Here is a 115,343-nt window from a genome sequence, read left to right on the forward strand (position 1 = left end):
CCGGGCGTGATCGTCGTGCCACCAACCGTCACGGGGACGTTGATAGAGCCACGCATTGTCTTGGTGGCGCCGCGAGAGCGTATCCAGCGTGTCCAGATAGGGAGTCCGAGCTCGCGGAGCGCCTCTGTATCGCGTACGGCCGCATCGACGAGCAGGGCCGCTACCTGATGGACCTTGGCCTGCGTGGCCAGTAGCTCGCCAATGATGCCAAACGGCTCAGGATCGGTCATTGTCAGGACGAGGATCTCGCCGGGCTGAACTTGATCCAGTACGGCGTGGACCATGAGATTGTCGCCGTGCCCACAGAGCACGGTGCGAGCGGGGCCAGCGATCCTGCTTCCAGGGATCAACTGCGTAAGTGGCAGATCGATTAATCCGACGCGGCCGGCCGCTTCATAGACGGTTGCGACTCCGTAGGTAGCCAGGCGTTGCAGGCCATCAGTGTCTATGTTTGTACTCATAAGGACGTCACCACCTGTGGAAGAACGCGCTGAAAGGCTTCAGCGTAGCGGATCTCTTTCGCTCCCGAGACGCGTCGGGCATGATTGGCACGATGCTCCGCCTGCTCCGCGTAATACTGACGCAGATAGCTTTGAGCCTTCATCGCCTCCATCGCTCGCTGTTTCTGTGGGAAGACCGCTGTGATATCTACAAACGTTGTGGGAGTAAATCCGCACAGTTCTGGCTGATGAGGCTCAAATAAGAAGAGCTCGGGAGGGCGAATGGTGGCGAAGCCGCTGGCGACGCCCGCGCCGCTGGCAAGGAGTCTTGCTCGTTGCGTCACCTGATACGCGACTGGATGATCTGGATTAAATGGATCGCGATCGGTATGCGTCACAATTACATCGGGAGCGGTCTCGCGGATCAGATCGGTCAGGCGTAGCATCCCTTCTGGACTTACATTGAGCGGATAGTCGCCCAGATCCAGGCATTGGAAGGAGGCTCCCAGCGCCTCGGCCGCCTCGACCGCTTCCGCATGGCGGATACTTTTGACGTTCTCGACTGTCTGTCCCGGCACCTTCCATAATTCGCCCGACTCGCCGCGCTCACCATAGGAGAGGGCTACTACGGTGGCCGTGCCGCCATTGGCGACCACTACCGCGATCGCGCCGCCAGCACGCCAGACAAAATCGGCCGAATGAGCGCCGATCACCAGGATATTGCGCTTCTGCCCTGAACTTGCGGCAGCATCATTGGTACTCATATCTATAGCTCCTTCATATAGTCAAATATTGTCTTTTTTAATACTTTAAATATTATCCTTTTCGGCCAGTGGACGTGATCTGACTCTTTCTTTTAGAGCCTCGACCACGTGCTGCAGGTGGTTGCGCATCGCCTTTTCCGCTGCATCGGGATCGTGGAGTGCGATGGCCTCAACGATTTCCTCATGCTCCTGATAGGAGTGACGAGGCCGTCCCGGAGCCAGAATCGTGCGAAATTGGAAACGCACACTTGAAGATCTGAGCATCTCAAGTAACCGCGTCGCCGTTGCATGATGAGCGATCTGTATCAACGCCTGATGCAGTTGCGCATTCACATCGGAGTATCCCAGTAGATCCCCATGCTCCAGACGCTTTTCCAGCTCGTGCAGCAACTCTCTGAGCTCATCGACCTCATCTGCCGTCGCGTTGACCGCCGCCTGACGCACTACCAGACATTCTAGCGCCGAACGCACCTCCAGTAACTCGATAGCCTCATCCTCAGAGACAAGGCGCACCCGAGCGCCCCGATAGCGCTCATGTTCCACCAAACCATCCTGTTCCAGACGAGCCAGAGCGGTCCGAATCGCCGCTCGTCCCGTTCCCAGCGATTGAGAGAGATCCATCTCAATCAGCCGCTCATTTGGCTGAAGCACTCCTTGCATAATCAACTTGCGTAACTGAATATAACATTCATCATCGGTCAGTGTCATAATTCCTACATTTCTTATTCTGCTCAAATTTCGTCCTCTTAATAGAGAGGAACAAAAATCAGCCACATTGCAGAATGCCAGAGATTTCTCGTGGTTGGAAGTGTGATGAAGAGTATTATGATAACACCCTTTTGTAGACAATCTTGTTCACAAAAGAGTGTAGTTTATAAATAAAAAGAAGTCAAGCAGGAGTCGTTATACAACTATTGGCAACCACGATATAGACAGAATGCTACAGGAGGAGCTCCCATGATCATATCCAACAAAATTCCTCAACGTCCATGGCAGGTATTGCTATTAGGAGGGCCATCGGGAACTGGCAAGACCAGCGTTAGCTACCGTCTGGCGCACTATCTGAGGATTGGCATTACCGAGGTTGATGATTTTCAGGTCGTGCTTGAGCACATGACAACCCCGAGAGAGCAACCCGTTTTGCACTATTGGCGTACTCATCCCGAAGCCGCGCAGCAGCCGGCTGAAGAAACTGTCCTGCAACTGCTGGCCGTCGGAGAAGTGATGGCTCCGGCCTTAGAAGCTGTGATCACGAATCATATAGACAGTCGGGCACCGATCATCCTTGAAGGAGACTTCATTCTGCCACGTCTGGTGCGTACCTTTGCCAGCGACCAGATACGAGCCATCTTCCTGTATGAAGAAAGTGAAGAGCAACTCCGTCAAAACTTTTTGCAGCGAGAGCCGGACGAAGGTGTCCAGGTGAAACGTGCCCGTGTCAGCTGGCTGTACGGACAATGGCTCAAAGAAGAAGCGGGACGCGTCGGTGCCATTGCCCTGTCCGCCCGCCCCTGGTATGATGTTCTTGAACGCATCCTGATAGCCATCCAATAGCGAGAAGGCATGGTCTAGGGGACCAGGGGGAGCGTAAACCAGAACGTGGCACCTCCGTTGGGAGTGTTCTCGACGCCGACCTCTCCCTGATGCTCTTCAATAATCATGCGACATATGTACAGGCCGATGCCCAGACCTGTCTCATGGCCGTGCAACTGCTTGCTGCTCTGTCCCTGATACGAGCGATCCCAGACTTGCTGGACATCTTCTGGGAGCAGCCCGGGGCCTTCATCCTGGACCTGCACACGGGCTGTCTGACTCTGGAGAAGCAGGCGCACCTGGATGATCCCTCTGGCGAACGAGTACTTGATTGCATTGCGCAGATAATTGTTGAGCACCTGCGTGATGCGATCGCTGTCGGCGGAGAGCACAACGGATGTGTGTCCTGAGAGATCCAGCTGGATTGTATGAGTTGATGTGCTTCTTTGTTGATCCTCGACAGCTTCGCGCACGATGGTGACAAGATCGCACGGCGCTTTGTCCATGCGGAGTTTGTTGTCCTGGATGCTTGAGAAGTCGACGAGGTCATGGATCAGACGCGACTGGAGCTCCATCTGCTGCTTTGCTGTCGTAAGCAACTTCTGCACCTTACTTATCCTGTCTGAGAAGCTGCCATCGTCCTTCTCTGTGAACGTATCCAGCATCCGCTGGGCGAATTGCAGGCTGGTAGAGGCGATGGTCAAAGGCGTTTTTAACTCGTGGTTCACGATACTCAAGAAGCTATCTTTCTGCTGATTCAGCTCCCGGAGGGCTAGCTCATGTTTATGTATCCTGGCATATTCCTGGGACCAGAGGAGGCGTTCAGCCTGCATTGAGGCTATCAGTTCCTGCTGTGTTTGTCGCTGGCTCTGCTCAAGTTGTTGGCGAGTCTGGACCTGTGCCGTGATATCTACACCATGCACGAAAATGCTGTCGACTTGATCAGAACCATTGCGTATGGGCTGATAGACGAAGGTAAAGTAGCCTTCTTCTATTGAGGCGTTACTTGTGCTGTCATGTTCCCGCTCGAAAAGTACCTTGACTTCTCGACCATGATAGGAGGTACCCGTGGTATAGACGAGATCTAAAATCTCGCCAAATCCCTGCCGGGCGAGATACGGCAGTACCTCCGCGAAAGGCTTGTCAAGCAAGTTCTGATGTCCGACGGTCCGACAAAAGAGAGGATTGGCAAGGACGAAGCGGTGATCTGGTCCCTGTAAGAGTGCGATGCAGGCGGGGGCTTGTTGAAATAACTCATCCAGCACCTGACAGTTTCTGGTTACGGTATCCCATTCCATGGAATGTACAGAAAAAGGGAAGTTTACTGGTTTAGATTGTGCCGTATCTGATACTAGTTTATCTGGTTGCTCCTGGGAATCCATCGTCCACCTTTCCGCGTCCACATCTCTTATGACGCACAAAAAACCTTCTTAAGTATAGAATAGAAGCTCTTCGTGTATCTACTATGATAGAGAGACATGCATGCCCTAAGCCTCTCTTGTTCAGGATATACAAGAGTCTATGATACTAGAAGAGTTTGCATATCCTAGTATAGAATATAGATGGAAAAGTTACAAGAGAATCTACTGATAATTTTAGCTAGACAACAAGATTTCCTTACTGCCGGCGTTGGTAGCGCAATGGCATAAGCTGTCAAGCGAAGCGAAGACACCGTAGTGCTCTGTCAAAGGTCATCGCGTCGATGCTGCATAGGGGCGATGGGGTGTGATGCCCACCGACGTAGCGGCGCGGCTCCGCCGTGCTGTCTGTGACTCGTACGACCACGCTCCCCATGGGGTTCCATTGGCGTGATCTTCCCACCGTGGATCGTCTCGTCTGCGTTGCTTTCAGATGCACATGGGACGTATTCGTGCGGGAAGTGACAGCACGGCGGAGCCGCGCCGCTACGTCGGGTAGCCTGAGCGCCTGGTTCAAGGGGCCATCCTCCTTTGCGACGCTACGGTGTCTTCGCTTCGCTTGACACTGGTCAAAAAGTGAAGTGCACCCTGGGATCTATTCTATCTTGCGATGAGACTGTATAGTATACGGTAGAATTGTTGTGGGCATATGTCTGTTATATAGATAGAAAAGGACTTATTTTTGATGAGTGATGAAAAAGCGCCGCGCCGCGTGGTAGTTACCGGTGTGGGATTAATTACAAGCCTGGGTCATGATCTTGAGTCGTCGTGGACTGGACTTTGTGAGGGGAGATCAGGTATCAAGCCGATCAGCAATTTTGACGCGACCGGCTATCCCGTACGCTTTGCTGGCGAGGTTCGGGACTTTGATCCATCGCCCTATATGGATCGCAAGGAGATCAGACGTACTGATCCTTACACTCAGCTGGCGGTAGCGGCCTCGAAGCAGGCGCTGGAGGCGGCTGGTCTGACGATCACGGAGTCGTTGGCGTCGCAGGTAGGCGTCTGTATTGGGAGTGGTGTGGGAGGCTGGCTCACGCTGCACGAGCAATTTAATGTGTTGCAGCAAAAGGGTCCCGACCGTGTCAGCCCCTTTTTGATTCCGATGATCATGATCAATGCCGCTCCGGGACTTGTCTCGCAGCATACAGGAGCCAAGGGACCATCCTGGGCGGCCGTCTCGGCGTGTGCGACCAGTGGTAACGCGGTCGGAGAGGCCTGGGAGACGATCAGGCGTGGCGATACGCAGGTGATGATCGCCGGTGGTTCCGAGAAAGCTGTAACTCCGCTGGGGATGGCGGCCTTTGCCAATATGCACGCGCTCTCAAGGCGCAACGACGATCCCGAAACGGCCAGTCGTCCCTTTGATGCGGAGCGCGATGGCTTTGTGATGGGTGAAGGTGCTGGTATCTTAATCCTGGAGGAGCTTGAGTTTGCGCAGGCGCGAGGAGCGCACATCATCGCGGAGATGGTTGGCTATGGATCGACCGCAGACGCCTACCATGTTACCGAGCCGGCCCCGGGCGGTTCTGGACTGGTGGCCGCCATGCAGCGAGCCTTAGAGAAAGCCGATCTTCGTCCCGATCAGATCGACTATATCAGCGCACATGGCACCTCGACACGTTTCAACGATTCCATGGAGACGCAAGCGATCAAGACCTGCTTTGGAGATCATGCCTACAAGCTTGCCATCAGCTCGGCTAAATCCATGGTTGGGCACACCTTCGGAGCCGCAGGAGTCGTCGGAGGAATCGTCGCGCTGCTCAGCATTGCCCGCGACATCATCCCGCCGACCATCAACCTGCATCATCCCGATCCCGACTGCGACCTCGATTATGTCCCCAACGAAGCCCGACGTGTCACCATCGATACTGCCCTCTCAAACTCGATGGGCTTCGGAGGACATAATGTTAGCCTGGTCTTTAAACGTTATGCGTAGCGTTTGGGGACGTCAATATCTGTAGGTATGCTGGTCTGACTCTGCGTGATGGTTGTCTCGAGCGTTGGAATTGGAGCTTGCGAACAGACGCTGGTCGGTTTATCCTGCGTCACGGAGCAGATGGCCGCAATAAGATAGTTTGCGCCTCCCACGATGTTTTTTGTGACGGGATCGGTAGGATTTGTGAGCTTGCTGGCGATCTGTTCCTGCGACAGGTTGGCCAGCACGCCTGGATCATAGAGCGCTTGCGTCCGATACTTATTGCCGATATTGAGGAAGGGATATTCCTGAACATTGAAATCGGTGAGGATCTTCTGCTCTGCGGCAGTCGGGGTTCCTATTGTATTGCGGTTGTGATCCTCGGTCTCAAGCGGAACGAAATCGATATAGGAACTCGTATAGCCTGTATTGACAAACGAGAATGTAGCCGTGTTGGGATACACATCCGAGCTACTCGAAATCGTCTGAGGCAAATTTTTGAAGGTCCCAAACTGGCTCAAAGCGACCACCATCGACCAGCGATTGGCCGCGCAATATGGACACCATTCGGCCCCATAATAGAAGAACTCCGGCTTCCCGGTCGGGCCAGTCAGCGCCGACTTGCCCGAGATCGGAGTCACAATCGAGGTCAATTCGCCCGTATTCACTGTCTGGCGTACCGAGGATGATACCGACGTTACCTCTTTGAGGACGGTTGCATTGCCTGCATTGATATTGCTCGACGCCTTCTGGTTCTGCGCCTGTTGCTGATTATTAGAGGTGAGGAAGAAAGCTACAATCGCCACCACGATCACAAGCACAATCCCGCCAATCCACCACCAGGCAGTATTATTCTTGCGCCGTGCTCCGCGCCGACCGACATTCGGTCCCCCACGCTTATTTGAGCGCGTCGACGCTGCTCGCGTCTCCTTCTGGCGATTGCGAAGCTCAACCGCACGTTGCTTTTTTTGCCATGATATTTCCTTAGTGAGAAAGCATCTCAAAAATAATGTCTGTCTATATAGATAATAACGCATATTCGCCACTCAAAATTGCCCGTTGGGAGAGGTTTTCGCTTCGCTCGACTCGGCGTGATATACTACGGCTATTGTTTTGAAAGAATAGACTGAGAGATGCGATATGAAGCTCGAACAGCTCTTGCTTGAATGCGAGCAATTAACCTATAGAGGGCGCATGCGGCGTATGGTTGAACTGGGACAGCTATCTGCCAGCGATACGAGCGTGGCCGAGACGCTGGCGAAGCTCGCGCAAGGAGATACTTATCAGCGCTTGCTTGCGCTTCAGTCCTGTTATGGGAGTCGAGATGCTGCGCACATCGTGCGAGCATTGTTTGATCCGTCGCGTGCGGTGATCGCGCTGGCGCTTAATCTGGCGGGGCTGGTCTGTGATGACACCGAGCTGCTGGCTGTGCTTGATCGACTGCCGGTGCGGATGCGTAAAGAGTTGTTGCATTGGCTATATCGTCGCCGTCGTTATGTGCCGATTGATGCGTATCTCGATGGGTTGGCGGCTCGCGGAGATGAGCATCTGGTGCAGCTGTTATCGTTCGGATCGCGTGCAGTGAATGCTCGCTATCTTGAGCAGGTGAGCGAGCGCTTGGATCTGGTCTCTTTGCAGCGTATCGGACGACGTTACCCTGATCTTGTGGCGACGCAACTAAAAGCTCGTGCGCTGGCCACGACGATCCTCGATCCGCACTTAATCATCCAGGTCAACAGCATCCTGCCGCATCTCGCTCTGGAGGCTGCGGATCTGACTCTTGATCTGCTGAGGGCGCTGATCACGGTCGTTCCATTGGAGCGGCTGCATGCTCAGCCGCTGGTGCTCAGGCGTCCGCAGGAGATGGCTGATCTGCTTTTCCAGAGCGGTGAGCAGAGTCATTTGCGTTTTGATAAGGTGACCCGTTCCCTGGATACAGAGTGCCTCCTGACCCTCTTCACGCGCTATCCGAACAACATCGATTTGAATTGTTTCCATAAGCTTGATCCGCAACAGCGCGGGACAATCTATCTGGCCTGTGCACGAGGCTGGCGGAATTCTGAAGGAATTTTAGCGTATAGCATCGTTGAGCAGTTATCAGCGGACCTGCGTATGCAGGAGGGGCTTCGAAATCTTGCATTACCGGCGCTCCAGGTGCGTCCGCATGAGCGTCTGCGTTACGCCGCCTTCTTGCCCTGGGAGGAGGCATCCGCGGTGCTTGCGACGGCTCTGCGCTCGCCCGACGCTGATCTGCGTGCGACCGCTCTCAAGACATTGATCGCAGCGACCCGCTATCAGCGCGGGCGTCTTGCCGATATCCTCCAATTGCTGCTGCGTCGCCGCAACGAGCAGGACCCTGTGCGACGAGAGATATTTACTGCCCTGGCCGATCTTCCCCATGGTATCTGGCGTGTTGAGCATCTGGACAACTTATCCCAGCTTATTAAGGATGCGCTTAACGCGACTGATCTCTCATTTGCCACTGTCTATGCGATCGAGCGCCTGATCGTCTATCTTTTCCCTTTCCATGCGGGGTGGTCGGCGGATCAGCTGGTCAACATCTATCGCCAACGTGGTCAGATCGGCTTCTATCAGCTTGATTGCTATCTGCTGGACGCCGATATTCAGCGTATTGCTCCTCTGTTGACACCTCTCCTGGAGGCATGGCAGCGCCGCGAGAGCGAGGGACTCCTGGTGGCTCTGGCCAGAGCTATGGGGAGGCGCTTACGTGTCTTTGATCAACTTGCCGAGCAGCTGGAAGTCGTGCTCAAAGAGACGCTCAATGCACACGTCGCCGATGCCATCCTTAGTCTGCTGATGGAACATCGTCGTGAGCGTGGCGTGGTGCTTATCCCCATGCTCTTGATCCGCGACAAAAGCGCCATTGCTCTATCCACCGTCTCTACCTATCTGCACCGCCATCGGCAGGATCTGCTTGGACCATTTCTTGGCCAGCATGCTTATAAAGGTCGTTTCAGTACCGGGAAAACGCGCCTCGTGCTCTCTGTCTCCAATGGTTTTCAGCGCTGGACACCGGGGCAGCAGGAGACCTTTGCACGTACTTTGCTGGAGATTGTCGATGATAAAGATCAAAATCGTGCTACCCAATCTTTGATCTCCACCATCCAGCGACTCTCGCTCATGCCATGGCTTGATCCAGCTCCACTGATCCGGCTGGCCAGCGACGAGCGCCAGCCGGTCCGCGATGCTGCTCTGCGATCGCTCGGTTGCCTGGATGCCGGTCAAGGCATTCCGACCCTCCTCGACGCTCTCAACGATGAGCGTGCTCGCGTGGCGATCTATGCGCTACGCCTGGCATTGCTCTCGATGCCCCAGGAGGAGGCGCTCAAATTGTTGCGAGCCGTCCCGTTGACGCGGATCACCGTCGCCAAAGAGGTGGTGCGCTTGATCGGGGACCTTTCATCGGAGGCTGCTTATCGTGAACTGCTCGCCATGGATGCGCAGGAACTTCATCGTGACGTACGGGTCGCCTTACTGCGAGCGCTCTGGCCCTATCTGGAGCACATGGAGACCTGGGAGGTGTTTATCCGTGCTGCGCAGTCAGCTGATGTTGCCCTGACGCCAGGCGTCGTCCAGATTCCTGAAGATGGACTCTCGCAACGTGCCCAGAGACAACTCGTAACGGTCAACGCTATCTTATTGAGTCATCCAGAGCCAGAAGTGCGTCAGGCTGTCCTGCAATGGCGTCGCCAGCATCCATTGATGGATACCGATCAGATCCTGTTTACGCGCTTGCTGGCTTTGATGAATTCTCAGATAGCTGATGAATGCTCACTGGCTGCTCAAGCCGTCTTTGCCATCTATACAGGCAACGATGCTAACCTTGCTGGCAACGCCATCCGAGGACTCCTGAGTAATCGTCGAGCGCTTCATGTCGCCATCGGTACCTTTATCGCCAACCTGACGACACAGCGAAAACGCCTGTCACCCACTACGCGTGCTATCCTGGAGGCACTTACTGTGGACCCTCTCACCATGATGCTGCGCATCGACCTGATCATTCGTGGACTTCCCTGGGAAGAAATTGTCCCCGAACTGACCAAACTATCCGATCGCCTGCACGCCAACGCCCTCGTCAAAGCTCAAAACGCCATCCAGCAAGCATCCATGTATCCAGATGCTCAGCCGCAGGCGCTAGAGATGGCTTTCAGACAGAGTCCGAACGAAGGATTACGTCGACTCGCCTTGGCTGCCCTGATCGCGCAATCCAGCCAGGCGGCCGGCTGGACCGATGAATGTCTCGCGCTCCTGGACAGTTATCGCAACGATCCCGCGCCTCTGGTCGCTGAGGCTGCACAATTTACCTTTCCATCCTGATCGTTTATGTAATGGAGCCATCACTGATATGCAAAATGCGGTGCGCGGCCTGTGAGAGATTGGGATCGTGCGAGGCAACGAGTAGCCCGACGCCTGTCTGAGTCACGATATCTTCCAGGAGCGATATGATAGTGCGAGCGGTCATCGAATCCAGGTTGCCGGTCGGCTCATCGGCGATGAGCAGGCGGGGACGATGGACCAGGGCGCGAGCCAGCGCGACGCGTTGCTGCTCGCCGCCGGAGAGCTCCATGCTGCGGTGATCCAGCTTATCCTGGAGTCCGACGCGGGTGAGGGCTTCGCGAGCGAGCGTGATCCTCTGCCTGGCGGGCATGAGCAAGAGTCGGAGAGTGATCTCGACGTTCTCAAGGGCGGTCAGCGTGGGAACCAGATGAGAGTTCTGGAAGAGCAAGCCGACTTTTTCGCGGCGCAGCACGGCCCGCTTGTTCTCGTTAAGGGGGCGCAATGGTTGTCCCAGGATGCTGACGTCACCCTGGCTTGGATCATCCAGGCCCGCCAGGATATTGAGTAGCGTGCTCTTGCCCGAGCCTGATCGTCCCTGCAAGGCGACGAACTCGCCCGCCTGGATACTGAGATTGATGTTTTTGAGCACCTGGATCGTCATGTCACCATTTGGGAAGCTGCGACTGACATTGTGGGCCTCGACGACCGCCGCAGTCTGCTGCGTGGTCGCATCTATTGTCTGATCGGGATAAATCATAATTCTTGTAAATCCTCTCATATTTGCTGATATTAATCGAATACATTTCAGTGAGCCAATAGCTCTCGTTGCAATTCGCTTGATCGCGACGTGCCTGGCGCAAATGCTCGCCAACGTAGTACTCTGTCAACGGTCATCGCAACGTCGTCGAAGCGACCAGGATAACTCCTTGCACGAGGCGTCAAGGCTCACCGACGTAGCGGCGCGGCTCCGCCGTGCTGTCACTAGACGTACGACACGGTCTCACGTGCCGATGGAAGCAACGCCGACGAGACGCTCCATGGCGGGAAGATCACGCAATGGAACCCCATGGGGAGCGTGGTCGGACGAGTCACAGACAGCACGGCGGAGCCGCGCCGCTACGTCGGTGAGCGTTTCACCCCATTTCCTTCCTGAGCTGTTTTGGACGCACATCACCGAGACCGCAGCAGCGCGATGACCGTTGGCAGAGTAGTACGTGGGCTGACCTGGACGCCGGGCACGTTGCGATGGCCTTTGATAGAGTGCTACATCTGCTACTTGGGAGCGGCCTGCGGCAGCGGCCAGAGCTGGATATGCGAGCGTGCTACTTGCAGATAGGCGCGACCATGAAATGGGAGAAGATCGAGGGCTTTCTGCGGGAGCTGGAGGCGTCCAGCGCGATCGACCATAATCACTTCGCGGTGCGAGTGCGCCGGGAGTCCGATGACGGCGCTGCCATGGTCCTGCTGATAGAGATAATCGTGCATACCGGCGGGCCAGAGCTCAAGATGATCGGGCTGGAGATGCACCTCGGTCCTACCGCGTAGCGAGACGCGTTCGAGTGCTTCTCCTGGGAGTTGCAGCAGGCCGCTGCGATCGATAAAAATTGCCTCCTGATGGGTCTCCGTAGGGAGCCCGATGACGGCGCTACCGCGTCGCTGCGCTATTTCATCTATCGGTGTTCCCTGGGATGTCATATTTGCTTCTGAAATGCGTACCGTCTCTGTGCTGGTGCGCCCATCGCGAATGGCGAGGGTGCGGTCGACCTGCGCTGCGACGGCGATATCGTGCGTGACGATCAGGATCGTGATGCCGAGCTCCTTATTTAAGGAGCGGAAAAATGCGATGATCTCCTGTGTCGTGATTGAATCCAATTCGCCGGTCGGCTCGTCGGCCAGCAGCAGGGCCGGCTGATTGGAGAGCGCAATGGCGATGGCGACGCGTTGCTGTTGACCTCCTGAAAGGTGTGCGGGCCTGCGTTTGGCATAAGTCGGTAGCCCAATCAGCTCCAGTAGCTCGTGTGCTCGACGCTTGCTCTGGGCCGCGCTGGTGCCGTTGAGCATTTGCGGGACGATCAGATTATCTTCAATGGTCAGATAGGGCAGCAGATTGCGTCCGCTCTGCTGCCAGACATATCCGACGATCTGGTTGCGATAGCGAGCGCGTTCCTCCTCATTCAGACGCGTCAGATTGTGTCCGGCGACCGTGATGCGTCCCGCGCTGGGAGTATCCAATCCTCCCAGGATGTTGAGCAAGGTCGATTTGCCTGAGCCGGATGCTCCTACGATCGCGCTCATCTCGCCCTTCGTGATATCGAGGTCGAGCCCCTGTAATGCGACGGTCTCTAAATTGCCTGTCTTGTAAATTTTGATGAGATTGTCACAAATGACTAGCTGTTCTTGCATTGTCTTCTCCAGAAAGATTAATCCTCGTTGAGGCGTAACGATTGGCTCAGTGCTGGTCGCGTTCCATAGTAGGAGACGAGGAGCAGTGTCGCGCCACAGATGATGAGAAAGGTCGCAAACATCAGGCCAAGCCAGAGATTGGGAATCTGAGCACTCCGCTCCAGCGGAAGGCCGATATTGTCAAAGACTACACTGACGACATTTAAAAGTGTATCGATCAGGGAAAATGCTGGAACCACAAAGAACGTGCTGAGCCAGCCGATGAACAATCCGATGGCGAGCGCGGACACGTAGGTGACACTTTGTTCCCAGAGCAGGATGCGCGAGATCTGTCCTGGCGTCATACCCAGTGCGCGCAAGATAGAGAAGCTCATACGTCTCTGCTTGACGCTCAGCCAGGCTGTCAGCACCACGCCGATCAGAACCAGGAAGAATGTAATCATCAGGCCAATCACGAGTGTGCCCGTGATCGCGGTCTGCAAGGGCTCCACCATCGCCTGCTCGATCGCCGCACGTCTATCCTGGAGCATAGGGAGGGACTGCCGTACCTGATGGAGAGACTGAGCGTCATTGCGTGTGCTGAGCCAGAGATAATTTGGTTGTAGCCGTGCTCCTTTGTTGATCTTCGTATAGACATCAGCATAGTTTTGATAATCGATCAATATGGTGCCGGAGGTGCCATTGACTGCCGAGGCTTGCAGGCCGGGTAGATACTTTGTTTCTGCCATGGCGATAAAGTGGATGTTCGCGAAATGTGGATCATCGGTGTTAATCGTAAAGTCTGCTCCCGGTGAGAGGTTCAGCTCCCCCCAGGTTTGAGCATCGGCGATTACATTGACCTTGTTGTTGGCACTCGCTGCGCTGCGGTTAGCGATCAGTTGTCTGGTCAGATCGTTGAGGGATTGGGTTGAGTACTCCTTTGACCATAGTGCTGTTCGGGCATACGTGTCTGCGTTGATTGCGTTGATAATCATGGTTGAGATGGTGGCGTTCCCCGCGATGATGGCATGATAGCCTGCCGTGGCAGATTTGACTCCCGGTAGCGCGGCGTAGTGCGCCTGGAGTGCCTGCAGGCTCTGTTGTTGATTGCTGGGAGTAATCTGCCCACTAAAATCTGCTCCGACCTGATAGGCAGCTACATCCTGGATACGATTATGCTGTGTTGCGATAAATGAGCTCAGGTAGATCGAAGATCCCAGTGCCAGCGAGAGGAGCAGGATCATGCGCAAGGTGGCATGTGGTTGACGCTCCATCTGTGCGAAGGCCAGTACGCCCGGTGCCGCCTTCGTTTTCGTGATCAGTCTGGTTCCCAGGTGTGTCATGAGCGGAAAGAAGCGCAAAAAGAGAAGCGTTACCGCCAACAGCGTGAGCGGGACTCCCAGAAAGGCCAGCGGTGCCAGCGGTGCTCCTCTACCAAGGCCTGCGTGGAAGAGGAATTGGTTGTACGCGATACCACCGACAATGATCAGCACCAGGAAGAAATCCAGATAGACGCGCTTCCAGAGCGGGACTCGATTGGCTCGTGATGCGTTTTGTCGCTGCGTCACAATGTCGATCATCGAGGCGCGTCGCAGCGAGTTGGTCATGATGATGAGTGTGACCACAATCGTGAGGAGTGCGATGAGCCAGATCTGGTTGAGCGTCTGTGGAAGATTGCTCATCATCGCCGAGAAAGCCGATTGAGCAGTAGAAGGCATCAAGAAATGTCCGATCACGCCGACCAGTAGTATGGCACAGAGTGGACCTGCCAGCAGTGCGATCACGCCGAGCAGCAGGCCCTGGAAAGTGAAGGCCCCCAGGATATGGCGCTGGCTGGCTCCACGACTGCGTAGCGTCACAATCGTTAGAAGCTGGTTCTCGATCAGGATATTCGCCAACAGGCTCACCATGAATAACGCCAGGCCGAGGATCGAGATTAAGAGCAACACGATGGCAATCAAGGCGAAGCTGATTTCACGGTTATAATTGTACAATTGAGACATGTGCGGGGAGCGTATCTCCTGATAGACGATTCTCTGATCTTTGATTGTCGCGTTGATGTCGTTCGTGACGTTCTGATAGGCTTGCAGGATGCCGTTCAGGTTATTTCCGTCAATAGCTGCCAGGTTGATAGGATAACTCCAGTAGAGCATGAAACTGGGATCTGGATCCGTCTCCGAGCCTGTACCGCCAGAGGATGGCGTTCCCGCGTTTGTCGTTGTGTGGCTGCCGGCAAAGCGTAATGGACGCATTATGACTGCATCTGTGGTTGTATGCACAAGTGTCTTTCTGGCCATTGGTGCCGCCGCCTGCTGCAGTGAAGTGCCCTGTATCGGTTCTACCTGTGAGGTGGTTGATTGGCTCACCTGGATCTTTTCCGCTGCCGGCAGGAGTGCTGGTAGAGAGGCTAGCACCTCTGCTGTACTGGTATCCGTATCGAAGCCATTGATGTTCTCGGGTGAGATCCCGCTGAAGTGCCAGACATTGCCCGCTCTTGGTCGCAAGGCAACGATGCCGACGATGTGGAGCTGCCAGGTCGTCGAGCCAGAGGCGATCGGATAACGAACGCTTTGTAGATCGCCCAGCTGCCAGCCAAACTTCGCTGCGACCATCTGAGTGAGCGCAATCTCAACCTCATTGGAGGTGGGAGAAGCCTGAGGAAAGCGTCCCTGGAGAAGCGTCACCTTCTGCGCTATATTAGAGGGAGCGTAGCCGAGCACACTCACATATTGTGAAGGGAGTGCCTTCCCCGTTTTTTTATCCAGGGGATGCAGCTGTGGGGTCTTAAACGAAAATTGATCTGCTCCAGCTGTATAAGGTGACAGATCTTTCTGGAAAATCGAATGGGAAAGCTGTCCCATATGCTGAATCATCCCCGTCGTCGGGTGATTACTCGCGATAGAATAGACCACCTCATGGCCATCAAGTTGTTGCGCGAGCACCTGCTGGAGCCCCGTCTTAATTGTCACCTGCGCGAAAAGAGGGACTGCGCACACAAGTCCCACACAAACAATCATGCCACATAACGTTACCAGCAGCAGCGCCCATGTCTGCCGTAACAGCTTACGAGCGAGCATCATAACCGGTGACAGCAAGACAAGGTTGCTTTGTCGTGTCAGCCTATACGTTCCCATGGAATAGATCTCCTTTTTGTTGCTAGCATTGTGCTTATTTATGAATAATAGGTATAAACAGCTTGCCATGAGCCTGTTTGATAATGATAAATGCTGTCGTTGTTGCCAGTGGCCCAACCATCATTGGCAGAGAGCATCCCAATAGCATAGAGTGTGGGGTTACTATCCTGCAGGGGCGTCTCCTGCCAGACCTCCTGACTATATCTGACGACTGACTGAATCCCTACGATCCAACCAGACTGCTTAGATGACATCGACACATCCAACAGCGTTTTGTCCTGCGGGGCTATGCCATAGGCAGAGAACCATTGCACTGGGGACCAGATGCCATCTTGATAGTGGATAATGGTTCCTTGATCTCCCACGGCCCAGCCTTCCTGCGCTGAGAGCATTGAGACGCTGTTGAGCGTCTGCATCGTTGGGCTTTGATAGGCGCGCCACTGCCTCTGACTATAATGCAGAATCGTGCCGCTACTGCCCACGATCCAGCCCTCCTGCGCTGATACCATTTTGATGCTGAGCAGATCCTCATGCGTCGGGCCTGGCACGATGCTCCATCGCTGATCCTGGTAGTGCATAATTGTGCCATCAAAACCGACAGCCCAACCCTCCTGAGTAGAGAGCATGGCGACACTACTCAAGATCGCTTTGGTCGGCGCTTGAGATGTCTTCCAGGCATTGCCCTGGTAGTGGGCGAGTTGACCTGCATAGCCAACCGCCCATCCATCCTGAGCGGAGCTCATCGAGATACTCAAGAGTGGCTCTGCCAGCGACGTACTGGCTAGCCAACTACCATCCTGATAATGCAGGATCAATCCCTGGGTTGGCATGATATGCTGGAATGGTGAGTTGGTATCGTCCACGACCTTGAAGCCACCTCCGACCGTCCAGATATCTTGCGCCGACAGGAGCGCTAATCCATAGAGCGAGTTACCTGGTGTAAAAGGCGACGACAGCACCGGCTTATCTGATTGGATCGTGGTATCGTTCCCTGTCAGTGTATGCGAGATGCTTTTGGACGTATTATAACTATTCATATATGAGCGCACGGGCAGCAAGAGTAGCGCGAGTAGAAGTATAATCAGATAGCGTGATGCATAGCGTTTCATAGCTGAAAGAAGCTCCTTCCTGGCTGATTTCGGTGCTCACTGGGCTAGAGGTCGCTGGCTTGACCTCTTTAGTGGCCTGTCTGAATCTCATAGGTCGATATCATCCAAAGAGATCAGCCCCTGTTTTAGCGCGTAGATGACCGCTTGCGTGCGATGAGCCAGTTGTAACTTGGTGAGAATATTGCCGACGTGCGATTTGATGGTCTCTGGACTGACAACCATGATCTCGGCGATCTGTCGATTTGTCCGGCTCAGAGCTAGATGTTGCAAGACCTCCTGCTCGCGTTCTGAGAGTACTGACGCCGATCTGGTGTCGCTTGATAACTCTGTGAGCACGGCATGAGCGATCTGGGGATCAAGCAAAGATTGTCCTTTGGCCGCACTACGGATGGCTTCCAGGAGAATCTCGGGAGCGGCATCTTTGCGTACATAGCCGATGGCACCGGCTCGTAGCACTGCGATCACCCGGGCCTCATCGGTGTAGCTGGTCAAGGCCACAATCTGGCTCAAAGGAACCAGCTTGCGCATCCGTCTGATCGTCTCGATACCATCGATCCCGCCCGGCATCAAAAGATCCATCACCGCTACATCGGGCAGCCACAGCTCAATATTGCGTAACGCCTCCTCGCCACTGGACGCCTCGCCGACAATCTCCAGATCTGGAAACGATTCTAAATAGGTCCGCAAGCCATAGCGCACCACCTTATGATCATCGACCATGACAACACGAATAGAATCTAGCATTTATATCTTTCTCCTGGCCAGTATCAACTGCTGATAAAGCACCTCAAGACCCTTGAGTATATTTGCCAGCAACCAGAGTAGTGCCAGCGCCAGGGCTGCATCTTGTACCCACTGCGCTTGATTTATGTATTGGTTCAGATAGAGGATGTGTATTGATAGTGAATGCAATGATATGGTGTGCAGATCAGGAAGCGTTATCCATCCCAGGAAAGTCTCACTGCCCAACACAATCGACCAGACTAGAAAATCCAATCCCAACTGCTGTCGCTGTTCATGCATGAAGGATCGCAGTTCCGACGTCTTCAGCGCCTGTGCATAGAGGAAGCGCTCAAAATAGTAGCGTCCCGCTAGCAGCAGAAAGCAGGTCGCTAGCAGCGCGACTGGCCATTTGAAGAGAAAATTGTAATGGAAAAAGACGACATAAAATATACTGAGCAGGAGGAGGCCGAGCAAAAGCTTATTACTCTCCAGCACCAGAGCGCGATGCTGGATATGCTTGCGTCCCATACTGAGAGCGACCTGTGTGCGGAGCGGATGGGCGATGATCCAGGCGATACCCGCGCCGAGCAGGCAGAGTGCCAGCAGAAGTAACGAGAATTCTTTAGGAGCACTGAGTAAGATGTATGCCGCGCCGACTTCAATGACGTGCAGGCCAATCGTCTGGATCATGTGAGCTCTTTTCATCGTTGATGTCAGTGCAGGCTCGCTCTGTTCGGCCTCAAGGACAGGCTCAGCTTGAGGCAGGAGCGGAAACGCTATTTGCAAGGTCGTCCCCTTATCGATCTGGCTCCAGAGCTGAACCGTTCCCTGGAGGGCGTGCATCCGCTCGCGGATATTATGCATCCCCATGCCGCCGGAACCCGAGCGTTCCGGCATATGTTCGAGGTCGAAGCCCTGCCCATCATCGCCAATCTCCAGCAGCAGAAACTTTTCCTGTTGGTACAGACTCAGCCAGACTTGAGACGCTCGTGCGTGACGAGCGATATTCGCGAAGCCCTCCTGAACAATGCGAAATATCACTTCCTGAGCGCCTGGGGAAAGTTGCTCTTCCGGTGGCAGATGCCCGATCTCGACCGTTACCGTCGCTCCGGTACGATACTCCAGAGCCTGGCTCTGCATGCGGAGAGACTCAACCAGACCCGTATTCTCCAGTGCATGGGGACGTAGCTGCTGCAACATTGCCTGCATCTCCACCTGGGCCTCACGTGCTGTACGCTCAATATCGTCCAGAATCCCACGCACGCGCGTCTGATCCCGCTCCCAGCGAGCCTTCGCCGCTGCCGCGCTCATCGTGATACTAAAGATCTGCTGCTTGATCGAATCATGGAGATCGCGAGCCAGACGATTACGCTCCTCCTGGGCTGTCGTCGCGATAACCTGCTCCATCAACTGATCCTTATATGCCACTGTTTGCTGCTCGATCTGAACCTGATGACCACGCTGCTGTTCCATCCCACTTACCAGGCGGAAAAGCGCTTGCAGCGGCCAATAGCGATACAGCGCTACCAACTCAACCGGGAGCCCTTGTGCGAGGCGATCCAGTACCACTTGCAGCGCCAGCACGCTCTGTAACAGATTAGCCGTCAGCAGTAGTCCTAATCCGCAGCTAATCATAACCCCATAAAATCCATAATAGGTGGTCATTACTCCTGCCACAACGCTGACCACCAGAAAGCTGATCAAGAATTGTAAAAATAAGAGCAGCGGGACACGGTACATTTTTTCACGCGGCATAGCAGTCATATCTCTCTCTTGACTTGTTGGCATATTATCTGTGTAACGCAGTATAGCAAAGTACGCGCTATTCATCATCCCCTGGGTGGGGGATTCTCTCTTCCGATGCTCTATGAGTGAGCTTCCTCCAACGGATAGGGTATATCTTGTGGGTATCATATCTGTCGATAGATGGGAAGTCAGGGCGTCACTTTTGGTACCTTTCTCTATAATGAATTCAGAAATAGTATGCTGGCATTGCTCGCGCTATTTTGTCGCCAGGAAAAGGGGATATGAGAAATCGATGATGGCTACTTTCTCCTATATTATGTATCGTGAGCCGATCTTGAGAAAGAAATAGAGTAATGATGCGCCAATGCTATGACTGTACAAAGAATCATACATCTTATCGACTGTTCCGACGATTATTTTCTCTCTGCCTGCTCTTGATTGGGAATCAGCTCATTGGGGCTGCGAACGTACAGACGATTCCTTTACCTATACAGGAACACCGTGTCCTGTCTCAAAAGAAGATAGATGGGCATACAGAGTCATCGTTCCTCGCGACCCACTTGATAATTTCAAGCATCAATGCTCATAGCCATCCCCCACTGAATGTATCGCGTGCCCCTGAGCCAGCAGCGATAGCGAGACCCACATCAGTAGTTCTTCCAGTACCGACAGCGACAGCGACATCAGTAGTTTCTCCGGTACCGACAGCGAGACCCACATCAGTAGTTCTCCCAGTGCCGACAGCGATGGCCACTCCGATCTCGGCGCTGGCAGGTGTTGATGTAGGGGTACGTATGACGGCACCAGAGAAAGTCTATCAAGTCGGGGATACCGTTACTTTTACTATTATAGTCTCTACAACTGCATTATCACGTGCAATTACAGAGGCCACGTCGATTGATCTCACTGGACTTTTTTCTCGTGGCCTCTCCAATATTACGGTGGATGGTGGGACGAGTTGGACCCTGAATGCGTCTTCGACGGTAAGCCCGGCCTTAATTACCTCGTCCTACACAGGGAATTATCCTATTTCTCCTGGAACAGTCCTACCTAAAATGACTATTACTGGTACGATCGATGCCAATGCTGGTTCTACCTACTTGGGAACGGTAAGTTTAGCAGATCTTGGTGACATTAATAGTACAAATGATTCATCTATATACACATTGATTGTTGGCCCGCCTGTGCATACATGATTGACAGAGTGACTACGGGGAAAAATCTCTTTTATTGCGTGCTTTCCATTCTCTGACCTTGCTACTTTAGCGCCCCTCTACGTGCTTGCATCCTTCTCGCTAACCATGCGCTTTACAGCGAAGTCATTTAGTGGTATTCTGGACGATATAGTCCACAACCACGGAATGTATGGAGTGTAACAAGCATGGGAAGACCGAGCGATGCCCGGGAGCGCTTGATCGGCGCGGCGCGGCGTGTGATTTTTGCTCAGAGTTATGATGGTGTGAGTGTCGATGAATTATGCGCGGCTGCCGGAGTCGCTAAGAGTAGCTTTTATCATTTTTTTGCCTCGAAGCAAGAGCTTGTGCTGGCCGCTATTGACAGCCAATGGCAATGGTTTGAGCAGAGCGTACTGATCCCTGCCTTTAGCGACGAGCGAGCGCCGCAGGAGCAGATCTTGCGTTTTTTTGATCTGGTCCAGGAAGGCCAGCAGGCTCGCAAGCGTGATGATGGCTATATGTGTGGATGTCCCGCCGGCAATCTGACTCTGGAGATGAGCACTCAGGATGAGCTCATCCGCGTGCGTGTGGAGCAGTTTTTTCAGGGATGGCTGGGATACTTTGAACGTATGCTGTCTGCCGCCAGAGCACAGGGACTTGTGCCCGCTACTCTGGATACAGAGACTACGGCACAATCCTTGCTTGCTTACTTCGAAGGTGTGATGCTCCTGGCCAAAGGACATAATGATCCCGCTGTGATTGGTGGCCTGCGGGTGGGAGTTCTCTCTCTGATGCAATATCAGAGGGAAGGTGTCGCATAAGCACATTTTTTTGCTTTTGTTGTGGACTATCTAGTACACAAATGCTCTGTACCCTATGTATAAAGGAAGATGAAAATTATGAAGCGCGTTGTGATTACGGGGATGGGACTTGTGACGTCTCTTGGCAACACGGTTGAGCAGACCTGGCAGGGACTTTGTGAAGGGAGATCTGGCATTGAGCCGATCAGTGGTTTTGCTGCGAGCGATTATCGCGTACGTTTCGCCGGGGAGGTCAGGGATTTTGATGCCAGTGTGGCTATGGAGCGAAAAGATATACGTAGAAACGATCCATTTACGCATCTGGCGGTGGCGGCCTCACGTCAGGCGCTCGCGCAGGCACAGCTTGAGATCAACGCGCAGAATGCGCCAGAGGTTGGTATCTGTATCGGGAGCGGGATTGGTGGGCTGACTACGATGCATGAGCAGTTTACGATCCTGAATGAAAAAGGACCGGCTCGTGTCAGTCCGTTCCTCTATCCCATGATGATGATTAATGCGGCCGCTGGCATTGTCTCTCTGCTCACGGGAGCTCAAGGACCAGTCTGGGCACCGGTCTCTGCCTGTGCGACCGGTGGGAATGCGCTCGGCGAGGCCTATGAGATCATTCGTCGTGGCGATGCTCAGGCCATGCTTGCGGGTGGGAGCGAAAAGGCTGTGACTCCACTTGCCATGGCCGCATTTGCCAACATGCACGCGCTCTCGCGCCGTAATGAAGATCCGCAAGCGGCAAGCCGTCCCTTTGATGCGGAGCGCGATGGCTTTGTGATGGGCGAAGGAGCAGGTATCATGGTTCTTGAGGATCTTGATTTCGCTGTGCAGCGTGGAGCTCCTATTCTGGCTGAGCTTGTCGGGTATGGATCGACCGCCGACGCGCATCACATCACCGAACCAGCGCCAGGTGGTGCAGGACTCGTACGCGCTATGAATCGCGCTCTGCAACGAGCTGGACTGCGTCCCGAGCAGGTCGACTACATCAACGCTCACGGAACCTCGACGCGTCCCAACGATTCCTCCGAGACACAAGCTATCAAGACCAGCTTTGGTGACCATGCCTATAAGCTTGCTGTCAGCTCCACGAAATCCATGCTCGGACACACTTTCGGAGCTGCAGGAGCTATTGAGGGCATCATTAGCGTACTGAGCATCCGGGATGGAATCATCCCTCCCACCATCAACCTTGAGCATCCTGATCCTGCCTGCGACCTCGACTACGTCCCCAATCGCGCACGTCGCGCCACAGTGGATGTCGCCGCCTCCAACTCTATGGGCTTTGGTGGGCACAACACATGCCTTCTCTTCAAAAGATATTATTCGTAGAGATACTTTTCTACCTTATCGAGTAAGTCCGTCATCTCAAAAGGCTTGGCAAGGAAATCATCGGCGCCACATTTTTTTGCCAGCTTTTGAGTATCGCGGTTGGCGGAGCAGAGAATAATTGGTAGGTGTTTGGTATGATGTTGGCTTTTCAGATGCTGACAAATATGAGTGCCATCCATGCCAGACATCCAGATGTCTAAGAGGAGAAGATCCGGTAGATCTTCTGTGAGATTCTGGACGACGTGACCATCGTTGGTAATTGTCACCTCATAACCAGCATCTTCTAGCATCAGTTGCATGGCCTCTAAAATGCCTTGATCGTCATCGGCGACCAGAACTTTTTTCATCTTTCTTGCTCGATCTTTTCTTGTCCAGGGTTTTTGCTGGTTGTTATGGGCAGACGAATGTAGAAGCTAGATCCCTGTTCGGGCTCACTCTCGACCCAGATCTTTCCTCTTTGTCGTTTCATGATTTCGGCTGAGATATATAATCCAAGTCCAATCCCGGAGATGGTTTCGTTGCCACTGACCCGGTAAAAGCGCTCAAAGACGTGTTGCTGTCTTTCCTCTGAGATACCGATGCCAAAGTCCTGCACGCACAGCGTCACATATTCCGCATCGACAAACGTCTTCACTATAATCTTATCTGCATGGGGAGAATATTTGATGGCATTGGTGAGTATATTGATAAGTACCTGTCCGATGCGATCTTTATCTCCAAAGATCATTGCAGATGTAGCGTTGACCTTTTCAATGCTATGCTTGAGTGTCGTGCGTTGTACCTCCTCGATGATTTCGTCGACCATTTCATCAAAGGAAAAGTGGCTCTCGTTGAATTGGAGCTTGCCCCCTTCTAGTTTGGTGATATCCAACAGATCCTCGATCAGTGCAGTCAGCTTGTTGATCTGGGTATCCATCTTTCCCAGGAGCGCGGATGACTGTTCATCGCCAGCTCGTGCGAAGCGGCGTTGTAAGACTTGCGTGAACGCTTTGATGCTGGTCACGGGCGTTTTTAATTCATGGCTTACCATACCCATAAACTCATCTTTTTGACGCTCAAGCTGCTTCCGCTGCGTGATATCGCGCGTCGAGCCTGCGACAAGCACGACCTGCTTGTCCTGATCAAAAACGGGCGCAAAAATATATTCATAATAGCCGTCTATGCCGGTGGGATTGGTATAGGGCGTTTCATCGGTCACTGTTGTACCTGTTGCGACTACCAACTCAATCTGCGTCTGGAGGAGTGTCGCCAGTTCTTTTGGATAAGGTAGATCATAGAATCTTTTTCCAATAATCTCATCGAGCGAGATGCCCAATAATTCTAGCAAAGGACCATTTGCATATGTGAACTTTCCTGATATATCGAAGGTATACACAAAATCTTTTAGAGCGGCAAGAACTATATTAACTGCTTGTGCTTGTAGTCCTTCTTTTGATGAATTATCCTCAGCCATTGTAAGCAGTTCTCCCTGTATAGATGTTCAACTTTCTCTGTGCGCCAGTAGTCTTAAGCGTGACGTACTCCCTTCTCATTCATCCGTCATTGTCTATGTTTGAGTTCCTCTGCTGCGGGAGAGGATATATTTATCCCCATTTATCCAGGAAGAGGGAGAGCGTCTACTATGGGTCATTTTCGTCTAAGCGTTAGGACTTTTAGCGTTTTGCACTCTCCACGTATCCCGGTAGATGATAAACTCTGCACCTCACTACTATAGACAAGCAGCAAGGTGAAGTCAAGCGATGTTTTATGCGCCAAGTCTCTGGCGCTACTTGATTGGATTTCCTCCTGTGAAGGGCAAGCCTGGGATCTCTATGGTCGTGTGATGTGTGCTGTTCTGATGCTGATGGCTATGATTATCGTTATTGTGACTGTTATTATTTTGATGCTGGTTATGCTGTTGATGATGATGCTGGTGCTCTTCAACGAAGACGGTGTCGATTGCTGTACCGTTCAAGATACCGGAGATGCTGACTCTGGCTGTATCGGTGATGCTGGGGACGGCATCTGCGGTCAGGTCTGCGGTAATCGTGATTGGTGGTAAGGACGTCCCTGCGCTGATTGGAAATGCTCCGACATAGTTTGCTGTGATGATCGCCGGACTGGTTGTCGAACTGATCGTTATCTGCCAATCAGATCCAAAGGCGTGCAGATTCTTTTCTCCGCTCGGAGTGATATCTGAAACGGCGATCAGATTTGGTGCCTGGATCGGTTCTGCATTGGCTGCGTTTGTCGCTGTCAGTGTGTAGATGATTTTCTGACCCACCATCAAAGTATCGTCACTCGCGCTTGTGCTATGCGTCTTTGTAATTGACATGCCGGGTGGCAATGTTGACAGTATCGGTAGAGGACCAAAGAACCTTTTTGGTCGGGGGAAAGGAGGGAAAGGAGTGCCAGGTCCAGGAGTTGGAATGATGGGAGTGCCAGGTCCAGGGGTTGGAATGATGGGAGTGCCAGGTCCAGGGGTTGGAATGATGGGAGTGCCAGGTCCAGGGGTTGGAGGGATGGTGGGAATCACTATGGGCGTGGGTATGGGTGTGGGTATGGGTGTGGGTATCACGCCCGCGCACGGGGATTGCGTAATTGTGTTTGTATCTAATATGACCGAGCCATTACGGGCATAGAGGCTGCCATTGGATATGGCTCCGGTCTGCAATCCAATCGAGGTGAGTGCCAGAATGTTTCCGGCAAAGCTCGTGTTGGTGCCTATCGTGGCAGAGCTACCTACCTGCCAGAAAACATTACAGGCCTGGGCACCGTTGATGAGTTGCACGCTGGCATTACTCCCTGTGATGAGAGAGCTATTGATCTGGAAGATAAAGACACTCGCCGCATTTCCCTGGCCATTGAGGATGAGTGGACCGTTTAATTGTGCAAAGGATGAGAAACAATAGACACCTTCACTTAAGTTCTTGCCTCCAAGATTCTGATCGGTCAAATCTGTCGGGCAGGGCTGCCTTGCGGCATTGACATAGGCCGTTGTGATGTCATTCTGAGCTTGCAATGCCACCGCATTGGCCCTGTTTATTGCTCCGTTTACAAGACCAGGAGGGAATCCGCTGATCGCTGTCCCTGGACTTACTCCCAGATTTCCATTTATGACCGTTGGACCTGTATTGGTTACCGACTGTCCACCCAGTACGGCGAAACTTGCGGCTGTCCCCAGAGGGGGTTGGGTCGCATCAGACGCTGCGTGAACATGGAAGTGCGTGAATGCTATGAGGATCAGAACGCAAAATAAGAGCAAGCGCAGGCTGTGTGTGCGCGTAATGTGTTGTTTTAACGTAAGAATTTTTTTCATCTGTATACGTTCTCCTGTCTTATTTCAAGTGTACGGGGAGAGCGTAAATGTTGTATGTCAATATAGGTATGCTATCGCGTGTATTGATATATATGCATGTTGATGGCGTGACCGTCTACTTTGCTTTTTGCAAGCCCTGGCGAAGCAGTCGCTTCTCGATGCCTGATGTATTACCACACAACGTGTCAGGTATACGAATAGAGGGGAGCAATGTCTGGGCTGTGCCTTTTCCGATCCCTTGCAGGATACTTCAGTGAAGTACCCCATGCATAAATGACTCCGTCGGGGAAATAGGTCTAGATGACTCGTCAAGAAGAAACGTAAGTGATACAGTAACGGAAAGACCATTGTCTCCTTACCAGTGAGTTGATTGCTTGACGAGAAAAGAGGTGGATCATGTCGATGAAACCAAAGGAGTTAGAGGTAATTCCCGAAGAAACCAGTCGTGTGGCTCATCAAGCCTTTCCCAAAGGGGTACTTGCAATGCACATACGTGATACGTTGGGAGGCATATATACCGATGAGACCTTTGCACACCTTTTTCCCAAACGGGGTCGTCCAGCAGAAGAGCCCTGGAGGTTGGCCCTGGTGACGATCCTCCAAACGATCGAACAGCTGCCAGATCGTCAGGCGGCTGATGCCGTTCGTGCGAGGATTGATTGGAAATATGCGTTGAGCTTGCCACTAGAAGATGATGGGTTTCATTTCTCAATTTTGAGTGATTTCCGTCAACGGCTTCTTGACGCTCATGCAGAAACGTTGGTACTCGAACCGATCCTGGCGGTATGCCGTGAGCGAGGCTGGTTGAAAGATGGCGGAAAACAGCGGACCGATTCGACCGCAGTATTGGCGTGGGTACGTGCGCTTACCAGTCTCGAAAGTGTTGGAGAAAGCATGCGTGCGGCACTCAATATGCTTGCGACCCAAGCACCAGAATGGCTTCAAGAGCATCTTCATCCTGATTGGTTTGATCGGTATGTTCACCGTTTTGAGATCACACGTTTCCCGAAACAAGAGAAGGCGCAGATTGCCTTGCGCCAACACGTTGGTGAGGATGTCCACCATCTTTTGCAGTTGCTTGATCACCCTCAGACTCCAACCGAGCTCAAAGCCTTCCCCGCAGTGACGCTCCTCCAGCAGATCTTTGAGCAGCATTACGAACAGCATCAAGGAGAGGTGCGATGGCGTGATGGACCAGCCGTACACAATGAAAATCGAGTCGTCTCGCCCTATGATGAGCAGGCTCGTAGTGCTCGCAAGCGAAACTACGTCTGGCTCGGGTACAAAGTTCATGTGACGGAAACATGTGATCAAGACCCTCACATTCCACATGTGATTGTGCAGGTTCAGACGACCCCAGCTACCTGTCCAGATAGCGTCACAGTGGAACCCATCCTCCAGGATTTGCGAGCACGAGGTCTCTCTCCAACTCATTTGTTGGTGGATCAGGGCTACACCAGTGCAACGACACTCGTTGAGCAAGCGAACCAAGGGACACGGATAGTGGGGCCTTTGCGCGTTTCGACGAGTTGGCAAGAACAAGCAGGACAAGGCTATGGACTCTCAGCCTTTGAGGTAGATTGGCAAAACCAGTGTGTCCGTTGCCCTCAAGGGCAGCTGAGCCAACGATGGATAGAGATGTGTGATCGACATGGGACGGACAAAATCGAAGTCCGTTTCGCGGCGAAAACCTGTCAAGATTGTGTGGTACGAGCGTTCTGTACGACCAGTAAGACGACTGGCAGGCTCCTCAAAATGCTCCCTCAGCAAGCGTATCACGTCCTGGAGGAACAACGGCAAGAACAGCGTACAACGATTTTTCGGCAAGAATATGCTTTGAGGGCTGGAATCGAAGGAACGATCTCACAAGCAGTGCGTCGAACCAGAATGCGCCGAAGTCCCTATCGAGGAGAAAGCAAAACGCATCTTCACCATCTGCAAATTGCCGCTGGCTTAAATGTGCTTCGTATGATTGCTCATCTTGAGGCTCAAGCACAGGATCAGCCTATGCGTCCTCCGCATCCGGCGAGTCCGTTTGCTCGTCTTCAAGAAAGGTTTCTCGCATCATGTTCTGATGTCTAAACAAAATTTCCCGACAGAGTCATAAATGCAGGGGGTTTACGCCGCTTTTTGATAAGCTCATGTGTGAAAAAAGGCTGAAGAGACCGTTCATACAGCAAGCAAGGGGCCATGGATAGGAATATATTCTCTCTGCGACGATGGTCTCTGACCTTGGAAGGAGCATGAGCACACTATCTTATATATCTGTATCCGTATAAGATTATAACTGCTCATAAAAATCATCTATGCCTAAAAAAATTTCTCAATCAATGTATCGTAAGCTACCTGGTTTGTGTGGAATGTTACTGCTTCTCTGTGCATTTTCTGCTTGTTCGCTATTGCCCATCGCCCAGAGTGATCCCACGCCGACGCCAACAGTCGCGCCGAAACCAACCCCTCAGCCGACTGTCCGGCCAACCATACCTCCGGCAGTCGCGACGGTTCTGCCTACGGCCTTATCGAGCAAAGAACTGGTTGGGCCAAACCTGATTATCAATGGCAATGCTGAAGTGGGTCCAGGTTCGCCCGACGATAGTAAGCTAGTCACTATTCCCGGCTGGACGCGTCAGGGCAATCTGAATGTGATGAACTATCAGAGCACGGACGATTCCTATGTGGGAACGAGCAGTGCGGGTCCAGCGGACCGCGGCAAGAACTATTTCTATGGAGGGCCTGAGACCACTGGCGATAACACAACCACGAGCATCTCTCAGATGGTTGATGTCTCAGCTGCCACTCCTTTAATCTCAACGAACCAGATCAAATATACCTTATCCGGCTACCTTGGAGGCTACTCCAGCCAGAACGACAACGCCAAATTGACGCTCCAATTTCTCTCAGTGGCAGGGACCGCGTTGAGTAGTGCCAGTATTGGTCCGGTGCTCGCGGCCAATCGTAAAGGAGCTACCAGTTTGATCCTGGTCAGCACGAATGGCACCATTCCTGCTGGCACGATGGGCCTCAAGATAACTCTGACCATGACCAAAACGGATGGCTCTGATAATGATGGCTCCGCCGATAACCTCTCATTGGTTCTCCACGCCTGATCACCAGTCTATGGTCGGACCACAAAGCCCACGGCTATCGTCGATAAAAACGATAGCCGTGGGCTTTGTGATGGCAGCGCTATGTGGAATATCTCTATCGTTTCAACGCATACTATTTGACTCTGTTCGACATTGATCGGATTTCTGCTCAGGCTTGAGAAGAAGTAAACGCATCACCTGGAGAAATCTCTCACGTGTAAACGGCTTGCTGATCCCTATCATATTGCGCCTGGCAAGCATGGCCTCAAGCGTGGGATCAGGGAGGTTTGCTGTGATGAGCAGTGCCGGTACATGCTCGCATCCTGGTATTTGATGGAGTTGATCATATAATTGAAGTCCGGTCATATCTGGGAGTTGATAATCGAGCAGAAACAAGAGTGGAGTACTCTGGTGAGCCATTTGTAACGCCTGATCGCCTCTCTTGACAGTCTGTACTTTATACGGTGTGTGAACAGTTAAGAAAAAAGTTACCAGAGAACAATAAAAGTTGTTATCATCCACAAGAAGTATTGTTTGTTGCACCCAACCACCTCGTATTCGTATTGATTCACTTATATCGAACACGAGAAAAGCCGAAAAAAGTAACACGGTATCAGGTGCGCAGGGGAGGCTGTATATAGCCTCCCTTTCTATTAAGAATGCATATACGCAGAACATGTATCAAACTATGAGCGACATGTGCTGACTGAAAGAAGCTTTCAGCGCACGGGCTTTAAGAACTGATATATTGTGATGACGCTGCTACTTTAGACAGCGTTCTTGATAGCAATGATGTCTTGATAGAGCTTCTTGCCAAATTTATCGACTGAGCAGGAGACATCAGGGCTTTTTTTGGAATCAAACGTAATTGTAGTGATAGTACGAAAACTTGCTGGTTTAATGCAGCCATGAACCTGGGGGAGCGCATCTAATGGTTGAGCTACAAGGACATCAGCCATTAAGGCTGCGGTGAGCTTTGAGGGCAGGATCTTTGGTTGTAATGGTTGACATTGCGCTGCGACGAGTACATCGCTTGTGCGGATATAGAATGTGGCCGGACAGGTGTTGGTCGAGCCGGAGATGGCTACAATGACGGTTGGTGGAGGAATGGCGACGTTCTGTACACTGTGCATAGACATCCCTCTGTTTTGAGTCTGAGCTTGAACTGATGGCGCCATAGGATTCAGGACGAAACCTGCCAGAGCCCCTATCAATCCATAGCAGAGAAAGAGCGAGATGCATTTTCTGTTCATAAAAGATCCCCTTTGTCTTCGTGTGATGCGTTTTCGTTACATGTGTGAATCATGGTAAAATTTGTTCTCTAATAAGACTCTCTTTACTTCTGCCCCATTTTCTTACTATATAAGAAAAAGCTATCTAATAATAGAATATTGTTTTATAGGTTACATGTCAATGGTTGAGATGCATCATCGATAATTTCATGTATACAAATATTAATATCTTATAGGACGTGCAGTGAAAGCAATAAGAGAAAATCATACCGGCTTCCTGACAAAAATAGCTATACTAGTATCCAGTAAATACAATTGCCGTCTCTACGGTTAAACAAGGAGTAAACCAATGCAGATGCGACGGTTCGGCCCTGAGAGTAAAATTAAAATCCCTGGCAATCATCCCGGCCTCTACGGAGTTCCTATCCAACTCAATCGTGCCCAGCTGGGATCTGGGCACGAGGATGAACTCTCCAGACGCTTCAATGGGTTGCCTCTTCTTCTTAATGCGAATCTCCAGGTCGAGGCGATGTATTTTGATCCCCATGGCTCTATTGAAGAGCATTCAGCCGAGCATCAGATCCTCTTTCTGGTCATCAGTGGACGAGGAAGCGTCCGTATCGGCGGTCCTGCTGGTGAGACGCGTGAGATCCAGGCCGGAGACGCAGTCCTATGGCCTGCCCACCTCGATCACACCGTCTGGACTGATGAGGATACTCTGTCTGCGATCGTGATCAATGTCTTTGACGCCACGCCGTAGCAAGATCATCTCGCCGCTACTACTCTGTCAATGGTCATCGCACCGATCTCTCATCTGAGATATGCACCTCGTGGGGTGAGACGCCCACCGACGTAGCGGCGCGGCTCCGCCGTGCTGCCTGTGACTCGTCCGACCATGCTCCTCATGAGGTTCCATTGCACAATCTTCCCACCGTGGAGCGTCTTGTTGGCGTTGCTTCCATCGGCACGTGGGACGGTGTTGTGCGTCCAGTGACAGCACGGCGGAGCCGCGCCGCTACTGGTCTAACCCACGTCATTGCGTCGATGCAGGAGCGGTGATGTGTCTCCCATACGTGGGTGAGCGTTGACGCCTGGCAGTCGCGATCACGCGAATTGCAAAGATTCATCCTGGCTCGTTGGACGACGGCGCAATGACGTAGGTTAGACCACTGTGTTGGCGCGCTTCCTCTAAAACTACATCATATCTCATAAAATCCCTGGTACTAAGAATACGGGAGTATGACTTTGTGGCGCTGATGCAGCACTTTTGGGGTTTTCACGATATGAATAGGTGAGATCTCAAGACATTTGGAGGCCATGGTACTCAGTATGAAACAGCAACAGTCGGTTATGCAACATGAGGATATTGTCGCTCAGAAGCAGCTAGCTCTGTTATATCAGCAACATGCTGCAAAGATGTTGAAGTACGTATCCAGGCAGATCTCATCTTTGCAGGATGCGGAGGATATTTTAATTGATACGTTTGTAGCGGCGCTGGAAAGCGATACCTTTGCTGCTTTGACTGCCCAGGAGCAGAAGGCATGGCTTTGGCGTGTGGTCCGCAACAAGGTGGTTGATCGGTATCGCAAAGCTGACAACGCTTCATCGATAGATCTAGATGATCAGACTACTGAAGATCCGGTGCGAGGGCCAGAGCAGATAAGTATCAGACAAGAGGAAGATGATTATCTGGCTTTGCAACTGAAGCGTCTCTCACCTCTGCAACAACAAGTGCTGTATCTGCGCTTCGGGGAAAATCTCCGCTGCGCACAGATTGCCACGATTGTTGGGAAGCGTGAAGGCAGTATTCGATCTCTACTTTCGCGCACATTTCATCACTTGCGCAGTATGTATCATGCTCAAGAAGGAGGAGATCATCATGACACACGGCGATGATCAATTCAACCCACAGGATATCGATCAGCAGATTGAGCAATTGCAACACTATGCATCAGATGAGATGCAAGGAAATAGTCAAGATGCAACCCTCGTGCAACGCCTGACGCTCCATTACGAGCATGAGGCGCAAGCTAGAACGTTAGAGCATGCCTGGATGGCTATTTCACAGAAATATGATGACAGGTTTTTCTCCTTGACTGGAGAGAAACGACAAATAAGCAAACAGGAAAAGAAAGAAAGGTTACAGCACTATCATATGCACTATCAAATATCACATAGAAAGAATATCACGCGTCTGGGAACCTTACTCGCAGTTGCCGTGCTTGCTCTGGTGATTGGGAGTACCGCGCTGATCATGAGTCATGCGGCAGAGACAAAAGGTGGGCCAGCATCAGGCGGCTTACCTATTTGTGCAAGCACGCCGACCAGTAAATCTACTCCTCCGACCGCGTCCCCAACTCCCGTGCCCTGTGTAAAGCCAACGGAGCCACCGATGACGCCAATAGCGAAGCCACCGATGACGCCAATAGCGAAGCCACCGATGACGCCAATAGCGAAGCCACCGATGACGCCAACAACGAAGGTGCCGATTACTCCGACACCCAAATCGAATTAGTCATTTCCCGGTAAGGCATGTGATTGAAAAGCGCGCAGAAGTAATAGAGAATACTACTACTTCTGCGCGCTTTTATGATACTGCTAGACGCCTTATTTTTGACCAATGTAGAGGAAGTGTCCGCTTGTCCCCAGACCTTCAGATGTCTTGCTAGCTTTCTCTATCAGATCGAGCCAGGCCTCTTGCTGGTCTGGCGAGAGTTTGAGTAGATTCTCCTCCTTACCCTGGGCGAATGCTTCCACTCCAATCAGTGCAATTTGCTGAAATGTAGGAAAATTAGCCTGAAACTCAGAGCTAGTTGTCAGGTGCCAGAAGGCTGGTACTCCTACCTCTGATGATGCCAGATCGCCTGCCCTCAGGATGGTTTCTAATTCCTCTCGTTCGGACAGAATATTCTCTGGTCGTGCGGAATAGGCCCAATCAAGCATCGTCAGGCGATTAATCCCTGCTGCGAAGAGCAATCCACCGGGGCGCAGGATACGTTGGGCTTCAGAAGCCGCCTGGAGCCTTTCCTCTAACACGCTCAAATGGTAAAACGGACCAAGCATCAGGACTGCGTCGCAACAGGCGTCTGGGATGAATGAAAGATCCGTTGCGGAGCCGTTTGTGATACTCAGGATGCTTTCTTGCAAGCCAGCATGTATCAAGCGTGCTTGAGCAGCCTCCAACAGGCGCGATGCAACATCTACCATATGCACATGGCTGCCACGACGTACTAGAAGCTCGCTATAGTGTCCCACGCCGACACCCACATCGGCAATTGTTCCACCCTCAGCAATGTAGCGTAATAAATAGCGCTTTGTGATAGCGTACTCAACCGGAGCAAACTTCTCCAGGCGCTTCAACTCATGATTCACGCCATTGCGCACGCCATTGGGGAGATCAGCATCATAGGACTGTCCTGCCAGGGCATGATGTCTGACAAGTTTATAGGGTTTCGCGATATGTGACATCTGGCTACCTTTGTCCTTTCAAAAATGCGTTGCTTGAGATGATAATCCGCAGGGACATCTGATGCACAAGGATGCCATGAAAAGTGTAACAATAGTTTATGTGGCGACTGTCCTTGCTTTAGGGGAGGGGCGATGCAAAATGATAGGCGTGAGCTGCTCGCCGGAGGTCCAGATAAAACATCTACGTTGCCACGCTGCTCCATGTCCCTGGGCACCATATAATCCTTGCAGAGTTTAAGCAAGAAGTATGGCGCTTGTTTCACTCCACATATATGAAACAGGATGGAGTTAGCGGCGATCTGTCATAGATGTTAGAACCTCCAAAGAAGATGTTATCTATTATGCTTGTATTGTAACTGCAAAAAAAGAAATCTGTCAATGGGAGGGAATCTCTTGGGCGCGCTTCATTTTTTGCATGAATTGCACTTATATATTTATATAACTCAAATGTAGCACAGGGGTTTTACGCCCCTGTGAGGTGCCCATGCCACTCATGTATCATGTTCAGCTCCCAGAGCCTCCCTGGCAATATGATCAATAGAGGATGTTTTGCGCTATGGCACCTCACAGGGGTTTTACGCCCTCTCAATTACCCACATCTTTTGGCGATAGGCTTTATAGCTGCTCACAGGCTGATTGGCACTGATGAGCTTAAGAGCACCTATCGCAATCGTGTCAAATGTTGTCTGGCCTTTCAAGCGATCTCCTATTGATGACCTTAGAAGATGTGGGTAATTGAGAGGGTTTTACGCCCCTGTGAGGTGCCCATGCCACTTATGTATCATGTTCAGCTCCCAGAGCCTCCCTGGCAATATGATCAATAGAGGATGTTTTGCGCTATGGCACCTCACAGGGGCGTAAAACCCCTGTGCTACATTTGCGGTTTTTCAATCAATACTGATTTAAAAGACGCATTTTATCTGTATGATCGTATTCTTGAGGTAATTAATCTTTGACAGTGTAAAAAACTTGGGGTATGCTTTCTCTAAATTGGCTGATTGGATTGTCAATGTTGGGATAAATTGTTCTGCAGATAACTTCAATGAGAAGATGTAGGGTAAAAGATAGAATTCTGGGAGTACAAATCATGGCAGACTTAAAAAGTGCGGTTGCGGCGAGTGGTACGCTGACTCTGGGCGGTGATCTGACGATCTATCGACTGGGTTTTGGCACGATGCGGATTACTGGTAAAGGTGTTTGGGGGCCACCGGCTAATAAAGAAGAGTCGTTGGCAGTGCTTCATCGGGCCATTGAACTGGGCATTAATTTTTTTGATACCGCCGACTCCTATGGTCCAGAGGTCAGCGAAAACCTGATCGCCGAGGCGCTATCACCATATCCGAGCGGGCTGGTCATCGCTACCAAGGGAGGCTTTACGCGCTCAGGTCCCGATCGATGGTCTCCCGATGGTCGTCCCGAGCATCTGCGCTCGGCTCTGGAGGGGAGCTTGAAGCGGTTGCGCCTGGAGCGTATTGACCTCTATCAGTTTCACACTCCTGATCGCAAAGTTCCGTTTGAGGAATCAGTGGGCGAGCTGGCTCGTCTCCAGCAGCAAGGTAAGATCCGTCATATTGGACTCTCTAATGTGTCGGTGGCGCAATTGGAGCAGGCTCGCCGTATCGTCCCGATTGTCTCGGTCCAGAATCGTTACAATATCCTTGATCGAGCCTCCGAAGATCTGGTCGACGTCACCGAGCGTGAAGGTATCGGCTTTATTCCCTGGTTTCCTCTGGCGACCGGCAATCTGGCTCAGCACGGAAGCGCTCTGGATACCATTGCCCAGGCGCATCAAGCCACGCCGAGTCAGGTCGCGCTGGCCTGGCTCCTGCAACGCTCGCGGACAATGTTACCAATTCCAGGTACCTCTACCGTCAGGCACCTGGAAGAGAACAGTGCCGGAGCCGCATTGCATCTGAGCGAGCAGGAGTTCAAGACGATCGCCGCTCTGCGTGGATAACTATCAGCTTGCGGCATAGATGTTGAAATTGCACGTTGTGACGCTTGAGCGATTGAATGTAAATGTGAATACTCCAATGCTGCCAGAACTGTAGTCATCATTGAAGGTGTTTACGACGTTTTTGGCGTTGATGGCGATCGAGATTGAGCTGCCAATGGCGACGATCGTGATATGGTTGGAGACGTTATTACCAGTTTTGATCGCTGGACTGAATCCACTCGCGATGAATTGATTTGTAGTAAAGAGTTCGTAAGAGCCATTGGTGCCGATGAAAAAGCGATAGCCTGCCGTGCCATTCTGGTTGCTACGAAACATAATGCCGCCGCCGTTACCATTGGTCGAGACATCTGCCTCGATTCTGACATTCCTTATGCTGAGTTGAGGAATGAGTGTGGTTGGAAGCGTATTTCGATAGCCCGCTCTTGCGCTTAGCTGGCCGCTAAAGAGTGTTGTGATGGCTGTGGCGGTCGGTTTTTTTACGCTGACTGTGGGGGTTGGCGTTGGCGCTGGAGGTGGGGTGGGATGTATCTGTACGGTTGTTTGTGTGGGTTTGGCTGTCGGGAAGGGAAGTATGGATATGGACGTTGTGGGAACTGGCGTTGCTATGGGCCGAGTAGGTTTTATGGTGGCAATGGTGGTCGGTTTGGTGCTCGTTGGCGTCTGTGAGGCACCATGGGTCAGGGAGACAGGCGGACTATAGACGGCGAATACCAGATAGACGATCACGCAGCAGATGAGGGTCAGGAGGGCTGAGCCAAGCCATAATCTCTGCTGTCTTGCCGGTATTGCTGCACTGATGGGACGTCCGATCCTGGCGCTGACTGGATATCCCAGCGTGGAAAATAGCTGCCGGGTTGTTTTTTTGATCCCTGTGATGGCTGGCAGATGATCACTGGTGGCGAAGTGGGCAATGACATCTGCATCCGATTTGGCGGCCGCGTTCGGGAGTACAAATTTGGTCGCTTGTATCGCAGCTATGATTGGAATGGCGGCTGGCGTTGCTTCTGGCGAGGCTATCTGTAGCGCCGTTAACAGGGCTGCGATGGTGGGATAACGTTGCAGCGGATCTTTCTCCAGTCCTTTGAGGACGGCTTTGTTGATCGCATCAGGCAACTCAGGGACGAGGCTGGTCAGGGCGACTGGTCTGATACGCAGTTGCTGCTCTTTCAACCGGTCGATATCTTTTGTCGTGAATGGAGCTTGACCGGTCAACAACTCGTATGCAACGCAGCAAAGAGCATATTGATCGCTTAACGCTGTGCCCAATGGCGTGGAGTCCTCTTCCTGTACCTGCTCCGGAGAGAGGTAGCGGAGGCTGTTGAGCGATATCTCCTGTTTGCTGGGCGTGATTTGATTAGGACTATAAATATCTGCGAGAAAAGCGTGTTCAAGGACATCGAAAAAAATATGCTTTGGCTGGAGATGTCCATGGATGATCGATTGGTCGTGAAGATAGGTTAAAGCCTGTCCGATCTGTGTGACAATCGTGATCGCCTCGTCGATGGGTAGTCGCTCAGGGAAGAGTTGGTCCAGACGAGCACGGAGCGAGCCGCCAACCATATACTCGCTGACAACGTAGGCGCTGCCTTTTTCTATCCCCCCGTCGATGAGCGGCACGATGTGCGGATGCTGGATGTGAATGAGCTTGTTGATGTGTTGGAGAAATTTTTCCCGCTTCTCCAGGGTGATGAGGGCGGGCTTGTCAAAGACTTTTAGGATCGCTTTCCGTTTTGGCTGCTCATTCGTGCTGACAAGATACGTCGCGTTATTACTATGGTGCTCAAGCATGATAGTAACATCATAGCGACGAAATTGATGTGGCATGTGCATCTTTTTTGTCCTACAGGTAAAAATATATACATACAAATAGAGCTAAATGAAGTATCGATACATAAAGATAGACTTATCTGATTGTGCGACAGCTAGTCGATGAGAAATCCCCTTTATAGAATGCCGAGAGAGATGGATTCCTATTTTCTCTGTTACACCATAAGTCTGTAATATACACTCATTGTAACATAATAATGATCGCTAGTATAGTCATTCACGTGAAATTCTTATTAGAGTTTTAACAAATATTCTTTTTCTTCTTCCCGAAGCGATCAGAGATCCAATGATGCACGACGAGGCAGGTCGCGACGTACTGGTACGTCACGACCTGCCTCGTCTGGTCTCTCAGCTTTTGAGGAAGCAGGAGTGAATTTTCAATTATTCATGTAGCGTTGGTGGTAGGGCCGTTCCTTCGGGAATGAAGCGCATGGATAATGAATTGACGCAATGTCGCGTATTCTTCCTGGTCAGATGCTCTCCCAGAAAGACGTGTCCCAGATGTGCTCCGCAGTTGGCGCACTCGATCTCGGTCCGATATCCATCGGGATCGGGAAGACGCTTGACCGCATTGGGAAAATCGTCATCGAAGGCCGGCCAGCCACAATGTGCATCGAACTTGGTCTTTGAGGAATAGAGGGGGGCGTTACAACGGCGACAGATGTACGTACCTTCTTTATAAAAATCATCATATTCGCCACGGAATGGTGCTTCTGTGCCTTTATGCAAGATCACCCGCGCTTCTTGAGGGGTTAAATCGTTCATGTTTGCTCCTAACATTCTAGAATGCACGCACAGCAATACTCTGTACACTTATGCTAGTATATTGCATCAATGCCGTCAAGTTCTCCTGTCGGAGGCGTCGACTCTGTACGTATCTACCTATAAGAACATAATCAAGAATTGAAATGTTCCTGCAATACCAATGTCTTCGCTTCGCTTGACCCCCTTGTGCGTTGCTGCTCAAATATTGTACTGTACCATTGTAACTATTATGTATGCTGCGCAAAGCATGCCCCTGAAATAGTTGCCGAACCGAAGCGTTGAATGCTGGATATGTCACGAGAAAAAGAAAGGCGTAATCTGATGAGTGCAAAGAAGCTCTTGATGTTGGTTGGCGATTATGTCGAGGATTACGAGGTTATGGTTCCCTTTCAGGCTCTTCTGATGGTTGGTCATACTGTGCATGCGGTCTGCCCCGGAAAAGAGGCCGGGCAAACGGTGCGCACTGCCATCCATGATTTTGAGGGCGATCAGACGTATAGCGAGAAGCCAGGACACAATTTTCGCCTGAATGCGACTTTTGCCGATATTAAGCCGGAAGAGTATGATGGTCTGGTGATCCCTGGCGGACGAGCGCCGGAATATCTTCGTTTAAATGAGCGCGTGTTGGCGATTGCACGCCATTTTGCTGAGGCCAACAAGCCGATTGCGGCCTTATGCCACGGTCCACAGATCCTGGTTGCGGCCGGAGTCCTCAGCGGAAGGACCTGTACTGCCTATCCTGCGGTTGGTCCCGAGGTCACTCTGGCGGGAGGCCATTTCGAGGATGTGGGAGTTGATCAGGCTGTCGTGGATGGCAATATTGTGACAGGAGCAGCATGGCCCACTCATCCAATCTGGCTGGCTCAATTTCTCCACCTGCTGGGCACGCAGATTGAGCTCTAAGGCGAATGGGGACACATCGTATCTCAATACGACGCATCGAGCCGCATCTGCATGCCATATTTAGGTCGCAGCGTCACCAACGGCTGGAGAACGACATGCGTGCCGGGAGTCAATTGAGGTGTGAAGCGTTGCAAGATGGTGGCGAGCAGGAGCTTGGTCTCGAGTTGCGCAAATGACATGCCAATGCACATATGCGAGCCCAGGCCAAAGGGGAAGTAGGCCCCTTGCGGGATTTTCTGCTTTTCCTCCTGCTCCCAGCGCTCCGGCCGAAAGTTTTCTGGATCGCCCCAGATATCGGATTGATTATGCGTTACCCATTGACTCAGAACGATGATCGTGTGTGCCGGTATCATATAGCCATCTATTTCAAACGCCTCGATGGCCTGGCGAGCCTGTCTCCAGGCGGGCGGATAGAAGCGCCAGGATTCGTTGATGACTCCCTCCAGGTAGGGTAGGTGGGACAGGTCATCGAGGGTCGGGACGCGTCCATGCAGGACCGTCTCCAGTTCGGCCAGCAGTTTCTGGCGGGCGGTCGGATTTTTGGCGAGCAGATAAAATGTCCAGGCGAGTGTGTTTTGAGCGGTTTCGTGTCCGGCGGCGACGAAGGTAAGTACGTGATCATGGACCTGCTTGTCTGTCATCGCGTCCTGTTCTTCCTGCGCTGCCAGCAGCATCGATAGGACATCACCGGTATCTCGCGGATGCTCACGCCGTTGCGCAATCAGGTCGTAGATGAACGTATCGATGAGTTTGACGGCATCGACAGTTTTTTGAGGTAAGGTCGACTGGCTGAATCTGCCAAGTATGGCCATCTGTCTGGGACTGCTGTTGAGTACCACATCAAAGGCGTGTCCGAGTATGTCCGTCTGGTCCAGGGAGTCAACGTTGAAGAGCGTTTTTGTGATGATACGTAGCGTGAGACGTTGCATCTCGCTGGAGATGTTTACTGTTGAGCCAACCTGCCAGCTATCCAGCAGCTCCTGCGTAAATCCGGTCATCGTCTCGGCATAGCGATCCACGCGCTGCTTATGGAAAGCCGGCTGGACCAGCCGCCGCTGCTGACGGTGAAAATCTCCATCGATCGTTAGCAATCCATCGCCCAAAAAGCGTTTGAGACCTCCACCATTGCTAAAGCTTGGCTTGCTAAAATTGCGTGCCTGCTCGACGAGCAGGTAGCGTACATGCTCTGGCCGGAACACGAGTATCACTGGCCGCTTCCCAATATGGATCGTTGCCATACGTCCATAACGGTGTGCTAATTGGCGGAAAAAGCTTAACGGTCGCATTTGAAATGGCAATAGATCTCCCAGGACTGGTAAACCCCTTGGGCCAGGTGGTAGCGACGGCTTTTGCCTGCTCGAAGCTGGATGTGTGATCGTGCTCATCGATTGTCCCTCGGTCTTCTCTGGCAACTGAAGCAAATGTTTTTTCTCTTTACGGGTGAATAGATGACCGTTTCCCGGTGTGTGGATAGTCATATTCAAATATATGCTGCAGGCTTGCTGTTGTTGCTGGTCAACAATCGTATTCAGTACTAGTGAGTGGGACGGATTACCAACTCATAATAGATAGCTCCCATTTGTTCAGGTGGATATGGCATCCCTTGCTCCAGCCACCACTGGACCAGCGAGATGGAGGCTGCAATCAGATGGTAGGCGGCGATATCGCTTGGGATGATCGTGTCGCCGTGCGCCTTGTGCTTTTCAAGAGCACTGGGTGTGCTGGCCTCGATGACACGTTTCACGAGTCCCGAGGCTCCTCCGCTGCGCAGCAAGACGCTAATGACCTCGCTGTGCTGCTGCACGTATTGAAACAGCAGCAGACCGTTTTGGAATTCATCGTTGTTCTCGAGAGGTGTCGAGAAGAGCTGCATCAGCTCGTCGAGGACAACATCAAGGACACTTTCCAGGAGAGCATCCTTATCGTGATAGTGGCGAAAAAAAGTCGCGTAGCCGACATCGGCATATTGCGTGATGTCGCGGATCGTTACCGCATCATAGTCTTTTGCCAGTGTCAGAGCGATCAATGCCTTCGCCAGCGACTGCTGTGTCCGCTTGATGCGGCGATCCATCTGCTTCTCAATGGCTCCCGTCATGGCTCACCTGATGATTGATCGAGCATTGCTTTACCCTAATTGATCTACGATGAACGGCTTTTGAACATATCAATTGCCAGCTCGTTCGCTATCCAAACCTTTCGCCCAAAATTACTACGAGAACTTAGATTGATGTTCTACAGTATATCATGTCCTGCTCTCTTCGTGACCATTGAACTATTTTCCCACTCTTCTTGACATGTGCCATGGCGATGTTCTACAGTATACTAAGTAGGAGATATGAGACACACTATATCAAAAATTATAGCATATATCATAATTGTACGGCGAGTTTCACCAGGATTCGTGAGAGCAAAAGGAGAAACATTCGCACAATTGTAACGACCTTTAACTGTGCAGTACCTTTATGTGTACCTTATAAAGTAGGAAAAGTAAGCAGGAAAGTTGGTAAACTATGTCGATCGAACAGAGCGAGACTCTATCCGGGGCACAGGAAAAGCAGATGACTGGCTGTCCCATTGACCATAGTGCATGGTCGGCCCAGAAAACGAAGCGCGGCACTGTGATCAATGCGGAAGATCCGATCCATCGTGACGAGGCTGGTGTCTGGCACGTGCAGGGATTTGATGATGCACGGGCTATTCTGCGCAGTGCGAATGCGAAGCAGGCAGGCTTCGGCAAAGAGATGATGGATATGATGGACAAGGGCAACAAAATGAAGCCTGCCATCTTGTATCAAGAAGGCAAAGATCATCTGCTCCAGCGCAAGCAGACGGCCCGCTTTTTCACGCCGAAGGCCGTCGATAGTGGATATCGTCAGCTGATGGAGACGGTGGCCGATGATCTGCTGACCGATCTGAAGAAAAAGAAGCATGGCGACTTGAGTTTTCTGACGCGCTTCATGGCAGTCAGAGTGGCGGCCGAAGTCGTCGGCTTAACGGATAGCATCCTTCCGGGCATGGATAAACGTATCAACACGTTTTTTGAAGGTGATCTGTCGCAGATGGCAAAGCACATGACGCCCAAGGTTTTTCTTAAGTCTCTGAAGAACCAAATGGCCATCTCGAGCTTCTTCTTAATGGACGTCAAACCAGCTATCAGAGCACGCAAACGTACGCCGAAAGAGGATGTTATCTCGCATCTGATCGCGCAAAATTATAGCGATCCGGAGATTCTGATCGAATGCATCACCTATGCCGCCGCAGGCATGGTCACCACGCGAGAATTCATCAGCGTCGCCGCCTGGCACCTGCTCGAAGACACAGAACTGCGTACGCGCTACCTGGCCGCTCCCGAGAAAGAGCGCTATGACGTCCTCAACGAAATCCTGCGCCTGGAGCCCATCGTCGGAGATCTCTATCGCCGCACCACCGCCGATATCGAGATCAAGAAGGGCGATCAGCAGGTCGTCATCCCCGAAGGTGAATTGGTCAACGTCCACATCATGGGAGCCAATATCGACGAAAGAGTTATCGGCGAACAGCCCATGGCTCTCTGTCCCGGACGCGCTCTCGCGGGCAGTCAGATTCCAGAAGCTCTCATGAGCTTCGGCGACGGAATTCATCGCTGCCCCGGCTCCTACATCGCCATCCAGGAGAGCGATCTGTTCCTGAAACGACTCCTCTCCATCGAAGGACTGCGCATCGCCAAACAGCCCCAAATCTCCTGGAATACCCTCTCCACCGGCTACGAAATTCGCGACTTCCAGCTCGCCATCGACTGATCCGGCTGGCAGAAATGTATGCATGAAACGAAAGCGGGCCTGATAGTGTAGAGCTATCAGACCCGCTTCCGCTGTCCAGGCGCCTTAGCGTGATGTCTCCCCTCAAGTATGCACTACAATTGTAAGAAAAGCAGTAACAAAACGTATCATTTCATGTAACAAGTGGTATCATTTTTCAAGCATTCATAATATCAGTCTTCTGCTCACGAAGAAGGGATGCAAGAGATAGAGGCACTTGTTCCAATCGCTCAAGCGCGAAAAGATGGGTTACCACCAATTACGCCAATACGAATAAGATCCTGCAAGAGAAGTTCCAATCGCTTAAGCGCGAAAAGATGGGTTACCACGATATGTATGGGGATATCTTGAATATATCTCTGTGGTTCCAATCGCTCAAGCGCGAAAAGGTGAGTTACCACATCTCCTCTGACACTAATACGCAACAACCAGAGGTGTTCCAATCGCTCAAGCGCGAAAAGGTGGGTTACCACCTTGGCTCCGTCCATGGTAAAAGTACGTGAGGATTGTTCCAATCGCTCAAGCGCGAAAAGGTGGGTTACCACTTCTCTGGGTCATGGTTTGGGTGACAGGCAGCGATGTTACAATCGCTCAAGCGCGAAAAGGTGGGTTACCACGCAAACCCCCAATCAGTTGACTGTTTAAGAGTTGATATAGTTACAATCGCTCAAGCGCGAAAAGGTGGGTTACCACCCAAGCGTATCGGGGTCAACAAAGGCATGGAAGGCTAGTTACAATCGCTCAAGCGCGAAAAGGTGGGTTACCACAAAGATTTCCGTGATGTTCAAACCCCTGAGGCATAGAGTTACAATCGCTCAAGCGCGAAAAGGTGGGTTACCACTTTTCATCACAGGTATTGAGCCCTGCGATATCTATAGTTCCAATCGCTCAAGCGCGAAAAGGTGGGTTACCACGATGCCCTCGCTCCTGAAGTAGCGCGGGGATGTAAAGTTACAATCGCTCAAGCGCGAAAAGGTGGGTTACCACTATCTCAGTTTGTCCAGGCTGCACAATTTGCAAAAGCAGTTACAATCGCTCAAGCGCGAAAAGGTGGGTTACCACATCTTTGAAAGCTCCTGAGTGAGTGCAATAGAACCGTTACAATCGCTCAAGCGCGAAAAGGTGGGTTACCACTATCTCAGTTTGTCCAGGCTGCACAATTTGCAAAAGCAGTTACAATCGCTCAAGCGCGAAAAGGTGGGTTACCACATCTTTGAAAGCTCCTGAGTGAGTGCAATAGAACCGTTACAATCGCTCAAGCGCGAAAAGGTGGGTTACCACGGAAGACGATTCTAGCGCTTCCAGCTACTAAGCTGGTTACAATCGCTCAAGCGCGAAAAGGTGGGTTACCACTGCCTGGATAGTTTGCATTTCCAATGACAATTTGACCGTCGTTACAATCGCTCAAGCGCGAAAAGGTGGGTTACCACACTTCCACAAGCTCCCAGATCAAAGCCGCGTCTTAGAAGTTACAATCGCTCAAGCGCGAAAAGGTGGGTTACCACTCATTGACGGCCAGCAGGCCAACGAGTTCGCGCTTAAGTTACAATCGCTCAAGCGCGAAAAGGTGGGTTACCACTATCTATATCCATGATCAAGGCGGAGGTATTAACTCTGCGTTACAATCGCTCAAGCGCGAAAAGGTGGGTTACCACTCATTGACGGCCAGCAGGCCAACGAGTTCGCGCTTAAGTTACAATCGCTCAAGCGCGAAAAGGTGGGTTACCACTATCTATATCCATGATCAAGGCGGAGGTATTAACTCTGCGTTACAATCGCTCAAGCGCGAAAAGGTGGGTTACCACGAGTATGGAGAAAATGACATGTGGGAATTTATAGCGGGTTACAATCGCTCAAGCGCGAAAAGGTGGGTTACCACATTGACGCCGCAAGTATTCCAGCAAGTCTTTAGCAAAGTTACAATCGCTCAAGCGCGAAAAGGTGGGTTACCACCGCACAGGGCGGTTTCTCAGGAACATCATCGAGCGGTTACAATCGCTCAAGCGCGAAAAGGTGGGTTACCACTGAATAGAGCTACAGCATCCTACATCATGTGGCTCTGTTACAATCGCTCAAGCGCGAAAAGGTGGGTTACCACCGCCCGGAACGTATCGGCGTTTTCCTATGTGGACACCTAGTTACAATCGCTCAAGCGCGAAAAGGTGGGTTACCACACTACAGCTAGTCAAGCCAATACGGTGTATGGGTATAACGTTACAATCGCTCAAGCGCGAAAAGGTGGGTTACCACCCACAGCATCATCACCTGGGATGAAACTACTCCGAGTAAGTTACAATCGCTCAAGCGCGAAAAGGTGGGTTACCACTCTATTCCAGAGCTTTTTCAATGGTTTGAGCAACAGGTTACAATCGCTCAAGCGCGAAAAGGTGGGTTACCACTTCTTTGTCTTCCTCCGCCTCTTGTTTCGTATAAAGTTTGTTACAATCGCTCAAGCGCGAAAAGGTGGGTTACCACATTACGAGCGGGCGGAGTCAACATTGTTGTGGCAAGTTCGTTACAATCGCTCAAGCGCGAAAAGGTGGGTTACCACAAAGAGTGGTAGCTATGCATTTGTCGGAAATTATCAATGTTACAATCGCTCAAGCGCGAAAAGGTGGGTTACCACTCTTCAAATTATGATGTTTTCCCATGGAGTCCATTCGGTTACAATCGCTCAAGCGCGAAAAGGTGGGTTACCACTCTTCTGTAAATTTAGGCGTATCGCCGTCCATAGTTAGTTACAATCGCTCAAGCGCGAAAAGGTGGGTTACCACTCTTCTGTAAATTTAGGCGTATCGCCGTCCATAGTTAGTTACAATCGCTCAAGCGCGAAAAGGTGGGTTACCACTCTTCTGTAAATTTAGGCGTATCGCCGTCCATAGTTAGTTACAATCGCTCAAGCGCGAAAAGGTGGGTTACCACGAAGACACAAGTTTCTTAGCAGGTATCTGCTAGAGTTACAATCGCTCAAGCGCGAAAAGGTGGGTTACCACTATATCACCTTATTTTCCCATTGCAGATTTAAGACGTTACAATCGCTCAAGCGCGAAAAGGTGGGTTACCACTATGATACCAAAAAATTTCTTGAATCCTTTCGCATTTAAGTTACAATCGCTCAAGCGCGAAAAGGTGGGTTACCACAGCGAATATATCGAAAAATCTTCCAAGCTCCATTATTTTGTTACAATCGCTCAAGCGCGAAAAGGTGGGTTACCACGGAGCGCCGTTGATGATCTCCTCTGATGGAGCTATTAACGTTACAATCGCTCAAGCGCGAAAAGGTGGGTTACCACGACGCTGAACTATTTGATACAACTGTCTGGACAGAGTTACAATCGCTCAAGCGCGAAAAGGTGGGTTACCACCATATCCTGGTACCTTTAAGCCCTCAAATGGTGCCAGGGTTACAATCGCTCAAGCGCGAAAAGGTGGGTTACCACGTCTATGGTCGAGACATTCGCGACTCAATCTTATCAGGGTTACAATCGCTCAAGCGCGAAAAGGTGGGTTACCACCACTACACAGACTCCCTCGTACTGCGAGCGCTTTAAACGCGTTACAATCGCTCAAGCGCGAAAAGGTGGGTTACCACGGCATTGCGGTAAAAATCTTCAGGTGTCAGATTATCGTTACAATCGCTCAAGCGCGAAAAGGTGGGTTACCACGTAAGCAGGATGAGCAAACCACCAAAGATTAGGAAAAAGTTACAATCGCTCAAGCGCGAAAAGGTGGGTTACCACGCAAAGCATGTCGCGATGCAGCACAGGTGCCGAAACTTGGTTACAATCGCTCAAGCGCGAAAAGGTGGGTTACCACTACGGCCCTACGCCGCCGGGAAGATTTACATACTTCGTAGTTACAATCGCTCAAGCGCGAAAAGGTGGGTTACCACTTTATCTCTCACAAATCCTAGTAGTAAGTTTCTCAGTTACAATCGCTCAAGCGCGAAAAGGTGGGTTACCACCGAAGAGAGAGATTTCGAGGAGCCCCTTGATGCCGAGTTACAATCGCTCAAGCGCGAAAAGGTGGGTTACCACCCCGATTATAGCGAGACCTTGTGAGAAGCCGGTTGAGAGACTCATATGCGAGAGGCTCTGTATAATTATCATTGTAACACAGTTTTTGTGACTGATCCACTCTTTTATTGACTCCTTTGAGCTCAAAATACTTTGCGAGAGGCTCAGCGTGAAGGATACACAGCCGAGCCTCTCGCAAAGTATTTTGCTTGTGACTGCCAGATCTTTCTTGGGGACGTGCAATACGTTCTATATTAAGTAGCTAGTGTCTTCTTTGGCTTCTGGAATGCCGATGGTTTCGATTTTTGGAAGGCAGACATCACAAATTGTATAGATACGTACTCTATCCGTATTGCTATCAAGGTATTTATCTAATTTTGCTTGCATTTGCAAAAGTTCTTTTTTTGTTAAAAAGCACTCGAAGAGTGAAAACTCTGTCCATTTTCCAAATCCTTTCAAGATTTTGTGAACGTTCGTGCGCCTTTTATCATTGGTGATATCGTAGGCAACTACATAAAGATGGCTTTGTCTTACACCTCTCGCATGCATTCCTTCGGAGCTTTTTTGCATCTTGATTACCGTACTGTAAAGGGGGTATATTGAGGGATCTCGCCAGTTATATATTTCGCTAGCAGGCGTGCCTGAAGTTCGATGCAACGGCGATAAGAGACTTTATATCCAAAGATGGGATGCGTAATAATTTCTTGCATGCGCTCTTCAAATTTTTGCAGAAAGAGTCGTTTGGCTGTGTCAGTCATTCGATAGCTGTTGAGTTCCAGGACAAAATCTTTTGATTCGAGTTGCCGATTATTTAATAGGCTTATAACAACAGAATCAACGATTAACGGCCTGAACTCCTCCATAACGTCAAGTGCGAGGGCTGGTTTGCCGTAACGAGATGAATGGAGATATCCAATATAGGGGTCAAATCCGACTCCGGCTAGCGAACTGGCAACTTGTCCGGCTAAAATAACATAGCCGTAACTAAGCATCGCGTTAACCGGGTCGGTAGGTGGGCGTCTCACTCGTTTGCAAAAGCCATGTTCCCAATTGCATTTAATTAGTCGCTCAAACACATGAAAGTATGCCGCACTACCAGCTCCTTCGCAACCAAGAAGTGATCCCAAACCATTCATCCTATCCGGTAAGTAATTCGCTATCTCCGTTGGCTCTGACTCTATTATTGGATCAATTTCATGCCACGCTTTATCATTGTTTGAAGTAGTAAGTATTGTCTGTTCCGCAGCATGAATACATTGCTTCAATGTTTCTTGCTGCCTGGCAATGGCGGGATCATTATTTGTTCTTTGGTAACGCATTAAGATGGTGCGCATATTGCGTAATTTTCCAATCACAAAACGTTGAGCAATCGCATGACGCTTAGGTGCATCTGCGTGTGCTGCATGTTGAGCCAGGCGCAATATGCTGTTTTTTGTGAGTTGAGGACTGAGATTACCCAGGTAGCGTCCATGTTTGCTCAGGTAAGTGACCTGAACCCGTGCTTCTAGCAAGCTTGCTAATGCCGGCGTTGTCAGAGTAATGTCTCCTATGACCATTACTTCCTCTACTTTGAAAAGGGGAATGGTCATCTTGCGCTCTTGTTTTCCTTTGCGCTCTTCACCTTTATGCTGTTCAGGAATATGGACAATTAAGCAATCACCTTCACGTCTTACCCAGGCTTGTTGTTCAGTCAGATAAAGAATTGCCATCTTTTCCTTCTCTCTTCTTTGTATGCATTGTTATTACTTCGCGGGGTAGACATATTGGCTCCAATGAGCAATCACGGCACTTCTGCCAGTTCGTTATTGGTGCTGGTGGTTGGTCTTCTTGCATGAGCTGACGTGCCTCTGTGAGTAAATCGAGGGTTATGTTACGGAGTCTTTTGTCAATAGGAACTTCGTCTCTGCGAGCAGAGCCAATATAGAAAATATATCCAGTTGTGATGCGTCCCGCTTCTATCTCTAGCGCCTCTTCTAGCGCAAGTGCTTGAGCACATAGTTGTGTGTGATCAGAGATCCATTTCCCCATTTTCCCCTTTTTATATTCGATTGGATAAAGTTTCCCGGTGCGTGCTGCCTCAGCCAGATTAGTGTTACGTTCTTCTATCTCCAGCACATCGCTATATCCGACCAGCCCCAATCCAGGTGCACAGAGATAGATGCGCCTTAGTTGTTCTTTCTGCCCTCGTATACTCTTCCCTGGTAGATCGACTCTCTCATGCAATTGTTGACCTTCTAATACAAATTCATTCACAATCATCTCACCTAGAACAAACTCGTAATAGAAACGGCGTGGACAATACGCATATGCGTTTACTTGTGAGATTGGTATATCAACCATCCCTTTGCAACCTTTCTATATACCTTGTTGTGCTGTATATACCTTTAACTGATCAGCACAAGCTCATCTGAATTTTTAAGTATTCTGTTGTGTATCGCTTAACTTGGAGTTAAGCCCATTTCCAAATGGAGATCCATGACTTTGACTTAAAGTCCTAATTGCTTGCCCTACCATTGAAGCTATTCTATAGTGATAAGATCATGTTGTGTCCAGTGGTCCTGGTAGTAGAGCAGATAGAGGTGTTTTCACTCCATGAAGCCCGATACAAATGCTGAGCGCTCCTTTAGGAGGCGCGTCACACTCCTCTCCTTATTGCATAAACGTCCACACTGTTATAGTGAAATTATTACATTTCTGGATCGAGAATATTTGCTTTCGTATGACTCGCAAGCAAGCAATGAGGTGATCAAAAATCAACAAAAATACCAGTTTCGTAACGATTTGCGTGTATTAAAGACCCACAGTTATAATATTGCTTACGATCGTGGTAGTAAATTGTATGTCTGGACTAATTCGCCTTTTGGACTTTCTTTTGATGCTGTCCAACTCAATATTCTCTCCCTTTTACGTGATACGTTTGGCGATTCCGTGATTCCACATGCAGATGATATACGTGATTTCCTCTCTTCCCTGGTTGATCTTTTATCTCAAGATCAGCAGAAGGTTGTGAACACTCAACGTCTTACTTTTAGTATTGATCTACGGGAAACTATTGATTATCGTCACTTCGATCAAAAAACACTCCGGGTGGTCGAAATGGCGATCGAACGTTCTCAGCAATTGGAGTTCACTTACTGTTCTCCCTTTAAGGGCCAAGAGCGCCGCCATATCATCGAACCTCAGCCTCTGATCTTTAAAGATGGGCATGTGCGTCTGCATGGACGACATGTTGAGATGAATAAAGAACTCAATTTTCGCCTGGACTATATCGTGCCTGGGAGTGCCAGGATGCTTCATACCAGATGCGTAAAGAATAGTCCGTTGAATCCGACCTATCAATTGCGCTATTGGCTTGGCCCCTCAATTGCACGTCACAACGTAAGCGAACATTTTTCTGAACAGAAAGTAGAGCGATATCCAGATGGTTCGGCAATCATCACCGCTCGCATTACCGATCTTTTTGAGGCACGTCGTATTGTGCTCAGCTATGGATATAATTGTGTCGTTTATGAACCTCCCGAACTGATGATACAAATGCGTCAGATACGCGATCACTTCAATAAGTCATATCCTACACCCGTTGAGTGAGTACATATGTACTCACTCAGATACGCTACAATCTTGGTGTACATTACATTGAAGGAGGTTTAAGTTGGTACAATACCATGACATCTTGCAAGGTTTCGTGAGGGATTATGCCGTTCCATCTATGCAAGAACTTGGCTGGATGTTTAAGGCGGCAAAGTCATATGGTTGGAAAAAGGCCATGCGTGGGGCGGATTTTCATGTAGATCAACCGTTACGTACCCATATTCTTAATGGCTTATTTGCGCTGACTCGTGTGCTCGAGTACTTGCAAGATAAAGGTTACACGCGGCTAAGTGAGGATGAGTTTAAACGAACGCTCGTTTTGTATGTGTTTCACGATGCATATAAAGACAGTGAACTGGCGAAAACACGTACTGGTACTGGTGAATTCGGTGTCACATTAGAGGCTTTGGAGGATCTTTTTGCGCAGACGAATCTGCGCCAGTTTGCGGATGTATCAGCTGCTGAACTGCGTGCGGCCAGTGTGTCACTACTCAGTCCTAAAGTGGCAGATTTGTCATCGGCCAGCTCGGGGATCAGCCGCCTGCTCACGCTTGTCCACCTGGCGGATGCCCTGGCCAGTCAGCAGACATCCCGCGATTACAAAACGGCCGAAAATAGAGTGGGTGATATTAGTCGCGATGATGCGGTCGCTGCTCGCCAGCGGACTCGCATGAGCAAGCGTATTCCTGTGGGAGAACTTACTCCCCTCCCTAAGCTGAAGTTTTATTATCACGAGCTCGACGATTATCGTGGATTATCTACGCTTAGCATTCACCAGGCCACCGAATTTGCGCTTGCTCGGTATGGGCTCTATCCTATTCTGTATTTTGCTAACGGTATCTTGTATCTGGGTCCAGAAAATGCTGAGATTGATGTGAATATGTTACGTCACACGATTGCTACCAATATGTTTACCAATCTTAGAGAAGAAGCAGGACAAGGAAGCTACGCAGCGACTGAAGAAGCATGCCAATATGGTCAACGTTTAAAATTTCGCAAAGATGTGTATCTGTTTAGTTCACTTGAGCAACTGCTATTGGTTGTCCAGAACTATCATCTTGCGAAGAAATCAACAGGTTTTTTTACGAAAATAGTGAAAAAGCGCGTCTCAAAAGACAAGTATGCCAGTGTGGCTACTAACTTCGTAGACTTTTGTATGCGATTTTCTATCCTCCCTGATGCTGATGAAGATGAATCTTTTGCACAACGTTGGAATGCTGCGTACTTCATGTTTATGGGTATTGAAAATATCGCAGAAGCCTTGCTTTCTGAAGACGTGCTGGCATGGATATGTACTACATTTCGCATCCCTTCTCAGATTGCTGTAGTTATCCGGCAACATCGTGCTCTCTTACAAACGGGCGGTGTCGCAGATCACTGCCTTATTCTTAGTTATCACTGGCTTATCGCTGCTCGGTTCCTGGGAGATACTAGAAAAGCGCAAGAGGTAGAAGTAATAGATATACAGCAGAGGTTGTATCAACAGGCGCTAAAAGCTCTGAAACCTCATGATCGTGAGAAACGCCGTCTTGACTTTGTCAACGAGGAGTTGAGCTTACAAAGTGATATTGAACATTATCTCGAGGCCAATCTCGTTTTTTCGTTTTATTCTGAGCGATCTATAGATGATAATAGGCTCAAAGTATATGAGAATGAGAAAACACGTACTCACAAACGCACGTGTATTATTTGTAATCGTGATATCCCAGTCAAAATGAAAAGTAATGTCATTATCACTGATATTGCTAATCAGCAAGCATTAATCTTCTCAAACAAAATCCAACCATCACACACCGTAAATGCGCAGATGGTCTGGTGTCCTATGTGTTATCTGGAGTTTATGCTGCGGAAGCTCGGCGGTCAGAGCTATCCTGCGGATAGCGATTACAACGCCTCCTATCGTCTTCATCTGTATGTTCTGCCTGATTATTCATTTACCCCACAATTATGGGAGTATACCAGTCAGCAGTTATTGAAAAACTTTCACGCCAAGGAGACTGTTGTCAGTAAGCTTGCCTTGCGTGGCAGTAAAGATGATCCAGCCCTACCAACGCATTGGCTGAATCATCACAATGTTGATGATGAATGGCTGGAACAAGTACGAGATATGTTCGCTCATCAGGCAGCACATATGAAAACAAAGACAAAAGAGGGGAAACCGCGTGGCAAACAAGGTGATCGCATCACGTTTTCTCTTAAAAATCCCAATTACATGCTAATTACCTATGATAATGTTGTCAAATCAAAAGAAAAGAGCCTGGCCCCTACCCATATTGAGGTATGGACAAAAGCATTGTACGCTGCGACATTGATCCATCTCCTAACTGGAGCACGCGTCTATATCACAGATAAACCATACCTTAGTATTATGCGGCCGGAAGAGATGAAAACCATCATTGAAATGGAAGGCTTGCATCCATTATTGAGTAGCATACTGCCAATGTCTCGTGATATTGATGTTGATCTTTTGGCAGGCAATAGCAGACGAATACCATTAAGTACGTTGCCGGCTATGTTGGATATATTGGCTGCTGTTTGGGAGATTAATGCGGGCCTTTCTCAAAATACCTCCAGCCAACGTCGTAACCTTGATAAACAGGTTGCAAATATCCTCGAGGAAGTGAAAATCAATTATCTGGCAGGTGCGACCCTCTATAAGAGGCGCGAACGAGACAAAGCCTCTCCATATCCTGCATTTACACGTGCATGTCAGATACTTTTGCCGCAGCAAGGAGAGCCAGTAGATGGAAATCGTATAGCCATGGGAACAGAAGGTTATGAATTGATGATTGATAAAGAAGGAGGATATTTGATGAGCCTGGTTGAGAGGATTACTACGACCAGTTTACAACTCTATCATCCACTGATGGGAGCGAAGGGGCGAGCTCATCGCTTTGAAACGCTGTTCCGTACAGGCGTGGAAGCTATAAAAAACAATGCCAGTAGTAGCGAAAATGATGAAGAGCTTATCTCCAGAGTGGCAGGGACAGTATTGAAGCGTCTTGAGCGGATCGTTGCTGGCGGCGGATTTGCTCCTACATTTGGTGCACAACGACTTGAGGTAATGAATGCCTTTGCAGCCTTGCTTGTCAGGGATCTCTTCAGGCAGGTGTGTGGAGGCAGTCTTTCAAAACTTACGCATGAAGAAAATCATCTGGCTGATGCCATTTATTTTCTTACATACCAAAAGGTACAGCTTTATTGGGAAGAGCGCAAGAAACAAGCTCCTAATGAAGCTGAGAAGATAGATACCGACAAAGGACTTATCACCAGTAATTTGTAAAAATTATTGGTGAGCTTATTAAAGGAGAAAATGCCATGATTGAGCAGTTAACCAGCATCTTGAATCTCTACAAAAACGCCTTTCACGAACAAATACCTCGGTACCGCCAAAATCGTTATACACAGATTGTTGTTCTCCGTGAAACCAAGTCGCATGCTATCTTTACAACCGAAGGGGAAACGCTTGATGTCGAACGCCTTCAAGCTGGAATGAAGATACGCAAGCCTATTGATCGTGTCATTATGTATAAACGCAAACAAATTGCTCCAGAGCGCCGTACCGGCAAAGCATTGTTACGCGATTTAGACATTTTGACAGAGATCACGATAGATAAGAAAAAATTTGAGCGAAATACATGTCAGATTATGGGCAACAGTTGTGGTTATTGTCCTGATTGCATTCTCTATGGTTTTGCGGCAACCAAGGATGCTGGAAGTCAACGGGCGCGTATTCTGACTGATAGTGGTTTTGTTGTGCGTGATATTCCGCAGGTCATGCGTAATATCAAGTTGAATGCTATCCAGGATACTGTTGCTGGTGGTATTGCTGGAAGTGCCTTTGCCAGCCGCGAAAATGTTCTGCCACAAATTTTTATTCCAACCGTTGAAACATTGCTTGATGTCACAATGCCAGAGTTTCTCTATACTGTAGGCAATATTCTGAAAACGACACGCTACGGAGCGGAAAGTAATCGCGAGGGTTTCATTCGTAATCATATCCTGGGAATTTATTTCAGTGATGTTGAATTATTCAGTAACCTTGAACTTACTCAATATTACTATGACGCTATTGTACAGTCAGAAAACAACGCATTGCCTGACTATCTTGAGATGAGCCATTTTACGGATCTCTGGCCGCAAGTGGAGCTGGCTGCATTGGCATCTGTTATTGGAAGAAAACGTAAGATAGAGGATCTACCGAGCTTGCTTGATGGAGTGCGAGCACTTTACGAGGATGAGACGGCATTGCGATCAATGCTTCAAGCATTGGATAAAGAAGCGCAGCGTTATGTCAAAGCTGTCAAAAGTAAAGATAAAGGCAGCGGGACCGGTGAGGATGATGGGGAGGCAGTGTAATGAAGCTCTATCGTTGTGATCTTACTTTACAAGATTATTTGTTTTTTGCGACAACGGAGCGTGGTAAGGTTGCGGAAACAGGTCCATTTATTCACAACTATGCGTTGACATATGCCTTTGGATGGGCTGTGTCACCCTGGCATAATGAGATTCAAAAGCCGCATTATCGTGGAGAACTTGCCACGGTTGGGAAACGCTATATTACTCCTGCGAAGCTTATTCGTGGGAGTACCGTTGTTAGTCAATATAATACGATGAGCGAAAGTTTTGGTATAGGGAAAAAGGAGCAAAGTATTGGCTATCCTGATTGGGGCTTTACCAAATGTTTTCGTCCAGGATCAGTGTTCCAGTGTTATGTGGTAAGTGCAGAAGATGTACAATTTCCATCTTATATACGGCTGGGTAAATTTATGGCCAAAACGAAGCTACACATTACGACAGCTCAAAAAACGCAACACTGTATCGAACCTATCAGCGGTCGGGAGAGGCATCAAGATGATCCTCTCCTGACCTGGGATGACCTTGTCAAAACCGCTCGTCCGCATATTTTCGATATCATCGTGAATGCCCTTCCAGGGAAGCTTATTGCAAACGCAGTCTTTGATGGGATAGCGGGATCGTATCTACGAGCAACATTTACCGACAATGAAATGTATGTGCAGATACCCTTATTGATGGGATATTATGGAGAGAATGTATGCGCATCGTGGTAAAAGAATTGTGGTATGCCACATATCAGCAACCGTTTATTGGCACGTTCCAACCCTACGCTCATCAGTCAAAAACCCTGGCAGCAGTACGCGAAGCGATTAATGAATGCAAAAGTATCTGCATCGAAAACACGAGTATCACAGGCAGCGGCAAAACCTTAGCAAACTTTGCTGCCGCCATCCTGGATGGGGTACGTACCTGTGGCGTTTATCCAACAAATGAATTATTGATGGATCAATACGTCTCGCTCTATCAAAAATTCTCTGATGACACAATTCTCCTTGTCGATAGCCAGGGGCTGGATGACATTATGGATGTTCAAGATCATATGCGCAGTCATGCGCAGGCACTGGGATGGGCGAGTGGTGATAAGATGCCACATGCAATACTCACAAATCCTGATGTGCTCTATCTGGCTATGTATAGTCTCTATGGGCAGATGTTTAGCACATTCGCAATGCCTTCTGGCGTACGCGTCTTTCAGAACATGCTCAATAACTATCCCGTGATTGCTTTTGATGAGTTCCATTTGTATAGTAGGAAACAGATGGCAAATGCCGCTTTCATCATGGGAACTGTGAAAGCACTGGCGCCAGATAAGCCACATATATTTATTTTTTCGTCTGCCACGCCGCAGGATACATTTAGATATTATGTGGAACGTTTAGGTATAGAGATAATCTCCGTGACAGATATGGCTTCTTCGACAGGAAATAAGGTTGTATGTGAAACTGTGGAAGTTAACATACTGCCTGCGAATCTCCTCTACTGGCAAGGGGTTGAAGCTATGCAGGATCACTTGAGTGATATCCTACGCTGGGCTGATAATCAGACTCCCCCCGCACGTGGAGTTTTTATCGTTGATGGGGTTTATGATGCTAAGTGTCTGGCCGGTATATTACGTCAGATCTATCCTGCTGATACGGTTGGAGAAGTACATGGATATATGGACCCTGATGAACGAGCTATGGCACTCATGTGCCGCTTTAGTGTTGGTACAACGACGATAGATGTTGGGGTTGATCTTGTAGAGGGCAAGGGTAAAGAGTTTCTTGTGTGCGAAGCCCGTAGCGCTGCTCAAGCAATTCAACGTATTGGCCGCTTGGGACGACGGGGACGTGAAGAGTCCACTATCGCGATTCCTAATCGCATTTGGCTGTTTGTTCCTGATTATGTTTATCACTGTATGGAACAAATTGATGATGGTCAAGTAATGGAGCGAAGTGAGCTGAACACAGCTATTAATAATGCCTATCTGGGCTATCAGGACTTTGCTACATATGCTCAGAAATACTCGCCACTGGAAGCAGTAGCCGCATGTGAGCGTGTAAAAAATCAGCAATACTTTAACGATAACAAAATCCAAGCAGAGAAGATCTTACAGAGCCTCGTGATCACGCTTTATGATAAAGAGCCAGTAAGTACTCAAGAGCAGATTATGTTGAAGTACGATAAATATAAAAAGATGCAGTTGGCGATCTGGAAAAAATTTGGAACAGAGGTCAGGAATCCGAATAGTACAAGAAAAAGATATTATCTCTCTGATCTGGAAAGTTTTCGTGGCGGAATAGAGAGTGATTTCACTGTTGCGATTTATGATGTGCTCGACAAACGATTAGGTCTGAAGCCGCTGAAGACGTACAATCTCCCATTTGTATTACGGCGTACGCAATATCAAGAATTGAGCAAACAGAGCTTTGAGCATCTTATAAAACGTGACTATCCAGATCAGGCTGAGGAATGGCTGGCAAAATTGGGACGTCAACATAAACTGCTTGGTTATATTTATGTGCGAGATCTGATTGAAGGTAAAGCGAATGACATGTATTTTGAAATAAGCGCATCTGTTGTGAGTAACCAATATCATCGTGTAATACGTCTGGAAGGTTTTACCATTGACGGAAGTCAGAGCAACTATCTTTCGGGCAAGGAAAACATTAATGCTCGATTGAAGGCCCGCACATTTAATTGTTGGATTAGTGAGCACAAAAGTTTTCATTTAAGTAAAATGCTTCATCTGCCACCTCTTTTTGCGATCTATCCTCTGCATATGATTTATACCAATGGAAGCTATCGTGATGGAAGTATCGCATTTGGCTTGGAGGCGTTTCTCTTGGAAAGTATCGCCAGACGAATTGGCCGGACACGCTCTCGATCAGACAATACTGCTATTTTCCTTTAAATAGGGAGGTCATATGGGCTTAAATTATCTCTATTCGATCGTGTTGGAGTTGAGTCCAACTACGAACTCTACTCTACCTGCAACTATGGGACACCAGGCACATGCTCTCTTTCTCAATTTGATCAGTCAAACAGATCCTGTCCTTGCTGCGCGTTTGCACAATGAACCCAATTACAGACCATTTACACTTTCGTTTTTAAAGGGGGCAAAAGAACGAGATCAGCGTCTCCTATTAGATGCTGGTAAGATATATCGTTTGCGTATTACTTTGCTGGATGGAGGAGCACTTTGGCAACGTCTCAGCCGCTATGTTCTCGAAACACATCCAAACAGACTTTTTCTTGATGATACGATGTTTATATTAGATCGCGTTATTTTAACTTCCTCCTTAGATACTACTGGTTGGGCTGATTATACCGACTGGCAGACATTAGCTAACACATCCGCACAACGTGCTATCACAGTACGTTTTGATAGTCCGACCGCGTTTAGCTTGGGCGATAGGCATTTTTCATTTTTCCCTGAGCCAATCCTACTCTGGGATAGCCTGATGCGCACCTGGAACCTCCATGCACCTGAATGCCTGTATATGGATAAGCAAGCTGTACGAAATTTTGTGAAAGATAATGTTGTGATAAGTGATTATGACCTCCATACCACAACATTGTATTTCCCAAAATATAGGCAGAAAGGTTTTGTCGGCACATGTACTTATCAGGTAAAAACAACTGATTGTTATGCTGCTCAAATCACTGCCTTAGCCAATTTCTCACGCTACGCTGGTGTTGGCTACAAAACAACGATGGGTATGGGTCAGGCACAGATGTATGCAAATGAAAGAAGCATGGCGGATATATCGTTTGCGAGAGGCTCGGCTGTGTCAGTGTCACGCTGAGCCTCTCGCAAAATGTTTTGAGCTTAAATAGCATCTAAAAAGAGTAGATTCAGTGCAAAAACGGTGTTACAATGATAATTATGTAGAGCCTCTCGCATAGAGGCCTCTCAACTAGCCTCTCGTGAGGCTTCGCGAGAGGTGGGGTGTAAAAAGAGAGAAGCGCGAAAGAGCGATTGAAACTACCGCATCTGATCGCTCGCGAAGCTCCTCGCGAAGTGTAAAAAGAGAGAAGCGCGAAAGAGCGATTGAAACATCTCCTTATAAACTTTCTTCCTGACTTCATCTCCACCAGGTGTAAAAAGAGAGAAGCGCGAAAGAGCGATTGAAACTTTGTTGATCTGTCCGAATATCAACGCGCCGATGACTGTGTAAAAAGAGAGAAGCGCGAAAGAGCGATTGAAACTTTGGAAATCCGGTAGCGTATTTTGATCATGTGGAGTGGGTGTAAAAAGAGAGAAGCGCGAAAGAGCGATCGAAATAGCAGCAGGAGGAGATGAGAGTTTGATTGAGTAATTGAATTTAGTGTTGCTGTCTTAACTCTGGAATGCAATACGCAGTGGAGGTATTACGAGGCCGATGATCGTCTGGTGCAGCAAGACATGGTTGAGGACGCTCCTCAAGGCATAAATTCATCTCTCTGAGCTAAAAATATGATTGATAAGCTACTTTAACATCTCGATTGAAGGCATCGCTATACTGTATGCATCATAGCTTCAAATGCCAGGCGAGCTTTTGCTTCTCCCCGACACTCTCTCAGTGCGGAGTAGAAAAAGGAACATATTTCTCTTCTTTCAGGATAAGCTATGGGGTTCCATTTTATGGCCTGCTTCTCTGGTTTTTTCTCCCTTCTCTCTTTATACTGTTCATGAGACCATTTTATAATTGATCTTATCCGTTGTTGTGTTGATCTTATCCACCGATCCTCAAGGAGGCGTTGAATGGCTCAATCCGACCGATCTCAAGAGCAGCTGGCTTCTGACCAATCTCAGCATCAGCAAGATGAGGCGTTGCTGCAAAAGCTGGGATATAAGCAGGAGCTAGAGCGTACGCTGGGTTTTCTCTCCAACTTTGCGGTGGCTTTTTCTTACATCTCTGTTTCGACCGGCACCTTTGCACTCTTTTATCTGGGTCTGGCGGCCGCAGGCCCCGCCTTTTTCTGGACCTGGCCGATTGTCGCGCTGGGTCAATTTATTATTGCGCTCAACTTTGCCGAATTGTCCTCACATTTTCCGATTGCAGGCTCCATTTACCAGTGGAGTAAGCGCCTCTCCAGCCATACGTTGGGCTGGTTTACCGGCTGGATCTACTTCTTTGCGGGTGTGCTCACCGTTACCTCCGTCGCCTTTACCATTGCGGTTCCGCTGGACGCGATCTTTCCGCAGATTCCTGCCACGATTCTGGGCCTGCCAAACGCCGTCTTTATCGCACTTGTCTCGATCATAGTCGGTACCCTGATCAATGTGGTCGGCGTCAAGCTCGTCTCGATTATCAATAACATCGGAGTGGTGGCCGAGATTATTGGCATGTTTGGCTTTGCGCTGGTCCTCTTGATTTTCCACAATCATCAGCCAGTCAGCTTTCTCTTGACTGGACCACATACCGTCGTGCAAAGTGCGTCTCAGCCCTGGACTCCTGGCTTTGGTACGAGCTTCGGTGGCGCGTTCCTGGCTGCTATGTTTATGTCGCTCTTTGTCATTTATGGATTCGATACCGCTGGCACGTTGGGCGAAGAGACCAAAAATCCGCAGAAAAACGCGCCTCGTGGCGTGCTCTGGTCGATTGGCCTCTCGTTCTTCGCCGGATTGCTTTTCCTGGCAGGTGTACTACTCTCCATTCAGAACTATCCTCAGATTGAGAGCCTCGCGCAAGGAGCCGATTTCCTGACCACGTTGCCCACGATCATTCAAGATGCCCTGGGATCTTTCTGGGGGAATGTTTATCTTTTTGTGGTGCTGATTGCTATCTGTGTCTGTACACTGGCGATCCAATCGGCGACGATCCGCTTGATGTTTTCGATGGCACGCGATGGTCGCTTGCCTTTCGGGAGCGTCTGGGGAAATGTGCATCCGCGACTGCGTACACCTCTCTGGGCTGGCATCGGCGTGGCCGTCTTAGCCATGATCCCCTTTCTGATCAGCACCGCTATTGGTATCATTGTCACAGCCGCCACCGGCTTGATCTACCTGGCCTATTTTCTCAATAACGTTGCCTCGCTGGGAGCACGCTTGAAAGGTTGGCCGCATACGAAAGCGCCCTTCAGTTTGGGACGTTGGGGATTGCCTATTAACATTCTGGCGCTGCTCTATGGTGGCTTGATGATAATTAACTTTCTCTGGTTTGGAGGACTGCGCAACGTCTATACCAATCCAATCCTGAATGTTGTCTATCCCGCCTGGGCCAGCAATCCGGTCCTGAACGTCATTGGACAGATTCCAATCTTCGAGTTTGCGCTGATTGTACTCTTTGGTGTTGGAGCCATTTACTGGTTTGGCTTTAAGCGCCGCTCAGTGATCTCTACGGAAGCCGACTTAGCGGACGATGCGGTGAATGTACGGACGCTGACTGATTAGTTTTCGATATGAGTGCAAGTCATATGATTTGCACTCATATATGCTGTTTGAATCAGGCTAACTGCAAATGCCACCAATGGCATGCTGATAAATTGATACCTGATGTTACATATGATGATACCTCTTGTTGCAGCTTTTTCTCCTCTTTTTATCTATACTTTGACAAAGATATCTTACCTTTTGTCCAGCATTACTGGACACGTTCGAGGAATGGATAATAAGTACGGTAAAAAGGAGAGAACAATCATGCGTACACTCTTCCAGGGCATTGAATTACGTCACTTTAGTGCTTTTTTTATCCTCAGCTGCCTTCTTGTTCTGTCAGCAGTGATGTCTGGCTCTGCGTATGCAAAAAGCGCATCAGCATCATCTTCTACGAGCAAATGTAGCGCGACCTCGGTTGGGCTGCATGGAAGTCAGGCGGCGACAATTACTTCGATCCCGATTACCTGTATTAAGCAAACGTCTGCTACATCTTCTGGCGATTCTCTGCCGTTGATCGGGATTGGTTCGTGTGGCATGCAGCAACTCGATCTGGTGGACAATGCAGGCAATTATTACTGCTTCTATGGGACTGGTTATATAGGATTTCGTGTTAATAATGTTGTTCAATATAACAACTATGATTATCCGTCATGGGTGAGGATCTATCCCAATGGATCGACAAATGGTTGTTTTTTCAATATGACGGCTTTCTCTGGTGGATCGCACACCTCCCTTTTTAATGGAGCCCACTCAATTACTCAGGTTGATGTTAACGGCAGGCAAAGTTCGAACCTGTGTTAGCTGTTCAATTTACGTGAGCCTATTTTGTCCATGTCATAGAGATATGGACAAAATAGTTTTGAGTTCTTGTGGGGTCAATGATGATTGTCTCTTTTCGACTGAATATGATATGCTGCCTAAGGGGATAGGCGTTTTTTGTTAAGCTGAGGAGCATGTTATGAATGTTGAGAATCATCAAAGTATCCAATACCGGAACGCGTATCGAGCGCATGGGGCATCGTGGTCAGCGGATGGAAAGACGCTGGCCTTTGTCACAGACAATAGCGGGCTTGATCAGGCCTGGCTGTTCTCGCCTGGTGAGAATGATCCTCTTCAACTGACGCATTTTCAGGATCGTGTCGGTCTGGTCTCCTGGTCGCCAGTGGGCGAGGATCTGCTGGTGACGCACGATAATGGAGGCGATGAGCACGATCAGCTGTACATTGTGTCGGTGGCGACGGGGGACATGCGATCGCTTACGGCTGATCCAAAGGTCATCCATCGTTTTGGCTGTTGGTCTCCAGACGGAAAAACGATCTGTTATAGCTCGAACCAGATTAATCCTGCGTTTTTTGATGTCTGGATGATGGATCTGGCGTCAGGTGAGACGCGCTGCGTGCTGCAACAAAAGACGTCGTTGCATCCGCTGGTCTGGTCGCTCGATGGCGCTTCTTTGATTGTGAGCGTGGAGAATGGTCCTCTCGACAATGATCTCTTACTTGTGCCCGTTGATGGTAGTGATGCCCGTTTGCTGACCACGCATGATGGTGAAGCGGCTTATGATTCAGCTACCTTTGCTCCTGATGGTCGCGCTCTGTATGTCCTGTCAAACTACGGACGCGAATTCCTGGCTCCGGCAGTGCTTGATCTTTCAGTGCTCCCTGATTCTGAGTCGAAACATGTTCCAATCACTTATCTGGTCGAGACCAGTTGGGATGCTGATCTAGATGCTGGACTGGCCCTCTCTCCGAACAAGAATACGCTGGCCTACGCTTTGAATGAGGATGGGAAATCGCGGCTTTTCTTCTATCATCTTGAGAGTGAACAAGCAACCTCAGATGTCGCACTGCCCGGCGGAGTGATTGGTGGGATAACCTGGTCCTCGACCAGTGAGCAGATCGCCTTCGATTTTAATGGTTCGCAGCATTGCGGCAATATCTGGCTGGCCACTACTGATAAGGCATGGCCTGTCACGAAGATTACTCCCGACGCTTTTACGGATGCTGATCCAGTCGAACCCGAGCTGATCCACTACATAACCTTCGATGGCCTTCAGATCCCCGCCTTCTACTATCGTCCCACCAGCAACGCACGCAGGACTGCTGCTGGTCTGGCGACCATCGTCTTTGTCCACGGAGGTCCTGAAGGACAATTTCGACCGGTGTATTCGGCCCCCTGGATGCCTCCAATTCAATATTATCTCCAACGTGGCTTTGCAGTACTGGCACCCAATGTGCGTGGCAGCACCGGCTACGGAAAAGTCTACAGCCATCTCGACGATGTCCGGCTTCGCATGGATAGCGTCGCCGATCTGAAGGCAGCCACTCAATGGCTCACGCAATTTGGTGGCGCTGATCCATCTCGCATAGGCATCCTGGGACGCAGCTATGGAGGCTTTATGGTGCTGGCAGCCGTGACCACCTATCCAGAATTGTGGGCCGCCGCCGTCGATATCGTAGGCATCGCGAACTTCGTCACTTTCCTGGAGAATACTGGTCCATGGCGACGTACGTTGCGCGAAGCCGAATATGGCTCGCTCGCACACGATCGAGATTTCCTGGCGCAGATCTCACCGATCCATGCCGTCGATCGTATCACTGCGCCACTGCTCGTCGTGCATGGTGCCAACGATCCACGTGTGCCCGCCAGCGAAGCCGAGCAGATCGTCGCAGCCTTGAAAAAGCGCCAGGTACCGGTGAAGTATCTGCGCTTCGAAGGGGAAGGCCATTACATGCAGCATCAAGCCACGCAGCTCGAAGTATATCCGGCGATCGGCGACTGGTTTGATACCTATTTGAAGTGACATAGCGTCGGACGCTTGCGTTCAATACGGTAAAGTTAAGGAGTCATCTCCCCCAAAGAGATCAATCTCCTCTTTTTGGAGCCAGGTGAAGAGAAAATGCCGCTATTTGTGGGGAGACATCGAGTGTGTAATCCCGGCGGCTGCCGCTCATCTACATAAACCGGAATGGCTCAGTCTCAGGGACAGAGGTATTCGGACACCGAGAAACATGGTGCCCGAATACCTCTGCCTGTCATTCTCTGCCACTTTCGCGTCTGATTGGACTGGCGAAAGTCACTGCGCGTAAGTGTCCCCTGACGGGAGCGAGGCGGCTCCTTCAGTAAACGCGCCCGCGTAAGAGCGTTCGTGTAGCTCTAGGAGTGTCGCTCCCGCTTGCCAGACTGCCAGGTATGTTTCCGGGTTGATCATGACCACGGGGGGATAGGGGCTTCCATTGAACGCGCGCATCACTTCTTGACCCTTACGCAAGTCAGATCCATAAAGGTCAACTAGCAATTCTAACATATTGTTGTCAGGATCATGATAATAGAAAGACGTATGCGAGCCATGATTTGTTACCATGAACGGGAGAATATTCTTGCGCTTCAAACGCTGGTACGCCCGCATGAGATCGTCAAGGCTGTAGAGAAAGGCGACATGATGTATGCCTGCGCTGGTGGCCACCTGCTCAGTGAGTGTGGGATCGTCAAAGAGTGCCAGGCGATGGTGAGCCAGATCGAAGGTGTAAAAACCTCCAAAGCCATCGACTTCAAGGACCGGGTGGACGTCGAGGAAGGTGTGATAGAAAGCTCGCATCTCCTCGAACCTGGCAGTTTTCAATCCAATATGATGCAGTTGTATGGGAGGAATACCAGCCTCGTCGAGGCGGTTTTCCTCGTTCTGTGAAGTTCCTGTTGTTTGTTGTAACATAGCATATTTCCTGTACTTGTTTAGGCTTCCCTTGAATCAATCGATCTCAATCTGCTTTATCGGCTACATCTTGACGAGTGATGCGATTGCTATCTCTCTCACGTAAGGATAAAGCGGGAAGGACTCCAGAGTCTTTTGTACCTCATCCTGTGACGCTCCCCGTATCACAAGCCAGACATGTGAAAGGTCAGCACTGTGATAGAGTGCCTGTATCGTTCCTTGCTCTTGTAAGACGTGAATATGCGCCTGCTCCTGGGGCAAACGGGCGAGAATCTCTTCTTGATCGTGTGGGTAAAAGCTGCCGCTCACCATAAATTCCATGTGTGCGATTCCTCTTTCTTTCTTTTTTTGTTTTGCTACGCCACTGTTTCGTCCTGGGAAGACACAACGGTGATGTCAGTTGCTGACATCAAAATAATACCATATAATAGAAGTGATGTCAATAACTGCCATGAAGGAGGGTGAATATATGGGCCGATGGGAACCCGATGCCAGGGGCCGACTGGAGCAGGCAGCTCTGGACCTGTACCAGGAACGTGGGTTTGAGCAGACGACGGTGACGGAGATCGCTGAACGGGCTGGTCTCACTGAGCGCACGTTTTTCCGCCACTTCGTTGATAAGCGCGAGGTGCTGTTTGGAGAGCAGGACTTGTTGCGCACTATTTGTGTGCGTACCATCGAAGCTGCGCCTGCTTCCACTATGCCGCTCGATGCAGTTGCCACAGCCCTGGAGGCCCTCGTGCCTGTGCTCCAGGAGCGCCATGAACTCGTCCGGCAGCGTCAGGCGGTGATCGCCGCAAACCCGGGGCTCCAAGAACGCGAACTGCTGAAAGAGGCATGGCTCACCTCGGCCATGGCCGAAGCGTTGCAAAGACGTGGCGTGACGAACCCTGCCGCGCGCCTTGCCGCAGAAGTCGGAGTCATCGCGTTCAAAACAGCGTTTGACCGCTGGGCCAACGAACCCGACGCGCAAGATCTGTTACAACTGATCCAAGTGTCCCGCGACCAGCTCAAGGACATCGTCGCTGGCGCATGACCACGCCTTTTGTCACTCCCAGGATTTTGCGGAACCGGTCCACTCTTGGTGAAAGTTTAAGGAGAGCGGCTCTTTTGCTTTTCTTTCCCATGTGGAGACAAAAGGAGAGCAATCGTCAGAGAAACTCATCTTACGCCTGCGCTACTTTGCTGCTGTGACAGCTTACGTGTCCGCTATCCCTATATATGAGGAGGAACGTTATGAATACAGGCTCTCTCTCAGACTTGTCTGATATCTTTCATTGGATTGATCAGCATGCCGATCGCTCTCTGGAGCGTCTCATCGACTATGTGCGGCGACCGAGTATTAGCGCGTACGGCGAAGGCATCGCTGAGGTCGCGGAATACATTGCTGATATTATGAGGCAGATCGGGTTGGAGACGCAGATCATCCCGACGTCGGGCTGTCCGATGGTTTTTGGCACCTATGCGGTCGATCCGAGCAAGCCGACGGTGCTGCTCTATGGACATTATGACGTTCAGCCCCCAGATCCGCTGGATCAGTGGATCACTCCGCCTTTCGAGCCAACGATCCGCGCTGGACGGCTCTATGCGCGTGGGGTCGGCGATAATAAAGGTCAGCATTTTGCGCAGTTGCTGGCTTTGGAGGCGTTGCTGGCTTGTCGCGGGACGCTTCCTTGCAATGTGAAGTTTCTGCTGGAGGGCGAGGAGGAGATTGGGAGTCCGCGTATGCCCGAGTTTGTGCGTGATCATCGGGAGCTGCTGGAGGCCGATCTGGTGCTTATCAGTGACGGACCTGTGCACGAGAGCGGACAATCTATCATCAGCTTTGGGGTGCGTGGCGTGCTCGACATCGAGCTGCGTGCGCGAGGAGCTAATCGAGATCTGCATTCAGGGAACTGGGGCGGCATTGTTCCCAATCCGCTCTGGACGCTGGTGCATCTGCTGGCGACGATGAAGAATGAGCGCGGAGAGATCACTATCGATGGCTTTTACGATCATGTGCAGCCGTTGACCGATCTGGAGCATCAGGCGTTGTTGAAGCTTCCGGTCGATATCGAGCAGGTCAAACGTAACCTGGAGATTTCTCGTCTGGATGAGCCTCAGGAACGTGGCTATTCTGAGCGACGATCCGCGTGGCCTACCTTTACGATCAATGGCATTCATGGAGGCTATGGCGGACCCGGCTCCAAAACGGTCCTGCCGCATGAAGCCATTGCCAAATGCGACATCAGGCTCGTAGAAGCCCAGACCTCTGAAGACATCCTCGCCAGGATCCAGGATCACGTGCGACGGCATGCTCCCGAGGTCGAGGTGATCAGCTACGGGGCGATGGACCCATCGAAAACATCGCTTGCATCTCCATTTGCGGAACTGCTACGTCAGGCGGTCAGCGTTGCTCAGGGGGCAGAGCCGCTGTTCGTGCCATCCGTGGGAGGAAGTCTGCCCAACTATGTCTTCACCAAAACGTTAGGCATACCAGCGTTTTGCGTCCCCTATGCCAATGCCGATCAAGCCAATCACGCTCCCAATGAGAATATGGAGCTTGCACGCTTCTTTCTCGGGATTAAAACGGGAGCTGCTATGCTTTCCGCGCTTTGATCTGGATTGCTTTCAAGCTGTGATACTCTCTGCTGACGTGGCCTATTGAGGTGCCACGTCATCTTTATGACTTGCGGCAAGCGCCAGCGCGTCGTTCGCAAAGCGACTCAGGAGAGCAACAAACGTGTTCCAGTCTTGCTCATCCCATTGCTGGAGAATAGGTTGTATTAATCTTTCCCGCGCTGCATCCAGAGCGCTCACGATGACGAGCCCTTCCGGAGTAGCAATCACCTTGCGTTCGCGTCCATCTCTGGTTCCGGCGCGACGCGTTACCAGCCCCAGGCGGCCTAACGTGGCTACCTGGCGGCTCACCGTCGTATGATCACGCCCAACCAGACTGGCCAGCTCCATGATGCCAATGGCGTCGCGGCGACCAATCACTACAAGCAAAGGAAACAATGCGCGATCAAGAGAGACGCCCGCTTCTTGAAGCAGGGTGTTATCACGTTGCGGCTGATTCATCAGCCCGATCAGATTAAAGAGGGCATCGTAGAATTGACGAATGTTCTGGTCCATATCAGTGCAGTATACACCGACGTCCTTGACATGTCTATCCTCTTTCTGTTATGCTAAATACGTGTATTTTACACGCATTTTGAATGAGTATCGATTGATTGAACAGGAGTATAGAGATGAAAGCAGCCCTTATCGTGGAAGCTGGTCAACCGCCTGTATATAGAGACTTTTCTGAGCCGGTCCCCTCTGAGGGAGAAAACCTGATTACTGTGACTGCTGCCTCGCTCAGCCATGTGACGCGTAGCCGGGCGTCGGGTACGCACTATAGTTCCTCTGGTAAGATCCCCTTTGTGGTTGGCATTGATGGGGTTGGACGGCTTGATGATGGTCGTCGTGTCTACTTTGTCATGCCATCTGCTCCCTATGGAAGCATGGCGGAGCGATCGACCGTGCGAGCGTCACAATGCATCTTCCTGCCCGACGAACTGGATGATGTGACTGCCGCAGCGATTGCTGTTCCGGGGATGTCTTCCTGGGCCGCGTTACAGGAAAGTGCCCGCTTTCAAGCCGGAGAAACGGTTTTGGTGAATGGAGCGACTGGTATATCCGGTCGTCTGGCTGTCCAGATAGCCAAACACCTTGGAGCCAAGAAAGTCATTGCGACAGGTCGTAATCCCGAAGCTTTGCAGTCTCTGGCCGCGCTGGGTGCTGATGTGATCGTTCCTCTCGCCGAGGATGAAGATGCGATGGAAGAGTCATTTCTGAAGCCTTTTCACGATGGTGTCGATGTCGTTCTCGATTATCTGTGGGGACCAAGTACGGAACGGTTACTGATTGCGGCGGCGAAAGCGGGACCCGATGGTGTGCCGATCCGCTTTATCGAAATCGGTGCCGTCAGTGCGTATAGCATCTCCCTTCCTAACCCGGTCCTGCGTTCCTCGGCGATCCAACTGATGGGCAGTGGCATTGGCAGCGTGCCATTCAAGCGTCTGATCAAGGCGATCGATGGCGTGCTGCAAGCAAGCGTTCCTGCAGGTTTTAAGGTTGCGACCAATTCCGTTCCCCTGTCGGATGTTACAGCCGCCTGGTCAACAGAGACGGGCCATGCTCGCACGGTTTTTGTGATATAAGCGACCCATCCACCAGCGTGCGGCGTTGGCTTGGCTGTCTTTTACCCACATCTTTCCAGGGCAGCGGCAGAACAGAAATGCAAGCGATGGGATAACGATTTTGCATCTTTTGTATAAATATATCGAAAATGTAGCACAGGGGTTTTACGCCCCTGTGAGGTGCCCATGCCACTCATGTGCCATGTTCAGCTCCCAGCGCCTCCCTGGCAATAGGATCAATGGAGGGACTTTGACGCTATGGCACCTCGCAGGGTGTAAAACCGAGGTGCCCATGCCACTCATGTGCCATGTTCAGCTCCCAGCGCCTCCCAGGCAATATGATCAAAGGATGGTCTTTGACGCAATGGCACCTCGCAGGGGTGTAAAACCGAGGTGCCCATGCCACTCATGTGCCATGTTCGGCTCCCAGCGCCTCCCAGGCAATATGATCAATGGAGGATCTTTGACGCAATGGCACCTCGCAGGGGTGTAAAACCGAGGTGCCCATGCCACTCATGTGCCATGTTCGGCTCCCAGTGCCTCCCAGGCAATATGATCAATGGAGGATCTTTGACGCTATGGCACCTCGCAGGGTGTAAAACCGAGGTGCCCATGCCACTCATGTACCATGTTCAGCTCCCAGCGCCTCCCAGGCAATATGATCAATGGAGGGACTTTGACGCTATGGCACCTCACAGGGGCGTAAAACCACTGTGCTACATTTGCGGTTTTTAAATCAATAACGGTTTAAAAGACACATTTTATTAATGGGTGGAGTTTTACGCCCCCTGTGAGGTCACTGGTCGCCACGTCGGGTCATCGCCACATGGCCTGTATGGCGGTGGCGATGCTCTTGGCCTGCGCTCGACCGGCGGCGGCGGCGGCGCTTTGGCGTGCAGGGTCGTAGATATTTGGTCCGATGGCGGCGACGCTTTGCTCGTCGGGAGCGACGAAAGAGACGTTCGCTTTGGCGCTCAGTACCTTTGCATCCTCTTCAGGCCCGGGGATCTGACCGTAGCGGGTCGGCAGAGGGGCCAGGATGATGATCCGCTCGTAGCCATCAGCGAGGAGCGAGTTGGTTGATGATACCATTCCTCCATCAATCCATGCTTTGCCATTGAGTGGCACCAGCGGCCAGACACCTGGGACGGCTCCACTTGCCGCTACGGCGTCGATGAGCGAAACGCCTGATGTGTGGTCGAAGACGTGCAAGCGTCCGCTCTCAGCATCCAGGGCGGTCACTTGCAACGTCAGCGGCCAATCTGTGGTGACGAGTCGCGCCTTGACCACAGTCCGGCGTTGTGTCAGTGGTACGGGCTCGGGATTTTTCATGGCAATGTCTCCGAATAACGCGCCGACTTTCTGCGGATCGCTTCCTCCGCTGGCGAACGCGTGAGACCATGCTGCGATGGTCTGTTCGGATGCAGCCGTCGGGATCTCGGTATCGCTTCCTTTTGATTGGGCGGCAAAGAACTGATGCATATCGTAACCGCTGGACAAGGCTACTCCAACGAAGGCTCCAGCTGATGTGCCGATGACTATATCGGCCTGATGAAGGTCTACTCCAGCTTCGAGCAGACCTGTCAACATGCCAACTTCCCAGGCAATACCGGTCACCCCACCGCCGCCCAGGACAATCGCTCGAGTCGATGCTTTCCGTTTTTTTTGCGTAGTCATATTACACTCAAATTTCTTATAGACAAACAACCTGCACGTATGAGCAGTTGCCTGTTACGAACAGAGCAAACTGGATCGGTTTGCTCTGAAGAGTGTAAACGATAAAGTATACTTGAAGGTCAAGCCCTTTTGTACAATTCAGGGGCTACGCTTGATCAGCGGAGAGCGATACTCCAGGTTCTGCAACCTCCCTTGGAACGCGTTCATGCTTCTTCTGGACAACCATGGTGCCGGCGGCGTCCTTATCGTGGATGGCCAGTGAGAAGGCGGCTGCGATCAGGCAGAGTACAGCTGCTGTAATGAATGCTGCATGATAGGCTGTGACGTTGGGGGCGATCGCTCCCTGGGCGTTGCGCGTGACAGTTCCAAAGATGCTGAGTACTGTACTCAGGATGGCGACTCCCAGCGCGGAGCCGATCTGTCGCTCGGCGTTGTAGAGGGTTGAAGCCTGTCCTGTCTCGGCTCGCGAGATCGTGGCGAAGGCGGCGGTCTGCATCGGCAGGAATGAGTAGGCCATACCAAAGCCGATCAGGAACATCAGCCCGCGCATCAGCCAGAGGTTGGTGCCGAGTTCGATCAGGCTGAGAAGCGCGATCAGGATGGCTACGCCAGTGAGCCCGAACGCCGAGAGCCTGCGCGGTCCGGTTCTGGGATATAGCCGAGCGACGATCTGCGACGATATGACGACACCGATCGCTTCGGGGAACGTGGTCAGGCCCGATGTGAGTGCATCGACGCCGCGTGCTTCCTGTAAGAAGAGGGGCACGATGAAGAGGACTCCCAGGAAGCCTGCACCGGAGAAGAAGGTGACAAGATTGGCGGTACGAAATAATCCATTATTAAACAGGCGTAGATTGACCATCGGCTCGGAGATGCGCATTTCCACGAAGACGAAGATGGTCATCAAAATGAGTCCCACAATCAGACTGCTCAGGATAGCTGGCGAGGCCCATCCATAGGCGGGACCTTCGCTTAAAGCATACATGATCCCGGCCAGACCGATGCCCGCCAGTAGGAAGCCTACCAGATCGAAGCGACCGGTACCTGCCTGGTGGTACTCATCAAGATAGATCAGGCCGAATATAAAGGCAGCAATACCGATTGGGACATTGACATAAAAGACCCAGCGCCATGACAGTTGATCCACCAGGAAGCCGCCGAGGACTGGTCCAACGGCTGGCGCGATGACTGTCGGTATGATTAATATCCGTGACACCTGGACACGCTGCTCAGGTGGAAAGGTGCGAAAGAGCAGTGCGGTCCCCGATGGAGTTAATGCTCCACCAGCGATCCCTTGCAAGGCGCGAAAGAGTACCAGCATCTGGAAATTTTGCGCGATCCCGCAGAGTGCTGATGCAATGATGAAGAGAGCAAGTGAACCCAGAAAGATCAGCTTGGTCCCAAAACGATCTCCCAGCCAGCCGGAGGCGGGAATCACCACAGCCAGCGCAACAAGATACGAAACGACGACGGCGTCAATCGAAGTACTGGAGGCTCCCAGTTGACGTCCGAGCGAGGGCAGAGCGACGTTGACAATCGTAGTATCCATAATTGACATAAACATGGCGGCGACAAAAACGATACTAACGCTGATCTTGGGATCAATATGGTGACGATGCATGCGATGTACTCCAAGGATAAGGTATACGTTCATCAGATGGCTACGATGCCTCTATAAAGCATGAAAAATGTAGGTCTCTGGACTGGATATATCATTCTATCATATCATATATTGAAATTTTGCCACATAGCGATGCCTGTATTTCCTGATGTCCGGCTCGGTGGAGGCAGATTTCGTCAGTGAACGTTGTCCTTCTTGACATCGGTGTTTGGTAGCATCTACTATAACAGCAGATAGTAAGCAAGAGGTAAAAGGTTAAGCGAGTCAAAGGGGATAAAGTATGGTCAAGGAAGCAGACGCGATCATTGTGGGCGCGGGTCTGGCTGGACTGGTCGCCGCCGCTGAGCTCGTTGATGCAGGACGACACGTTATTATCGTCGAACAGGAGCCTGAAGAGTCTCTGGGAGGGCAAGCGTTCTGGTCTTTTGGAGGCCTTTTCTTTGTCAATTCGCCAGATCAACGTCGTCTGGGGGTCCACGATTCCGCTGAGTTGGCCTGGCAGGATTGGTCAAGCAATGCGGGCTTTGATCGGGACGAGGATCACTGGCCGCGTCTGTGGGCGCAAGCCTATGTGGACTTTGCGGCGGGCGAGAAATATTCCTGGCTGCGTGCTCAGGGATTGCGTCTCTTTCCGCTGGTCCAGTGGACGGAGCGCAAAGGAAAAGATGCCTCTCCCTATGGTAATTCCGTGCCACGCTTTCATATCACCTGGGGGACAGGGCCGGGCGTCATTGAGCCATTTATCCGGCGTGTGCGGGCGGGTGAGCAGCGTGGACTTGTGACCTTCGCTTTTCGTCATCGCGTGACCGCGCTTTCAAAAAGCGCCGGCGTGATTGATGGCGTTGAGGGTGAGGTGCTGGAACCAAGTAGTGTCGAGCGGGGGATGGGAAGCTCGCGGACAGTCGTTGCCAACTTCCAATTTAAGGCGCAAGCAGTGATTGTCACCGCAGGAGGCATGGGGGGCAATCATGATATGGTGCGTCAGAACTGGCCGCAACGTCTGGGGCCTCCTCCCAGGCATATGATTTCAGGTGTACCGGCCCATGTTGATGGATTTATGTTTGATGTGCTCAAGAAAAGTGATGGACATCTCATCAACATGGATCGCATGTGGAATTATCCAGAAGGCATCCATAACTACGCGTCGATCTGGGATCGACATGGTATTCGCATTTTGTGTGGTCCCTCATCAATGTGGCTGGATGCTCATGGAGATCGCTTGCCGGCTCCTTTCTTTCCCGGCTTTGATACTCTGGGAGCGTTGCAACATATCACCACATCCGGCTATGACTACTCCTGGCTTTTGCTTAACCAGCGTATCATTGAACGCGAATTTGCCCTTTCAGGCTCCGAGCAGAATCCTGATCTGACTGGCCGTAGTATTCCAATGCTTCTGAAGCGTGTTTTGCCCGTTGCTATGGGTCCTGTCGAAGCATTCAAGCAGAAAGGTAAGGATTTCCTCGTACGCTCGAATCTGGCTGATCTGGTTCAGGCCATGAACGAGCTGACCGGCGATGCATTGATTGACTTCGCTGCACTGGAGCGTCAGGTGGTCGCACGTGATCAGGAGATTTTGAAGACGGATGCTCAGGATGAGCAGGTACTGGCTATCCGAGGCGCACGGATCTTTATTGGAGACCGGCTCGTGCGTACCGCCAAACCCCATCGCATCCTTGATCCAGCGGCAGGCCCCTTAATCGCCGTGCGACTCTCCATCCTGAGCCGTAAAACGCTGGGAGGCGTCAAAACCGACCTCTCCAGCCGCGTCCTGCAAGCCGATGATCAACCGATCTCTGGCTTGTATGCCGCCGGCGAAGTCGCAGGCTTCGGCGGCGGCGGCGTGCATGGCTATCGCGCTCTGGAGGGAACCTTTCTGGGTGGCTGTATCTTCTCCGGCCGCGCCGCCGGTCGAGCCGTGGCCCAATCCCTATCGTAGTGTCGCACGCGAGCGTGCGACGCCCCAGTTTCTCGTACGAGACAGCTCGATCTTGGCGAGCCACGCTGGCGTGCCTGATCGTACATCGAGTGGGACATCGCACGCCAGCGTGCGACGCTACGATAGGCTACAGGTGGCCCCGTTGAGCGTGAACGTTGTTGGAGAGGGATTGCTACCGCTCCAGGTGCCGTTGAAGCCCAGACTTGTCGAGCTACCGGCGGCGATGGTGCCATTATAGCTCATGTTGGTCACAGTTACATTTTCTCCTTGTACGGAGAATGTACCGCTCCATCCCTGCGAGATGCCTTGTGTGGCGGGGAAGGTGAATTTGAGCGTCCAGCTACTGATGGCGCTGGAGCCTGTGTTACTGATGACGATGGTAGCTGTGAAGCCTCCGGGCCACTGATTCTGTACGGCGTAGTGGATACCGCATGCGCTACCTGTCACTGGTGTTGGGGTGATGCCCGGTGTCGGGGTAACGCCTGGTGTCGGAGTGATGCCCGGTCGTGGCGTCGCCGTCGGTGTGGGTGTGGGTGAGCTTCCGGCCAGGGCGATCAGATGAGCTTTATAGCCGGCTCCATAGTTGGTCGGCGTGCCGGTATAATCGCTGATCAGTGCGGGCGTCCCGGAGCAGTTTCCGCTGGCGGTCCAGGTCCAGGCGGCGTAGCCGATTCCTTGCTGATCCATCCAGCTCGTCAGGGTGCTGATGAAGCCTGAGGCGCAGTCGTTCTCGCCTATCTCTCCCGCAAAGACGGGTACCTGGGCGTTGACCGGGGCGATCTGCGAGGTCCAGCAACTGCTGTTGGCGCAGGCGTTGAAGTTGTAGATGTGGGTCGAGGCGACGAGATTATTTTGTGGATCGGTTGGTTTGTTGGCGAGCCAGCCAGTCAGGTCGTTCGAGTAGGCCAGGCCTCCGAGCATGATAATGTTGGTTGCTCCTGTGGCACGGACGGTGTTGACCAGGGTTTGCATGCCTGCAACGGCGAAGCCGACGTCGCTACATGGACTTGTCTGAGCTGCAGTACTGCCATTTTTCCAGCACGACCAGCTGGTCGTGTAGGGCTCGTTATAGATGTCAAAGATGACCGAGGAATTGCTTTTGAAGGTGTTGGCGACCGATGTCCAGAAGGCAGGAGTATGATCCAGATCGGGCATCGGCTGCTGACCGGTGGCTTTATTGGTACCAGAATTGTTCCAATGCAGATCAAGGATGACGATCTGGCCGTTCTGATTGAGGAGATTAACCCAATTGACAATATCTGCCTGATATTGTGCGGCCGTCTTGCCGTTGGCCGGTTCGCCATTGATGCCAAGCCAGCAGTCTTCATTTAAAGGGACACGCACAATATTCGTTGCCCATGAGGTCATAGCGCTGACCGTCGTCTGATCAACCGGACCATCGAAATCGCTCGTGCCAGTACTGATACAGGCGTATTCGGTACCCATGCGATCGACTCCGTGGGGGATAATCACTTTATTACTACCATCCTCGATCTTGTTCCCGACCACATGCAGTCCCGATGGGGCCGTACCAGCCGCCTTGACCGTGGCTGGCGCGTGCAACAGGCTCACGCCGAGCACTGCCGCACTGATCAACAGGGTCATCACCAAGAGACTAATGAGCTGAAAGCGTCCTTTGCTTTTCATCAGGTGTACTCCTTGCACAATAAGATACAACTATGTATTATAAATTTTTATACCGCTTCTTTTGTCTTATCATTTTAATCCAGGGCTGTCAATAGAAAATCCTTTGATGCAAATTAGTGAATGAAATCTGAGTATTTTAGAGGACACGTGACGCTACTACTCTGCCAAAGATCATCACGCCTCTGTCTCAGAGGAGATATGTTCCCAAAACAGATCCGTGAAGTCGCCGGGGTGAGACGCCCACCGACGTAGCGGCGCGGCTCCGCCGTGCTGTCACTTCCCGCACGACACCGTCCCACGTGCCGATGGAAGCAACGCCAACAAGACGCTCCACGGTGGGAAGATTGTGCAATGGAACCTCATGAGGTGCATGGTCGGACGAGTCACAGACAGCACGGCGGAGCCGCGCCGCTACGTCGGTGGGCGTCTCACCCCATGAGGTGCATATCTCAGATGAGAGATCGGTGCGATGACCTTTGACAGCGTACTACGTTGGCCGGTCGGGACTGCCGAGAGAGACATGGGGCATCTCGGCGCACCACGCTGGCTTGCCAGAAGATGTTCCAGGTAGTATAATGATTAAGTACTCAGTCATTTTCTCGTTGAGGATATCGTATGGCAAGACCAAAAAGTCAAGATAAATATAACGCAATTCTGGCGGCGGCCATTGAGCTGATTGCCGAACAAGGCTTGAGTGCTCCCACGTCTAAAATCGCGCAGGCTGCTGGCGTGGCAGAAGGGACCCTGTTTACCTACTTTGAGACCAAAGAGAGGTTGTTCAACGACCTCTATCTGGCGCTGAAGGATGAGATACGCGAGAAATGGATGGACGGTTATCCTTTTGAGGCGAGCTTGAAGGAACGTGCACGTTACTTCTGGAAGACGTATGTTGCCTTTGGTGTGAGCTCTCCGGCCAAGCATAAGGCAATGATCCTGTTGAGATTTTCGGATTGTATCAGTGAAGAGGTCAGGCGTCTGGAAAGGAGCGGATATGAAGTGCTGGAGGCGATGCTGCTCGAATGTCTTGGCAACGGGGCGCTCAGGGATCAGCCGTCAGAATTTGGCGTTGCCTTGCTTATCTCGCTCATGAATATGACGATTGACTTCATTCTCCAGCATCCTGCGGAAGCCGAGCGCTACGATAGCGCAGGTTTTACCGCTTTTTGGCATGCAGTGACAGTGGCTTAAATTTTTTTCTCTTATTAAATGAGTGATCAATCAATCTTTTAATGAGTCATAAGGAAAGGAAATCATGCAAGATGAATAGTATCGAATATCGTAGACTTGGAGCAACGGGCATCCAGGTGTCAGTGATGGGAGTTGGTACACAATCATGGGGAAAGGAATCTTTCGGCTATGGAAAAACATATACCCGAGATGATCTGTTTGAGGCTTACAAGACGTGTTTAGATGCTGGTCTCAATTTCTTTGATACTTCGGAAAGCTACTCAAAAGGTTTATCGGAGCAACTGCTAGGTGAATTTCGTCGTCGTGATGGTCGACCTATTACTGTCGCCACTAAATTTACACCGGCTAAAATGTACGATCCCTCGAAACGCTTCTCGCCTAAGGACATTATGAGCACGCTCGATGGCAGTCTGAAGCGTCTGGGACTCGAAGCGGTAGATCTTTACCAGCTCCACTATCCAGTTGCGCGGCGTAAGCTCGATGCTTATCTTGAAGGGATGGCCGAAACAGTCAAAACAGGAAAGGCCAGAGCTATTGGTGTCAGTAACTTCAACACGGAATATCTCCGACATGCGCAAGCGTATCTGGCTCGTCAGGGGATTCCACTCGCTTCAAACCAGGCTGGCTATAATCTGTTGCATCGCTATCCCGAAACGGATGGTATGTTAGCCGCTTGCAAAGAGTTAGATGTTGCTTTCATACCGATTCTTCCATTGAGTGAGGGCGTTTTAACGGGTAAGTATAGAGTCGGTGGAGCAGAGTATCCATCTACAACGCGCACGATCCTTCAGATGTCGAGGCTGTTTGAAACTGAAACGCCGTTCATACGACGAATATTTGCTAAACCTTACTCGGTACAACGTGAAAAGCTCGAACCATTATTCCAGGTCATGGACGAGATAGCAAAGGGATATAACGCTACTATTGCTCAAGTTGCGCTTAACTGGCTGATTGAGAGTCATCCTCTGGTGATTCCTATACCGGGCGCGAAGAATGTCAAACAGGCCGCAGATAATGCGGCCACGCTGAGCTGGAAGATGACACATGAGCAGTTTGAGCTTTTGAGTAAAACCGAGGAGGTCATCCGGCATTCGCTGAAGATAACGAACTGAGATCGTGATCAAATGCAACACAGAACGGTTTATCTGTTCGGAGAAGAAAGACCAGGCATTCCATGTTCAGGGATGCCTGGTCTTTCTTCTCGTCTAAATAGCATTTGACCATTCATGGCTCACGCCTTTGCTTTTCGTTGCTACGAGGTGGCCATGGTGCAAGGGTGGCTGATGCACTTGCCTGCCTTTAAGACCAGAGTACGTCGGTTGGCTTGCGTATGATGACATCCGGATAGTTTGTGTTGACCTGTTGATAGGTGAAGCTGTTACCATTGACTGGATTGAGGAAACCTTGCTTCTTCAGTACGGTCACGGCGTCGCTGACTTTCTGGATCACGATGGGAGAAAATACGTGGTTATTGGCAGGTCGCAGCCCACCAATGGCACGTCCAATGACGCGATGCTCGGCTTCGACTGTCCCGATCTGTCCTGCGATCTGGACGAGGTCCGGGCGATTTAACATGGCAAATTCTTTCGCCGCCACAATATAGGCTGCCACAAAGAGCGTCTCCAGGAGTTGCTGTGTCTGAATAAAGATTTTCTGGCTGCGGAATGTGTTTTTTCCATGGGGGAAGCTGAATTTATCGACGAGGGGTTTCGCTCCCTGACTGGTCAAAAAGAGGGCATGAAGTTGCTCTTCGATCAATGCGGCTTTGATATCCAGACGGGCATTGTCACCAAATTCTAACCAATTTGCATTATTCAGAGCCTGGGTATAGAATGCCACCGCTAGATGCTCGGCTGTGACAGCAATGTTCAGGATGGTCTGGATCGAATCGGGGGAGACAACACTCGCTGCGTGCGCCGGATCACTTTGATGCTGCTGCGTAAGAGCAACTCCACCAGCGGCGAGACCTGCCACGGCTCCTATGCCAGCGACTCCAACAATGGTGCTTTTGATCATGGAACGACGTGAGTGCGATGTTGGCTTCTGGAATGATGGTGATGGTTTTCTCATGTTTTTCTTTTCCCTTTTTCTTTTTTACTGGCCACATTATCCATAAACATTCAGATGCATCATAATCACACCAATTGCAGCACAAGTGCATTCAAAAAATGTTTGATCTTTTTCTCTGAATGTCAGGATATATCACAGCTTGCACATTAAGATAAATGTAAACACGTTTTTTAATCCTTTTATACAAGGATTAATTTTATGTCTACGAAACTTTACGTATCGTTGAGGCATTAACCATTGCCTGACGGTGTTTTACTGGCTTGGAAACTCTTACACATATATACACGTATGAAGTCTTTTAGATTTACCAGAACTATTTATTTTGGTAAATAGTTGCATATGTCATGCCCTGGCCTTTGTGTGTATCCACATGTGTAAGGGTTTGTGCAGCATGTTATTGATGTACACGAGCGGAATTTTAAGGATTTACCGGAGGATATTTTCTTTACCCATTTGGGTCATGGCGCGCTGGCACTAGCGCTTGTCCTCAATGGAAAAAGCTGTCGGTCCCTGTTGATCACGGATGAATGTCAGTAGTGTATAGAGCAGCGTGATATTAGGCACATCCTTATCTTTGACCCTGGCCCAGGATGAAAAGAGACCATTACTCTGTCCCTTGATCGCAATGGCGCCATTGCGATCGCTGCGAATACTTTTTACGTCCTGCCAGGAGAGGCGTTGCCCGTTGTAGTCAATCCCGGCTAAACTGATGCCGATGGTCCCAAAGGTGAGAAGAGATCCACGTTGATAAGCATCCAGCGTCGAGGGCCAGAGGTAGGGGATTGTATCTTGCTCGATGATGTGACCCAATTTTACCTGATTGAATGTAAATGAAGGGCCTCCGAAGGTTGTGCCTTGCTTGTTTTGTATGCTGTATGTATGTACTATGCGGGAACTGTTTTCACCATCCGAAACGATTTTGATCTGATGCCAGATAAATGCCACATCTTGCCAGTGAAGTGTATCGGAGTATACGAGTTGCTGCTGCTGATATTGTAGCAATATGAGGCCGTTGGTGTAGAGGAGCAGCGCGGAGCCGTGTTTTTTCGAGGCAATGATGACTCCAATGATCATCCTGATAAGGATATAGATACCGAAACCAGCAAAGACGAGCAAAAATACAGGAGCTATCAAGGATGGGGATAATGACAGAGGTATTTGAGAACGCAGTAATGGGATTGCGATCGCGAGAGGCAATAGAATAAAAAAGAGAAATAGTACGGGTATAAAGAAAAAAGCGCAGCAAGATGAGCTGTAGAGTTCGTATGTATCGCGCAAGGTGCCCAGGTTATGTTGATTGGCAAGCGTATCTGCATCTATCTGACGAACTGTAGTCTGCTGCATCTATCTGGTGATCCTTCCATTGATGGCTCGAATGGACAAGAAATCCAGCAGGGACTTCTCCATTCACAACAGTAGTTTTATATATATAGTACAGATATATAATATATATGTCAATTCGGTATAGCGCTGTCTTCAGCGCTATATTAAGGTCGGAGAAGTGGAATATTGGAGGCTGGCTTGCGCCAACCTCCGGGTTTATAATACATGAGATACTTCACAATCTCTCCATAGGGCGATTTTCGACTCTCTCGCTGACGAGCGGCACGGCACCGATTTCGGATTCGATCAGGTGTGTAACTACATCAATCTGATCGCTATTGATCGATGTGTAGTAATTGAGGCTGAGAAGCGCTTTTGCATGTGCCTCAGCCATATATCCTCGCATGGCGAGAATACGGGCTTGACCGTAGCAGACCATTGCAACTAATTCTGGTACTCCCATTGCTTGAGCTATCGCTTCTGCCTCTGATAACGCATTCTCTGCCGCTTGAAGTTGCCCGCTTTTGAGATGAAGATGACCGTATTCACAGAGAGTTTCGCAGATGAGCCAGCGATAACCGATTTCACGTGCAATTCTCATGCTGTCTTGTAGATACTTTTCTGCGAGCCGATCATTGCCTTGTTTCATCTGGGCCACGCCCAGATTCTCTAACACCGCGCTGATGCGGAGTGGGCTGCCAACACGCTGGGCTAATTCTAGACTCTGTTGGTAGAAATTCATGGCCTGCTCAATGTCTTCTTGTAACATGGCGAGGACACCAAGGCTCATGAAGATAGCGCTCATTCGATGCCAGTGATGTACTTCCTGGGCAAGCTCTAATCCTTCGTGATAATAGGCACTGGCTTGTTCATAATGATTGCTGCGCTGGGCCATAACACCAAGATTTTGTAGCAAGGCACTCATAAGCTCACGATTTTGTATGGATCGCGCACACACTAATCCCTCTTGATAAAAAATGATCCCTTGCTGAAAACTGCGTGAGCTACTGACAACCTCTCCTAGATTCTTGAGTAGAAAGGCTAGTGCTGTGGAAGGTGGTTCCTGGCGTGCCAGCATCAGCCCTTCTTGTAAGTAGGCTTCAGCGCGTAGACAGTCCCCCATGCAAAACATTACTTCTCCCAGGGACGCTAGCAGAGAACCTATTAAATCCTGTCGTTCAAGGACACGAGCTAGTTCCAGGCTAGCCAGATAGCTCTGCTCAGCCTGGAGATAATCCGCTTGCTGTTGAGCCAGTTTTCCCTGATGTAACCAGATGTACGCCATGGCTGTTTGATCATGCAATGTGTGTGCCACCTCTCGACCATGTGTTAAAAGGCGTGTGGCAGTCACAAGTTGACCGCGACTGATGAGGAAGGTTATACACACATTGACTCCTTGGAGGAATGCTGTAGTATGCCCATGCATCAAGGCCAGATCCAGGGCCAGTAATTCATTGGTAATCTCTTGTTCCAAAGCAAGTGCATCGTGTGCGTTTTCGCGTAGATAGGTGATATAAAATAGTACTATACGCTCTTGAATCGAATCATCAATAACTTTACTGCGTTCATAATCTACAATTGTTTGGTGTATTTGGTAGCGGTCTCGATCGATATGCTCTAATAAACCGCTATCAACAAGAGTATCTAAGGTATGTGTTTCTATCGCAGCAATGGTCAGTGCTGCCTCTTCTGAGAAACTATTAGGTTTGGCTGGGAGGCATGCCAGCGCCCTGAGCGCTTGTTGTGAGATCTTGTCTAATGCCTTTTCGCTGAATCCTATTATCATAGGAAGTGTGTGAGAGGCTTTGAGAGATGTCGTATCCGTATAATTGGAGTGAATATATGGCTGTTGTAATTGGAGCAGAAGATCGTTCTGCTGTAAGCGTGCCAGTGCTGCTTGCGTCCGGCGTGGCTGATAATTGCTTGTGTGGATGAGTAAATAATTACCCATTAAGGTGAGTGCCAGGGGAAGTCCACCTACCATATCTACAAGCCGGCTGAGTTCCTTTTGCTCCACCCTTTCGAGTGCTGGTGCTAACTCTATGAGTAACTGAATTCCATCTTCCATGCATAATTCAGGTATCTGCATCGCGGCTGTACGCGCAAAGAGCAAGGCTATATCAGGTTTTCGTGTAGTTAATAAGTAAGTGCAGTGCTGCCCGCCAATCATACAGGCCAGAGCATCTTCCAATTCCCAAACATCATCCAGGATTACAAGCATACGACGTTCCCTGATGGCGAAACGCAATGGATGTGCCCAACTTTGCCAGTCTTGAAAACGAGAGTGTCCGTTTTCATTGATCCCAAGTATGGTTCCCCAGCGGCTCAGGAGTGCTGGTAGGTTCGCTTGAGGACCAAGGTTTCCCCAAAGAATTCCATCATGAAAGTGCTCACGCGTTTGTGTTGAGGTGGCGAACTCGATTGCTAGCGCTGTCTTGCCGACGCCGGGGAGTCCATAGATCGCACTTGTTCTGGCCTCGTTCTCTGTATAAAGATCTCGTTGTAGCTTTTCAAGTAACTGGTGACGCCCAATAAGTGGAGTGGCGTTCGAAAGCCGAAGTGGAATCGCTGGATCATAAGTTGCCCCAAGGTGCCAGATTGGATAAGAAAGCTAGCTATTGCAGTTTTAGTCTCTCAAAACTTTGGTGATTTTATATGTATTGATGGTTTGATATATGTATCGATAGATGCGTTTTAGCGCAGGAAAGGCATAGGATAATGAAAAGGACCCTTCTTTTTGTTTTCGCTCTTCTCTTAGTTGGATCTGTCTTGCTGACAGATAGTCACCATGCCTCAGCAGCGAGTATCTCACATATCAATGTCTCGTCTACATATGTAGCCTCCCCGCATATAAAAGTAGCGACAGGGATTGCTCCAAGCAGCGTGAAGCCGCATACTGCTGCCTATAGTAAATGGTGGGTGAACACGTTTGCGACCGCCTATGGCTATTTATATGGTGGGGCTCTGTATGCTGGCAATAACTATGTGTTTTGCCGGGAATGGGGTCCTGAAGTCTATGATGATAATGGGAATTATAACCACTGGTGGTTGTGGACTGATATGGATACTGGTGGTCAGGATTATGTCTCGGCATATTATTTGACCTATTGGGGAAACGATGAAGCCAAGGATAACTCTGGTAGAGATATCCCCAATTGCTAGTTTTGTGGGTCAAAAATCAAACATCTGGCTGAAATACGGTCAATAGTGACTGGGAATGAATTGGAACTGGATGGGCGTCTTTGGGCATCTCAAAGACGCCCATCCAGTTGTAGAAAAAACCTCCGGTAAATTGTATGCTGGAGGTGTAAGCGTAGAACGTGTGACGTAGCTTATCCTTTGACCGATCCGGCCGGGATACCTCAGACGGAGTAGCGCTGGAGCGCGAAGCAGACGATCAATGCCCCTGATTATTGTGCTCCGACGGTGAGAATAATCTTGGCAATACCACCCTTTTCGACGGCTATCTGTGCTTCAGCAGCAGCGGTGAGTGGCATGACGCGCTCGATTGGAATGCTGAATTTGCCGTCGCGTGCAGCTTCAGCGTAGTGTAGCACGTCAGGCGCGGGGCCAGTTTGTGTGAATATGGTATTGATATGGATGCCAGGATAAAGGGCGGCGTCTTGTGGTTGGAAAAAGCAACCGAATGTGCCACCTTGTTTGATCCTGGCAAGCAGCTTGTTGGCGGTTTTCCCACCGATGATATCGACGACACAGTCGAGAGGGCCAAGTTTGTCAATCTCTGTATCATCATCGATGGCGATAGCCTCGCTTACTCCAGGAAGTTGGCTTGCCGCGTCAAGTTGCTTGCCACGAACGCCGGCAATGATGTGGGCACCAATCTCCGCGGCCGCGAAGAGCGCTGAGCGACCGACGGAACCTACCGCTCCGGTGATGAGTATCGTTTGACCAGGTTGGGCTTGAGCACAAAGTCGTGTCAGCCGGTCGCCTGTACTGGTGACCAGGGGAAGGGCGGCAGCAGTAGTCATCTCTATGCCGTCGGGGATTTTGACGAGGTTGGTGGCTTTGACGGTACAAAGCTCGGCGTAGGTGTGCAAGGTCATGGCCATAACGCGGTCGCCTGGCTTGAAATCGCTGACACCCTCGCCTACCTCATGCACAATACCTGCCAGGTCACAACCAGGGATATAGGGGAACTCAACTGGAATGATATGTTTGACTGCACCAGAGCGTACCAACCAATCGGCGGGGTTGACGCTGGTGGCGGAGACTCGCACGAGTACCTCGCCAGCGGCAGGTTTGGGGTCTTCGACGTCTTCGTATTTGAGGTTTGATGCGGGGCCATACTCGTAGAAGACAAATGCTTTCATGCTTTCCCTCGATTTCTTGACAAATGTTTATGATCGAACAACTTTTTGCTTTCTGATAGTCTTTCCAAATGATCTCAAAGCGGTTTCAATCGCGCTCGCTGATGGGCGAGATCAGAGACGAAGAGTTTCGTAGACCCATTACATAGGGGTCTACTCGCTGTGCCTGCCACGAGTGTATAATGAGAGATAGATTTTAACGAGATCAGCGTTTATTCAGGAACTAACACTTCCCGTTTCCGGTCATATCACGAAGTGGAGTTTGCTTCATGTCGATAAATCAATTGGAGTTGAATCGTCAGCGCGAATTAGCCGCGTTCTTGCGCAATCGTCGCGCTCGTATCTCGCCCGAACAGATGGGATTACCGAGAGGGATACGCAGGCGGACACCGGGCTTACGACGAGGAGAAGTAGCTCTGCTGGCTGGCGTCACCCCCGAATGGTATAGCCGGCTTGAGCAGGGGCGAGATATTCACGTCTCCGTGCAATTGTTAGAAAGTCTGGCGCGAGTCTTGCAATTGGATACAAACGAACGCACCCATTTATTCTTACTGGCACTCAAACAACCACCTCCCGTCGAGACGTTTGCGCCAATGGCGATCAATCCGACCTTCCAACAGTTTCTCCACCAACTCGGAGCAACTCCTGCATGCGTCGTTGATGCTCGTCTGAACGTCGTGACATGGAATGCGGCCTTTAACGTCATCCTCGGTGGTTATTCTGGCAAAGTGTCCGAGCGAGAGCGAAACATCATCTGGAGATTATTCACGCCTCCTGTGCTGCGGAAAGGAAACGAGGCGTGGGAGAAGTTGGCACGCGTATTTCTGGCGCAATTTCGCGCTGGCTATGGCCGTTTCATCAAAGATCCCTGGTGGGCGACACAGATCGCTGAACTCTCCCGCATTAGCCCGGAGTTTCGGGAAATGTGGGATCGTCACGATGTCCTCAACGGGCCGGAAGGATGTAAATTGATACATCATCCGCTGGTAGGAGAGCTGACCTTTGATTTTCTCTGGCTCCAGATGATCGATGCTGACGATCTGCGACTACTCATCTACTCGCCTCGTCGCGAGTCTGGGACAATCGAGAAAATCGAGCGGCTCCTCTCCTGTGGAACCCAACCGTAGCTCGTGTCTTCGGGTACAATACTGCTCTGTCGGAGGTCATCGCGCCGATGCAGTATCAGTGTTGTGCGTCCAAAACAGCTCCGGAAGGCGATGGGGCGAGAGGCTCACCGACGTAGCGGCGCGGCTCCGCCGTGCTGTCTGTGAATCGTATGATGACGCTCCCCATGGAGTTCCATTGAGCGATCTCCCCACGGTGGGACGTGTTCGTGCGGGACGTGACAGCACGGCGGAGCCGCGCCGCTACGTCGGCTGGCCCGTGCGCCTGGTTCAAGGGGCCATCCTTCTTTGCCACGCAACGTCCTTATGTGTCTTGATGCCAGGTGATTGAACGTGGCGCTTCGGCTCATACGATGCGCAACGAGATGCCCATTGCTCGTTGCGCATCGTATGAGCCACTGGCAGAGCAGAGTTTGCTTATCCTTTGACCGATCCGGCCAGGATACCTCGGACGAAGTAGCGCTGGAGCGCGAAGAAGACGATCAATGGGAGCAGCATCGAGATAAAGGACGCTGCGGTGAGCACTGGATAGTTTGATCCATAGGTGCCGACGAGATTGGCAACGGTCAGGGTCATGGGTGCGCGTTGCGGATTGCCTCCCAGGAAGATGAGGGAGGTGAGCAGGTCGTTCCAGACCCACATGAATTGGAAGATTCCCAGCGATGCCAGCGCGGGCACCGAGAGGGGGATGATGATTTTCCAGAAGATGCCCCAATGGGAGGCTCCGTCGATGTGAGCGGACTCCATCAGGTCTCCGGGCAGGGCGGCGAATGAGTTGCGCAGCATGAAGACGGCGAATGGCAGTCCGAAGGCAGTGTGAGCTAACCAGACGGCGGCATATTCGCCGGTCAGGCCGATGTTGGTGAAGATCTGGAGGATCGGCACCAGCGCGATCTGCGTGGGGATGACGAGCAGGGCGACGATGCTCAAGAAAAAGAGATCGCGTCCCGGGAAGCGCATCCAGGCAAAGGCGTAGGCGGCGAAGGCTCCGATGATCATCGGCAGGATCGTGCCGGGGATCGAGATGATCAGGCTATTAACGAAAGCCAATCCAAGTCCCTGGGCGTTGATGACGTCGATGTAGTTGGCGAGCGTGAATGACCAGGGTGGGACGAGTCCTGTCCACCAGCCGGTGCTGGTGATCAGGTTGGCGGGACGAAACGAACTGATAAAGAGTCCAAAGGTAGGCACCGACCAGAGGAGTCCCAGGATGATCACGATGGCGCTCAGCAGGCCACTTCCGAGTCCACGACGCAGCAGACGGTTACGCACATCGCGGTTGCTCTCGCGGGCTGCGGGCTTGATGGTGGCCGCTTTGATCAATTCTCCGGATGTGCCGGTTTCCGATACACTCATCTTGCGGCCTCCTCTGAACGCAGGCGACGGATATTAATATACATCACAGGCGTAATTACGATCAACAAAAGTATCGCCAGTGCACTGGCCAGTCCATAATTGTTGAAGTTGAACAATTGGTTATAAAATTCGACTGCGATCACGTCGGTGTTGTAGTTGCCGCCGGTCATGACATAGATCACATCGAAGATCTTCAGGATGTTGATGATCATTGTCGTGGCAACTACGCCGAGCGTCGGCTGGATCATCGGAATCGTAATGCGCCAGAACATCATCCAGCGACTGGCACCATCGATTGATGCGGCCTCAATTACATCCTCGGGGATACCTTTGAGGGCGGCCGAGATAATCACCATGCTGAAGCCGGTCCACATCCAGACGTAGACCGCGATCAGGGCGAAGTTGTTGATGGCCGTGTTGATGAGCCAGACTTGCGGACCGGTATTAAACACGGATAGGATCGCGTTCAGTAGTCCTATCTGCGTCTGGTTGGCCGGCTCGTAGATATAGACGAAGCGCCAGATCACGCCTGCTCCGACAAAAGAGATTGCCATGGGCACAAAGAGTGCGGATTTGACGATGTTTTCGACTTTGACCTTGTCGACCAGGACGGCGACCAGTAAGCCCAATCCGACGGTCAGGACGGTGGCCAGGACCAGCCAGAGCAGGTTGTTCTTGATCACTTGTAGCATGACTGGATTGGTGAAGATCGTGATGTAATTTTTGAAGCCAACATATGAGGTGGCTCCGGTGTTCTGATCAGTGGCCTGGAAGCTGATCTGGATCGTGTTGATCAAGGGATAGATAAAGAAAACCAACTCTAAAATAAGCGCTGGCGCGACCCAGATCCATGCCCACCAGGTGTTGACGTGCTTTTCTCGATGGCGCGGCTTGTGCCCGGGGACCGCGCTGACGGTGTTTGATGTGGCGACGGTTGACATATATTCCTGTACCCTCCGCGAAAACGAGAGACTGACGCGACGCCGTGACAGTCTCTCCATGGCTAAGATGCTCTCTCCTCGTGAGTGAGTCGTTTAGGAGGTATACGCCTGCTGCGCTGTGCTTTCAATCGTGCTCAGAACGCTATCCAGCTTGGTCGGATCGCCGATGTAGGCAAGCGTTCCGGCCCAGAAGGCATTTTCAACCTGCTGTGGCATCATATCATCGGCTCCCAGACTAAAGTTAGTGGCGCTGATCATCTGTTCCGCCGAGGCGCGTGCGATTGGATCGGGATAGCTGTTGATATCGACGGCTTTGTTGATTGACGTTGAGCCACCACGCTTGACCCAGATCTCCTGAGCTTCCGCTGTCGAGAGGAATTGCAAGAACTGACGTGTGCCATCGTTGTCCTTCATGCCCACTACGATATCCGCGCCGCCAGTGACAGAGTTCTTGTACTGCGCGTTGATGGTTGGGAAGGGGAAGAAATTAAAGTCGGTGCCCGCCTTGAGATTTTTGAATTGCCCTGTGATAAAGCCCTCAGTGAAGTCACCCAGATAGAACAGGTACGCTTTCGGCGTAGGATAGAAGGGACCATAGGCTGCATCCTGGAAGTTGGTGGCTAACACCGATTGTGGTGCTCCGTTGATGTAGTGGTTGCCGTTGACAATCTGGCCGAACATCTGGAAGGCGCTCTTGATGCTGCTATGCGTCCAGGGAATTTTGTGGTTAACCCACTGGCTATAGAGATCAGGTCCGCTCTGGTTGATATAGATCTGTGCGATCCAGTCGGCAGCCGGCCAGCCGCTGGAGGCAGCGCTCTCCACACCCATGGACCACGGATATTTGCCGGTACCTGCGATCTTATCCGAGAGCGAAATCAATTCATTCCAGGTGGTCGGGATCGTTAGATTTGCGGCCTTGAAGGCGCTCGGATTGTACCAGATGGTCCCTTTGTTGTTGGCTTTCGGGAGGACTGCATACAGGCCGCCATTGTAGGATGCGAGATCAACCCAGGTCTTGTTGTAGTTTTTGTTGATCGCAGACATGTCGAAGAAGGAGTCCAGGCGGACCAGCTTCTTCTGCTGGGCCAATTGATGGAAGGTGGAGATGCTAGGCATGCCGCAGATGTCAGGTGGATTGTTGCCCTTGACACGGGTATTCAAAATGGCTGGTAGGTCACGTGTGGACTCGACATTCACCTTGATCTTGGTTTTAGTGGTAAAGGCTGCGTTAATGGCGTTGAACGAGGCCAGCTCTTCACCGCTCCACTCGGTAAGCACATCGATAGATGATACCTTGGTGTTGGCTCCGCCGGTGGTAGAACTGCCGCCGCCGCAGGCCGCCAGGAGCGTGGAGGCCGCGCTCAAGCTCAGTCCAGCCGCTGTGGCTCGCTTGATAAAAGCGCGGCGTGGCATACAGGTCGTGGAAAACTCTTCGACGAGTTGATCTAGATCCATGCGACTTCGACGATCAAAAATAGCCATGTTAAGCTCTCTCCTTGTATCTTGAAAACAGTAGAATAATCCCGTGGGATAAGAATAAATGAAGCGGTAGATATCCGCTGGCCTGAGCCGCCGCCTTGCTTGATTGCTAGCGCAGCGGCTCGGGCCAAGGGATATCCCAGATCGTGCATGTATGGTTACGTGCCAGCTTTCCAGATCTGTACCGTGCGATCCCAACTGCCGGAGGCGATCTCTTTGCCATCGGGCGACCAACTGAGCGCATCGACAATATCATCGTGTCCATTGTAGGTCAGGATGGTTGTGCCCGTTTTGGCATCCCAGACCTGAACCGTCTGGTCCCAGCCGCCCGACGCGATATAATTGCCGTTGGGCGACCAGGCCAGCGTATCAACTTCCTGATGATGATTTTTATAGGTGAGCAGTAGTCGCTCGCTTGCGACATCCCAGACCTGAATAATGGTGTCATTGCCGCCGACCGCAATCTTCTGGCTGTCGGGAGACCAGGCCAGCGTATCGACTGGATCACTTATGGTGTAGTTGTAGGTATGGAGCGTTTCTCCTGTGCGCGGGTCCCAGATCAGTACCTTGTTGTCGCTGCCCCCCGAAGCGATCTCTCTACCATCGGGAGACCAGGCGACGGTGTTGACAAACTCCTGTTGTTCGTCATAAATCAGGACGACCTGACCGGTGAAGGCCTTCCAGATCTGTGTCGTGCGATCCCAACTGCCGGAGGCGATCTCCTGCCCGTTGGGCGACCAGGCTAAGGAACTGACTTCATGCAGATGACCGGTGTACTGTGTAATCTCCTTGCCCGTGAAGGCATTCCAGACCTGGACCGTGTGATCCCAGCTACCGGAGGCGATATACTCTCCATTCGGCGACCATGCTAGCGTATCAACCAGCTCGCTATGACCCTCATAGGTCGTGATGAGTGCTCCCGTTTTAGCATCCCAGACCTGGACCGACTTGTCCCAACTGCCCGATGCAATATATTTACCGTTGGGCGACCAGGCGACCGCGTTGATGAAGCCACTCTGCTTTCGATAGGTGAGCAGGGATGTGCCAGAGGAGCGTGCGGCTCCCGTGATGGTAGCGTAAATGCCGCCAACGGCTGCAAAGCAGATCAGAAGGCAGGCAACGGCGAGCAACGGTGCCAGGATAGCATGTTTCCTACGCTCTCCCCGCAATTTAGATGATATGGCCGGAAGTGATCGCTGCCGTCTGCGTGTGGAGCGCTCGGTGGAGCGCGTTGCCGGCCAGAGCAACGTGTCATCTATGTCATCCACGTCAGCATCATCCAGATCCAGTGAGAGACGCGGAAGCGCTTTCACCGTTGGGTCTGGGAGGGTACGAAGGATGGCATCCAGCAGAAAGTAGTCCCTTTGAGCCTGTCGGCAAGCCGAACATTCTGCCACATGGGCATCCAGGGCATCACGCTCATCCTGAGTGAGATCTTCGCGTTTCAAGGCCAGCTTCTCAGCCCAGGCGCTACAGGGAGGCTGTCGATTGCTCAAGTTCATCGGCCTCGCCTCCGCTTCGTCGGAACTGTATCGTTCCCCACGAGCAACTGATGGTGGATTTGACGGAGTTCTTCTTTTCCTCGACTGACGTATTTACTCACAGAAGCTTCCTTTATGTTTAGACGTTCCGCAATCTGCCGCTGCGGCATGTCCTCAATCACGTACAGGATCAGACAGGCACGATAAATAGGGGAAACTCTGGCGAGAGCTATCTGGACGAGCTCGGCCTCTTCGAAGTTGGACTCGGGTCCCGCTACGTGAAGAGCATCCTCGTCGGAGCCAGCATCATCGAGGGCCACCAGATGGGTATGCTTCTGACGTTTCTGATAGTCACGCGCACAATTTAAGGCAATGCGATAGAGCCAGCGCTCAAATAGTGCGGGATCGCGTAGTTGCAGGAGGGCCGACCAGGCTTTCAAAAAAGTCTCCTGTGTCAGCTCGCAGCCAATGCCATCGTTGCCCACCATGCGACTCAGATAGATCGTGATCTGATTGCTAAAGCGAGCATAGAGCAACTCAAAGGCAGACTGATTGCCATCCTGTGCCCGCATCACCAGCGTATCAACAGCCAGCGACGCGTTTATCTCATCTTTACCAGATAACGAACTCTTCTTCGTCCAATATGCCATCTCTCGCTCCTCGCAACAGACCTCAGCGTCTATCACCATCTTTCATTCTGTGCTGGCATTCCCCTGTCAGACAATTCTTTCTTCTTTATATCCCGATCCACCCATCCTCAAATAAGCATCTATTAGTAATGACAGCCAGAAACACAAGAAGATGACAGAAATAGCACCAGTTTTTTGGGGGATTGAAAATTTCCTTTGTCGCACTGTTTATAGTACGCTTAAGCCAGACAAATCGTGGACGCCAGATCTGGCTTTATCGTAGGCCCACTTTGCACTCATCATGAAAGGGAATTTGATCATGTGTAGTGGTGATACGTACATATAAGAGAATGATGAATTTTAGCTGCTGGATATAAGGATGTATGTTATGCATGAGGATGGTAATTTAACTCCTGAAGAACCGCGCCCGGTACGCACTGCGCCAGGTTGCTATTATATAAATATCCTCTTCCAGGTAATGATCGCCTGCGGATTTGGTATAGGTATCGTTTTGATACTAAACGTGCTAAATCGTGCCGGTGGGTTTGCTTTGCTGAGTGGAGCCTTTGGCGCATTATTGTATCTGGCATTGACTTTGCCACGGGCATTATTTGGTCGCAGACCACTACGATTGCATGGATGGCGCCGGGGACCATTTGAGATGCGTCCAGGGATGAGCCAGATCAGGATAACGAATGAGGTGCATGAAGATCGTGAGGATGATGTCAACGCTCGGCGTAAATTGATCAAAAATATGTATACATCTATGATTGTGTACGGGGGGATCGCGGTGGCTGCTTTTATCGGCATCATGCTTCTGCCGGCCAATCAAGCTCTGTCGGCGTTTTTAAGTGCTGTTCTAGGGATTATTGTCTGTGTTGCCCTGCTGGCGGTAGGTGTTTTTCTCTGCATTTTATTGGTGGTGCGAAGTCGACATACTCACGTGATAGATCATTCTTGACGTAGGGCCAGCCAGGCACGCAAACGTGATTGTGGGGGCTTTGGTCGAAAAGGGATTTTTGTTATACAATCCTAGTGTGAGGTGGATGAGGTAAGTGATCTGCCCCACGCGTCCCTCAATGGAAGGAAGGAACAAAAATGTCCGAATTCACAGTCAAAGAGGTGCTTCCTGGCATCAATGTCGCGCTAGGAGGCGTCTGCAACCGAGGTATTATTGAGGATCAGGGCAGCGTCCTGGTCGTAGACTCAGGGATCAGCGCTGGCGAAGCGACACCTTTACGCGCAGCTGCTTTGGAATATAAGACAGATGCGGGCACATTGAGCCTTTTCAACACGCATCCGCACGGCGATCACGTCTTTGGCAATCAAGTCTTTGCCTCCGACACGATCATAGGACAGCAGGCGCTCAAGGATAACATGATTACAAGCGGCGAGCAGACGGTAGCCGCTTTCAAGCAGCGTCCGGGAATGGCCGAGATGCTTGGCGATGTGACGATTACGCCACCATCGGTCACCTTTGAGGAGAATTATACGCTCCAGGTCGGAGAGATTGAGGTGCAATTTCATCACTTTGGGATTGCGCATAGTCCAAGTGATAGCGTGGCCTGGCTGCCACAGACACGTGTCCTATTTGCAGGCGACCTGCTATTTAACAATCTGGTCCCCGCGCTGCCTCCGGGCGGGAACGCGGCCAACTGGATTCAGGCTCTGGAGAAGCTGGAACAATTTCATGCCCAGCATGTGATCCCAGGACATGGTCCGGTGCAGTCGCCAGATGCTCTGGCTAGCCTGCGCGTCTGGCTGACCGAGCTGCATAGTCGCGTCAGTGCGGCTATCGACGCAGGTTGGGAGCAGGAGCAGAGTGTAGAGAAAATCTCCGCAGAAATGAAGAATCTGTCTCCGCGCGCCTCGCAAGAGCGGCTACCAGGAATTATCCAACAGGTTTACGAGCAGATTCTGAGTAAGTAAGTAGTACCAAATTATACTTTTTTGCCATGTAAGGTGCAATTGTGTAGCACGGCGTCGCAAAAACCTGTGCTACATTTATAGCATAAGATAATGAGTGTTGGATTTCAATGCTCTCGTACTGCTTTGACGGCCTTATAGAGCGTCAGTCGGGCAAACACTCCGGCTCCGATGGTGATAAGGCCGATGGCTACAAAGATGGTGTCAAGACTGCCGAAGCCTATCCCTGCAATTGTGGCATGAAAGTTGGATAACACTGTCGATGCAAGGATGCTGGCGAGCAGGCCACCAGCCAGGGAGGCGATGGTAATCATGGGCATCTCGCAAGCCATGACACGTCCAATCAAGGCGCGAGGCGTCACAAGCATTGTTAGCGGGCGTACAGAGATAAAGATACTTGTACTAAAAACGCCGAGCAGTAGCCCGCATAGCATACCTGGTACCATCGATGTTATCCGCGATAGCACTAATGTGGTGATGCCGCTCCCGATCAGAAAAAGCCAGAGAACCTCAATTTCGCTCAGACGTCTCGCCAGAGCAAGCGTAAAAGGTAAGCCGATGAGCACTCCTATCCCATAACATCCAACATAGAGGCCAACCAGCTCGGCTGGGATGTGCAGGTTCTCGATGGCGTATAAGTATTCAAATGAGTTGTAGGCCATGCCACCAAACATAAAGAGCATGCCGCAGATGAGTAATGTGACCAGGACGCGATTGTTAACAAAAAAATGAAGGCCATCCGTAAATTCGTGCCAGAAGTTATCGGTATCCTTGACCGCATGCGTTTCCTGTCGTGGCACACGTAGCAGTAGAATGATCAGCCATGAGATGAGAAATGAGAGGGCGTTTAGGATAAAGGCCCATGTTGGACCAAGTGCGATGAAAAGCGGGGCTGCTATGGAAGGTCCCAGGATCTGGGCCACGTAGTTGGCTTGTTGGAGTGAACTATAAGCCAGAGGATATTCCTCTGGTGTGACAATCTCAGCCACTACGGCGACACGAGTTGGCTGGAAAAACTGCGATCCCATGGCGATAAGCAGGAGTGTGATAAAACAACTCACCAGGAGCACTCTATGATCCTGTATGATCAGGGTAATGAGTAAGAATAACGCCACCAGAAATAGACGTGCCATATCGGTCCACAGCATTGTCCGACGCTTATCCCAACGATCGACAAAGACCCCTGCAAACGGCCCGATCAGTAGAGCTGGCAGTGCTAAGGAGATCACGACTCCCCCGGTGGCAAGCGGGAGCCAGCTTTCACCTCTTGCGAGCGTATTAATTATCCACAGAGCGATCGTGGCCGAAAAAAAATAGTCACCGATCAAGGAAAGCGACTGCCCTATCCAGAGCAACAAGTAATTGCGATTGGCAAGGAGCGATGCCTTTTTCTGTTTTATCGCAATGTCAGCCACAGATATATCATCCCCTTTTATCATTCTAATAGATATTTCTTAAAGAGAGTCCCGGGACAAAGCAGAGCACCTTTTCTGTCTTATCCCGGGATTTTTTTGCTCGTTTGTAAGAGACAAGGTGACCGCGCCAGTCCCTTTTGGGGAAATGTTAATTCCAAATGAAATCAAAAGATGGAATCTTTATAGCGATCTCCCTGACAGTGGCTGTTAGCCCCACTGTATGTCAAAAGTTGGAAGCATGTTCATAACGTTCTCCTCGACAATAGTTATTAACCCCAGGTGAAATCAAAAGCTGGATGAGTGTTCATTTGACCTCCTTTATATAAGTAGTACCTTTATGATACAATAGTGGCTGCACAATAATGTTGTGCATTGACAAGAATTTTGAGAGACGAATAGATATGGATGTTTCTCCTTCCACCTTTAGTGAGCTCCTCAGACACTTTCGCAAACGCCAAAAAATAACGCAGCAGGAATTAGCAGATACCATAGGAGTGCATCGCAATACTGTGAGTATCTGGGAGAGGGGAGACTCTCTCCCAGAGAGCAAAACTATCATTCTCGAGTTGGCTCAAAAACTGCATCTAGAGGATCTGGAAGCGCGTCAGTTCCTAGAGGCCAGTTTTACCTCACCGACACCTGAATGGGTTGTCCCTTTCTGGCGTAATCCAGCCTTCACTGGTCGTGCATCGGTTCTCCAGGTGTTGCATGCTCGCCTTATGACAAAACAGCCTGTGGCAATTACTCAGGTGACGGCCATCTCCGGCCTGGGAGGGATTGGCAAAACGCAGGTGGCACTGGAGTATGCCTATCGCTATGCTCTGGAGTATCGAGCGGTTTTCTGGCTGGCTGCGGAAAGTTCCGAGAGTATGATGACGAGTTTGCAACACATCGCGAATCATTTGCATCTGCCTGAACGGCTGGCGGTCGAACAGTCACAGATGGTGGCTGCTGTTCAGCAGTGGCTCTCGACGCATGCAGATTGGTTGTTGATCGCGGATAATGTGGAAGATCTAGCCGTGCTCCAGATAATATTACCTTCTAAGCGGCAAGGTATGCTGCTTTTTACCACGCGCCGCCAGGCGTTGGGGACTCTGGCAGAGCCTCTGGAACTTGCACCTATGAGCAGTGAAGAGGGTGTTGCTTTGCTGCTCCGTCGCTCCAGGCATCTTACGGGTCTTGACTTGTCGCCTGAACTATTGCTTGATCCAGCTCAGCTCAAGGAAGCTGAAGCACTTGTAAATGCTTTAGAGGGCTTGCCTCTGGCACTTGATCAGGCTGGCGCGTATATCGAGGAAACGGGATGTGGTATCGCTGAATATCTCCAGCGCTATCATCACCATAGAAAGCAGATACTGGCCTATCGAGGTATCCATGGAGGAGCCCATCCAGACTCAGTGACCACGACGCTCCTGCTGGCCGTGGAAAAAATCAGGCAAGAGCATCCAGCCGCCGCAGAACTGTTACTGCTGTGTACCTTCTTGCAGCCGGAGGCGATCCCTGAGAAGATGCTGACCACAGGAGCATCCCATCTGGGACCGACTCTGGGGCCAGTGCTAGCCGATCCTTATCTGTTTGATATGGCTCTGGCCACCTTGCGGAGTGCTTCTCTGGTGACCCGCCATCCGGAGACACGCACTCTTTCCATCCATCGACTGGTGCAGGCGGTGCTCCAGGATCAGATGGAGCCTGCACAGACACTTCTATGGAGCAAACGGGTCGTGCGAATGGTTAGTAGCGCACTTTCTGAAGCGGATCAAGCTCAGAATGAGCAGTATGTGGCGCATGCTCTGGCTTGTGTGCCGCTGATTACACAGGGAGAGGGCGATTTCCCAGAAGCTGGCGAGCTGCTTTTTAAGACTGGTAGCTATCTGATCACGCGTGGCCGCTATCAAGAGGCAGAGCCATTGCTGGAACAAGCCTTAATGCTGGAAGAACAACTGCCGGGCTCTGAACGCACAACGCTGATCTTGAGACTGGAGAAGCAAGCAGAGGTGCTCTGGAGGCAGGGACAGTATGAGGTTGCGATCTCGTTCTTGCAGAGGATGCTGGCTCTGGCGGAGCAACACCTGGGCTCAGGGCATCCCCTGACCGCCGAGGCTCTCAATGATCTGGCGGTTCTCTATCGAGACCAGGGAAAATATAAGCAGGCGGAGTCTCTGTTTGCGCGGGCTTTGCACGTGCATGAACAGCAATTGGGATTGGAGCATGTGACGACAATGCTGATGCTTAATAATCTGGCAATTCTCTATCGAACCCAGGGAAAATATGAGCAGGCGGAGTCTTTATTCAGGCGGGTCCTGGATGTGAGACAGCGCCAACTGGGACCAGAGCATCCCGAGACGGCTTTTGCCCTCAATGATCTGGCAATTCAACATCGGCTGCAAGGAAAGTATGAGTCAGCCAGGCAATTATATCTGCGGGCATTACAGATTCAGGAGCAGCAGTTGGGACCAGAGCATCCCGAGACCGCGAACACACTTAGCAATCTGGCCAATGTCTACCGCGATCAGGAGCAGTATGAACAGGCCGAGCTCTTGTATCAACAAGCCTTGCATATTAGAGAACAACGTCTAGGATCAGAACATCCAGATATCGCCTTCACCCTTACCAATCTGGCGGGCCTATATCGAGATCAGGGAAAGTATGAGCAGGCGGAATCCCTCTATCGGCGAGCTTTGCATATTAGGGAACAACGTCTAGGATCAGAACATCCAGACATTGCCACTACCCTCAACGATCTGGCGACTCTGTACTGGAAGCAGGGACAGTCTGAACGAGCTGAACCCTTGTACACTCATGCCCTGACAATCTGTATGCAGCAGTTAGGGCCGAAGCATCCTCAAACGTTAAAAATCCGCGCGAACGCCAGCCAATGGCTTCAGCCACCAGGAAGTATCTCAGAAAAGGTGTTAGATCCCCTCCAGGATTTTATTCAAGCACACTGTGAATTGCATCCCCGTGCCTGGTGCCGAGCCAGCGAACTCTGGCAGGCGTACGAGCGTTGGGTTGAAGAGCAGCAAGAACGCTTTCCTCTCTCCAGGCGAGCCCTGACCGCTGAGTTAAAAGGAAGAGGCTTTCAATCTACTCGCACGAATACCGCCAGGATCTGGCGTGGGATTAGTCTCGTGCGCAATGCCAGTGACAATAAGTGACACAACATGACATATGCGTGTGCCTCAATGATTTGCGCCAAGCTACATTAAAGCATCTGACCGACGATGTGATGAACTTTGACGTAGAGGATCATACGTGAGACTCCCTGATAGCTAAAGGGAACTCCATAATGTTCTGCCAGCGCCACCTGGAAAGCTCCATTGGGATCTTCCTCAATTCGTTCAACCACGCCGCGAAACTCTGCATAGATCAAAGGCATCTCAATATCCGTGATGGAGAGAGCGACACGTGGATCACGTTTGATGTTGCGGTATTTCTGGCCATTGGGGGTGTGCGTGAGCTTGATGTATTTGCCATCCCACAAAAACCACATAGGCGATGACTGCGGCTCACCATTGGAGCCAAGAGTAGCAAGATGTGCCGTGGTCTTTGATTGAAGGATCTTCTGAACCTTTGGATTATTCAAATCTGCCATAAAAAACCTCTCTATTAGGATGTATTGTCTGATTTATAAGGGTCATGTTTCTCTTGACCATCTGATGTTCAATGTTTAGAGTATAAACTGTAAAGTTGCTTGAAGGTCAATCCTTTGTTGAGGAGGCTTTGTTTGAATGAAAATTCATGAACTAACACAAAAGACCGGCTTGACGGCTCCCACTATTCGTTTTTATGAGCAAGAGGGGCTGCTTGATTCGCGTTATGTGCGACGCCGAGAAAATAACTATCGCGACTATAGTGAGGAGGCAATCGAGTATCTTTTGATCATTAAAGAGGCCCGGGCAGCGGGTTTCGCGCTGGCAGAGCTCAAAGCGCTTGACGAACATTGTCATGCGCGTGATTTGGATAGCCTGGAGGTAACGGTTGCGCTCCGACAAAAGATGGCTGAGGTTTCCGAGAAAATCGCAGCATTGGAGGGTGCTCAAACCTATCTTGCCAGCAAATTAATGGAAATCCATCAAAGAGAAAGAGATGTGCGCAAATAGCGGTCCCTGCGTCAATTCGTGTGTTTGATGGATTGTCTTTAATCCAGAGGTATTGCGCAGTTTTCATCTGCCACAGGAGATTATGTTGTGATGGAACATGAACTTTTGCTACAACGTCTGGTTGAGCAGCTACAAACTGTGCGAGGACTGCGAGCTATTGTCCTGGGTGGCTCATATGCTAGTGGCTCACAGCGTCCCGACTCCGATATCGATATTGGCCTCTATTATCAGGATGATCAAGCGTTGGATGTGCCCCATATTCGCTCGATCGCAGTCCGGCTCAATGATACTCCCGATCCGACCGTCACCGATCTCGGTGGTTGGGGATACTGGGTCAATGGCGGCGCGTGGCTGACGATTGAGGGCCAGCGCGTTGATTTTCTCTATCGCAACGGCGATTTTGTCGCGTCGGTCCTCGATGAATGCAATGCCGGTCATATACGCTCCGATTTCTGGCAGCAACCCGCCTATGGCTTTCACAACTTCATGTATTGCACGGAAAGTGCTATCTGTAAACCTCTCTATGATCCCGATCAGCTCATCGAGCGGCTCAAGGCCAAAGTTGCTACCTATTCTCCCCGGCTTCAGCAAGCTATCATCGATCATTTTCTCTGGAGCGCTCGCTTTACTATCGACAATACCTGTAAGCCAGCCGCACGAGGAGAAGTCTATCTGGTTACAGGCGCACTCACCCGCATTGTGCACTGTTTGGTGCAAGTCCTCTATGCCATCAATCAGACGTACTATCTCAGCGAGAAAAAATTGGCCTCCGATCTCGCAACGTTCAACATTTGTCCAGAGCAGTTTCTGGCTCGGATCAGCGCACTCCTGGGAGCAACCGGTCATACAGCCGCTCAACTACAGGCGTCTTTGAGCGTTGCTGAGACACTCTATCATGAGGTGTCTGCGTTACAGCCTCGTGAAAATCTGCGAGATCTGTAAAGCGTATGCACACACATTGGTACTATTTTGTGAGCATTGTATTACACGGTCAAAGGTCATCGAAACGTAATCTGACCAGCGAGGAATGACCCGCTCGCAATTCGCGTGATCGCGACGTGCCAGGCATCCAAGCTCGCCAACGTCTGGGAGACACATCACCGCTCCTGCATCGACGCAATGACGTGGGTTAGACCAGTATGTCCTTTACCGCTTTGAATCTCTACCAGACGAATTATAATGGAGGGGCATGTTTATACCTGTGGGTTTTATCTGGCGACAGACTTCTTCCACCGAAGAGATCAAGCAAGCATACGTAGCGGCGCGGCTCCGCCGTGCTGTCTGTGCATCGTACGACCACGTTGCCCATAGGGTTCCCTTGAGAGACGCTTCCTGGCCGATTCATACGAGCCACAGACAGCACGGCGGAGCCGCGCCGCTACGTTGGTAAGTGTTGACGCCGTGGGCGAAAGGGATTTTATCCCTTTCTTGGCAGTATAGCTATCTGATTGGCATATTATGTTACAGGGGCTATGAGAGGAGTATTTATACGTATGACTCAAGAATATATTGAGGTTCGGGGGGCACGCGAGAACAATTTACAGGATGTATCGTTGCATTTGCCTAAGCGCAGGTTGATTATTTTTACAGGTGTGTCGGGTTCAGGTAAGTCTTCTCTGGTCTTTGATACGATCGCCAATGAAGCGCAGCGACTCCTATTTGAGAACTTTAGTATGTTTGTGCGCAATTTTTTGCCTCGCTATCCCCAACCGGATGCCGATGCGATTGAGAATCTGAGTATGGCTGTGATTGTTGATCAGAAGCGCCTGGGTGGAGGATCGCAGTCGACGGTGGGCACCGTTACGGATATCTCGTCTGTACTACGCCTGCTCTTTTCGCGGATCGGTAAACCATATGTAGGTTTTGCCAATGCCTTTTCCTTCAACGATCCACAGGGCATGTGTCTGGAATGCAATGGCCTGGGCCGTAAGATTGGCATTACTCTGGACGCGTTGATTGATACAACAAAATCGCTGAACGAGGAAGCTGTCATTGCTCCGGGGCTGGCTGACTGGGAACGTGAGCTTTATGGGCAGTCTGGCTTCTTCGACAACGACAAGAAGATCGCTGATTATGCGACAGAGGAAATGGACCTGCTTCTCTACAGTGAAGCGCGCAGGCATCCAGGGCTGGCGTACAACACCTATGAGGGATTGGTATCCAAGTTTAATCGCAAGTTTGTTACACGGGACATCCAGACGCTCTCGCCGCGCATCCGGCAAAAGGTCGAGCCTTTTTTGAAGCTTGGTCCCTGTCCACTCTGCAAGGGTGCCCGGCTCAATCAAGCCGCCCTAAGCTGCAAGGTCAATGGGTACAATATTGCCGACATGGCGGCGATGGAGGTAGATGATCTTTTAGGGCTAGTCAAGGATATCACAGAACCAGCGGCGACACCCATCGTGCGCACGTTGACCGAGCGGCTGCAACATCTGGTGGAGATTGGCCTGGAGTATCTGAGCCTGGATCGATCCACCGATACATTGTCTGGAGGTGAATCGCAACGGGTTAAAATGGTCAAGCATCTGAACGGCAGTCTGGTGGATGTCATGTACATCTTTGATGAACCGAGCGTCGGACTTCATCCACGTGATGTCTATCGTCTGAACGACCTTCTGGAAAAGTTACGCGACAAAGGGAATACGGTCATCGTTGTAGAGCACGATCCCGATGTGATTCAGCGGGCCGATTACATCGTCGATATGGGACCATATGCCGGGAGCGAAGGAGGCAAGATTGTCTATGAAGGCGATTTCAGCGGGCTGCTCCTGGCCGATACGCTGACTGGCAATCATTTGCTGCGTAAGAGGCCGCTGAAGGAGAGCTTTCGTCAGGCGACCGGGGCTCTGTCAATCGTCCACGCGACGGTGAATAATTTGCAGGATGTCAGTGTCAATATTCCTACTGGCGTGCTGACGGTCATCACGGGCGTGGCTGGTTCGGGTAAAAGCTCGTTAATCAACGAAGCCTTTCTCAATCAGCATCAGGAAGCCGTGGTGATGGATCAATCATCCCTGAGCACTTCCAGTCGCTCCAATCCTGCGACCTATACTGGTATCATGGATGACGTGCGCAAGGCTTTTGCCACTGCCAATCATGCCGATGCTGGCCTGTTTAGTTTTAACTCAAAGGGAGCTTGTCCTAACTGTCAGGGGCTGGGCGTGACCTACACCGATCTCGGTTTCCTTGAGGGGGTCAAGCTGCCTTGCGAAGTCTGTGGCGGAAAACGCTTCAAGGATGAGGTCCTGGCCTACAAATTGAACGGGTCATCCATTGCCGATGTTTTGAACATGACCGTTCAGCAGGCACTGGCGTTTTTGAAGATCAAAAAGGTGCAACCAAAGCTTCAGGCTTTGAGCGACGTCGGCCTGGACTATCTGACTCTTGGCCAGCCCTTGAGTACGCTCTCAGGTGGCGAGTGCCAGCGGATCAAACTCGCCAGCGAACTTCACAAGCAGGGGAGCATCTACGTCATGGACGAGCCTACCACTGGCCTGCATCTCTCAGATATTGGTCGACTGCTCACCATCATGAACCGCCTGGTCGATGGCGGCAATACCGTCGTTGTTATCGAGCATCACCTCGACATCATTCGCAACGCCGACTGGATCATCGATATGGGACCCGAAGGCGGTCATAAGGGCGGCACCGTCATCTTCGAAGGCACTCCTCGCGACCTGCTCAACGCTCATCAGTCGCTGACCAGTCGGTACCTGTAGCCGAGCCTATGAGTGTTGACCGGGCAAGATGTTTACGCGGCAGGCTTAGCAGGGAGCAGGTGTACAGTCTCTCCAGAGGGGACTCTTTCTATGTTGATGCTTCTCAAGAGAGCACGATACGAGAAGTTTTTTGCATTTTTTATGCTAGTATGATGCAAATAGCACTATTCATGCGACTATTGTTGTCTCATTTTTGAAAGGAGTATATGTCAATGGGAAGTTCAGAGCCAAAGCTCACCCCTTTTTTGATGTTTGAGGGCAAGGCGGAGGAGGCTATGAATTACTATCTGTCTGTCTTTGAGCAAGCAGAGATTTTGAGTATTAATCGCTATGGAGCCAACGAGCAGGGCACGGAAGGAAGCGTGGCGCTGGCGACTTTTTCTGTGTATGGACAGGTTTTTAAGTGCATAGATAGTAATGTCCACCACGATTTTACGTTTACAGCGTCAATCTCATTTTATATCGCCTGCACGACCGAAGATGAGATACAGCGGATCTACGAAAAGTTATCGCAGGAGGGTGAAGTCCTGATGCCGTTAGCAGCATATCCATTTAGCTCGAAGTTTGCCTGGGTGGCGGATAAATATGGAGTTTCATGGCAGCTAAATCTAGCATGAAGCCAGGGCTTCGTTTTTGATGATGAGTTATTTGCTCCTGTGTCAGGCTATTGTTATGGATCTGTTGAGGTTTGTGATGGCCTGTGCCTGATGCTGTCCACATTTGCCAACTGGCAAACGTGTCATGGATGGCGAAAGTACGTGATAATACATATAGAAGAGGTTTATAAGGCTATGGCACAGAAACTTACAGGTAAAGTAGCGCTGATTACAGGTGCGTCATCGGGTATTGGTGAAGCTACCGCTCTGGCGTTGGCGACCGAGGGAGCTACAGTTGCGATCTCAGCTCGTCGCGAAGATCGGCTACGTGATCTGGTGAAACGCATCACTGATAGTGGTGGTAAAGCGTATCCGCTTGTAGCCGATGTGGCGGAGGAAGCGCAGGCCAATGAGATGGTGCAAAAGACGAAAAAAGAGTTTGGGCGTGTCGATATCCTTGTCAACAACGCGGGCGTGATGCTGCTTGGTTTGATTGAAGGGGCCAATACAGAGGACTGGCGACGCATGATTAATACAAATGTGCTGGGTTTGATGTATGCGACACATGCCGCCTTACCGATCATGAAGAAGCAGCAGAGCGGACATATTATTAATGTTTCGTCTGTTGCTGGCAGAGTCGCGCATATTGGCAGTGGCGTTTATAACGCGTCCAAGTTTGGAGTGGTGGCCTTCTCCGAGGCGTTACGACAGGAAGTGCTCAAATATCACGTCCGTGTCACGATCATCGAGCCGGGCGCTGTAGATACAGAGTTGACGCAGCATATTACCGATGCGGCCGCTAAGAAGTCGGCTCAGGAGATGTATAAGTCAATGAAGGCGCTCAAGAGCGAAGATATTGCAGCCGCTATCCTGTATGCCGTCACGCAACCTGATCACGTAGACGTCAACGAGATCTTGATTCGCCCGACAGAACAGGCAGGCTAAGCAACGTAAAAAGGAGGGCCGGTGAGTGCAGACATGCATATACTGTCCTCCTTTTTGCATGGAAGAAACCTGGATACTTCATCGTTTGCGTGGTTTGCATCAGTACCAGCAGGCCATAATTGCCTGATTTATACATGCTTAAGTTGTATGGATACTGCATATTGATATCCATGATATACTTCATTTGCCGAGCGACATGGTCGCTCGTGGAACCTGGACCCATAGAAGTTGATCCAGAACACCCCTTGCAAAGGAGTAAGGATAATAATGGATGTGATCACAATTCTGAAAATAGCTGCTGTGATCTGTCTGCTGATTGGGATAGCATTGATGCTCAGGCCGCTTTTGAAGAAACATAACGACGATATCCCTCTCTAGTATTCATCTTGATACGTTTCTCTTATAAGAGCCTCCTGTTCTGGCACCTGATCAGGCCAGAGTTGTGCATGAGCAGCTCGCTGATAGAGCAGCTCGAATGTTTGCTTGAGGGCCGGATCAAATTCGAGCGCGGCACGATTGTAGGCGCGGCTCTTCTCTGCCGTGACATTGTAGCTATGCCAACTGCGTCCCCCCGCAAACACGTTCTGAGCAAATGCCTGCAATTTATCTATGGCATGTGCATATCTGGCTTCAGGTGTCTTACTCTCCTCAAACTCGTACCACCAGGTATATAGCTGGGTGCTTACATCTGCGGGCAATTGTGCGAATAAAGCGTGAGCTGCTTGCTGCTCACGCTCTTTTTTGTCAAGATGTCCAATCACATCATAGGCAGGAGTGTCGCCAGCGTATATTTCTACCAGATCGTGCGTCAGGATTAATTTGAGTGCATGTTCGATCTCGATCTCGACACTCATTTCTCTGTGCAAAACCAAGGCGAACATGGCCATGTGCCAGGTGTGTTCCGCATCATTTTCATGTCGGCTCTGTGTACCGAGATACGTTGTTCGGTATATCGTTTTGAACTGGTCGATGGTCTCAAGAAATTGCAAGATGGCTGTCAGGCGTGTGCTGTCGATCATGTTTGCTCTCCCTGGATTTGTGATTCTCTGTGAATAAACTGACATCTTATTGACATGAATCATGCTTTATTTTCATCAAAATCAGGCTTGGCGGTGCTTACTACATGAATAAATTGTCACTGTACATGGCAATACTGCGATGTTATAGTATCAGTATACCTGCAAGAAATGTAGAAGTGTGGAGGAGGTTGTCAGGTACCCCATAGCTGAAGCTAGGGGCTTGTTTCGATAGGCCCACACCTGACCAGACTTGGCCTCGCAAGAGGCTCCGTTACGAGTGAAATAGGTACGATAGGGTGCTTTCCAGCCTTATCCGCTACGGTGCAGCATTAAACAGGTAGAAAGGGTAAAGCCAGTGTGTTGCATGTCAAACCACTCCGGTAACATTGTCGAGGAACACATGCACCTGCGTCAGCAGAGGCTCTGCAAAGAGCAATGGAGAAGAACCCATGTCCAACGTTTTTGTGCTAGACACCGCCAGGAAGCCCCTCGATCCGGTTCATCCGGGGCGGGCGCGCCTCTTACTCAAAGAGGGAAAAGCGGCTATCTACAGGCGCTATCCTTTCGTGATCATTCTCAAGATGGAGATCAAAGAGCCAGAGGTGCAGCCATTGCGTATCAAAATCGATCCAGGCTCCAAGACCACTGGCATTGCGATAGTCAACGATGCAACCGGGAGCGTCGTGTTTGCCGCCGACCTCTCCCATCGCGGCCAGAAGATCAAGGCCGCTTTAGATGCTCATCGGGCGGTGCGCCGATCACGTCGGCAGAGAAAAACAAGGTATAGAGCCTCACGGTTCACTAATCGCACGAACAGGAAACGAGGATGGCTTCCACCATCCCTGGAGAGCAGGGTCGCCAACGTGATCACCTGGGTACGTCGTCTGGCACGGTATGCACCGATCGCAGCTATCAGTCTGGAATTGGTGAAATTTGACCTGCAATTGATGGAGAACGCCGACGTCTCAGGGGTGATGTATCAGCAAGGCACGCTGGCTGGCTACGAAACGCGAGAATACCTTTTGGAGAAGTGGGGGAGAAGCTGTGCTTACTGTGGAGCCAAGGACACCCCATTGCAGATTGAGCACATTATCCCGAGAGCCAAAGGAGGGAGCAACACCATCACTGATATCAATCGCCTCCAGGCAGAGTTTGATGCTCTGATCGATGCAACGACCGCAGACGAGGCCGAGGAGATTCTTCTGCATCTTTCTGATGAGCCACAAGCGACGCAATAATTTAGATGTTGGTTGACAGGTGCGTGAAGCGGCCTTCAAGCGGCAAGCGGCACCTGTCAACCGGGATGGCGTCAGGAGTTTGCTGCTAAGATAGATATGTCCAGTTCGGCAAACGATGCATGTCCGCTGAGGCCGAGTGTTAGATCCAGGTCGGCGAGGAAGTTGGAGAGCACTTCGCGTACGCCAGCCTCTCCTCCAAGAGCGAGTCCCCACATATAGGGGCGTCCGAGCAGGACCGCCCGGGCTCCAAGGGCGATGGCTTTGATGGCGTCAGATGCGGTGCGGATGCCGCTGTCAAAAAGGATCGGTACGCGCCCGCCAACTGTTGTGACGATACCGGGAAGGGCGTCCAGTGCTGCGATGGCTCCTTCGACCTGGCGTCCGCCGTGGTTGGAGACGATAATACCGTCCATGCCTGCGTCGATGGCTTGCCGGGCGTCGTCGGGATGCAGGATGCCTTTGAGCAGGATGGGGAGTTTGGTCTGCTGGCGCAGGATTGCAAGATCCTGCCACGTGAGGCTGGGATTGGTGAAGATCTGGACGAAGTAGTTGATGGCTGCTGTCGGATCTTCTTCCGGTGGACGCTTGAGCGCCTGCCGAAAGGCTGGGTCGCTGAGATAGTTGCCGAGTCCTTTGCCGAGTAAAAATGGCAGGTAGGCGTTCTGGATATCGTAGGGACGCCAGGCCAGCATGAATGTGTCCAACGTCACGACGATTGCCTCGCAGCCTGCACGCTCGGCGCGTGCGACGACGCTGGCGTTGAAGTCTGGGTTCTTGCTCCAATAGAGCTGGAACCAGCGCGGACTCTCGCCCATGCCCTGTGTGATCTGCTCCAGAGGGGAGCTCGAAGCGGTGCTTATGATCATTGGGATGCCAAGCGAAGCCGCTGCACGCCCGACACCCGGCTCCGCGTCGTCGTGGACAATCGACTGGACGCCGATCGGCGCAAGTAGCAGCGGCGCGGAATATCTCTTGTTAAAGAGCTGGATGCTTAGATCTCGCTGCGAAACGTTGCGGAGCATGCGTGGCACAATCCGCCAGCGTCGAAACGCCTCCAGATTTGCGCGCATACTATCGGTCATCCCATTGAGATAGCCGCTGGCCTCTGGACTCATCGCCGCATTGGCTGCCTGCTCCAGAAGCGTCGTGTCAACGGGCAACGCTGGACGTGTCCCCGTTAATCCTTGCATGTAAACCTGGAACTGTCGCTGCAATCCATAAGAAGGAGCCTCATTGGCTGGTTGGTCGCTCATACATGGCCATCCTTTCACTTCAGTGTATATGCTCACATCGCATCATATGCCTATCATACCATAGCCTCAGATGTCTGTCTGGATTGCAGGAGACGTCCCTCTAAGACGTTAACTAAGCGAATAGGCGATTAAGAGAATACTATAGCCGATAATGCGTAAGCTATATCCCAGGGTTAAAAAGGCGGCCAGCGTGGTATCGAAGAGTTGAGGTGTCAGGACACCGAAGCCACCTCCAATCAGCAGAAAGGCCAGACACATTAGTAGTGTGAAGCGTGTCTTTTTGTCGAGATAAAGCTCGAAATAGTGGAGGAATCCGATGAGTCCAATGCCGGTGCGGATGATATTGAGTGCTGCCGGTATGTATGGATTAGGAAAGGGTGGATAAAGAGGAGTCAAGAGGGTGACAATGACGAAGATAGCCGTGAAAATAATCAGCCAGCGCTTGAACGTCTGGATAGATGTGTGTGAGTGTGCCCAGGAGCCCGCGACGAGAAAAAAGATGCCAATAATCGTTCCAACATACCAGGATACATGAGCGTTCCAGGATGTTACGTGACTATCCTGTAAATATCCTACAATCACAGAGACACCGATATCAGCCATCGAAAGGCCGATGACAAAGAGGAAATCGCTTTGTGAGAGAGCATAGACATAAAAAGCGCGTACAGCCAGGATAAAGCAGACGATACCTAATACCAGAAAAGTAGTGTTGGCCAGAATTTGATTATTCATAGCTATTGAAACTCCTTGCGCTTGGTTCATTGCTTGAGATGATTGTGCATAGGAACCCAACGAGGGTATCTGGCTCTTCTTTGTACCACCTTTCTCCCGGGACATGTCACCAATGGCTTTATTGGCGACAAAATTTGTGCAACGCAACGCTGAATGCTTGTTTCCTACGAACGAAGTATACCATAGGCATATTTGATTGTCATTACCAGCACGAATGTGATTTTGTCTGCTTGATTTCACAAATATTTGCTTTTGCCTGACGTCATGAGAGAGATACATGTTTCGTGCTATGATATGATGTAATATTCTTCTGCGTTGTCGGATAGGAGCGTTCTTTGTCAGTGATGCCACCCTGACCATTTATCCAGGTGAAAGACTAGCCAGATGACTGATGTGAGGCTGTATGCCTGAGTTATATAGTATGGCTAACAGATTCGTTTGAACAAGATGTTGTCTCACATGATTGCCACGGAAGTGGTCTTGAGGATAAAACAATGGTAGTGGAACAGACACAAAATGCGGGGCACTTGCTACGTGCTCTTTCTGATCAGATGGCTGACGCTGTTGAGCGTATCAGTGCATCATTGGTGGTCGTCAATGGGCGGCAGAGACATCCTGGAAGCGGGATCGTGTACGCGCCTGATCTGATTTTGACGGCTGATCATGTGCTTGAGCGCGAGGATGATCTGACGATTCAGACGCCTGATAAAAAGACGCTGGCTGCTCAGTTTGTTGGCCGTGATCCTGCGAGCGACCTGGCGCTGCTGCGCGTGAGCGCCGGTGGCCTGACACCAGCTGTGCCCGCCAGCCAGGAGGCTCGCGTGGGCCAGCTGACTCTGGCGGTCGGACGTGCTTCCGACGAGGGTCCGATGGCGAGCTCGGGCATTGTGAGTAGTATCGGAGGTCCGCTGCGCACTGGACGCGGGATCACGCTTGAGCGCTATATTCGTACCGATGCGACTCCCTATCCAGGCTTCTCCGGAGGTCCGCTGATCGATGTTGATGGATCTGTGCTGGGCTTGCTCACAACGGGATTGGTCAATGGGGTCGCGCTGGCTATCCCGATCAAGTTGGCGGCGCAGATTGCCGAGTCACTGGCGCATCAGGGATATATCAAGCGTGGCTATCTGGGGCTCAGCAGCCAGCTCGTGCGCTTGCCAGATGCGCAGCGTGCAGGACGTACTCAGGAGCACGGGCTTCTTATAGTCCACGTTGAGAACGACAGCCCGGCGCAAAAGGGTGGCTTGCTGGTAGGAGATATCCTGGTAGGCTTCAACGATCAGGAGATACATGAGTCCGAAGATTTGCAGCCACACCTGACCGGCGATAATGTCGGTAGGGCACTGCCTGTGCAGGTGATTCGCGGCGGAAGCTTACAGACTCTTCAGGTCACGGTAGGACAGCGTCAGTAGACAGGGAGTTCATCATGACAGATATTATTAGTACCGATACAGATACGCTTCAGCCCGATGTGCAGACGACTTTCCCGCTTCCCGATAGCTTTTCGTCTGAACTGACAGCACTGTTTAAGCGTGTGCAGCCAAGCATTGTCCAGGTGTATACCGAAGGACGAGGTGGTGGCACGGGTGTCATCTGGCAGGATGATGGGAAGATCATCACCAACAATCACGTTGTCCCCTCGGACGACGCTCAGGTGAAGGTCTCTCTCTTCGACGGTCGGACGCTGCCGGCGCAGGTTTTGCAACGCAATCCAGATCAAGATCTGGCTCTGCTCCAGATTTCGGGAGAGAACTTTCCGTCTTTGCCGTTGGCGGATTCGTCGAAGCTGCGCGTCGGCGAATGGGTCTTCGCCATTGGACATCCCTGGGGACAGCGCTGGGTCATCACGGCCGGTATCGCGAATAGCACGAGCACCGTCCAACGGAGAAATCATGCCAGCATTCAGTACATCAAATCGGATGTCGGTCTGGCCCCGGGCAATTCTGGCGGACCACTTCTCAATGCCGATGGTGACGTTGTCGGCATCAATTCGATGATCTTTGGTGGCGATCTGGCCGTCTCGATCCCCAGCAGCGCGGTGAGTACCTGGCTGGCTAACCTTCCTAAAGGACGCGTCACGCTTGGCATCGAGTTGCTGCCCGTCGAGATTCCGGAGGCGATCGGTAAAAGCTTGCAGCCCGCACGCACGACTGGCTTGCTGGTTGCTGGTCTCCCAGGACGCAAGGAGCATCTGAAAGATCTCTTTATCGGTGACATCTTGCTGGCGGTCGCGGGCAAACCTGTCAGCACGGCCAGTAGCGTACGCCAATTGTTGAATCAGGGACAAGCGGGCAATACGGCCTCCTTGACGATCCTGCGCGGAGAAAACGTCTTCACCGCAGATATCTCAACCCAGACGCAACAACTGGCAGCCTGAGAGCATCTAGCAGCCAGACCATCGGATGGTGATCGACCTCTATGATCTGGCAAGACAGGACTTTGTAGATGAAAGCAAAGTCCTGTCATATTTTCCAGTCATATGACTTCATTGTATAGCATTGTCTAGCGATGAGAGGAATTATTTTCTATGCGTGTTCTTATAATTGCTCCCACGCCAATGAGTCAGGCCGGACTGCAGACACTCTTGAACGCGACGGATATCCAGGTGATCGGTATGATGAATGCTCATACCTTTCTGACAGAAGATGCGTTGACGGCGGATGTCTTCGTTGTGACAGATGATATCCAGGTGGACGAGCTACTCCATGCGCTTCCGCAAGCCAGGCAGATGTCCGTGGTGATCCTGACCGATAAACCAGAGCCACTCCTCCCCCTGCTCTCCAACTCAGGACTACTGGCCTGGGGGATTGTCCCACTGGACACTACTCCGGCCCAACTTCAGAGCGCTGTCCATGCCGCGGCCCAGGGACTCGTTGTGCTCCCGACCAGCCGCGTCAGCCAACTCTCGGATCGACCAAGACATAGAGAGCCCGCGCTCCTCACCGCCATGGAAGAGGCACTGACTCCTCGCGAGCGTGAAGTGCTCGAATTGGTGGGGCAGGGATTACCCAACAAACTTATCGCTCGTCAACTACAGATCAGCGAACATACCGTAAAGTTTCATCTGGCCTCCGTCTCGACCAAGTTAGGAGCAGTCAGCCGCACCGATGCTGTGCGCCTGGGTCTGCGTCAGGGGCTGATTACCTTATGAGATAGGCGCGAAGAAAGTAGTAGTTGCTTCAAGGCTACGCTACAGGATTCATCAGGATCAATTCTGGCCTATATCTGTGTTATGCTACTGTGAGATGCGTCAGAGAGACAGCATCTATGTCGCATAGACAGATTGCCTTTCAAGGCTATAATAGGAAAGGGATTGTGATGGATACATCCAACCGAGTTGACCCGCCATCTGTTGGCTCTGAGCGAGAGTTGCTCACGGCCTTCCTTGACTATCTTCGGCAGACGGTCTTGTGGAAAGTTGATGGCGTAAGCGATAGCGATCTGAGGCGTACGATGACGCCCTCGGGACTTACGCTACTAGGAGTAGTCAAGCATCTTGCCTATGTCGAGCGCTCCTGGTTCCAGCGAGATTTCGCAGACGATGACGTATCTTTTCCCTGGACTGACAAAGATCCCGATGCCGACTTTCGGATTGAGCCTCATGAGACGACCGCGGACATTCTTACGCTCTACAGGAACGAAGTGGAGCGCTCACGCGAGATTGTCGCGGCATCTTCACTTGAAGATATCGCACGTGGAGAGAGACGGCAACAATCGCTGCGCTGGATCGTGATCCACATGATTGAGGAGACCGCTCGGCATAACGGCCATCTCGATCTGATGCGCGAAGCGATCGATGGACAGACTGGCGAATAGTTACCGGGTACGTTTTCTTATAGTATTAGTAGGAAAGGCACTGTTAATGCGTCGTATTTGTGTCTATGCTGGCTCGAACAGCGGAGAACGTCGGGAATATCAGCTCGCTGCTCAGTCCTTGGGTGAGGCGTTAGTGACGCGTGGCCTGGGATTAGTCTATGGCGGCGGTCAAGTTGGATTGATGGGGACGATCGCTGATGCTGTACTGGCTGCGGGTGGAGAGGTCATTGGCGTGATGCCTCGCGCTCTGTTTCCTCAGGAGATCGCTCATCAAGGTCTGACCACTCTGTACGAGGTGGCCAATATGCACGAGCGTAAGGCCATGATGGTAGATCTTGCCGATGGTTTTGTGGCTCTGCCCGGTGGTCTGGGGACCTATGATGAGTTGTTTGAGACGCTGACATGGGCACAACTTGGTATCCATCAGAAGCCGATTGGACTTCTCAATGTCGCAGGATATTTTGATCCCTTGCTGGCACTGCTCCAGCACACCATGGCTGAAGGTTTTATGCGTCCTCAGCATGTTGAGCTGCTTCTGCATGCTGAGAAAGCATCCGATCTGCTGGATAGTCTGGCGGGATATATCCCGCCTCCACGTAGCTTAAAATGGACTGATCCTCCAAAGCGCTAGCGCTGTATCCTATCGATGGATTGAGCAAGCAACAGCCTGGCGATGGCTTCAATCCACTCTTCATCATCCTGGTTTTTGACCGGTGGCGGATAGATAAAAGAGTTGTGCGCAAAAATCAGGCGTTTGTAATTCCTGAAGCATGCGTTCGTAGAGGAAAGTCACCTCTGGTTGCGTGGTGACTTTCCAATGGATGAGAAAGGGTTGGAGGAGCTTGAGCGCTGTTTTGTTGTTACTGTAGGATGCTTGATGGGCTTTTGTGCCGGCCGAAAAGTTGAAGGCAAAGGCGCGTTGCTTGATCTGCTCAAAGCCCTGCTGCTGGAGCAGGCGCGGTAAGAGTGGCGTGATGCCGAACATATTCCCTTCGGGGGCGAAACAATGTCCCGCGTAGCGCATCGCACGTACAATCAATGCGTTATACTGTTCGAGTGCCGCGCTGGTACTGGTGCCAAAGTTTTCGCCTTCGATCAGGCAGAGGGTGCCGCCGGGACGCAGGACTCTTCGGCATTCACGTAGCAAGTCGGGCCAGTCAGAAGTGCGCATAAAGGCGGTGATGAGGCGGGCCTGGACAAAGTCGAAGCTGTGATCGGGAAAAGGCAGGCCTTGCTGCACATTCATATTCAAAAAATGGGCGTTGGGGAGCTCAGTGACGAGCGACGAGGCATAGGCGATCATCAATTGACTGATGTCACCGCCTGTCGCCTGGATGTGTGGATAGCTCTGGGCGACGTCACGAACCCATTGACCGGGGCCACAGGCGATGTCAAGTACATCCCGGAGGTTGGATGGGTCGATCTGAGGTGGGAATAAACCTCCCATATCATCAGTAATGAGCGTTGCTTGCAGTATGAGACGAGCCATCTCAGCCGCATTTTCAGCATCCACAAAGTAGGTCGTCTCTTGTTGCGTATCGTGTTCGGACATCGTCGACTCCTTTCTCGTTGCCTCAGTCTGGTGACGAGGGCTCTTCATGCTTTTTGACCCGAGGCGGCCAGATAAAACCATTGCCCACAAAAGTCGGGTGTGAGCATGTCCTGCAGGGCACGCTCATAAATAATGTCGATTTCTTCCTGCGTTGTGACCTGCCGTTGCAAGAGAAATGGTTGGACGAGCTTCATGGCCGTTTTGTCGTTGGCGTATAATGCGGCATTGGCCGGACGGCCGGCCGAAAAATTGAGCGCATAGGCACGCTGCTCAATGTGTTGAAAGCCCTGCTGTTGGAGCAGGCGTGGTAAGAGTGGCGTGATGCCGAACATATTGCCCTCGGGCGCGAAACAATGTCCCGCGTAGCGCATCGCACGGACCAGTAGCGCGTTAAACTGTTCAAGAGCCGCACTATTACTGGTTCCGATGTTTTCGCATTCGATCAGGCAGAGCGTGCCTCCGGGCCGTAAAATTCTACGGCATTCATCGATCAGCCGAGGCCACTGCGTGGTGTGCATGAAGGCTGTCAGGAGCCGCGCCTGCACAAAATCGAAACTTTGATCCGGGAAAGGAAGAGGTTTCTGCACATCCATATTCAGGAAGTGGGCGTTGGGGAGCTCTGCGATGAGCGACGAAGCGTAGACAATCATCAATTGACTGATGTCGCCACCGGTTGCCTGGATATGTGGATAGCTCTGCGCCACATCGCGGACCCATTGACCGGGGCCGCAGGCGATGTCGAGTACGCTCTGAAACGATGATGGATCAAGATGAGGCGGAAATAAGATTCCCATGTTTTCTGAGATTTGAGCGGCCAGCGTCACCAAACGAGCCATCTCGGCGGCATTTTCCGCGTCAATAATATAGGTATTTGTCTTCGTTGGAGATTCGTGCCTGGACATGTAGATTCCTTTCTCATTGTCGTGTTGCATTTAT

Annotated in this window: 97 protein-coding genes, 1 pseudogene and 2 CRISPR repeat arrays (1 of these 100 cut by a window edge); of the genes and pseudogenes, 48 read left to right on the forward strand and 50 right to left on the reverse strand. The window is 51.0% G+C overall.

Annotation, left to right across the window (positions count from 1 at the left end):
• The 3 genes in view from AC27N8_RS34160 to AC27N8_RS34170 are tightly spaced (at most 45 nt apart) and all read right to left on the reverse strand, a layout consistent with a single transcriptional unit that may run on beyond the window.
• Window positions 1-461: the 5' portion of a 4-carboxy-4-hydroxy-2-oxoadipate aldolase/oxaloacetate decarboxylase gene (locus AC27N8_RS34160; protein WP_487073993.1), read on the reverse strand. It extends 178 nt beyond the left edge of the window; 461 of the gene's 639 nt are visible here — the first part of the coding sequence; the start codon lies at window positions 459-461; its stop codon lies beyond the left edge, outside the window.
• A complete protein-coding gene (locus AC27N8_RS34165; RefSeq protein WP_487073995.1) occupies window positions 458-1,204 on the reverse strand; it encodes a PIG-L deacetylase family protein in 747 nt (248 codons plus the stop codon). Before AC27N8_RS34165 ends, AC27N8_RS34160 begins: the two co-directional genes overlap by 4 nt.
• Before the next feature lie 45 nt (window positions 1,205-1,249).
• The gene (locus tag AC27N8_RS34170) at window positions 1,250-1,912 is read right to left on the reverse strand and encodes a GntR family transcriptional regulator (RefSeq protein WP_487073997.1); all 663 of its coding nucleotides are present in this window, start codon (window positions 1,910-1,912) and stop codon (window positions 1,250-1,252) included.
• A 249-nt stretch (window positions 1,913-2,161) separates the two neighbouring features.
• Here AC27N8_RS34170 and AC27N8_RS34175 point away from each other — a divergent pair, with 249 nt between their 5' ends.
• The gene (locus AC27N8_RS34175) at window positions 2,162-2,758 is read left to right on the forward strand and encodes a hypothetical protein (protein ID WP_487073999.1); all 597 of its coding nucleotides are present in this window, start codon (window positions 2,162-2,164) and stop codon (window positions 2,756-2,758) included.
• Between the two features lie 14 nt (window positions 2,759-2,772).
• Here the strand turns inward: AC27N8_RS34175 and AC27N8_RS34180 are convergent, their stop codons facing one another.
• The gene (locus AC27N8_RS34180) at window positions 2,773-4,119 is read right to left on the reverse strand and encodes a sensor histidine kinase (protein ID WP_487074001.1); all 1,347 of its coding nucleotides are present in this window, start codon (window positions 4,117-4,119) and stop codon (window positions 2,773-2,775) included.
• 271 nt (window positions 4,120-4,390) lie between these two features.
• Window positions 4,391-4,672 (reverse strand): hypothetical protein, encoded by a 282-nt coding sequence (locus AC27N8_RS34185; RefSeq protein ID WP_487074003.1) that lies wholly within the window; start codon window positions 4,670-4,672, stop codon window positions 4,391-4,393.
• Window positions 4,673-4,840: 168 nt separating this feature from the next.
• Between AC27N8_RS34185 and fabF (AC27N8_RS34190) the strand changes: the two genes are divergently transcribed.
• A complete protein-coding gene (gene fabF / locus AC27N8_RS34190; protein ID WP_487074005.1) occupies window positions 4,841-6,094 on the forward strand; it encodes a beta-ketoacyl-ACP synthase II in 1,254 nt (417 codons plus the stop codon).
• Here the strand turns inward: fabF (AC27N8_RS34190) and AC27N8_RS34195 are convergent.
• A complete protein-coding gene (locus AC27N8_RS34195) occupies window positions 6,085-7,077 on the reverse strand; it encodes a DUF929 family protein (RefSeq protein WP_487074007.1) in 993 nt (330 codons plus the stop codon). The two genes, fabF (AC27N8_RS34190) and AC27N8_RS34195, sit on opposite strands and share 10 nt — an antisense overlap.
• A gap of 136 nt (window positions 7,078-7,213) precedes the next feature.
• On the opposite strand from AC27N8_RS34195, the gene AC27N8_RS34200 reads away from it, so the two are divergent.
• Window positions 7,214-10,411 carry a HEAT repeat domain-containing protein gene (locus AC27N8_RS34200; protein WP_487074009.1) on the forward strand — a complete coding sequence of 1,066 codons (3,198 nt, stop codon included), beginning with the start codon at window positions 7,214-7,216 and terminating at the stop codon, window positions 10,409-10,411.
• Between the two features lie 4 nt (window positions 10,412-10,415).
• Here AC27N8_RS34200 and AC27N8_RS34205 read toward each other — a convergent pair whose 3' ends face one another.
• Complete coding sequence (locus AC27N8_RS34205; RefSeq protein WP_487074011.1) at window positions 10,416-11,129, reverse strand: ABC transporter ATP-binding protein; 714 nt, start codon at window positions 11,127-11,129, stop codon at window positions 10,416-10,418.
• Window positions 11,130-11,298: 169 nt separating this feature from the next.
• Here AC27N8_RS34205 and AC27N8_RS34210 point away from each other — a divergent pair, with 169 nt between their 5' ends.
• Entirely contained in the window at window positions 11,299-11,568 is a 270-nt protein-coding gene (locus AC27N8_RS34210; protein WP_487074013.1) for a hypothetical protein, read from the forward strand.
• 76 nt (window positions 11,569-11,644) lie between these two features.
• Here AC27N8_RS34210 and AC27N8_RS34215 read toward each other — a convergent pair whose 3' ends face one another.
• The 5 genes from AC27N8_RS34215 to AC27N8_RS34235 all read right to left on the reverse strand — a co-directional run bounded on the left by AC27N8_RS34215 (window position 11,645) and on the right by AC27N8_RS34235 (window position 19,484).
• Window positions 11,645-12,775: an ABC transporter ATP-binding protein gene (locus AC27N8_RS34215; protein WP_487074015.1), complete on the reverse strand. Its 1,131-nt coding sequence runs from the start codon at window positions 12,773-12,775 to the stop codon at window positions 11,645-11,647.
• A 17-nt stretch (window positions 12,776-12,792) separates the two neighbouring features.
• Entirely contained in the window at window positions 12,793-15,888 is a 3,096-nt protein-coding gene (locus AC27N8_RS34220; RefSeq protein ID WP_487074017.1) for an ABC transporter permease, read from the reverse strand.
• A gap of 38 nt (window positions 15,889-15,926) precedes the next feature.
• Window positions 15,927-16,997 carry a sialidase family protein gene (locus AC27N8_RS34225; RefSeq protein WP_487074019.1) on the reverse strand — a complete coding sequence of 357 codons (1,071 nt, stop codon included), beginning with the start codon at window positions 16,995-16,997 and terminating at the stop codon, window positions 15,927-15,929.
• Window positions 16,998-17,084: 87 nt separating this feature from the next.
• Entirely contained in the window at window positions 17,085-17,741 is a 657-nt protein-coding gene (locus AC27N8_RS34230) for a response regulator (protein WP_487074021.1), read from the reverse strand.
• Window positions 17,742-19,484, reverse strand: coding sequence for a sensor histidine kinase (locus tag AC27N8_RS34235; protein WP_487074023.1), 1,743 nt, complete (start codon window positions 19,482-19,484; stop codon window positions 17,742-17,744).
• A 335-nt stretch (window positions 19,485-19,819) separates the two neighbouring features.
• On the opposite strand from AC27N8_RS34235, the gene AC27N8_RS34240 reads away from it, so the two are divergent.
• The 3 genes from AC27N8_RS34240 to fabF (AC27N8_RS34250) all read left to right on the forward strand — a co-directional run bounded on the left by AC27N8_RS34240 (window position 19,820) and on the right by fabF (AC27N8_RS34250) (window position 22,779).
• Window positions 19,820-20,662, forward strand: coding sequence for a hypothetical protein (locus AC27N8_RS34240; protein ID WP_487074025.1), 843 nt, complete (start codon window positions 19,820-19,822; stop codon window positions 20,660-20,662).
• 185 nt (window positions 20,663-20,847) lie between these two features.
• Complete coding sequence (locus tag AC27N8_RS34245) at window positions 20,848-21,462, forward strand: TetR/AcrR family transcriptional regulator (protein ID WP_487074027.1); 615 nt, start codon at window positions 20,848-20,850, stop codon at window positions 21,460-21,462.
• Window positions 21,463-21,540: 78 nt separating this feature from the next.
• Window positions 21,541-22,779, forward strand: coding sequence for a beta-ketoacyl-ACP synthase II (gene fabF / locus AC27N8_RS34250; protein WP_487074029.1), 1,239 nt, complete (start codon window positions 21,541-21,543; stop codon window positions 22,777-22,779).
• Here the strand turns inward: fabF (AC27N8_RS34250) and AC27N8_RS34255 are convergent.
• The 3 genes from AC27N8_RS34255 to AC27N8_RS34265 all read right to left on the reverse strand — a co-directional run bounded on the left by AC27N8_RS34255 (window position 22,770) and on the right by AC27N8_RS34265 (window position 26,077).
• Window positions 22,770-23,126 (reverse strand): response regulator, encoded by a 357-nt coding sequence (locus tag AC27N8_RS34255; protein WP_487074031.1) that lies wholly within the window; start codon window positions 23,124-23,126, stop codon window positions 22,770-22,772. The two genes, fabF (AC27N8_RS34250) and AC27N8_RS34255, sit on opposite strands and share 10 nt — an antisense overlap.
• Window positions 23,123-24,232: a sensor histidine kinase gene (locus AC27N8_RS34260; RefSeq protein ID WP_487074033.1), complete on the reverse strand. Its 1,110-nt coding sequence runs from the start codon at window positions 24,230-24,232 to the stop codon at window positions 23,123-23,125. Before AC27N8_RS34260 ends, AC27N8_RS34255 begins: the two co-directional genes overlap by 4 nt.
• Window positions 24,233-24,544: 312 nt before the next feature.
• A complete protein-coding gene (locus tag AC27N8_RS34265) occupies window positions 24,545-26,077 on the reverse strand; it encodes an ice-binding family protein (RefSeq protein WP_487074035.1) in 1,533 nt (510 codons plus the stop codon).
• 396 nt (window positions 26,078-26,473) lie between these two features.
• Here AC27N8_RS34265 and AC27N8_RS34270 point away from each other — a divergent pair, with 396 nt between their 5' ends.
• Together AC27N8_RS34270 and AC27N8_RS34275 are read left to right on the forward strand one after the other, a co-directional pair.
• Window positions 26,474-28,159, forward strand: a complete 1,686-nt coding sequence (locus tag AC27N8_RS34270; RefSeq protein ID WP_487074037.1) for an IS1182 family transposase — start codon at window positions 26,474-26,476, stop codon at window positions 28,157-28,159.
• Window positions 28,160-28,383: 224 nt separating this feature from the next.
• Complete coding sequence (locus tag AC27N8_RS34275; protein ID WP_487074039.1) at window positions 28,384-29,184, forward strand: PEP-CTERM sorting domain-containing protein; 801 nt, start codon at window positions 28,384-28,386, stop codon at window positions 29,182-29,184.
• A 102-nt stretch (window positions 29,185-29,286) separates the two neighbouring features.
• Here the strand turns inward: AC27N8_RS34275 and AC27N8_RS34280 are convergent, their stop codons facing one another.
• Complete coding sequence (locus tag AC27N8_RS34280; RefSeq protein ID WP_487074041.1) at window positions 29,287-29,706, reverse strand: response regulator; 420 nt, start codon at window positions 29,704-29,706, stop codon at window positions 29,287-29,289.
• A 224-nt stretch (window positions 29,707-29,930) separates the two neighbouring features.
• Window positions 29,931-30,416 (reverse strand): hypothetical protein, encoded by a 486-nt coding sequence (locus AC27N8_RS34285; RefSeq protein WP_487074043.1) that lies wholly within the window; start codon window positions 30,414-30,416, stop codon window positions 29,931-29,933.
• A gap of 328 nt (window positions 30,417-30,744) precedes the next feature.
• On the opposite strand from AC27N8_RS34285, the gene AC27N8_RS34290 reads away from it, so the two are divergent.
• From AC27N8_RS34290 to AC27N8_RS34305, 4 genes are all read left to right on the forward strand, one after another.
• Window positions 30,745-31,155 carry a cupin domain-containing protein gene (locus AC27N8_RS34290; protein ID WP_487074045.1) on the forward strand — a complete coding sequence of 137 codons (411 nt, stop codon included), beginning with the start codon at window positions 30,745-30,747 and terminating at the stop codon, window positions 31,153-31,155.
• Window positions 31,156-31,310: 155 nt separating this feature from the next.
• Entirely contained in the window at window positions 31,311-31,454 is a 144-nt protein-coding gene (locus AC27N8_RS34295) for a hypothetical protein (RefSeq protein ID WP_487074047.1), read from the forward strand.
• A gap of 270 nt (window positions 31,455-31,724) precedes the next feature.
• A complete protein-coding gene (locus AC27N8_RS34300; RefSeq protein ID WP_487074049.1) occupies window positions 31,725-32,291 on the forward strand; it encodes an RNA polymerase sigma factor in 567 nt (188 codons plus the stop codon).
• Window positions 32,275-32,910 (forward strand): hypothetical protein, encoded by a 636-nt coding sequence (locus tag AC27N8_RS34305; RefSeq protein ID WP_487074051.1) that lies wholly within the window; start codon window positions 32,275-32,277, stop codon window positions 32,908-32,910. The genes AC27N8_RS34300 and AC27N8_RS34305 overlap by 17 nt, the downstream gene beginning before the upstream one ends.
• Window positions 32,911-33,002: 92 nt before the next feature.
• Here AC27N8_RS34305 and AC27N8_RS34310 read toward each other — a convergent pair whose 3' ends face one another.
• A complete protein-coding gene (locus tag AC27N8_RS34310) occupies window positions 33,003-33,863 on the reverse strand; it encodes a class I SAM-dependent methyltransferase (protein ID WP_487074053.1) in 861 nt (286 codons plus the stop codon).
• 1,087 nt (window positions 33,864-34,950) lie between these two features.
• Here AC27N8_RS34310 and AC27N8_RS34315 point away from each other — a divergent pair.
• Complete coding sequence (locus AC27N8_RS34315; protein ID WP_487074055.1) at window positions 34,951-35,820, forward strand: aldo/keto reductase; 870 nt, start codon at window positions 34,951-34,953, stop codon at window positions 35,818-35,820.
• A gap of 3 nt (window positions 35,821-35,823) precedes the next feature.
• On the opposite strand, the gene AC27N8_RS34320 is transcribed toward AC27N8_RS34315, so the two are convergent.
• The gene (locus AC27N8_RS34320; RefSeq protein ID WP_487074057.1) at window positions 35,824-37,644 is read right to left on the reverse strand and encodes a serine/threonine protein kinase; all 1,821 of its coding nucleotides are present in this window, start codon (window positions 37,642-37,644) and stop codon (window positions 35,824-35,826) included.
• A gap of 384 nt (window positions 37,645-38,028) precedes the next feature.
• A complete protein-coding gene (locus AC27N8_RS34325; protein WP_487074059.1) occupies window positions 38,029-38,412 on the reverse strand; it encodes a methionine-R-sulfoxide reductase in 384 nt (127 codons plus the stop codon).
• Window positions 38,413-38,733: 321 nt separating this feature from the next.
• Between AC27N8_RS34325 and AC27N8_RS34330 the strand changes: the two genes are divergently transcribed.
• Window positions 38,734-39,315 carry a DJ-1/PfpI family protein gene (locus tag AC27N8_RS34330; RefSeq protein ID WP_487074061.1) on the forward strand — a complete coding sequence of 194 codons (582 nt, stop codon included), beginning with the start codon at window positions 38,734-38,736 and terminating at the stop codon, window positions 39,313-39,315.
• Window positions 39,316-39,338: 23 nt separating this feature from the next.
• Here AC27N8_RS34330 and AC27N8_RS34335 read toward each other — a convergent pair whose 3' ends face one another.
• Complete coding sequence (locus AC27N8_RS34335) at window positions 39,339-40,793, reverse strand: cytochrome P450 (protein ID WP_487074063.1); 1,455 nt, start codon at window positions 40,791-40,793, stop codon at window positions 39,339-39,341.
• Window positions 40,794-40,849: 56 nt separating this feature from the next.
• On the reverse strand, window positions 40,850-41,410 hold the full coding sequence (locus AC27N8_RS34340) for a TetR/AcrR family transcriptional regulator (RefSeq protein ID WP_487074065.1): 561 nt from the start codon (window positions 41,408-41,410) through the stop codon (window positions 40,850-40,852).
• A gap of 415 nt (window positions 41,411-41,825) precedes the next feature.
• Between AC27N8_RS34340 and AC27N8_RS34345 the strand changes: the two genes are divergently transcribed.
• Entirely contained in the window at window positions 41,826-43,094 is a 1,269-nt protein-coding gene (locus tag AC27N8_RS34345) for a cytochrome P450 (protein ID WP_487074067.1), read from the forward strand.
• A 237-nt stretch (window positions 43,095-43,331) separates the two neighbouring features.
• Window positions 43,332-47,149: direct repeats of the CRISPR family, unit length 37 nt; unit sequence GTTACAATCGCTCAAGCGCGAAAAGGTGGGTTACCAC.
• Between the two features lie 228 nt (window positions 47,150-47,377).
• Here AC27N8_RS34345 and cas2 read toward each other — a convergent pair.
• The 3 genes from cas2 to cas4 are packed head-to-tail and all read right to left on the reverse strand — an operon-like array spanning window position 47,378 to window position 49,468.
• Window positions 47,378-47,698 carry a CRISPR-associated endonuclease Cas2 gene (gene cas2 / locus AC27N8_RS34350; RefSeq protein WP_487074069.1) on the reverse strand — a complete coding sequence of 107 codons (321 nt, stop codon included), beginning with the start codon at window positions 47,696-47,698 and terminating at the stop codon, window positions 47,378-47,380.
• A gap of 5 nt (window positions 47,699-47,703) precedes the next feature.
• Window positions 47,704-48,837: a type I-D CRISPR-associated endonuclease Cas1d gene (cas1d, locus tag AC27N8_RS34355; protein WP_487074071.1), complete on the reverse strand. Its 1,134-nt coding sequence runs from the start codon at window positions 48,835-48,837 to the stop codon at window positions 47,704-47,706.
• Window positions 48,815-49,468, reverse strand: coding sequence for a CRISPR-associated protein Cas4 (cas4, locus tag AC27N8_RS34360; protein WP_487074073.1), 654 nt, complete (start codon window positions 49,466-49,468; stop codon window positions 48,815-48,817). The genes cas1d and cas4 overlap by 23 nt, the downstream gene beginning before the upstream one ends.
• 252 nt (window positions 49,469-49,720) lie before the next feature.
• Here cas4 and AC27N8_RS34365 point away from each other — a divergent pair, with 252 nt between their 5' ends.
• The 9 genes from AC27N8_RS34365 (at window position 49,721) to AC27N8_RS34405 (ending at window position 64,224) form a co-directional block, all read left to right on the forward strand.
• Complete coding sequence (locus tag AC27N8_RS34365) at window positions 49,721-50,716, forward strand: helix-turn-helix transcriptional regulator (protein ID WP_487074075.1); 996 nt, start codon at window positions 49,721-49,723, stop codon at window positions 50,714-50,716.
• A 178-nt stretch (window positions 50,717-50,894) separates the two neighbouring features.
• The gene (gene cas10d / locus AC27N8_RS34370) at window positions 50,895-54,002 is read left to right on the forward strand and encodes a type I-D CRISPR-associated protein Cas10d/Csc3 (protein WP_487074812.1); all 3,108 of its coding nucleotides are present in this window, start codon (window positions 50,895-50,897) and stop codon (window positions 54,000-54,002) included.
• Between the two features lie 35 nt (window positions 54,003-54,037).
• Entirely contained in the window at window positions 54,038-55,078 is a 1,041-nt protein-coding gene (gene cas7d / locus AC27N8_RS34375; RefSeq protein ID WP_487074077.1) for a type I-D CRISPR-associated protein Cas7/Csc2, read from the forward strand.
• A complete protein-coding gene (gene cas5d / locus AC27N8_RS34380; RefSeq protein WP_487074079.1) occupies window positions 55,078-55,791 on the forward strand; it encodes a type I-D CRISPR-associated protein Cas5/Csc1 in 714 nt (237 codons plus the stop codon). The genes cas7d and cas5d overlap by 1 nt, the downstream gene beginning before the upstream one ends.
• Entirely contained in the window at window positions 55,776-57,971 is a 2,196-nt protein-coding gene (gene cas3, locus AC27N8_RS34385; RefSeq protein WP_487074081.1) for a type I-D CRISPR-associated helicase Cas3', read from the forward strand. The genes cas5d and cas3 overlap by 16 nt, the downstream gene beginning before the upstream one ends.
• 13 nt (window positions 57,972-57,984) lie before the next feature.
• A complete protein-coding gene (cas6, locus tag AC27N8_RS34390) occupies window positions 57,985-58,866 on the forward strand; it encodes a CRISPR system precrRNA processing endoribonuclease RAMP protein Cas6 (RefSeq protein WP_487074083.1) in 882 nt (293 codons plus the stop codon).
• 143 nt (window positions 58,867-59,009) lie between these two features.
• A CRISPR array of direct repeats spans window positions 59,010-59,345; the repeat unit is 37 nt; unit sequence GTGTAAAAAGAGAGAAGCGCGAAAGAGCGATTGAAAC.
• Between the two features lie 459 nt (window positions 59,346-59,804).
• Entirely contained in the window at window positions 59,805-61,436 is a 1,632-nt protein-coding gene (locus AC27N8_RS34395) for an amino acid permease (protein WP_487074085.1), read from the forward strand.
• A gap of 246 nt (window positions 61,437-61,682) precedes the next feature.
• Window positions 61,683-62,222, forward strand: a complete 540-nt coding sequence (locus AC27N8_RS34400) for a hypothetical protein (protein WP_487074087.1) — start codon at window positions 61,683-61,685, stop codon at window positions 62,220-62,222.
• A gap of 157 nt (window positions 62,223-62,379) precedes the next feature.
• The gene (locus AC27N8_RS34405; RefSeq protein ID WP_487074089.1) at window positions 62,380-64,224 is read left to right on the forward strand and encodes a S9 family peptidase; all 1,845 of its coding nucleotides are present in this window, start codon (window positions 62,380-62,382) and stop codon (window positions 64,222-64,224) included.
• A gap of 273 nt (window positions 64,225-64,497) precedes the next feature.
• Here the strand turns inward: AC27N8_RS34405 and AC27N8_RS34410 are convergent, their stop codons facing one another.
• Together AC27N8_RS34410 and AC27N8_RS34415 are read right to left on the reverse strand one after the other, a co-directional pair.
• The gene (locus tag AC27N8_RS34410; protein ID WP_487074091.1) at window positions 64,498-65,133 is read right to left on the reverse strand and encodes a VOC family protein; all 636 of its coding nucleotides are present in this window, start codon (window positions 65,131-65,133) and stop codon (window positions 64,498-64,500) included.
• 63 nt (window positions 65,134-65,196) lie between these two features.
• Window positions 65,197-65,454, reverse strand: coding sequence for a muconolactone Delta-isomerase family protein (locus AC27N8_RS34415; RefSeq protein WP_487074093.1), 258 nt, complete (start codon window positions 65,452-65,454; stop codon window positions 65,197-65,199).
• Between the two features lie 148 nt (window positions 65,455-65,602).
• Here AC27N8_RS34415 and AC27N8_RS34420 point away from each other — a divergent pair, with 148 nt between their 5' ends.
• Window positions 65,603-66,169 (forward strand): TetR family transcriptional regulator, encoded by a 567-nt coding sequence (locus AC27N8_RS34420; RefSeq protein WP_487074095.1) that lies wholly within the window; start codon window positions 65,603-65,605, stop codon window positions 66,167-66,169.
• Window positions 66,170-66,369: 200 nt separating this feature from the next.
• Window positions 66,370-67,731, forward strand: a complete 1,362-nt coding sequence (locus tag AC27N8_RS34425; RefSeq protein ID WP_487074097.1) for a M20/M25/M40 family metallo-hydrolase — start codon at window positions 66,370-66,372, stop codon at window positions 67,729-67,731.
• A gap of 42 nt (window positions 67,732-67,773) precedes the next feature.
• Here AC27N8_RS34425 and AC27N8_RS34430 read toward each other — a convergent pair whose 3' ends face one another.
• A complete protein-coding gene (locus tag AC27N8_RS34430; protein WP_487074099.1) occupies window positions 67,774-68,247 on the reverse strand; it encodes a MarR family winged helix-turn-helix transcriptional regulator in 474 nt (157 codons plus the stop codon).
• Between the two features lie 116 nt (window positions 68,248-68,363).
• Here AC27N8_RS34430 and AC27N8_RS34435 point away from each other — a divergent pair, with 116 nt between their 5' ends.
• On the forward strand, window positions 68,364-69,317 hold the full coding sequence (locus tag AC27N8_RS34435; protein ID WP_487074101.1) for a quinone oxidoreductase family protein: 954 nt from the start codon (window positions 68,364-68,366) through the stop codon (window positions 69,315-69,317).
• A 795-nt stretch (window positions 69,318-70,112) separates the two neighbouring features.
• On the opposite strand, the gene AC27N8_RS34440 is transcribed toward AC27N8_RS34435, so the two are convergent.
• Window positions 70,113-70,973, reverse strand: a complete 861-nt coding sequence (locus tag AC27N8_RS34440) for a patatin-like phospholipase family protein (protein WP_487074103.1) — start codon at window positions 70,971-70,973, stop codon at window positions 70,113-70,115.
• A 145-nt stretch (window positions 70,974-71,118) separates the two neighbouring features.
• Entirely contained in the window at window positions 71,119-72,594 is a 1,476-nt protein-coding gene (locus AC27N8_RS34445; RefSeq protein ID WP_487074105.1) for a DHA2 family efflux MFS transporter permease subunit, read from the reverse strand.
• Between the two features lie 280 nt (window positions 72,595-72,874).
• Here AC27N8_RS34445 and AC27N8_RS34450 point away from each other — a divergent pair, with 280 nt between their 5' ends.
• Window positions 72,875-74,530: an FAD-binding dehydrogenase gene (locus AC27N8_RS34450; RefSeq protein WP_487074107.1), complete on the forward strand. Its 1,656-nt coding sequence runs from the start codon at window positions 72,875-72,877 to the stop codon at window positions 74,528-74,530.
• Between the two features lie 117 nt (window positions 74,531-74,647).
• Here AC27N8_RS34450 and AC27N8_RS34455 read toward each other — a convergent pair whose 3' ends face one another.
• Together AC27N8_RS34455 and AC27N8_RS34460 are read right to left on the reverse strand one after the other, a co-directional pair.
• The gene (locus tag AC27N8_RS34455) at window positions 74,648-76,177 is read right to left on the reverse strand and encodes a cellulase family glycosylhydrolase (RefSeq protein WP_487074109.1); all 1,530 of its coding nucleotides are present in this window, start codon (window positions 76,175-76,177) and stop codon (window positions 74,648-74,650) included.
• Between the two features lie 187 nt (window positions 76,178-76,364).
• Window positions 76,365-76,529 carry a hypothetical protein gene (locus AC27N8_RS34460; protein ID WP_487074111.1) on the reverse strand — a complete coding sequence of 55 codons (165 nt, stop codon included), beginning with the start codon at window positions 76,527-76,529 and terminating at the stop codon, window positions 76,365-76,367.
• Window positions 76,530-76,792: 263 nt separating this feature from the next.
• On the opposite strand from AC27N8_RS34460, the gene AC27N8_RS34465 reads away from it, so the two are divergent.
• Together AC27N8_RS34465 and AC27N8_RS34470 are read left to right on the forward strand one after the other, a co-directional pair.
• On the forward strand, window positions 76,793-77,365 hold the full coding sequence (locus tag AC27N8_RS34465; protein ID WP_487074113.1) for a TetR/AcrR family transcriptional regulator: 573 nt from the start codon (window positions 76,793-76,795) through the stop codon (window positions 77,363-77,365).
• Window positions 77,366-77,436: 71 nt separating this feature from the next.
• Window positions 77,437-78,477 (forward strand): aldo/keto reductase, encoded by a 1,041-nt coding sequence (locus tag AC27N8_RS34470; RefSeq protein WP_487074115.1) that lies wholly within the window; start codon window positions 77,437-77,439, stop codon window positions 78,475-78,477.
• Window positions 78,478-78,664: 187 nt separating this feature from the next.
• Here AC27N8_RS34470 and AC27N8_RS34475 read toward each other — a convergent pair whose 3' ends face one another.
• From AC27N8_RS34475 to AC27N8_RS34485, 3 genes are all read right to left on the reverse strand, one after another.
• Window positions 78,665-79,435, reverse strand: coding sequence for a ferritin-like domain-containing protein (locus AC27N8_RS34475; protein WP_487074116.1), 771 nt, complete (start codon window positions 79,433-79,435; stop codon window positions 78,665-78,667).
• 474 nt (window positions 79,436-79,909) lie between these two features.
• Complete coding sequence (locus AC27N8_RS34480) at window positions 79,910-80,779, reverse strand: DUF6585 family protein (RefSeq protein ID WP_487074118.1); 870 nt, start codon at window positions 80,777-80,779, stop codon at window positions 79,910-79,912.
• 214 nt (window positions 80,780-80,993) lie between these two features.
• Complete coding sequence (locus AC27N8_RS34485; protein WP_487074814.1) at window positions 80,994-83,357, reverse strand: tetratricopeptide repeat protein; 2,364 nt, start codon at window positions 83,355-83,357, stop codon at window positions 80,994-80,996.
• A 119-nt stretch (window positions 83,358-83,476) separates the two neighbouring features.
• On the opposite strand from AC27N8_RS34485, the gene AC27N8_RS34490 reads away from it, so the two are divergent.
• Window positions 83,477-83,920, forward strand: a complete 444-nt coding sequence (locus tag AC27N8_RS34490) for a hypothetical protein (RefSeq protein WP_487074120.1) — start codon at window positions 83,477-83,479, stop codon at window positions 83,918-83,920.
• A 248-nt stretch (window positions 83,921-84,168) separates the two neighbouring features.
• On the opposite strand, the gene AC27N8_RS34495 is transcribed toward AC27N8_RS34490, so the two are convergent.
• Window positions 84,169-85,089, reverse strand: coding sequence for an NADP-dependent oxidoreductase (locus AC27N8_RS34495; RefSeq protein ID WP_487074122.1), 921 nt, complete (start codon window positions 85,087-85,089; stop codon window positions 84,169-84,171).
• 266 nt (window positions 85,090-85,355) lie between these two features.
• Between AC27N8_RS34495 and AC27N8_RS34500 the strand changes: the two genes are divergently transcribed.
• The gene (locus AC27N8_RS34500; protein ID WP_487074124.1) at window positions 85,356-86,213 is read left to right on the forward strand and encodes a helix-turn-helix transcriptional regulator; all 858 of its coding nucleotides are present in this window, start codon (window positions 85,356-85,358) and stop codon (window positions 86,211-86,213) included.
• Window positions 86,214-86,268: 55 nt separating this feature from the next.
• Here the strand turns inward: AC27N8_RS34500 and AC27N8_RS34505 are convergent, their stop codons facing one another.
• The 6 genes from AC27N8_RS34505 to AC27N8_RS34530 all read right to left on the reverse strand — a co-directional run bounded on the left by AC27N8_RS34505 (window position 86,269) and on the right by AC27N8_RS34530 (window position 92,120).
• Window positions 86,269-86,505, reverse strand: coding sequence for a hypothetical protein (locus AC27N8_RS34505; protein ID WP_487074126.1), 237 nt, complete (start codon window positions 86,503-86,505; stop codon window positions 86,269-86,271).
• A 122-nt stretch (window positions 86,506-86,627) separates the two neighbouring features.
• The gene (locus AC27N8_RS34510) at window positions 86,628-87,566 is read right to left on the reverse strand and encodes a carbohydrate ABC transporter permease (protein WP_487074128.1); all 939 of its coding nucleotides are present in this window, start codon (window positions 87,564-87,566) and stop codon (window positions 86,628-86,630) included.
• Complete coding sequence (locus tag AC27N8_RS34515; RefSeq protein ID WP_487074130.1) at window positions 87,563-88,567, reverse strand: carbohydrate ABC transporter permease; 1,005 nt, start codon at window positions 88,565-88,567, stop codon at window positions 87,563-87,565. The genes AC27N8_RS34510 and AC27N8_RS34515 overlap by 4 nt, the downstream gene beginning before the upstream one ends.
• Window positions 88,568-88,600: 33 nt before the next feature.
• Complete coding sequence (locus tag AC27N8_RS34520) at window positions 88,601-89,992, reverse strand: ABC transporter substrate-binding protein (RefSeq protein WP_487074132.1); 1,392 nt, start codon at window positions 89,990-89,992, stop codon at window positions 88,601-88,603.
• A gap of 155 nt (window positions 89,993-90,147) precedes the next feature.
• Window positions 90,148-91,491 (reverse strand): WD40 domain-containing protein, encoded by a 1,344-nt coding sequence (locus AC27N8_RS34525; RefSeq protein WP_487074134.1) that lies wholly within the window; start codon window positions 91,489-91,491, stop codon window positions 90,148-90,150.
• Complete coding sequence (locus tag AC27N8_RS34530) at window positions 91,488-92,120, reverse strand: RNA polymerase sigma factor (protein ID WP_487074136.1); 633 nt, start codon at window positions 92,118-92,120, stop codon at window positions 91,488-91,490. The genes AC27N8_RS34525 and AC27N8_RS34530 overlap by 4 nt, the downstream gene beginning before the upstream one ends.
• A 367-nt stretch (window positions 92,121-92,487) precedes the next feature.
• Here AC27N8_RS34530 and AC27N8_RS34535 point away from each other — a divergent pair, with 367 nt between their 5' ends.
• Entirely contained in the window at window positions 92,488-93,060 is a 573-nt protein-coding gene (locus tag AC27N8_RS34535) for a hypothetical protein (protein WP_487074138.1), read from the forward strand.
• A gap of 137 nt (window positions 93,061-93,197) precedes the next feature.
• Window positions 93,198-94,028: an MBL fold metallo-hydrolase gene (locus AC27N8_RS34540; protein WP_487074140.1), complete on the forward strand. Its 831-nt coding sequence runs from the start codon at window positions 93,198-93,200 to the stop codon at window positions 94,026-94,028.
• Between the two features lie 104 nt (window positions 94,029-94,132).
• On the opposite strand, the gene AC27N8_RS34545 is transcribed toward AC27N8_RS34540, so the two are convergent.
• Complete coding sequence (locus tag AC27N8_RS34545) at window positions 94,133-95,440, reverse strand: MFS transporter (RefSeq protein ID WP_487074142.1); 1,308 nt, start codon at window positions 95,438-95,440, stop codon at window positions 94,133-94,135.
• A gap of 401 nt (window positions 95,441-95,841) precedes the next feature.
• Between AC27N8_RS34545 and fxsT the strand changes: the two genes are divergently transcribed.
• Window positions 95,842-98,595, forward strand: a complete 2,754-nt coding sequence (fxsT, locus tag AC27N8_RS34550; protein WP_487074144.1) for an FxSxx-COOH system tetratricopeptide repeat protein — start codon at window positions 95,842-95,844, stop codon at window positions 98,593-98,595.
• Window positions 98,596-98,642: 47 nt separating this feature from the next.
• Here the strand turns inward: fxsT and AC27N8_RS34555 are convergent, their stop codons facing one another.
• Window positions 98,643-99,032 carry a PPOX class F420-dependent oxidoreductase gene (locus AC27N8_RS34555; RefSeq protein ID WP_487074146.1) on the reverse strand — a complete coding sequence of 130 codons (390 nt, stop codon included), beginning with the start codon at window positions 99,030-99,032 and terminating at the stop codon, window positions 98,643-98,645.
• Between the two features lie 136 nt (window positions 99,033-99,168).
• Here AC27N8_RS34555 and AC27N8_RS34560 point away from each other — a divergent pair, with 136 nt between their 5' ends.
• The 6 genes from AC27N8_RS34560 to AC27N8_RS34585 all read left to right on the forward strand — a co-directional run bounded on the left by AC27N8_RS34560 (window position 99,169) and on the right by AC27N8_RS34585 (window position 104,797).
• Window positions 99,169-99,540: a MerR family transcriptional regulator gene (locus tag AC27N8_RS34560; RefSeq protein ID WP_487074148.1), complete on the forward strand. Its 372-nt coding sequence runs from the start codon at window positions 99,169-99,171 to the stop codon at window positions 99,538-99,540.
• Window positions 99,541-99,630: 90 nt separating this feature from the next.
• A complete protein-coding gene (locus AC27N8_RS34565; protein WP_487074150.1) occupies window positions 99,631-100,482 on the forward strand; it encodes a nucleotidyltransferase domain-containing protein in 852 nt (283 codons plus the stop codon).
• A gap of 247 nt (window positions 100,483-100,729) precedes the next feature.
• Window positions 100,730-100,930, forward strand: a complete 201-nt coding sequence (locus AC27N8_RS34570; RefSeq protein WP_487074152.1) for a hypothetical protein — start codon at window positions 100,730-100,732, stop codon at window positions 100,928-100,930.
• 103 nt (window positions 100,931-101,033) lie between these two features.
• Window positions 101,034-103,256, forward strand: coding sequence for an ATP-binding cassette domain-containing protein (locus AC27N8_RS34575; protein WP_487074154.1), 2,223 nt, complete (start codon window positions 101,034-101,036; stop codon window positions 103,254-103,256).
• A gap of 212 nt (window positions 103,257-103,468) precedes the next feature.
• Window positions 103,469-103,873: a VOC family protein gene (locus AC27N8_RS34580; RefSeq protein ID WP_487074156.1), complete on the forward strand. Its 405-nt coding sequence runs from the start codon at window positions 103,469-103,471 to the stop codon at window positions 103,871-103,873.
• 174 nt (window positions 103,874-104,047) lie between these two features.
• Entirely contained in the window at window positions 104,048-104,797 is a 750-nt protein-coding gene (locus tag AC27N8_RS34585) for an SDR family oxidoreductase (protein WP_487074158.1), read from the forward strand.
• Between the two features lie 180 nt (window positions 104,798-104,977).
• On the opposite strand, the gene AC27N8_RS34590 is transcribed toward AC27N8_RS34585, so the two are convergent.
• Window positions 104,978-105,154 (reverse strand): hypothetical protein, encoded by a 177-nt coding sequence (locus AC27N8_RS34590; protein ID WP_487074160.1) that lies wholly within the window; start codon window positions 105,152-105,154, stop codon window positions 104,978-104,980.
• A gap of 17 nt (window positions 105,155-105,171) precedes the next feature.
• Complete coding sequence (locus tag AC27N8_RS34595; protein WP_487074162.1) at window positions 105,172-105,816, reverse strand: HD domain-containing protein; 645 nt, start codon at window positions 105,814-105,816, stop codon at window positions 105,172-105,174.
• 449 nt (window positions 105,817-106,265) lie between these two features.
• On the opposite strand from AC27N8_RS34595, the pseudogene iscB reads away from it, so the two are divergent.
• Window positions 106,266-106,929, forward strand: a pseudogene (gene iscB / locus AC27N8_RS34600) (RNA-guided endonuclease IscB); the annotation flags it as partial.
• Window positions 106,930-107,125: 196 nt separating this feature from the next.
• Here iscB and AC27N8_RS34605 read toward each other — a convergent pair.
• Together AC27N8_RS34605 and AC27N8_RS34610 are read right to left on the reverse strand one after the other, a co-directional pair.
• Window positions 107,126-108,307, reverse strand: coding sequence for a lactate 2-monooxygenase (locus AC27N8_RS34605; protein ID WP_487074164.1), 1,182 nt, complete (start codon window positions 108,305-108,307; stop codon window positions 107,126-107,128).
• Window positions 108,308-108,415: 108 nt separating this feature from the next.
• The gene (locus tag AC27N8_RS34610; RefSeq protein WP_487074166.1) at window positions 108,416-109,039 is read right to left on the reverse strand and encodes a hypothetical protein; all 624 of its coding nucleotides are present in this window, start codon (window positions 109,037-109,039) and stop codon (window positions 108,416-108,418) included.
• Between the two features lie 494 nt (window positions 109,040-109,533).
• On the opposite strand from AC27N8_RS34610, the gene AC27N8_RS34615 reads away from it, so the two are divergent.
• From AC27N8_RS34615 to AC27N8_RS34635, 5 genes are all read left to right on the forward strand, one after another.
• Window positions 109,534-110,451, forward strand: coding sequence for a S1C family serine protease (locus AC27N8_RS34615; protein ID WP_487074168.1), 918 nt, complete (start codon window positions 109,534-109,536; stop codon window positions 110,449-110,451).
• 14 nt (window positions 110,452-110,465) lie between these two features.
• On the forward strand, window positions 110,466-111,416 hold the full coding sequence (locus AC27N8_RS34620) for a S1C family serine protease (RefSeq protein ID WP_487074170.1): 951 nt from the start codon (window positions 110,466-110,468) through the stop codon (window positions 111,414-111,416).
• Window positions 111,417-111,566: 150 nt separating this feature from the next.
• A complete protein-coding gene (locus AC27N8_RS34625; protein ID WP_487074172.1) occupies window positions 111,567-112,190 on the forward strand; it encodes a response regulator transcription factor in 624 nt (207 codons plus the stop codon).
• A gap of 116 nt (window positions 112,191-112,306) precedes the next feature.
• Window positions 112,307-112,855 carry a DinB family protein gene (locus tag AC27N8_RS34630; protein WP_487074174.1) on the forward strand — a complete coding sequence of 183 codons (549 nt, stop codon included), beginning with the start codon at window positions 112,307-112,309 and terminating at the stop codon, window positions 112,853-112,855.
• A gap of 46 nt (window positions 112,856-112,901) precedes the next feature.
• Window positions 112,902-113,486, forward strand: coding sequence for an LOG family protein (locus AC27N8_RS34635; RefSeq protein ID WP_487074176.1), 585 nt, complete (start codon window positions 112,902-112,904; stop codon window positions 113,484-113,486).
• A 63-nt stretch (window positions 113,487-113,549) separates the two neighbouring features.
• Here AC27N8_RS34635 and AC27N8_RS34640 read toward each other — a convergent pair whose 3' ends face one another.
• Together AC27N8_RS34640 and AC27N8_RS34645 are read right to left on the reverse strand one after the other, a co-directional pair.
• A complete protein-coding gene (locus AC27N8_RS34640; protein ID WP_487074178.1) occupies window positions 113,550-114,407 on the reverse strand; it encodes a class I SAM-dependent methyltransferase in 858 nt (285 codons plus the stop codon).
• Between the two features lie 44 nt (window positions 114,408-114,451).
• Window positions 114,452-115,309 carry a class I SAM-dependent methyltransferase gene (locus tag AC27N8_RS34645; RefSeq protein ID WP_487074180.1) on the reverse strand — a complete coding sequence of 286 codons (858 nt, stop codon included), beginning with the start codon at window positions 115,307-115,309 and terminating at the stop codon, window positions 114,452-114,454.
• Window positions 115,310-115,343 lie beyond the last annotated feature (34 nt).

The sequence above is a fragment of the Dictyobacter sp. Z7_2 genome, assembly GCF_057551105.1.

Bases quoted from the DNA above. Each gene is read 5' to 3' on its own strand.
- AC27N8_RS34445 (WP_487074105.1), bottom strand. From the start codon at position 72,594: ATGCATCGTCACCATATTGATCCCAAGATCAGCGTTAGTATCGTTTTT.
- AC27N8_RS34440 (WP_487074103.1), bottom strand. From the start codon at position 70,973: ATGACTACGCAAAAAAAACGGAAAGCATCGACTCGAGCGATTGTCCTG.
- AC27N8_RS34520 (WP_487074132.1), bottom strand. From the start codon at position 89,992: ATGGCTATTTTTGATCGTCGAAGTCGCATGGATCTAGATCAACTCGTC.
- cas5d (WP_487074079.1), top strand. From the start codon at position 55,078: ATGAAGCTCTATCGTTGTGATCTTACTTTACAAGATTATTTGTTTTTT.
- AC27N8_RS34595 (WP_487074162.1), bottom strand. From the start codon at position 105,816: ATGATCGACAGCACACGCCTGACAGCCATCTTGCAATTTCTTGAGACC.
- AC27N8_RS34220 (WP_487074017.1), bottom strand. From the start codon at position 15,888: ATGGGAACGTATAGGCTGACACGACAAAGCAACCTTGTCTTGCTGTCA.
- AC27N8_RS34450 (WP_487074107.1), top strand. From the start codon at position 72,875: ATGGTCAAGGAAGCAGACGCGATCATTGTGGGCGCGGGTCTGGCTGGA.
- AC27N8_RS34435 (WP_487074101.1), top strand. From the start codon at position 68,364: ATGAAAGCAGCCCTTATCGTGGAAGCTGGTCAACCGCCTGTATATAGA.
- AC27N8_RS34625 (WP_487074172.1), top strand. From the start codon at position 111,567: ATGCGTGTTCTTATAATTGCTCCCACGCCAATGAGTCAGGCCGGACTG.
- AC27N8_RS34525 (WP_487074134.1), bottom strand. From the start codon at position 91,491: ATGAACTTGAGCAATCGACAGCCTCCCTGTAGCGCCTGGGCTGAGAAG.
- AC27N8_RS34255 (WP_487074031.1), bottom strand. From the start codon at position 23,126: ATGAAAAAAGTTCTGGTCGCCGATGACGATCAAGGCATTTTAGAGGCC.
- fabF (WP_487074005.1), top strand. From the start codon at position 4,841: ATGAGTGATGAAAAAGCGCCGCGCCGCGTGGTAGTTACCGGTGTGGGA.
- AC27N8_RS34285 (WP_487074043.1), bottom strand. From the start codon at position 30,416: ATGAACAGAAAATGCATCTCGCTCTTTCTCTGCTATGGATTGATAGGG.
- AC27N8_RS34365 (WP_487074075.1), top strand. From the start codon at position 49,721: ATGAAGCCCGATACAAATGCTGAGCGCTCCTTTAGGAGGCGCGTCACA.
- AC27N8_RS34330 (WP_487074061.1), top strand. From the start codon at position 38,734: ATGAGTGCAAAGAAGCTCTTGATGTTGGTTGGCGATTATGTCGAGGAT.
- AC27N8_RS34315 (WP_487074055.1), top strand. From the start codon at position 34,951: ATGGCAGACTTAAAAAGTGCGGTTGCGGCGAGTGGTACGCTGACTCTG.
- AC27N8_RS34230 (WP_487074021.1), bottom strand. From the start codon at position 17,741: ATGCTAGATTCTATTCGTGTTGTCATGGTCGATGATCATAAGGTGGTG.
- AC27N8_RS34430 (WP_487074099.1), bottom strand. From the start codon at position 68,247: ATGGACCAGAACATTCGTCAATTCTACGATGCCCTCTTTAATCTGATC.
- AC27N8_RS34165 (WP_487073995.1), bottom strand. From the start codon at position 1,204: ATGAGTACCAATGATGCTGCCGCAAGTTCAGGGCAGAAGCGCAATATC.
- AC27N8_RS34300 (WP_487074049.1), top strand. From the start codon at position 31,725: ATGAAACAGCAACAGTCGGTTATGCAACATGAGGATATTGTCGCTCAG.
- AC27N8_RS34340 (WP_487074065.1), bottom strand. From the start codon at position 41,410: ATGACGGGAGCCATTGAGAAGCAGATGGATCGCCGCATCAAGCGGACA.
- AC27N8_RS34260 (WP_487074033.1), bottom strand. From the start codon at position 24,232: ATGGCTGAGGATAATTCATCAAAAGAAGGACTACAAGCACAAGCAGTT.
- AC27N8_RS34635 (WP_487074176.1), top strand. From the start codon at position 112,902: ATGCGTCGTATTTGTGTCTATGCTGGCTCGAACAGCGGAGAACGTCGG.
- AC27N8_RS34180 (WP_487074001.1), bottom strand. From the start codon at position 4,119: ATGGATTCCCAGGAGCAACCAGATAAACTAGTATCAGATACGGCACAA.
- cas10d (WP_487074812.1), top strand. From the start codon at position 50,895: ATGCGTGGGGCGGATTTTCATGTAGATCAACCGTTACGTACCCATATT.
- AC27N8_RS34645 (WP_487074180.1), bottom strand. From the start codon at position 115,309: ATGTCCAGGCACGAATCTCCAACGAAGACAAATACCTATATTATTGAC.
- cas2 (WP_487074069.1), bottom strand. From the start codon at position 47,698: ATGCAAAAAAGCTCCGAAGGAATGCATGCGAGAGGTGTAAGACAAAGC.
- AC27N8_RS34475 (WP_487074116.1), bottom strand. From the start codon at position 79,435: ATGAGAAAACCATCACCATCATTCCAGAAGCCAACATCGCACTCACGT.
- AC27N8_RS34205 (WP_487074011.1), bottom strand. From the start codon at position 11,129: ATGATTTATCCCGATCAGACAATAGATGCGACCACGCAGCAGACTGCG.
- AC27N8_RS34325 (WP_487074059.1), bottom strand. From the start codon at position 38,412: ATGAACGATTTAACCCCTCAAGAAGCGCGGGTGATCTTGCATAAAGGC.
- AC27N8_RS34530 (WP_487074136.1), bottom strand. From the start codon at position 92,120: ATGGCATATTGGACGAAGAAGAGTTCGTTATCTGGTAAAGATGAGATA.
- AC27N8_RS34610 (WP_487074166.1), bottom strand. From the start codon at position 109,039: ATGAATAATCAAATTCTGGCCAACACTACTTTTCTGGTATTAGGTATC.
- AC27N8_RS34500 (WP_487074124.1), top strand. From the start codon at position 85,356: ATGTCGATAAATCAATTGGAGTTGAATCGTCAGCGCGAATTAGCCGCG.
- AC27N8_RS34400 (WP_487074087.1), top strand. From the start codon at position 61,683: ATGCGTACACTCTTCCAGGGCATTGAATTACGTCACTTTAGTGCTTTT.
- AC27N8_RS34245 (WP_487074027.1), top strand. From the start codon at position 20,848: ATGGGAAGACCGAGCGATGCCCGGGAGCGCTTGATCGGCGCGGCGCGG.
- AC27N8_RS34540 (WP_487074140.1), top strand. From the start codon at position 93,198: ATGTCCGAATTCACAGTCAAAGAGGTGCTTCCTGGCATCAATGTCGCG.
- AC27N8_RS34420 (WP_487074095.1), top strand. From the start codon at position 65,603: ATGGGCCGATGGGAACCCGATGCCAGGGGCCGACTGGAGCAGGCAGCT.
- AC27N8_RS34215 (WP_487074015.1), bottom strand. From the start codon at position 12,775: ATGCAAGAACAGCTAGTCATTTGTGACAATCTCATCAAAATTTACAAG.
- AC27N8_RS34535 (WP_487074138.1), top strand. From the start codon at position 92,488: ATGCATGAGGATGGTAATTTAACTCCTGAAGAACCGCGCCCGGTACGC.
- AC27N8_RS34490 (WP_487074120.1), top strand. From the start codon at position 83,477: ATGAAAAGGACCCTTCTTTTTGTTTTCGCTCTTCTCTTAGTTGGATCT.
- cas1d (WP_487074071.1), bottom strand. From the start codon at position 48,837: ATGGCAATTCTTTATCTGACTGAACAACAAGCCTGGGTAAGACGTGAA.
- AC27N8_RS34575 (WP_487074154.1), top strand. From the start codon at position 101,034: ATGACTCAAGAATATATTGAGGTTCGGGGGGCACGCGAGAACAATTTA.
- AC27N8_RS34470 (WP_487074115.1), top strand. From the start codon at position 77,437: ATGAATAGTATCGAATATCGTAGACTTGGAGCAACGGGCATCCAGGTG.
- AC27N8_RS34615 (WP_487074168.1), top strand. From the start codon at position 109,534: ATGGTAGTGGAACAGACACAAAATGCGGGGCACTTGCTACGTGCTCTT.
- fxsT (WP_487074144.1), top strand. From the start codon at position 95,842: ATGGATGTTTCTCCTTCCACCTTTAGTGAGCTCCTCAGACACTTTCGC.
- AC27N8_RS34395 (WP_487074085.1), top strand. From the start codon at position 59,805: ATGGCTCAATCCGACCGATCTCAAGAGCAGCTGGCTTCTGACCAATCT.
- AC27N8_RS34620 (WP_487074170.1), top strand. From the start codon at position 110,466: ATGACAGATATTATTAGTACCGATACAGATACGCTTCAGCCCGATGTG.
- AC27N8_RS34630 (WP_487074174.1), top strand. From the start codon at position 112,307: ATGTCGCATAGACAGATTGCCTTTCAAGGCTATAATAGGAAAGGGATT.
- AC27N8_RS34590 (WP_487074160.1), bottom strand. From the start codon at position 105,154: ATGTTTCTTCAAAAGCGGCCTGAGCATCAATGCTATCCCAATCAGCAG.
- AC27N8_RS34265 (WP_487074035.1), bottom strand. From the start codon at position 26,077: ATGAAAAAAATTCTTACGTTAAAACAACACATTACGCGCACACACAGC.
- AC27N8_RS34275 (WP_487074039.1), top strand. From the start codon at position 28,384: ATGCCTAAAAAAATTTCTCAATCAATGTATCGTAAGCTACCTGGTTTG.
- cas4 (WP_487074073.1), bottom strand. From the start codon at position 49,468: ATGGTTGATATACCAATCTCACAAGTAAACGCATATGCGTATTGTCCA.
- AC27N8_RS34415 (WP_487074093.1), bottom strand. From the start codon at position 65,454: ATGGAATTTATGGTGAGCGGCAGCTTTTACCCACACGATCAAGAAGAG.
- AC27N8_RS34170 (WP_487073997.1), bottom strand. From the start codon at position 1,912: ATGACACTGACCGATGATGAATGTTATATTCAGTTACGCAAGTTGATT.
- cas6 (WP_487074083.1), top strand. From the start codon at position 57,985: ATGGGCTTAAATTATCTCTATTCGATCGTGTTGGAGTTGAGTCCAACT.
- AC27N8_RS34580 (WP_487074156.1), top strand. From the start codon at position 103,469: ATGGGAAGTTCAGAGCCAAAGCTCACCCCTTTTTTGATGTTTGAGGGC.
- AC27N8_RS34320 (WP_487074057.1), bottom strand. From the start codon at position 37,644: ATGCCACATCAATTTCGTCGCTATGATGTTACTATCATGCTTGAGCAC.
- AC27N8_RS34305 (WP_487074051.1), top strand. From the start codon at position 32,275: ATGACACACGGCGATGATCAATTCAACCCACAGGATATCGATCAGCAG.
- AC27N8_RS34345 (WP_487074067.1), top strand. From the start codon at position 41,826: ATGTCGATCGAACAGAGCGAGACTCTATCCGGGGCACAGGAAAAGCAG.
- AC27N8_RS34225 (WP_487074019.1), bottom strand. From the start codon at position 16,997: ATGAAACGCTATGCATCACGCTATCTGATTATACTTCTACTCGCGCTA.
- AC27N8_RS34640 (WP_487074178.1), bottom strand. From the start codon at position 114,407: ATGTCCGAACACGATACGCAACAAGAGACGACCTACTTTGTGGATGCT.
- AC27N8_RS34200 (WP_487074009.1), top strand. From the start codon at position 7,214: ATGAAGCTCGAACAGCTCTTGCTTGAATGCGAGCAATTAACCTATAGA.
- AC27N8_RS34465 (WP_487074113.1), top strand. From the start codon at position 76,793: ATGGCAAGACCAAAAAGTCAAGATAAATATAACGCAATTCTGGCGGCG.
- AC27N8_RS34240 (WP_487074025.1), top strand. From the start codon at position 19,820: ATGATGCGCCAATGCTATGACTGTACAAAGAATCATACATCTTATCGA.
- AC27N8_RS34570 (WP_487074152.1), top strand. From the start codon at position 100,730: ATGTTTATACCTGTGGGTTTTATCTGGCGACAGACTTCTTCCACCGAA.
- AC27N8_RS34235 (WP_487074023.1), bottom strand. From the start codon at position 19,484: ATGACTGCTATGCCGCGTGAAAAAATGTACCGTGTCCCGCTGCTCTTA.
- AC27N8_RS34495 (WP_487074122.1), bottom strand. From the start codon at position 85,089: ATGAAAGCATTTGTCTTCTACGAGTATGGCCCCGCATCAAACCTCAAA.
- AC27N8_RS34510 (WP_487074128.1), bottom strand. From the start codon at position 87,566: ATGAGTGTATCGGAAACCGGCACATCCGGAGAATTGATCAAAGCGGCC.
- fabF (WP_487074029.1), top strand. From the start codon at position 21,541: ATGAAGCGCGTTGTGATTACGGGGATGGGACTTGTGACGTCTCTTGGC.
- AC27N8_RS34335 (WP_487074063.1), bottom strand. From the start codon at position 40,793: ATGACTATCCACACACCGGGAAACGGTCATCTATTCACCCGTAAAGAG.
- AC27N8_RS34515 (WP_487074130.1), bottom strand. From the start codon at position 88,567: ATGGAGAGACTGTCACGGCGTCGCGTCAGTCTCTCGTTTTCGCGGAGG.
- AC27N8_RS34405 (WP_487074089.1), top strand. From the start codon at position 62,380: ATGAATGTTGAGAATCATCAAAGTATCCAATACCGGAACGCGTATCGA.
- AC27N8_RS34175 (WP_487073999.1), top strand. From the start codon at position 2,162: ATGATCATATCCAACAAAATTCCTCAACGTCCATGGCAGGTATTGCTA.
- AC27N8_RS34455 (WP_487074109.1), bottom strand. From the start codon at position 76,177: ATGAAAAGCAAAGGACGCTTTCAGCTCATTAGTCTCTTGGTGATGACC.
- AC27N8_RS34480 (WP_487074118.1), bottom strand. From the start codon at position 80,779: ATGCAGCAGACTACAGTTCGTCAGATAGATGCAGATACGCTTGCCAAT.
- AC27N8_RS34270 (WP_487074037.1), top strand. From the start codon at position 26,474: ATGTCGATGAAACCAAAGGAGTTAGAGGTAATTCCCGAAGAAACCAGT.
- AC27N8_RS34310 (WP_487074053.1), bottom strand. From the start codon at position 33,863: ATGTCACATATCGCGAAACCCTATAAACTTGTCAGACATCATGCCCTG.
- AC27N8_RS34425 (WP_487074097.1), top strand. From the start codon at position 66,370: ATGAATACAGGCTCTCTCTCAGACTTGTCTGATATCTTTCATTGGATT.
- cas3 (WP_487074081.1), top strand. From the start codon at position 55,776: ATGCGCATCGTGGTAAAAGAATTGTGGTATGCCACATATCAGCAACCG.
- AC27N8_RS34555 (WP_487074146.1), bottom strand. From the start codon at position 99,032: ATGGCAGATTTGAATAATCCAAAGGTTCAGAAGATCCTTCAATCAAAG.
- AC27N8_RS34290 (WP_487074045.1), top strand. From the start codon at position 30,745: ATGCAGATGCGACGGTTCGGCCCTGAGAGTAAAATTAAAATCCCTGGC.
- AC27N8_RS34585 (WP_487074158.1), top strand. From the start codon at position 104,048: ATGGCACAGAAACTTACAGGTAAAGTAGCGCTGATTACAGGTGCGTCA.
- cas7d (WP_487074077.1), top strand. From the start codon at position 54,038: ATGATTGAGCAGTTAACCAGCATCTTGAATCTCTACAAAAACGCCTTT.
- AC27N8_RS34560 (WP_487074148.1), top strand. From the start codon at position 99,169: ATGAAAATTCATGAACTAACACAAAAGACCGGCTTGACGGCTCCCACT.
- AC27N8_RS34410 (WP_487074091.1), bottom strand. From the start codon at position 65,133: ATGTTACAACAAACAACAGGAACTTCACAGAACGAGGAAAACCGCCTC.
- AC27N8_RS34565 (WP_487074150.1), top strand. From the start codon at position 99,631: ATGGAACATGAACTTTTGCTACAACGTCTGGTTGAGCAGCTACAAACT.
- AC27N8_RS34605 (WP_487074164.1), bottom strand. From the start codon at position 108,307: ATGAGCGACCAACCAGCCAATGAGGCTCCTTCTTATGGATTGCAGCGA.